The sequence below is a fragment of the Gracilibacillus massiliensis genome (assembly GCF_001458115.1).
Classification (GTDB): Bacteria; Bacillota; Bacilli; order Bacillales; family Amphibacillaceae; genus Gracilibacillus; species Gracilibacillus massiliensis.
This window is the reverse complement of the sequence record NZ_CZRP01000012.1, coordinates 1-115,343: the sequence shown is the minus strand read 5'-3', so window position 1 is coordinate 115,343 and position 115,343 is coordinate 1. Positions and strand designations below refer to the sequence as shown.

At 35.6% G+C, this 115,343-nt stretch carries 110 protein-coding genes, 1 rRNA gene and 2 other annotated features (1 of these 113 running past the window's edge); of the genes, 25 read left to right on the top strand and 86 right to left on the bottom strand.

Annotated features, from left to right (window positions below; genetic code table 11):
- Positions 1-70, top strand: the 3' end of a protein-coding gene (locus tag BN3107_RS08165; protein ID WP_077065079.1) for a lytic transglycosylase domain-containing protein. 563 nt of this gene lie to the left of the window's left edge; only the last 70 of its 633 coding nucleotides appear in the window; the start codon falls outside the window, past its left edge; it ends in the stop codon at positions 68-70.
- A gap of 49 nt (positions 71-119) precedes the next feature.
- Here the strand turns inward: BN3107_RS08165 and BN3107_RS08160 are convergent, their stop codons facing one another.
- The gene (locus BN3107_RS08160; RefSeq protein WP_058307148.1) at positions 120-1,202 is read right to left on the bottom strand and encodes a M42 family metallopeptidase; all 1,083 of its coding nucleotides are present in this window, start codon (positions 1,200-1,202) and stop codon (positions 120-122) included.
- 18 nt (positions 1,203-1,220) lie between these two features.
- Positions 1,221-1,706 carry a dUTP diphosphatase gene (locus BN3107_RS08155; RefSeq protein WP_058307147.1) on the bottom strand — a complete coding sequence of 162 codons (486 nt, stop codon included), beginning with the start codon at positions 1,704-1,706 and terminating at the stop codon, positions 1,221-1,223.
- A gap of 147 nt (positions 1,707-1,853) precedes the next feature.
- Between BN3107_RS08155 and BN3107_RS08150 the strand changes: the two genes are divergently transcribed.
- Positions 1,854-2,237, top strand: a complete 384-nt coding sequence (locus BN3107_RS08150) for a hypothetical protein (protein WP_058307146.1) — start codon at positions 1,854-1,856, stop codon at positions 2,235-2,237.
- 1 nt (position 2,238) lies between these two features.
- Here the strand turns inward: BN3107_RS08150 and BN3107_RS08145 are convergent, their stop codons facing one another.
- The 26 genes from BN3107_RS08145 to BN3107_RS08020 form a co-directional block, all read right to left on the bottom strand.
- On the bottom strand, positions 2,239-2,817 hold the full coding sequence (locus BN3107_RS08145; RefSeq protein ID WP_058307145.1) for a TVP38/TMEM64 family protein: 579 nt from the start codon (positions 2,815-2,817) through the stop codon (positions 2,239-2,241).
- Between the two features lie 63 nt (positions 2,818-2,880).
- On the bottom strand, positions 2,881-3,132 hold the full coding sequence (locus BN3107_RS08140; RefSeq protein ID WP_058307144.1) for a DUF1294 domain-containing protein: 252 nt from the start codon (positions 3,130-3,132) through the stop codon (positions 2,881-2,883).
- 3 nt (positions 3,133-3,135) lie between these two features.
- Positions 3,136-3,876, bottom strand: coding sequence for a DUF3784 domain-containing protein (locus BN3107_RS08135; protein WP_058307143.1), 741 nt, complete (start codon positions 3,874-3,876; stop codon positions 3,136-3,138).
- A gap of 566 nt (positions 3,877-4,442) precedes the next feature.
- Positions 4,443-4,799 (bottom strand): 50S ribosomal protein L20, encoded by a 357-nt coding sequence (gene rplT, locus BN3107_RS08130; RefSeq protein WP_058307142.1) that lies wholly within the window; start codon positions 4,797-4,799, stop codon positions 4,443-4,445.
- Between the two features lie 59 nt (positions 4,800-4,858).
- Positions 4,859-5,053, bottom strand: coding sequence for a 50S ribosomal protein L35 (rpmI, locus tag BN3107_RS08125; RefSeq protein ID WP_058307141.1), 195 nt, complete (start codon positions 5,051-5,053; stop codon positions 4,859-4,861).
- Between the two features lie 52 nt (positions 5,054-5,105).
- Complete coding sequence (infC, locus tag BN3107_RS08120) at positions 5,106-5,612, bottom strand: translation initiation factor IF-3 (RefSeq protein WP_058307140.1); 507 nt, start codon at positions 5,610-5,612, stop codon at positions 5,106-5,108.
- An 84-nt stretch (positions 5,613-5,696) separates the two neighbouring features.
- Positions 5,697-5,830 (bottom strand) — a sequence feature (ribosomal protein L20 leader region).
- Between the two features lie 160 nt (positions 5,831-5,990).
- Positions 5,991-6,965 carry an aldo/keto reductase family protein gene (locus tag BN3107_RS08115; protein WP_058307936.1) on the bottom strand — a complete coding sequence of 325 codons (975 nt, stop codon included), beginning with the start codon at positions 6,963-6,965 and terminating at the stop codon, positions 5,991-5,993.
- A gap of 758 nt (positions 6,966-7,723) precedes the next feature.
- Positions 7,724-8,350 carry a spore coat protein gene (locus BN3107_RS08110; protein ID WP_058307139.1) on the bottom strand — a complete coding sequence of 209 codons (627 nt, stop codon included), beginning with the start codon at positions 8,348-8,350 and terminating at the stop codon, positions 7,724-7,726.
- A gap of 286 nt (positions 8,351-8,636) precedes the next feature.
- Positions 8,637-10,583, bottom strand: coding sequence for a threonine--tRNA ligase (gene thrS / locus BN3107_RS08105; RefSeq protein WP_058307138.1), 1,947 nt, complete (start codon positions 10,581-10,583; stop codon positions 8,637-8,639).
- A gap of 343 nt (positions 10,584-10,926) precedes the next feature.
- On the bottom strand, positions 10,927-11,778 hold the full coding sequence (locus tag BN3107_RS08100; protein WP_058307137.1) for a putative sporulation protein YtxC: 852 nt from the start codon (positions 11,776-11,778) through the stop codon (positions 10,927-10,929).
- 93 nt (positions 11,779-11,871) lie between these two features.
- Positions 11,872-12,807, bottom strand: coding sequence for a primosomal protein DnaI (gene dnaI / locus BN3107_RS08095; RefSeq protein WP_058307136.1), 936 nt, complete (start codon positions 12,805-12,807; stop codon positions 11,872-11,874).
- A gap of 11 nt (positions 12,808-12,818) precedes the next feature.
- Positions 12,819-14,186 carry a replication initiation and membrane attachment family protein gene (locus tag BN3107_RS08090; protein ID WP_058307135.1) on the bottom strand — a complete coding sequence of 456 codons (1,368 nt, stop codon included), beginning with the start codon at positions 14,184-14,186 and terminating at the stop codon, positions 12,819-12,821.
- 22 nt (positions 14,187-14,208) lie between these two features.
- Positions 14,209-14,673: a transcriptional regulator NrdR gene (gene nrdR, locus BN3107_RS08085; protein ID WP_058307134.1), complete on the bottom strand. Its 465-nt coding sequence runs from the start codon at positions 14,671-14,673 to the stop codon at positions 14,209-14,211.
- Between the two features lie 21 nt (positions 14,674-14,694).
- Positions 14,695-15,084: a hypothetical protein gene (locus tag BN3107_RS08080; protein ID WP_058307133.1), complete on the bottom strand. Its 390-nt coding sequence runs from the start codon at positions 15,082-15,084 to the stop codon at positions 14,695-14,697.
- 800 nt (positions 15,085-15,884) lie between these two features.
- On the bottom strand, positions 15,885-16,262 hold the full coding sequence (gene speD / locus BN3107_RS08075) for an adenosylmethionine decarboxylase (RefSeq protein WP_058307132.1): 378 nt from the start codon (positions 16,260-16,262) through the stop codon (positions 15,885-15,887).
- A 313-nt stretch (positions 16,263-16,575) separates the two neighbouring features.
- A complete protein-coding gene (coaE, locus tag BN3107_RS08070) occupies positions 16,576-17,175 on the bottom strand; it encodes a dephospho-CoA kinase (protein ID WP_077065078.1) in 600 nt (199 codons plus the stop codon).
- 92 nt (positions 17,176-17,267) lie between these two features.
- Positions 17,268-17,858: a sporulation membrane protein YtaF gene (ytaF, locus tag BN3107_RS08065; protein WP_058307131.1), complete on the bottom strand. Its 591-nt coding sequence runs from the start codon at positions 17,856-17,858 to the stop codon at positions 17,268-17,270.
- Positions 17,859-17,927: 69 nt separating this feature from the next.
- On the bottom strand, positions 17,928-18,755 hold the full coding sequence (gene mutM / locus BN3107_RS08060) for a DNA-formamidopyrimidine glycosylase (protein ID WP_058307130.1): 828 nt from the start codon (positions 18,753-18,755) through the stop codon (positions 17,928-17,930).
- An 18-nt stretch (positions 18,756-18,773) separates the two neighbouring features.
- Entirely contained in the window at positions 18,774-21,413 is a 2,640-nt protein-coding gene (polA, locus tag BN3107_RS08055; RefSeq protein ID WP_058307129.1) for a DNA polymerase I, read from the bottom strand.
- 99 nt (positions 21,414-21,512) lie between these two features.
- The gene (gene hflC / locus BN3107_RS08050) at positions 21,513-22,445 is read right to left on the bottom strand and encodes a protease modulator HflC (protein ID WP_058307128.1); all 933 of its coding nucleotides are present in this window, start codon (positions 22,443-22,445) and stop codon (positions 21,513-21,515) included.
- Positions 22,429-23,424 carry an FtsH protease activity modulator HflK gene (hflK, locus tag BN3107_RS08045; RefSeq protein WP_058307127.1) on the bottom strand — a complete coding sequence of 332 codons (996 nt, stop codon included), beginning with the start codon at positions 23,422-23,424 and terminating at the stop codon, positions 22,429-22,431. Before hflK ends, hflC begins: the two co-directional genes overlap by 17 nt.
- 129 nt (positions 23,425-23,553) lie before the next feature.
- On the bottom strand, positions 23,554-24,933 hold the full coding sequence (gene pnpS, locus BN3107_RS08040) for a two-component system histidine kinase PnpS (protein ID WP_058307126.1): 1,380 nt from the start codon (positions 24,931-24,933) through the stop codon (positions 23,554-23,556).
- Position 24,934: 1 nt separating this feature from the next.
- Entirely contained in the window at positions 24,935-25,630 is a 696-nt protein-coding gene (locus BN3107_RS08035) for a response regulator transcription factor (protein ID WP_058307125.1), read from the bottom strand.
- Between the two features lie 819 nt (positions 25,631-26,449).
- Entirely contained in the window at positions 26,450-27,715 is a 1,266-nt protein-coding gene (gene icd, locus BN3107_RS08030; protein ID WP_058307124.1) for an NADP-dependent isocitrate dehydrogenase, read from the bottom strand.
- A gap of 57 nt (positions 27,716-27,772) precedes the next feature.
- A complete protein-coding gene (gene citZ, locus BN3107_RS08025) occupies positions 27,773-28,888 on the bottom strand; it encodes a citrate synthase (RefSeq protein ID WP_058307123.1) in 1,116 nt (371 codons plus the stop codon).
- 178 nt (positions 28,889-29,066) lie between these two features.
- Positions 29,067-29,537 carry a DUF441 domain-containing protein gene (locus BN3107_RS08020; RefSeq protein WP_058307122.1) on the bottom strand — a complete coding sequence of 157 codons (471 nt, stop codon included), beginning with the start codon at positions 29,535-29,537 and terminating at the stop codon, positions 29,067-29,069.
- A gap of 92 nt (positions 29,538-29,629) precedes the next feature.
- On the opposite strand from BN3107_RS08020, the gene ytvI reads away from it, so the two are divergent.
- Positions 29,630-30,754, top strand: coding sequence for a sporulation integral membrane protein YtvI (ytvI, locus tag BN3107_RS08015; protein WP_058307121.1), 1,125 nt, complete (start codon positions 29,630-29,632; stop codon positions 30,752-30,754).
- Here ytvI and BN3107_RS08010 read toward each other — a convergent pair.
- The 7 genes from BN3107_RS08010 to dnaE form a co-directional block, all read right to left on the bottom strand.
- The gene (locus tag BN3107_RS08010; RefSeq protein WP_058307120.1) at positions 30,735-31,127 is read right to left on the bottom strand and encodes an FxsA family protein; all 393 of its coding nucleotides are present in this window, start codon (positions 31,125-31,127) and stop codon (positions 30,735-30,737) included. The genes ytvI and BN3107_RS08010 overlap by 20 nt on opposite strands.
- 339 nt (positions 31,128-31,466) lie before the next feature.
- Positions 31,467-33,227 (bottom strand): pyruvate kinase, encoded by a 1,761-nt coding sequence (gene pyk, locus BN3107_RS08005; protein ID WP_058307119.1) that lies wholly within the window; start codon positions 33,225-33,227, stop codon positions 31,467-31,469.
- A 64-nt stretch (positions 33,228-33,291) separates the two neighbouring features.
- Entirely contained in the window at positions 33,292-34,251 is a 960-nt protein-coding gene (pfkA, locus tag BN3107_RS08000) for a 6-phosphofructokinase (RefSeq protein WP_058307118.1), read from the bottom strand.
- A 922-nt stretch (positions 34,252-35,173) separates the two neighbouring features.
- A complete protein-coding gene (accA, locus tag BN3107_RS07995; protein WP_058307117.1) occupies positions 35,174-36,139 on the bottom strand; it encodes an acetyl-CoA carboxylase carboxyl transferase subunit alpha in 966 nt (321 codons plus the stop codon).
- The gene (accD, locus tag BN3107_RS07990) at positions 36,117-36,995 is read right to left on the bottom strand and encodes an acetyl-CoA carboxylase, carboxyltransferase subunit beta (RefSeq protein WP_058307116.1); all 879 of its coding nucleotides are present in this window, start codon (positions 36,993-36,995) and stop codon (positions 36,117-36,119) included. The genes accA and accD overlap by 23 nt, the downstream gene beginning before the upstream one ends.
- A 53-nt stretch (positions 36,996-37,048) precedes the next feature.
- Positions 37,049-37,612: a FadR/GntR family transcriptional regulator gene (locus BN3107_RS07985; protein ID WP_058307115.1), complete on the bottom strand. Its 564-nt coding sequence runs from the start codon at positions 37,610-37,612 to the stop codon at positions 37,049-37,051.
- Between the two features lie 92 nt (positions 37,613-37,704).
- Positions 37,705-40,992: a DNA polymerase III subunit alpha gene (gene dnaE, locus BN3107_RS07980; RefSeq protein WP_058307114.1), complete on the bottom strand. Its 3,288-nt coding sequence runs from the start codon at positions 40,990-40,992 to the stop codon at positions 37,705-37,707.
- A 333-nt stretch (positions 40,993-41,325) separates the two neighbouring features.
- Here dnaE and BN3107_RS07975 point away from each other — a divergent pair, with 333 nt between their 5' ends.
- Both BN3107_RS07975 and ytrI read left to right on the top strand, forming a co-directional pair.
- Positions 41,326-41,658 carry a YtrH family sporulation protein gene (locus BN3107_RS07975; protein ID WP_058307113.1) on the top strand — a complete coding sequence of 111 codons (333 nt, stop codon included), beginning with the start codon at positions 41,326-41,328 and terminating at the stop codon, positions 41,656-41,658.
- The gene (ytrI, locus tag BN3107_RS07970; RefSeq protein WP_058307112.1) at positions 41,658-42,167 is read left to right on the top strand and encodes a sporulation membrane protein YtrI; all 510 of its coding nucleotides are present in this window, start codon (positions 41,658-41,660) and stop codon (positions 42,165-42,167) included. The genes BN3107_RS07975 and ytrI overlap by 1 nt, the downstream gene beginning before the upstream one ends.
- Before the next feature lie 44 nt (positions 42,168-42,211).
- Here ytrI and BN3107_RS07965 read toward each other — a convergent pair whose 3' ends face one another.
- Positions 42,212-43,147: a DHH family phosphoesterase gene (locus tag BN3107_RS07965; RefSeq protein WP_058307111.1), complete on the bottom strand. Its 936-nt coding sequence runs from the start codon at positions 43,145-43,147 to the stop codon at positions 42,212-42,214.
- Between the two features lie 124 nt (positions 43,148-43,271).
- On the opposite strand from BN3107_RS07965, the gene BN3107_RS07960 reads away from it, so the two are divergent.
- Entirely contained in the window at positions 43,272-43,571 is a 300-nt protein-coding gene (locus tag BN3107_RS07960; RefSeq protein WP_058307110.1) for a YtpI family protein, read from the top strand.
- Between the two features lie 470 nt (positions 43,572-44,041).
- Here BN3107_RS07960 and BN3107_RS07955 read toward each other — a convergent pair whose 3' ends face one another.
- The 8 genes from BN3107_RS07955 to BN3107_RS07920 all read right to left on the bottom strand — a co-directional run bounded on the left by BN3107_RS07955 (position 44,042) and on the right by BN3107_RS07920 (position 51,207).
- Entirely contained in the window at positions 44,042-45,355 is a 1,314-nt protein-coding gene (locus tag BN3107_RS07955; RefSeq protein ID WP_058307109.1) for a DRTGG domain-containing protein, read from the bottom strand.
- A gap of 271 nt (positions 45,356-45,626) precedes the next feature.
- Complete coding sequence (locus tag BN3107_RS07950; RefSeq protein ID WP_058307108.1) at positions 45,627-46,307, bottom strand: metal-dependent hydrolase; 681 nt, start codon at positions 46,305-46,307, stop codon at positions 45,627-45,629.
- A 70-nt stretch (positions 46,308-46,377) separates the two neighbouring features.
- Positions 46,378-47,928 (bottom strand): polyamine aminopropyltransferase, encoded by a 1,551-nt coding sequence (locus tag BN3107_RS07945; protein ID WP_058307107.1) that lies wholly within the window; start codon positions 47,926-47,928, stop codon positions 46,378-46,380.
- A gap of 72 nt (positions 47,929-48,000) precedes the next feature.
- Positions 48,001-48,396 carry a DUF350 domain-containing protein gene (locus BN3107_RS07940; protein WP_058307106.1) on the bottom strand — a complete coding sequence of 132 codons (396 nt, stop codon included), beginning with the start codon at positions 48,394-48,396 and terminating at the stop codon, positions 48,001-48,003.
- Positions 48,397-48,416: 20 nt separating this feature from the next.
- Entirely contained in the window at positions 48,417-49,073 is a 657-nt protein-coding gene (locus tag BN3107_RS07935) for a DUF4247 domain-containing protein (RefSeq protein ID WP_231735276.1), read from the bottom strand.
- Positions 49,074-49,160: 87 nt separating this feature from the next.
- Positions 49,161-49,829, bottom strand: a complete 669-nt coding sequence (locus BN3107_RS07930; RefSeq protein ID WP_058307105.1) for a PspA/IM30 family protein — start codon at positions 49,827-49,829, stop codon at positions 49,161-49,163.
- 21 nt (positions 49,830-49,850) lie between these two features.
- On the bottom strand, positions 49,851-50,360 hold the full coding sequence (locus BN3107_RS07925; RefSeq protein ID WP_058307104.1) for a DUF4178 domain-containing protein: 510 nt from the start codon (positions 50,358-50,360) through the stop codon (positions 49,851-49,853).
- Positions 50,361-50,451: 91 nt separating this feature from the next.
- A complete protein-coding gene (locus BN3107_RS07920; protein ID WP_058307103.1) occupies positions 50,452-51,207 on the bottom strand; it encodes an SDR family oxidoreductase in 756 nt (251 codons plus the stop codon).
- A 414-nt stretch (positions 51,208-51,621) separates the two neighbouring features.
- On the opposite strand from BN3107_RS07920, the gene BN3107_RS07915 reads away from it, so the two are divergent.
- Positions 51,622-52,065, top strand: a complete 444-nt coding sequence (locus tag BN3107_RS07915; RefSeq protein ID WP_058307102.1) for a universal stress protein — start codon at positions 51,622-51,624, stop codon at positions 52,063-52,065.
- A 236-nt stretch (positions 52,066-52,301) separates the two neighbouring features.
- Here BN3107_RS07915 and BN3107_RS07910 read toward each other — a convergent pair whose 3' ends face one another.
- From BN3107_RS07910 to BN3107_RS07895, 4 genes are all read right to left on the bottom strand, one after another.
- On the bottom strand, positions 52,302-53,486 hold the full coding sequence (locus tag BN3107_RS07910) for an acetate kinase (protein ID WP_058307101.1): 1,185 nt from the start codon (positions 53,484-53,486) through the stop codon (positions 52,302-52,304).
- 163 nt (positions 53,487-53,649) lie between these two features.
- Positions 53,650-54,630 (bottom strand): class I SAM-dependent methyltransferase, encoded by a 981-nt coding sequence (locus tag BN3107_RS07905; protein WP_058307100.1) that lies wholly within the window; start codon positions 54,628-54,630, stop codon positions 53,650-53,652.
- 155 nt (positions 54,631-54,785) lie between these two features.
- Positions 54,786-55,229 carry a GerW family sporulation protein gene (ytfJ, locus tag BN3107_RS07900; protein ID WP_058307099.1) on the bottom strand — a complete coding sequence of 148 codons (444 nt, stop codon included), beginning with the start codon at positions 55,227-55,229 and terminating at the stop codon, positions 54,786-54,788.
- 25 nt (positions 55,230-55,254) lie between these two features.
- Positions 55,255-55,752 carry a hypothetical protein gene (locus BN3107_RS07895; protein ID WP_058307098.1) on the bottom strand — a complete coding sequence of 166 codons (498 nt, stop codon included), beginning with the start codon at positions 55,750-55,752 and terminating at the stop codon, positions 55,255-55,257.
- A 122-nt stretch (positions 55,753-55,874) separates the two neighbouring features.
- Between BN3107_RS07895 and BN3107_RS07890 the strand changes: the two genes are divergently transcribed.
- Positions 55,875-56,675 carry an NAD kinase gene (locus tag BN3107_RS07890; protein WP_058307097.1) on the top strand — a complete coding sequence of 267 codons (801 nt, stop codon included), beginning with the start codon at positions 55,875-55,877 and terminating at the stop codon, positions 56,673-56,675.
- Positions 56,676-56,828: 153 nt separating this feature from the next.
- Here the strand turns inward: BN3107_RS07890 and BN3107_RS07885 are convergent, their stop codons facing one another.
- The 9 genes from BN3107_RS07885 to BN3107_RS07845 form a co-directional block, all read right to left on the bottom strand.
- Positions 56,829-57,449, bottom strand: a complete 621-nt coding sequence (locus BN3107_RS07885) for a class I SAM-dependent methyltransferase (RefSeq protein WP_058307096.1) — start codon at positions 57,447-57,449, stop codon at positions 56,829-56,831.
- Positions 57,450-57,484: 35 nt separating this feature from the next.
- Positions 57,485-57,793, bottom strand: coding sequence for a putative quinol monooxygenase (locus BN3107_RS07880; RefSeq protein WP_058307095.1), 309 nt, complete (start codon positions 57,791-57,793; stop codon positions 57,485-57,487).
- Between the two features lie 208 nt (positions 57,794-58,001).
- Positions 58,002-59,114 carry an RNA-guided endonuclease TnpB family protein gene (locus BN3107_RS07875; protein WP_058307094.1) on the bottom strand — a complete coding sequence of 371 codons (1,113 nt, stop codon included), beginning with the start codon at positions 59,112-59,114 and terminating at the stop codon, positions 58,002-58,004.
- Positions 59,115-59,419: 305 nt separating this feature from the next.
- Complete coding sequence (locus tag BN3107_RS07870) at positions 59,420-61,012, bottom strand: amidohydrolase (protein ID WP_058307093.1); 1,593 nt, start codon at positions 61,010-61,012, stop codon at positions 59,420-59,422.
- A 176-nt stretch (positions 61,013-61,188) separates the two neighbouring features.
- On the bottom strand, positions 61,189-61,395 hold the full coding sequence (locus BN3107_RS07865) for an alpha/beta-type small acid-soluble spore protein (RefSeq protein WP_058307092.1): 207 nt from the start codon (positions 61,393-61,395) through the stop codon (positions 61,189-61,191).
- Positions 61,396-61,493: 98 nt separating this feature from the next.
- Positions 61,494-62,696: a tRNA uracil 4-sulfurtransferase ThiI gene (gene thiI / locus BN3107_RS07860; protein WP_058307091.1), complete on the bottom strand. Its 1,203-nt coding sequence runs from the start codon at positions 62,694-62,696 to the stop codon at positions 61,494-61,496.
- A 5-nt stretch (positions 62,697-62,701) separates the two neighbouring features.
- Positions 62,702-63,841 (bottom strand): cysteine desulfurase family protein, encoded by a 1,140-nt coding sequence (locus BN3107_RS07855; protein ID WP_058307090.1) that lies wholly within the window; start codon positions 63,839-63,841, stop codon positions 62,702-62,704.
- A 141-nt stretch (positions 63,842-63,982) separates the two neighbouring features.
- A complete protein-coding gene (locus tag BN3107_RS07850) occupies positions 63,983-64,303 on the bottom strand; it encodes a hypothetical protein (RefSeq protein ID WP_058307089.1) in 321 nt (106 codons plus the stop codon).
- Between the two features lie 23 nt (positions 64,304-64,326).
- Positions 64,327-66,033 (bottom strand): septation ring formation regulator EzrA, encoded by a 1,707-nt coding sequence (locus tag BN3107_RS07845; RefSeq protein ID WP_058307088.1) that lies wholly within the window; start codon positions 66,031-66,033, stop codon positions 64,327-64,329.
- Positions 66,034-66,285: 252 nt separating this feature from the next.
- On the opposite strand from BN3107_RS07845, the gene BN3107_RS07840 reads away from it, so the two are divergent.
- Together BN3107_RS07840 and rpsD are read left to right on the top strand one after the other, a co-directional pair.
- A complete protein-coding gene (locus tag BN3107_RS07840) occupies positions 66,286-66,765 on the top strand; it encodes a GAF domain-containing protein (protein ID WP_058307087.1) in 480 nt (159 codons plus the stop codon).
- Positions 66,766-67,003: 238 nt separating this feature from the next.
- On the top strand, positions 67,004-67,606 hold the full coding sequence (gene rpsD, locus BN3107_RS07835) for a 30S ribosomal protein S4 (protein ID WP_058307086.1): 603 nt from the start codon (positions 67,004-67,006) through the stop codon (positions 67,604-67,606).
- 148 nt (positions 67,607-67,754) lie between these two features.
- Here rpsD and BN3107_RS07830 read toward each other — a convergent pair whose 3' ends face one another.
- Complete coding sequence (locus BN3107_RS07830; protein ID WP_058307085.1) at positions 67,755-68,324, bottom strand: dihydrofolate reductase family protein; 570 nt, start codon at positions 68,322-68,324, stop codon at positions 67,755-67,757.
- Positions 68,325-68,696: 372 nt separating this feature from the next.
- Between BN3107_RS07830 and rpiA the strand changes: the two genes are divergently transcribed.
- On the top strand, positions 68,697-69,365 hold the full coding sequence (gene rpiA / locus BN3107_RS07825; RefSeq protein ID WP_077065077.1) for a ribose-5-phosphate isomerase RpiA: 669 nt from the start codon (positions 68,697-68,699) through the stop codon (positions 69,363-69,365).
- A 24-nt stretch (positions 69,366-69,389) separates the two neighbouring features.
- On the opposite strand, the gene BN3107_RS07820 is transcribed toward rpiA, so the two are convergent.
- From BN3107_RS07820 to BN3107_RS07810, 3 genes are all read right to left on the bottom strand, one after another.
- On the bottom strand, positions 69,390-69,917 hold the full coding sequence (locus tag BN3107_RS07820; RefSeq protein WP_058307084.1) for a DinB family protein: 528 nt from the start codon (positions 69,915-69,917) through the stop codon (positions 69,390-69,392).
- A gap of 395 nt (positions 69,918-70,312) precedes the next feature.
- Positions 70,313-71,740 carry an alanine/glycine:cation symporter family protein gene (locus BN3107_RS07815; protein WP_058307083.1) on the bottom strand — a complete coding sequence of 476 codons (1,428 nt, stop codon included), beginning with the start codon at positions 71,738-71,740 and terminating at the stop codon, positions 70,313-70,315.
- Between the two features lie 148 nt (positions 71,741-71,888).
- Positions 71,889-72,344, bottom strand: coding sequence for a CoxG family protein (locus BN3107_RS07810; protein ID WP_058307082.1), 456 nt, complete (start codon positions 72,342-72,344; stop codon positions 71,889-71,891).
- 273 nt (positions 72,345-72,617) lie between these two features.
- Here BN3107_RS07810 and BN3107_RS07805 point away from each other — a divergent pair, with 273 nt between their 5' ends.
- The 3 genes from BN3107_RS07805 to BN3107_RS07795 all read left to right on the top strand — a co-directional run bounded on the left by BN3107_RS07805 (position 72,618) and on the right by BN3107_RS07795 (position 76,235).
- Positions 72,618-73,955 carry a cytochrome ubiquinol oxidase subunit I gene (locus BN3107_RS07805; RefSeq protein ID WP_058307081.1) on the top strand — a complete coding sequence of 446 codons (1,338 nt, stop codon included), beginning with the start codon at positions 72,618-72,620 and terminating at the stop codon, positions 73,953-73,955.
- Between the two features lie 6 nt (positions 73,956-73,961).
- Positions 73,962-74,981 carry a cytochrome d ubiquinol oxidase subunit II gene (locus BN3107_RS07800; protein WP_058307080.1) on the top strand — a complete coding sequence of 340 codons (1,020 nt, stop codon included), beginning with the start codon at positions 73,962-73,964 and terminating at the stop codon, positions 74,979-74,981.
- Between the two features lie 225 nt (positions 74,982-75,206).
- Complete coding sequence (locus BN3107_RS07795; protein WP_058307079.1) at positions 75,207-76,235, top strand: DUF3231 family protein; 1,029 nt, start codon at positions 75,207-75,209, stop codon at positions 76,233-76,235.
- A 98-nt stretch (positions 76,236-76,333) separates the two neighbouring features.
- Here BN3107_RS07795 and tyrS read toward each other — a convergent pair whose 3' ends face one another.
- On the bottom strand, positions 76,334-77,605 hold the full coding sequence (gene tyrS / locus BN3107_RS07790) for a tyrosine--tRNA ligase (protein WP_058307078.1): 1,272 nt from the start codon (positions 77,603-77,605) through the stop codon (positions 76,334-76,336).
- Positions 77,606-77,676: 71 nt separating this feature from the next.
- Positions 77,677-77,888, bottom strand: a binding site (T-box leader).
- Between the two features lie 123 nt (positions 77,889-78,011).
- Here tyrS and BN3107_RS07785 point away from each other — a divergent pair.
- The 5 genes from BN3107_RS07785 (at position 78,012) to BN3107_RS07765 (ending at position 85,790) form a co-directional block, all read left to right on the top strand.
- Entirely contained in the window at positions 78,012-81,044 is a 3,033-nt protein-coding gene (locus BN3107_RS07785) for a transglycosylase domain-containing protein (RefSeq protein WP_058307077.1), read from the top strand.
- Between the two features lie 728 nt (positions 81,045-81,772).
- Positions 81,773-82,393 (top strand): GNAT family N-acetyltransferase, encoded by a 621-nt coding sequence (locus BN3107_RS07780; protein WP_058307076.1) that lies wholly within the window; start codon positions 81,773-81,775, stop codon positions 82,391-82,393.
- Between the two features lie 12 nt (positions 82,394-82,405).
- Positions 82,406-83,056 carry a CBS and ACT domain-containing protein gene (locus tag BN3107_RS07775; RefSeq protein WP_058307075.1) on the top strand — a complete coding sequence of 217 codons (651 nt, stop codon included), beginning with the start codon at positions 82,406-82,408 and terminating at the stop codon, positions 83,054-83,056.
- On the top strand, positions 83,043-84,215 hold the full coding sequence (locus BN3107_RS07770) for an acetoin utilization protein AcuC (RefSeq protein WP_316245024.1): 1,173 nt from the start codon (positions 83,043-83,045) through the stop codon (positions 84,213-84,215). Before BN3107_RS07775 ends, BN3107_RS07770 begins: the two co-directional genes overlap by 14 nt.
- A 384-nt stretch (positions 84,216-84,599) precedes the next feature.
- The gene (locus tag BN3107_RS07765) at positions 84,600-85,790 is read left to right on the top strand and encodes an IS110 family RNA-guided transposase (protein ID WP_058307073.1); all 1,191 of its coding nucleotides are present in this window, start codon (positions 84,600-84,602) and stop codon (positions 85,788-85,790) included.
- A gap of 661 nt (positions 85,791-86,451) precedes the next feature.
- Here BN3107_RS07765 and motS read toward each other — a convergent pair.
- The 4 genes from motS to BN3107_RS07745 form a co-directional block, all read right to left on the bottom strand.
- Positions 86,452-87,240, bottom strand: coding sequence for a flagellar motor protein MotS (gene motS, locus BN3107_RS07760; RefSeq protein WP_058307072.1), 789 nt, complete (start codon positions 87,238-87,240; stop codon positions 86,452-86,454).
- Positions 87,230-88,054: a flagellar motor protein MotP gene (motP, locus tag BN3107_RS07755; protein ID WP_058307071.1), complete on the bottom strand. Its 825-nt coding sequence runs from the start codon at positions 88,052-88,054 to the stop codon at positions 87,230-87,232. Before motP ends, motS begins: the two co-directional genes overlap by 11 nt.
- Before the next feature lie 85 nt (positions 88,055-88,139).
- Positions 88,140-89,135, bottom strand: coding sequence for a catabolite control protein A (ccpA, locus tag BN3107_RS07750; protein WP_058307070.1), 996 nt, complete (start codon positions 89,133-89,135; stop codon positions 88,140-88,142).
- 877 nt (positions 89,136-90,012) lie between these two features.
- Entirely contained in the window at positions 90,013-91,077 is a 1,065-nt protein-coding gene (locus BN3107_RS07745) for a bifunctional 3-deoxy-7-phosphoheptulonate synthase/chorismate mutase (RefSeq protein WP_058307069.1), read from the bottom strand.
- A 160-nt stretch (positions 91,078-91,237) separates the two neighbouring features.
- Between BN3107_RS07745 and pilM the strand changes: the two genes are divergently transcribed.
- A complete protein-coding gene (pilM, locus tag BN3107_RS07740; RefSeq protein ID WP_058307068.1) occupies positions 91,238-93,379 on the top strand; it encodes a pilus assembly protein PilM in 2,142 nt (713 codons plus the stop codon).
- A gap of 19 nt (positions 93,380-93,398) precedes the next feature.
- Here the strand turns inward: pilM and ytxJ are convergent, their stop codons facing one another.
- From ytxJ to BN3107_RS07685, 12 genes are all read right to left on the bottom strand, one after another.
- Positions 93,399-93,719 carry a bacillithiol system redox-active protein YtxJ gene (gene ytxJ, locus BN3107_RS07735; protein ID WP_058307067.1) on the bottom strand — a complete coding sequence of 107 codons (321 nt, stop codon included), beginning with the start codon at positions 93,717-93,719 and terminating at the stop codon, positions 93,399-93,401.
- 71 nt (positions 93,720-93,790) lie between these two features.
- A complete protein-coding gene (locus BN3107_RS07730; RefSeq protein ID WP_058307066.1) occupies positions 93,791-94,225 on the bottom strand; it encodes a YtxH domain-containing protein in 435 nt (144 codons plus the stop codon).
- Between the two features lie 24 nt (positions 94,226-94,249).
- The gene (locus BN3107_RS07725; RefSeq protein WP_058307065.1) at positions 94,250-94,657 is read right to left on the bottom strand and encodes a DUF948 domain-containing protein; all 408 of its coding nucleotides are present in this window, start codon (positions 94,655-94,657) and stop codon (positions 94,250-94,252) included.
- Between the two features lie 827 nt (positions 94,658-95,484).
- On the bottom strand, positions 95,485-96,783 hold the full coding sequence (gene murC, locus BN3107_RS07720) for a UDP-N-acetylmuramate--L-alanine ligase (protein WP_058307064.1): 1,299 nt from the start codon (positions 96,781-96,783) through the stop codon (positions 95,485-95,487).
- Between the two features lie 251 nt (positions 96,784-97,034).
- The gene (locus tag BN3107_RS07715) at positions 97,035-98,450 is read right to left on the bottom strand and encodes a DNA translocase FtsK (RefSeq protein ID WP_392389051.1); all 1,416 of its coding nucleotides are present in this window, start codon (positions 98,448-98,450) and stop codon (positions 97,035-97,037) included.
- 1 nt (position 98,451) lies between these two features.
- Positions 98,452-99,141: a hypothetical protein gene (locus BN3107_RS19590; protein ID WP_082631259.1), complete on the bottom strand. Its 690-nt coding sequence runs from the start codon at positions 99,139-99,141 to the stop codon at positions 98,452-98,454.
- A gap of 307 nt (positions 99,142-99,448) precedes the next feature.
- Positions 99,449-100,051: a YtpR family tRNA-binding protein gene (gene ytpR / locus BN3107_RS07710; protein ID WP_058307063.1), complete on the bottom strand. Its 603-nt coding sequence runs from the start codon at positions 100,049-100,051 to the stop codon at positions 99,449-99,451.
- Between the two features lie 15 nt (positions 100,052-100,066).
- The gene (locus BN3107_RS07705; protein ID WP_058307062.1) at positions 100,067-100,870 is read right to left on the bottom strand and encodes a DUF1444 domain-containing protein; all 804 of its coding nucleotides are present in this window, start codon (positions 100,868-100,870) and stop codon (positions 100,067-100,069) included.
- Between the two features lie 253 nt (positions 100,871-101,123).
- The gene (locus BN3107_RS07700) at positions 101,124-101,447 is read right to left on the bottom strand and encodes a thioredoxin family protein (protein WP_058307061.1); all 324 of its coding nucleotides are present in this window, start codon (positions 101,445-101,447) and stop codon (positions 101,124-101,126) included.
- Positions 101,448-101,449: 2 nt separating this feature from the next.
- A complete protein-coding gene (locus tag BN3107_RS07695) occupies positions 101,450-101,977 on the bottom strand; it encodes a hypothetical protein (RefSeq protein ID WP_058307060.1) in 528 nt (175 codons plus the stop codon).
- Positions 101,978-102,130: 153 nt separating this feature from the next.
- Positions 102,131-102,631 (bottom strand): DUF84 family protein, encoded by a 501-nt coding sequence (locus BN3107_RS07690; protein WP_058307059.1) that lies wholly within the window; start codon positions 102,629-102,631, stop codon positions 102,131-102,133.
- Positions 102,632-102,639: 8 nt separating this feature from the next.
- Positions 102,640-103,707 (bottom strand): M42 family metallopeptidase, encoded by a 1,068-nt coding sequence (locus tag BN3107_RS07685; protein ID WP_058307058.1) that lies wholly within the window; start codon positions 103,705-103,707, stop codon positions 102,640-102,642.
- A gap of 169 nt (positions 103,708-103,876) precedes the next feature.
- Between BN3107_RS07685 and BN3107_RS07680 the strand changes: the two genes are divergently transcribed.
- Entirely contained in the window at positions 103,877-104,236 is a 360-nt protein-coding gene (locus BN3107_RS07680; protein ID WP_231735275.1) for a PepSY domain-containing protein, read from the top strand.
- A 1,499-nt stretch (positions 104,237-105,735) separates the two neighbouring features.
- Here BN3107_RS07680 and trmB read toward each other — a convergent pair.
- Complete coding sequence (gene trmB / locus BN3107_RS07675; protein WP_058307056.1) at positions 105,736-106,377, bottom strand: tRNA (guanosine(46)-N7)-methyltransferase TrmB; 642 nt, start codon at positions 106,375-106,377, stop codon at positions 105,736-105,738.
- A gap of 167 nt (positions 106,378-106,544) precedes the next feature.
- On the opposite strand from trmB, the gene BN3107_RS07670 reads away from it, so the two are divergent.
- On the top strand, positions 106,545-106,826 hold the full coding sequence (locus tag BN3107_RS07670; protein ID WP_058307055.1) for a YtzH-like family protein: 282 nt from the start codon (positions 106,545-106,547) through the stop codon (positions 106,824-106,826).
- On the opposite strand, the gene BN3107_RS07665 is transcribed toward BN3107_RS07670, so the two are convergent.
- The 4 genes from BN3107_RS07665 to BN3107_RS07650 form a co-directional block, all read right to left on the bottom strand.
- Positions 106,807-107,610 (bottom strand): phosphotransferase, encoded by an 804-nt coding sequence (locus BN3107_RS07665; RefSeq protein ID WP_058307932.1) that lies wholly within the window; start codon positions 107,608-107,610, stop codon positions 106,807-106,809. The two genes, BN3107_RS07670 and BN3107_RS07665, sit on opposite strands and share 20 nt — an antisense overlap.
- Before the next feature lie 139 nt (positions 107,611-107,749).
- Positions 107,750-108,667 (bottom strand): hypothetical protein, encoded by a 918-nt coding sequence (locus BN3107_RS07660; protein ID WP_058307054.1) that lies wholly within the window; start codon positions 108,665-108,667, stop codon positions 107,750-107,752.
- 9 nt (positions 108,668-108,676) lie between these two features.
- Positions 108,677-109,228, bottom strand: coding sequence for an RNA 2',3'-cyclic phosphodiesterase (thpR, locus tag BN3107_RS07655; RefSeq protein ID WP_058307053.1), 552 nt, complete (start codon positions 109,226-109,228; stop codon positions 108,677-108,679).
- A gap of 2 nt (positions 109,229-109,230) precedes the next feature.
- Positions 109,231-110,247 (bottom strand): potassium channel family protein, encoded by a 1,017-nt coding sequence (locus BN3107_RS07650; protein ID WP_058307052.1) that lies wholly within the window; start codon positions 110,245-110,247, stop codon positions 109,231-109,233.
- A gap of 145 nt (positions 110,248-110,392) precedes the next feature.
- Between BN3107_RS07650 and BN3107_RS07645 the strand changes: the two genes are divergently transcribed.
- Positions 110,393-110,611, top strand: a complete 219-nt coding sequence (locus tag BN3107_RS07645) for an HTH domain-containing protein (RefSeq protein ID WP_058307051.1) — start codon at positions 110,393-110,395, stop codon at positions 110,609-110,611.
- 54 nt (positions 110,612-110,665) lie between these two features.
- Here the strand turns inward: BN3107_RS07645 and BN3107_RS07640 are convergent, their stop codons facing one another.
- Together BN3107_RS07640 and BN3107_RS07635 are read right to left on the bottom strand one after the other, a co-directional pair.
- Positions 110,666-111,367 carry a pseudouridine synthase gene (locus BN3107_RS07640; RefSeq protein WP_058307050.1) on the bottom strand — a complete coding sequence of 234 codons (702 nt, stop codon included), beginning with the start codon at positions 111,365-111,367 and terminating at the stop codon, positions 110,666-110,668.
- Between the two features lie 12 nt (positions 111,368-111,379).
- Entirely contained in the window at positions 111,380-113,002 is a 1,623-nt protein-coding gene (locus BN3107_RS07635) for a putative polysaccharide biosynthesis protein (RefSeq protein ID WP_058307049.1), read from the bottom strand.
- Between the two features lie 169 nt (positions 113,003-113,171).
- On the opposite strand from BN3107_RS07635, the gene BN3107_RS07630 reads away from it, so the two are divergent.
- Together BN3107_RS07630 and BN3107_RS07625 are read left to right on the top strand one after the other, a co-directional pair.
- Positions 113,172-114,431 (top strand): BaiN/RdsA family NAD(P)/FAD-dependent oxidoreductase, encoded by a 1,260-nt coding sequence (locus tag BN3107_RS07630; RefSeq protein WP_058307048.1) that lies wholly within the window; start codon positions 113,172-113,174, stop codon positions 114,429-114,431.
- Positions 114,432-114,584: 153 nt separating this feature from the next.
- A complete protein-coding gene (locus tag BN3107_RS07625; protein WP_058307047.1) occupies positions 114,585-114,893 on the top strand; it encodes a hypothetical protein in 309 nt (102 codons plus the stop codon).
- A gap of 111 nt (positions 114,894-115,004) precedes the next feature.
- On the opposite strand, the gene rrf is transcribed toward BN3107_RS07625, so the two are convergent.
- A 5S ribosomal RNA gene (gene rrf, locus BN3107_RS07620) occupies positions 115,005-115,121 on the bottom strand.
- Positions 115,122-115,343 lie beyond the last annotated feature (222 nt).

Sequence of the window (115,343 nt, the reverse complement as noted above, 5' to 3'; positions counted from 1 at the left end):
TAATGGTATTCCACCATTTAAAGAGACACAGTCATATGTTCAAAAAGTGCTTGGAAAATACTTAGCATAAATAAATGAGGCCCTCTCCATTAAGTTGGAAAGGGCTTTTTCTTATTCATCTAGTTATATGTTAAGTTATGAACCCTATCAGTATCCAACTGTTTGATCACTTCTACAATTAACTGTACTGAATTTTCAAAATCATCTTGATGTAAAATCGCTGCATGTGTATGAATGTATCGTGTCGGAATCGTAATGGAAAGCGCTGGAACACCATTAGCAGTTAAATGAATGGAACCTGAATCCGTTCCACCACCAGCCATAGTAGCATATTGATATGGTATTTGGTGTTGATCTGCCGTATTGACAACAAGCTCTCTTAACCCTTTATGTGACACCATCGATGCGTCATATAACATAATTTGTGGGCCATCGCCAATTTTACTATCCGTCTCTTTCGCAGATATACCTGGTGTATCGCCAGCAATTCCTACGTCCACTGCAAAACCGATATCAGGTTCGATAGTATGAGCAGAAGTCTTGGCGCCTCGTAAACCTACCTCTTCTTGAACCGTAGCTACACCATATACGCGGTTAGGATGCTCCACTCCTTTTAACCTGTGTAGTACTTCAATTGCAATCGCACAACCAATTCGATTATCCCAAGCTTTTGCAAGTAAAAGTTTTTCATTTTTTAATGGCGTAAATTCAAAATAAGGAACAATCGAGTCTCCTGGCTTCACCCCAAATTCACGAGCTTCCTCTTTACTTGATGCACCGATATCAATAAACATGTCTTTGATATCTACCGGTTTTTTTCGAGCTTCAGCGGATAATATATGTGGCGGTTTTGATCCTATCACACCAGTCACATCACCAATGCTAGTTAATATAGTAATGCGCTGGGCTAGCATGACTTGGCTCCACCATCCTCCGACAGTCTGGAAATAAACAAATCCTTTATCGTCAATTCGCGTTACCATAAATCCTACTTCATCCAAGTGACCAGCGACCATTATTTTGGGTCCATTGGCATCGCCTGATTTTTCAGCAATTAAACTTCCTAAGTGATCAGTATAAAGATTATCTGCATAGGGAGATATCCATTTCTTCATTACTTCTCTTGCTTCTTTTTCATCTCCGGGTATCGAGCGAGCATCTGTTAATTCTTTCAACATAGTCAATTGTTCATAGTTTGTCATTTAGAATGCCTCCTAGTGTTAATAACCTTGGTTTTGCCTTTCATAGTTCACCTTATTCTTATCCATATATGCTTTTTTTATATCTTCTGAGCTAAAACCTAACTTCTGTCCTAATGTAAGATATGTATCAAACACCTTTTGGTAAGCAACTACCGTATGTTCTTCCTTCAACTCTGTGATCGATTGAAAAACAAGATGAAATAATGAGGTGAGATCTTCCTTGTTCTCCATTGTCTTTGGGGAATATTCATTTATACCTAATTCTAAACCTAGTGATAGAATAAAATGAATACCGTCGACATATTCCTCCGCGATCACTGCTTTGCTACTCGCTGGTTTTAAGCTCCAATATTTAAAGCACCTTGTTTCATTTGCTAGTTCACCTACTTCAACTAACAACGCTAATACCTTTTTATCAAAAACATTTTCGTTTTTCAAATCGTGTTGTGCTAAAATATAATTATCTAAGTCTTTTTGCATTGCAAATAATGTCTGCCAATTCATAATTATCTCCTTCTAATGGATGGATTATTATTATATTATAGCATGTTTGTTTTACTTTTTTGAAACCAAAACAATATCTAATACGTATAGGTAATAAAATGAGATTTCGATGATAAAGAAGTTTTGTAACCGAGGAGCGTGAACCGTGTGATTGTTATATTATTTCGTTTTTTAGTTGTAATTGCAATGATTGTGTTAATATATACTGCATATAAATATATTGTAAATCCGAAAAGAAAATTAGAAGTTGCCCAGGAGAAATATGAATTTTATTTTCTTGATTATAACGATAATATCAAGAAAAACTTTTTTATCACATATAAAGGTTTTTTATTTGAAGGGGAAAAATACTTAGGAACGACAGAAGATGCCTTCGAGGTAATTAATATCGTGATGCATACACGAAACCCAGAAAAATTAAAAGGATTTGAGCGTAAGGATATTTATTTCCTAGAAGAAGAAATTCTAATACGATATCCTCACGCTGAGATTGAGTGGAAACATCCGATAAACAAACTGCACTTACAATGATTTAGGCTACCTCTTTTGAGAAAAAGTGATTCCATTTGATAATGGCTTTCTTTTGTCTTACAAAATAGGCAAGTATTAGAATGACGATTATTAACGGAATTGCATAGTATAAGGAAACCTCTTGAATCGTTTTCCCAAGTGTTGTATAAAATATCGCTACCGGAATTATCGTGAACAATGTGGTCCGTAAGTAGGAATGAAAACTTACGGATTTTTTATATATACAAAAGGATAACATGTGAAAATGAATAAAGGGTAGCATACGTAACAATACAAGTTGAAAAGTGTTTAGTGAAAGCTGCTTTCCTAACAACCTTTCCTCCAATTTTTTAAAACGTTTCTGCAGTGCAGGTAAGGTGTGAATAATCAGATAAAATAAACTACTTGAGATCATTAATCCAATAATAGAATAGACAGTACCTGCTAGCAAACCAAAAATGACGCCACCAGTTATACAAAGCAATAACACTGGAACAAACAATAATGGACGCAGAACATGAACTAAGATGAATAGGACAGGTGCTACAAATGCGTAACTTTCCATTACCTTCAAATGGCTTAGCATCTCAATTGGCATCATTCACCAGCTCCTTCTTCTACTATATATTATGACAAGAGACGAGCCGTTATGACACCGAATCGATTAGTAATAGAGGAAGAGAAGAAGTGTCGTCTCAACAATGACTAAAACAGGTAAGAGTATGAGAAAGTTTTTATGCTTTGTTTTATGACGAAAGGTATACATACCAATCGCGGCTCCCAAAGCACCACCAACAATGGATACAATCCAAATACGCTGTTCTGGTATTCGCCACTTATTGTGTTTGGCTTTATGTTTATCGATCCCCATGATAAGAAATGCGATACTATTTATAATAAGTAAGTATATTTCCATGCTTCACAACCTCTGTTCATTTTGTAGTTGTTGATAAAGTTGTTCGATCTCATCTTCACTATCTCGATTAAAAATAATCGTTTGTTCCTGTGTTTCCACAATGAGATATGGTTTTGTGTCACCCGTGATAAATAAAGTTACGGTTTCTTCATAACCCTCCACTCGAAATTTTCCTTTACGTTTATTGGTCATAGCAAAACCGTTTGTCTTTGCTCTCACTTCTGGTAAATGATTCGTTTTTTCAACGTTTTGAATATCTGCAAATGGTATTTCTTCGCCATATATTCCAGTTATAATGAGCTGATCATTTGTTACCTTTATCTCATTATCAATATAACCATAGAAAGTAATACTAGCAATAAATGCGAGTGTTATTACCGAAACACTTCCCATGATCCAATAATTCTTTTTCCTCTTATGAGCTACTTCATAACGTTGAATCCAAGTCATACCTCCCATTAACACAATCATACATACTGCTATACCGATCTCGAACCCATATGGAATTTGCAACAAACCCAATATGAATGTAATTGCTAACAAGTAAAAGGTAAAAGTGAGTAATTTGCCTAATGCTTTAATAAATCCGCTCTGTTTTAAATATTCTTGCTCTTCTTTTGGACGATTTGCAAATCCGGATATTAAGGATGTTTCTTCTTTTTTGACAACTAAAAAGGTTATTCCACCATATATTATTAATGTCCATCCCATGACGATTGCAAAAATGATTGTTCCGGTATCCATATTAGGTTCCCCCCTCTCTATAAATACGAATAATGATTGAATTAGTTTCATAAAGTTAGAATTCAAGGTATCTCGTCGGTATTTTGATCGGTAATTACAGCTGAATTGCCGATGAGATGGAGTATCGTCGGCATTTTGATTGATAATTACTGCTGAATTCCCGATGAGATCGGATATCGTCGGGATTTTGATCAATAATTACTGCTGTATTGCCGATGAGATCGGATATCGTCGGCATTCCGATCAATAATTACTGCTGTATTGCCGATGAGATCGGATATCGTCGGCATTCCGATTAATAATTACTACTGAATTACTGATGAGATCGGGTATCGTCGACATTTTGGTCTTTAATTATTGCTTAGTTCCCGATGACAATTGTTTTTATTATGTATTACAAAGATTCAGTCAATATATCCGGTTGAAATTTTTTATGCTTTGCACATTCAAAATTTTCGTTTGGGTGAATTTCTGCATACCTATGATTTACTACCGCACAAAAAAATCCAAACGATTATTTCGTTTGGATTTTACTAATACCTCAGTCATATGACTGGGAAGTTGTCTTATTTTAAAGCTGATTTTGCTTGTTCAGCAAGTGAAGCAAATGCTTTTTCATCATTAATTGCTAAGTCTGCTAGCATTTTACGGTTCACTTCTACACCAGCAAGTTTCAATCCGTGCATGAAACGGCTGTAAGATAGGTCATTCAAACGTGCTGCTGCATTAATACGTGCGATCCATAATTTACGGAAATCACGTTTTTTCTGACGACGGTCACGATATGCATATTGACCTGATTTCATAACCTGTTGTTTTGCTGTTTTGAATAATGAGTGCTTTGCACCATAATAACCTTTAGCTAACTTTAAAATACGTTTACGACGCTGACGCGTAACTGTTCCACCTTTAACACGTGGCATAATAATTCCCTCCTATATAAATCAACGAATCTGTTGTAAAATCTGTTCAAGTATCTATCTTATTTAGGTAGCATTTGTTTGATGCGTTTGTAGTCTCCAGCTGATACGATAGCTGATTTACGTAGTTTACGCTTTTGTTTTTGAGTCTTGTTAGCAAACATGTGACTTGTAAATGCATGGGAACGTTTAACCTTCCCAGTACCTGTTTTTTTAAATCTTTTTGCTGTTCCGCTGTGGGATTTCATTTTTGGCATTGTTACTTCCTCCTTGAAACTAAATCTATTTAACTCTAAGCCATTTTGCGAGTTATTTCTTTTCGTTTACTGGGCCAAGCATCATAAACATACTGCGGCCTTCCATTTTAGCTCTTTGCTCTATAGTGGAAAGATCTTTACATTCTTCTGCCATACGTTCTAATACTTTTTGACCTAATTCTTTATGGGTAATCGCACGTCCACGGAAGCGAATAGAGACTTTAACTTTGTCTCCCTTATCTAAGAATTTACGTGCATTACGAAGTTTTGTATTAAAGTCATGTTCTTCAATACCTGGGCTTAAACGAACCTCTTTCACGTTAATTACTTTTTGTTTCTTGCGTGCTTCCTTCTCTTTCTTTTGTTGCTCAAAACGGAATTTCCCGTAATCCATGATACGACATACAGGTGGTTTTGCTTTTGGTGCCACCAATACTAAATCAAGGTTTCTTGTTTGAGCAATTTCTAAAGCTTCTTGACGAGATTTAACTCCTAATTGATCCCCATTTGAATCAATGAGACGAACCTCACGTGCACGAATACTCTCATTGACGTTCATATCTTTGCTAATAATCAGCCACCTCCGAATTTTAATAAAAGCGTAATGAAACATGATCATTTTAACGAGACAAGTTTAAAATTTTCCATTAAAAAAGTGTCGGTACACACACTGCACCCACACGTCCTGAATTCATTACAAATAAGTCGGATTCATTATACCTGTCAACTACATGTTAGCGTCAATCAGGTGAGAAGCGGGTGCTTCTACTTGCCTTAAGATCATATTTAATTCACTTTTAATATCATAGCACGTACTAATATCTCTGTCAACCTGAAAATGGTTGTTAAACTTGATCTACTTTAAAGGAGTTATATTCCTATTTTGACTAGTCCAACCTTTCTAAGATAAAAGTTGGACTAGCTAGGTATGTGTTGTTTATCTAACTGGATGAAAATCTTTAATTGTTTCTAATATAGATTCTATTTCTTCTATCATCTTATCAGTTAAAGTTATATCAACGGCCTTTACATTCTCTTCGATTTGACTAGGACGGCTTGCTCCAATTATAGCAGAACTCACATTAGGATTTCTCAAAGTCCATGCCAACGCTAATTGGGATAATTTCATGCCATAATTTTCAGCAAAAGTATTTAACTTTTCAACCGTTACTAGTACTTTTTCGTCAAAGTAGCTATTAATGATCATGTTTGTTGCATCATTTGCAGCACGGCTGTCTGATGGAATATCTTGATTTGGTTTGTATTTTCCAGTTAAAACCCCTTGTGCGAGTGGAGAAAAAACGATCTGTCCCAGACCATTTCGTTCAGAAACAGGAATTACTTCATCTTCTATATAACGTTCAATCATATTATATATAGGTTGATTGGAAACCAATGGATGCAAACGCCATTCCTTGCTAAAACCAGATGCTTTTTCGATTTGTGCTGCTGACCATTCACTCACTCCAGCATAAAGAATTTTCCCCTGTTTTACAAGATCATCTAATGCTAATAATGTCTCATCTACTGGAACTTCTTCATCAAAACGGTGACATTGATAAAGATCAATATAATCCATATTCAATCTTTTCAAACTTGCATCACATTGCTCAATAATATGTTTTCTTGATAAACCGCGATCATTCGGTCCGGACCCCATCGGAAAGAATACTTTTGTAGCTACTACATAGCTACTTCGATCGTATCCTTGTAAAGTTTGACCTAATACTTTTTCTGCTTCTCCTCTCTCATATGCGTTAGCTGTATCAAAAAAGTTAATTCCCAACTCATAAGCTTTATGTATACAGTCTTCCGCAGTTTGATCCTCAACAGCTTTCCCATACGTTAACCAACTGCCTAATGCAATTTCACTTACTTTCAACCCACTATTTCCTAAGCGACGATATTTCATTAAATCTCCTCCAATGTTTGTTTTCTCTTCCATCATACTCTCCATTGTAAACGATTGCATCTTTCATGCTTAAGAAAGACACGTAATTGAGAGCTCCTGAGTAGTTTGCTTTTGCAAAATAATATTTTTTAATTAAAAGAAGAAATATACAATATGTATTACTGCGCAGTAAGTGATGTAGTCATTTTGAGATGAGGTGTGTGCTTAGCAACCGCTCCGGCTTGCCCACTTCGCTTTCCGAGGGGCATGCTCTTCAGCTAACTTTGAAAAGAAAAACACTTTTCAAAGTGGAACTTCAGATCATGCTAATCCCTCAGGAGTCGAAGTGGACGCCTGCGCTAATTTGATATTCTACAACGCTAGCATGAGGTAGCATTATGCCATTTCTGCAGTGTGAAAAATGAATAATTAATGTAACAGATCAAAATGCTACCTGTCACAATAGTTGTAGACCAATTATATGAGCGCAGGCCGCCCACTTTCACTCCTGTGGGAACGTTTTACCTGAAGATCCACTTTTTTTAGCGTTCTTTGCTTAAAAAAGTTAGCTGAAGGGAAAACCCCACGGAAAGGAAAGTGGGCAGCCGGAGCGGATGACTAGTAAATCAATCATTTCAAAATTACCACTTTGTCTAATAGTTACTCATAAGTTATTGCGTAGTATTGTTCTAATACGCATAAAAATCCAAACGATTTCGAAATATATTCGAATAATCGTTTGAATTTTTATAATTACTTCTGTCTCAGCCTGATTCTGCTTAATGCATTCCTTGCTGCGGGGCTTTTGTATAAGCATTCAACATGACGTTCATATCTTGCTCATTAAGCTTTGGAACTTGGTAATAACCATTTTTATTTTGGTAAAGAAAGAGTTCATAACTCATTTCAATCATATTCGGTACACTGTCAGCAATGATACGTCGCAAAACCGGATGGTTCATTTCTACTGCAGCCATTGCCAATGCAGACGAAGCTGATTTTGTATGTCCTAACATGAAAGAAGAGAAACACTCATCTGAAAACTCGTCGACTGATTGTTTTGGTTTTTTCGGCTGTCCTGCTGTCATTCCGTACGTAATTTCATTGTCTTCTTGCATTTTATACTGTTGCGTTGGAACCTGTGGATCCTGTCCAGTTTGGAAACTTTCTACCATCGTGTTATATAACTGGATCAGAAACGATGACTGGCGCTCAAGAATAGCTTTTAACTCTTGATCCTGGATGTGTTGATTATACAGCTGATATTGTTCGATAATACCAATCAAATTACCGACTAATTCATGTGAATCAAGCATTTCGTGTGCCCCATGATTAAAGCTAATACCTTGATTCGCCATATTTTGAGACATTTGCATATTACCTTGCATTTGATTATTATTTTGCAAAATCGTGACCTCCTATAGTTAAGATTCTCGTATATTCTAACCTCATTAACAAAATTTATGTAATAAGAAAAGCGCAGAGCGCCCGTTTAGAAACGTAGCGACTTCGGAATCAACTAAGATAAAGGAATCACGGTGAGTTTCCTAACTAATGATGACTTATCGTAGGGCGATTTCGTGAAGTCGCCTAGTTTTTGGGTGCTCGGAGCTAGACATCTGCGAATTTTTATACTTTCTTGCCTAAAAACAAAAAATCCCTGTCCAATAAGAGGAGGACAGGGATCTGCTACTATTTATTGCGTAATGTTCTATTTTGAATTTCTTTCTGGATCAGGGATTTAAATTCCTCGAATTCCATCGTTTCAGAGTCTTTTTCTCCGTAACGACGAACATTGACTGCATTTGCTTCCACTTCTTTGTCACCTACTATAAGGGCAAACGGGATCTTTGCAGTTTGTGCTTCGCGAATTTTATATCCTATTTTTTCGTCACGTTCATCTACTTCTACACGTACTCCAGCAAATCGTAATTCTTCTTCAACCTTTTTTGCATAATCAAAATGTACTTCAGCAGAGACCGGAATGATACGTGCTTGCACTGGTGATAACCATGTTGGGAATGCACCCTTATATTCTTCAATTAAGAAAGCCACAAAGCGTTCCATCGTAGAAACTACGCCACGGTGGATAACGACTGGACGATGTTCTTTCCCATCCTCACCAATATAGGTTAAATCAAATCGTTCTGGTAAATGGAAATCTAATTGTACCGTTGATAGCGTTTCGTCTTTTCCTAGTGCTGTTTTCACTTGCACATCTAGTTTAGGACCGTAAAACGCTGCCTCTCCTTCTGCTTCCACATATTCCAGATTCATCTCTTCCATAGTCTCTTTTAAAAGGCTTTGTGCTTTTTCCCACATTTCATCGTTGTCTACATATTTCTCCGTATCCTCTGGATCACGATAAGACAAGCGGAAATAATAATCATCAATACCGAAGTCTTGATAGACATTCTGTACTAACTCAACCACTCGAATAAATTCATCTTTTAATTGATCTGGACGAGCAAAAATATGTGCATCATTCAAGGTCATCGCACGTACACGCTGAAGGCCTGCTAATGCTCCAGACATTTCATGACGATGCATGGTTCCAAGTTCTGCAATACGAACTGGCAAATTACGATAACTGTGTAATTCATTTTTGTATACCATCATATGGTGTGGACAATTCATCGGTCGCAAAATTAATTCTTCATTATCCATTTGCATTGGTGGGAAGATATCGTCTTGATAATGATCCCAGTGGCCACTTGTCTGATATAATTCTTTACTACCTAAAATTGGCGTGTATACATGATCATATCCAAGTCGTTCCTCTAAATCGACTATATAGCGTTCAATTGTACGACGAATGGTTGCCCCGTTTGGCAGCCACAACGGCAAGCCTTGTCCTACTTTTTGAGACACCGTAAAAATACCTAACTCTTTACCAATTTTACGATGGTCGCGCTCTTTTGCTTCTTCTCGCAAACGTAAGTATTCATCTAACTGACCTTGTTTATCAAAAGCTGTACCATAAATACGCTGTAACATTTGGTTGTTGCTATCTCCACGCCAATAGGCACCAGAAATACTTAGTAATTTAAAGATCTTAATCTTACTAGTTTGTGGGACATGTACACCTCGACAAAGATCAAAAAATTCACCTTGTTCATAAATCGTCACGGTTTCGTCTTCAGGGATTGCTTCTAACAATTCCAATTTTAAGTCATCGCCAATTTCTTCATAAATAGCTTTTGCTTCGTTACGACTTACTTCTTTACGAACAACTTCTAAGTTTTCATCGACAATTCGTTTCATTTCCTTTTCAATACGTGGAAGATCTTCTGGTGTAATTGTCTCTTCCATATCAATGTCGTAATAGAAGCCACCCTCGATAGTAGGTCCGACACCTAATTTGACATTATCATAAAGGCGTTTGATTGCTTGTGCCATAAGGTGTGCTGTCGAGTGCCGTAATACTTCAAGACCTTCTTCATTTTTCACAGTTATAATCTCAATAGCTCCATCTGATTTCAATGGTGTACGAAGATCATACATCGTATTATCTAATTTAATCGCTAACGCTTGTTTTTTCAGACCAGGTGAAATTGATGCTGCAATCTCTTCGCCAGTTGTGCCTTCATCAAAAGGTTTTACTGTCCCGTCAGGAAAAGTAATATTAATTTTACTCATGTTAGATCCGCTCCTTTTCTTAATAATTCTCTACTATTGGACCAAATAAAAAACGCCCATCCCCCTACTTATTGTAAAGGGACGAGCGTTATACCCGTGGTTCCACCCAATTTTCTACACGTTTAGTGCAGCTCATTGAAAGTCGATATCGATGACGATCGCTACTAATTAATTGCATAAGCGTTCCATAGTAGTGCTCAGAGGGGGTAATTGCATGTGGTCATACAGGAAACTTTCAGCCGTGGCTTCCCTTCTCTTATAGTATGCCGTACAGACAATCTTGTCCTCTTCAACGCAAGTTTTATTGTTATGCGATTTATTATAACGATACTCAGAAAAAAAATCAAGATTCTTTTTGATCTGGCAGTAAAAATGGAAAGTAATCCGTTGCATAAAAACTACATCTTTCCTGAAAAATAGTCATAATCGTATGAGTTCTTGTTTCTGATTGGTCCTCACCGTATAGATAAATACGAGATGGAGCTAACATAATTAATGGTGATATATCCCATTCCTCTTTTTCTAAGCCAAATATAAACAATGGAAAGCGGGCTTTCAAATCCTTTAGATCTTCCATCGTATATTGGACACCATTATCTCGGTAAAATTGAAAACTTCCCCCTTGTACTACATGAACCACCTCTTCTTCTGGCAATTTCCTCTTAATAAACTCTCTAATCGAATGAATAAATTCTTGATACTCTTCTTCTCGCTTAAATTCATCGATTGCCAGTCCCACCATTTCGGTTAATTGATCCACATAATGATGTAAACGGAAATGAATAATTGAATCAAACCGGACAAAGCTTTCATCGATTTGCAAAGTGAAAATAGTAGTTAATATATCTCGAAGTTCATGTTGATGAATTCGATCTTCATACACTGTTTCATCTTTTTCTAACAAGGATCTGGCGATTGAGGTAATTCGTTCAATTTCATCTTCATTTGAGAAATAATATTTTTTCCTAAGTATATGTCGAATCATCGCTAGTTCCCTACACTGAATAAAAACCAAACTTAACAATGGTGCTAAATGTCTTTTTTCCTCTTCCCAGTCCATTTCAACGACAGGATTTAATTGAATAAGTGTCCTTTTTACTCGTTTACGTACCGCGTTCCACTTGTCTTTCTCTTGTTTCAATAACTGATAAAACAGATTCGCTTCCGTATCTTGTTCAAAATATACTTCCAACAAGTCTCATCACCCTCACCACCATCAAACTGATATATTATATGGGTGATAAGCAAAAAAAATAACCTCTGTCCTAAGATTAGACAGAAGTTATTATTATTCACTTGATCGATAACGATTGGATAATTCAAGCGGCTTGCTTAACTGTGTAATACGTTCGATAATTCGGCCAGCTTTAATTGTTTCCACATCGCCTCGATTAGATGTGGACAAATGATCTTCGAGTTGTGCTAGATTATAATTAGATGTAAAGAATACAGGCAGTTCCTCCATCATTCGATATTGAAGAATCGCACCAAGGATCTCATCACGAAACCACGGTGATATCGATTCTGCACCAATGTCATCAAACATTAATACGTCTACTTTTTTAAATCGTTCCACTTTGGATTGAAGACTGTCATTTTTAATCGATGCTTTCATTTCACGTACAAACTCTGGCATGTAAATAATAGCGGAATTAACGGATCGATTTTTTAATTCATTTGCAATTACACCTAAGATATAGGATTTCCCTGTTCCGAATTGCCCATGAATATACAAACCTCTGTGAAATGTACCACTCGAATAATTTTGGACAAATTCAATAATTTCTTTAATTACTTCTTTCCGCTCATAGGAAGAAGCATCCATATTCTCTAATTTAGCTAATTTAATTTGTTTTGGAATGTATAAACTTTTTACTAATGATTCTTTTTCAATTTGTGCTTCTTCATGTACTTTATTTTTACACTTTTCATATCGTAAGGAAATTGATTTTCCATCAATATCCAGATGAGGGGTGAAGCCTTTTAGTATATTTTTGCATCCATCTAAGTTCGGACAATCCTGACAATTCTTAGATGCTTGTTGGTATTCATATAACTTCATCAAATGACGATTAATATCCTGTTCATCTAATTCAACATGATCACTAAGTTTTTGTCTAATTTCAGGATCATTAATAACATTCATTCGTTGTTGATTAAAGTTATCACTGATTTTTTTATTCGAATTCATCCATTTCTTCATGGCTGATTGGATTGGTTCCATGACGATCACCCTTATTCATCATTAGCTTGTTGCGCTAGGTATTGTGCAAGCATTTCATCTGCTTCTTTTGCTTTTCTTTCTTTTTCCTCTGTAGAATCTGGTTGTTTATTTTCTTTCGAAGTTTGTTGTTTTTGCTTTTTATACCAATCTGGCACAATGTCTTTTTTAGTATTTTTATTCGAATAGCGCTTATTATTTTTAGATGTAGTTGTCCATTGTTGGTATTTTTTATTTTCTGATTTTGCTAATGTCATCGCTTGTCTTACTGTCTTCACATTTTTACGTGCCCAATGACTTGCTATTGTTTCTAAATAACTTTTGGATAGCTTCATATCCGTTTTTAATAAAACGTAGTGCAGTAATACATTCATAACCCCTGGATTAAGTCCTTGGTTTGTCATTACTTCACTGATTACTTTTAAATCATGTTGTGATGGTTGATTACCACCCGAAAGATCTTGCAATAATTGCCTTGGCGAAATGTGTTCTAACATTTCAATGAATTGGTCTGCTTTCGATTTAGATGGATTCTTTGGTTTCTCTGCAGCTACTTTTTGTTTATCTGAGGCAACATGTAAAGAAACGTTCGGTTTCGTTGCACGTACTAAATCCATACATGCATTCTTAAATTCATTGGTTAACAATTGATTCTCATCGTTAATCGACCAAATTAATGCTTTTTCGATATCTTGATTGGTTAAGTCATATGCTACAAACATTTGATTAATTAATTTTCTTGCTGAGACCGTTAAGATTTGCTCTACTGGTAACATTCGCTGTTTCAAAATTTGTTCTAACCATTCAAAGTCTACTTTCTCTCCTATAGGTACTTCCATCTCTTTTTCATGGGATTGTAATTGTGTTGGACTTGGCTGTTGATCGACTAATTGAAAAACTTCTTCAAAACGAGCGGTTGTTTCTTTATGAGCATTTTTCTTATGTTCTTGTTTTACAAAGGCTTGTTTTATTTTTTTGTATTTATCACTACCGAGTTGATGGTATAACAAATGGCTTAAAAAATCATTCTCAAAAAAACGATGTGCAGATTGCGGTGGATGTATAAGATATTGATAGACCTTTTGTTCTTCGTTTGTTTCTTCAAAAGTTTGCAATAGACCGATCGCTTCTAGTTTCCTTCTTGCTCGATAAATTCGATCAAGCGGTAAACCAATATAATTCATTAGCATATGATGGGTCTGGTAGTCCGAATTTAATGTAGACTCTGTATAAAGTGTTTGATAGAGTGACATAGCGTCAATACCGATTAGAGGTTGATAAAGATGTGTCAGCGAGTTTGTATAGAAAAGGGATAGTTCCTGGGAAGTATCGACACTGTATAATTCTGAAGGTAGTATTTTTCCGATATCGCCTAATCCCATGTATATGTCTCCTTTCTATACCTCAATCATTCTTGTCATTTCGAATTAAATCTTTTAACTCGTCCAAAAACACACTAATATCTTTGAATTGTCGATAGACAGATGCAAAGCGCACATAGGCTACCTCGTCCACATCTGCTAGACGATCCATCACCATTTCACCGATATCATCACTTTGTACTTCAGATGTCCCGCGATTTCGCAATTCTGTCTCAATATCAACTGCAATATTCTCAAGTTGTTCTAATGCTACCGGTCTTTTTTCGCATGCTCGAATTAAGCCGCGCATTAATTTGTCACGACTATATTCTTCTCTTGTCCCTTCTTTTTTCACGACAATTAAAGGTACCTCTTCAATTCGCTCAAATGTTGTGAAGCGAAAATCACACGATTCACACTCTCTTCTTCGACGTATGGAGCGACCTTCTTCAATTGGTCTCGAATCTAATACTTTAGTATTTTTATAATGACAATGTGGACACCGCAAGCTTAATCATCCTTCGTTTCTTTATTCTTTCGTACCGACGAAATCTAACTCTTTCTTTATTTTAGCATAAAGCTTTGGAATTAATTTATGACTATAACCAAAGTCAAATGGTATAGCTGATTCTGTTGTAGCTGAAATATCGATTGCTGTCCGATAAGGTTTTACCATGATAATAGTCATAATGATAAATACTTTTCGTCCTGCTTTGTAGTTAAAACTAATTTCTCCATGTTCTTTAGAAATACCAACAATTTGGCATTCTTTCATATTACTGAATAGTGGCTCTAATTTGTCAAATGCTTTATCTTTTGTTGTTTTAAAGTAATGGGTCTGCAAAGCTGGATCCCAATGTTTGTCTCTTGTTTCTGAGTGATTATTAAAATTCTTATTTAACGTGTTACGGAATGACATATATTATTACACCTCGTTATGTATTTTATTACTATACATTTTAACACGTTTTAGCAAAGAAAACGATTAATCACTATCTGTTACGCGAAATTCTTTCTTTAGAAATGAGTTTAAAACAAAATAGTTTTTATGATTATTTCACTATAATTGATGTAGTAATTTTGAAATTATATCTCTGCTTAGAAACCGCTCGGGCTTGTCCGCTTCCCTTTCCGCGGGTTTTTCTCCTCAGCTAACTTTTTCAGCAAAGTGCGCTTAAAAAGTGGATCTTCGGATAAAAACTTCTCGCAGGAGTGGAAGCGGACGCCTGCGCTAATTTGATATGCTACAACGCTAGCATGAAGGAGCATTATGGTATTTCTATCATTTGAAAAATTGTTGATTGGAGTAACAGCTTCTAATACTAGCTGTCACAAGCATTGTAGAACATTCATATAGTGGAGGCCGATTGCGCAGACTCCTGCAGGAACAGTACGAGCTGAAGATCCATTTTTAAAACTAAAATTTATTTTAGTTTTAAAAATTAGCTGAGGCCGTCCCTGCGGTATAGGAAACACTTTGAAAGCTTGCTTGAACAGATGTTGACTTATGCCTGTGGTAAAAGCGAAGCAATCGGCCGGAACGATATGCAAGCACACTATTCAATTCAAAATTACTACATCGTTTATAGTGTAGTAGCTTGTTATTGCGCCATATATCGTTTTGACGTGAAGAAAAATATCTATGTCCGAAAGCTGGTAATAGTAAAATCCAAACGTTTAATTGATAAAACGTTTGGATTCAGAGTTTATCCTGGCTTCTTATTGTGCTTTTATATTTTTTAATTGAATTGCTCCCATTCCTCTGGGAACTTCTATTTTTTCAGTCGATTTGGCTTCTAATTGTTCTTCAATATAGGCTACCGCAACATGTGGATCAATCATGTCACCACACGTATAAACATCAATACTTGCATAACCATGTTCCGGAAAACTATGGATCGTTAAATGAGATTCAGAAATGATAACCACACCACTTACACCAAATGGTGCAAATTTATGAAATGCAACCTCACGAACTTCTGCACCAGCTTTTAGCGCAGCATTCACAAACGTTTTTTCTAAAGTTTCTATATCATTTAATAAATCCAGATTACATTCCCATAATTCTGCTATTACGTGTCTACCCATTGTATCCATGTGTAACTCCCCCTTATATTCACAAGTTCCTTTGAATAATATTGCATGAGATGCCACGGGGGAAAGTTAGTCCAAAGAGGTCCTAACCCTTTAAGCATTCAATCTAACCACATTATCCAAAAGATCTTTGTACTAGCTTACCATATAATAAAGCAGGACTTCCAACAGTGAAGGTTTTTTAAAGTATTCGCTATGCCTACTTATTTATCTGAAGATGATTCAGCTAGAAAAGATGTGCAAAAAGATTATATCTACTTTTGTCGAATTTGACAAGTTAAATTTTAATGACAACACAAATTAAACACTTACAATGTTAATCTAATACTTCCCATTTTTTTAAAAGCGTATCTAATTGCTCAGCTGAACTTTCGATCGTTCCACTATTATCGATGACAGCATCTGCTTTTGCACGCTTATTATCGATATCCATTTGAGCATTCATTCGATTTTGCGCTTCTTTTTCTGTGAATTGATTACGTTCCATTAAGCGTTTCAATTGAATATCCTCGGTCGTATACACAACAATGGTTTTGTCAACCAGATACGTTAAGTCATTTTCGAACAAAAGCGGTATATCTAACACGATGAAATTGTGACCTTGTTGAAGAAACATCTTTTTCTTCTGTTCCATTCTCACTCTCACTGCTGGATGGACAATTGCATTTAATTTTTCTCTTTTTGTTTTGTCCTGGAAAATAATTTCTCCTAAGTGTTTACGATTGAGAGTACCATCCTCTAAAAGTATACCTTCCCCAAAGGTTTCTGCTATTGTTTGTAGAGCTTTCTCTCCGGGCTCCACTACTTCTCTAGCAACCTTATCTGCATCGATAACAGGGATGGAGTATTTCTCTTGTATCATATTGCTGATTGTTGATTTTCCGGTTGCGATGTTACCAGTTAATCCAATAATCAAGATATACACCTCTTTTTTAGCTTGTCCGATCTTTTAAATAAGAAAGAGCAGGTAAAACGAGTACAGCTGCTCGATCCATCAAATGTACTACTTTATACGATTACCATCTTCCAAATACCTATAACAATAAGTAAAAACCCTGGTAGAATGGAAACCTTCTTCATTCCTTTGATATTAGCAAAATATTTCCCAGTATAGACACCAACTATAAGAAATAAAGAAGTTAACACAAATACAAATAAAGAAGTAATGACAGGGGAAGCACCTAATATCGATACACCTATACCCGCACCAAACGAATCTAACGATAACGCGATACCTATTAAAAACGGCTCTATTCCGTTAATTTTACCAGAATGGTCGATATCTGCTTCCATTGGCTTTTTAAGAATTTTAATTAAAAAAGGTATCTTTTTCTTCTTTTTTTTCTTTTCCACTAAAGTGGTTAACAAAAGGACACCAACCATGGCCAAAATAAATCCACCAACCATCTCGGCGGATTGAATGGAAATGATCGACGATAATACATCACCAATGATCATCGATATTCCAAATACGGTTGCTACAGTTATTGATATCTTCAGCATTTCACTTAATGGTAACGTTAATTCTCTCAACCCATAAGTAAATGCTACCAGAAAACTATCAATGCTAATCGCTATGATAATTAAGGCTAACATCATCTGCTCTCATTACTCCTTCACACAGTTATTTTCTGTATTATATGGAGTAATGAGAAAAGATGTGATGCATTAAAGTGGTTGACAAGTTGGACAGTAGTGCGTTCCTCTTCCATTCACTTTAATCTTCATGATAATATCCTGACACTGATTACATGCTTTATCGCTTTGAGCATATACATTTAATTGTTGTTGAAACATTCCGATTTGCCCTTGAGAGTTCACATAAGATCGGATTGTCGTTCCGCCTTGTTTTACGGCATCCTTTAGCGTGACGACGGCAGCCTCTAAAATATGAATTACTTTTTCATCTGATAAATGAAACCCTTTTGTTAAAGGATGAACACCTGCTAAAAACAATGTTTCATCCACATAAATGTTACCTAGACCTGCAATTACGGATTGATCCAATAATATATTTTTAATATTTCGTTCACTTTTTTGAACTTTTTCTTGAAAGGTACGAAGTGAAAAATCTGCTTCTAATGGGTCTTTTGCTAGTAAAAGAAGCGGCTTTTTGGCTGTTTCTGTACCTTTCTCTTGCAGATGCATGGTACCAAATTTACGGACATCCCGGTAACGTAAATCGGTGCCATCTGTAAATTGGAAAACGACATGCGTATGAGCAATTAACTCTTCCTCATGGGAAAAAACGCCATATTTCCCTTCCATACGCAAGTGTGATACTAACACGTGTTGATCCAGATCAAATAATAAAAATTTCCCTTTTCTCCTGATGTCATGAATCGTCTGGGTTTTTATCAATTCAATAAATTGATGGTGATCATCTGGTTCTTGAATAATTTTTGGCCAAAATACATCGACTGATTTTATTTTTTTGCCGATTACTAATTGCTTTAACGTTTGCCTAATTGTCTCTACTTCTGGTAATTCTGGCATCTTAAAAACTCCTACTCTTTATTTTGCGTCATACCATGTTTCTCCATATTCTACGTCGACTTTCAAAGGCACACTTAACTCAATTGCACGTTCCATCACATCGACAACTAGTTTTGAAATGTCTGCTAATTCTTCCTCAGGTACTTCTAATATCAACTCATCATGTACTTGCAGCAGAAGTGTTGCTTGATACTTTTCTTTTTTTAATTGGTGATCCAATTCGATCATTGCTAATTTAATAATATCTGCAGCACTACCTTGAATCGGCGTATTCATAGCGGTTCTTTCAGCAAAGCTTCGCTGGTTAAAGTTACGGCTGGTGATCTCTGGCAAATAACGTCTCCGATTCATAATCGTGGTTACATAGCCATTTTGTTTTGCTTCTTGAACAATTTCTTTCATATATTCCTGAACACCAGGGTAACTATCCAAGTAACGACTAATAAAGGTCTTTGCTTCTTTTCTCGTAATACCTAAACTTTGGGAAAGTCCATAATCACTAATACCATAAACGATTCCAAAGTTTACCGCTTTTGCTTGACGTCTCATATTGGATGTTACGTCTTCTTCTTTCACATGAAAGACATCCATTGCCGTTTGTGTATGAATATCTTTGTCCTCTTTAAATGCTGCTTGTAGCTTTTCATCGTTGGCGATATGAGCTAACACTCGTAATTCGATTTGAGAATAATCGGCAGCAATCATTTTCCAACCTTTTTTTGAAGGTACGAATGCTTGTCTGATTTTCCGTCCTTCCTCAATACGAATCGGGATATTTTGCAAATTAGGGTCAATCGAGCTTAATCTTCCCGTTTGCGTCAACGCTTGGTTGAAACGAGTATGAATTTTACTACTATCTTTATGAATCACTTTCAGCAAGCCGGCAACATAGGTAGAATCTAGCTTTTTCAATTGACGGTACAATAACAATTTATCAATAATCGCATGCTTGCCTTGCAGTTGTTCTAATACATCTGCAGCGGTTGAGTAACCCGTCTTTGTTTTTTTAACAACTGGTAACTCTAATTTTTCAAATAAGATCGGACCTAATTGTTTTGGTGAATTGATATTAAATGTTTCACCCGCCAATTCATAAATCTCTTTTTCTAGCGTGTCTAGTCGTTCTTTCAGTTCCTCACCCATATCTTTCAGGCGCTGTACATCGACTTTCACACCTGTTGCTTCCATTTCACCGAGTACTAAAGCAAGAGGCAATTCTAAATCCATTAACAAAGATAACTGTTTGTTCTCTTCTAGAGCTTGTTCCATTTGGCCTTTTAACTGATAAATCATATTTGTCTTACGAACAATGTGTTCCTGCCATTTTTTTTCTTCGGTAGGTAATCCTTTTTTTGCACCTTTACCGTATACTTCTTCATCAAACAGGATATTTTTTTCATTAAATCGATGGCTAATAGCTGGTACATCATGGTTATTCTCAGATGGATTAATTAAATAAGAAGCTAACAAAATATCGAACGAAATCCCTTTGATCGCAATCGATAACCGATTCAGTAAAACCGTAATTTTTTTGGCATCGAATACATACTTTTTCTGTTGGTCGTTCTCTGCCCATTTCTTAAACACTTCTGATTCTTCGATAACATTGATAGGAATAAAGTATTTTCCTTTTTCATTGACAATTGAAGCGCCAATCATTTTTTCTGTGTGATAGCTTTCATTTAATATTTCGATCTCAAACGCATCGATTCCTGTAAATATGTCTTCGGTCACTTCTGATATTACTTGAAACTCTATTTCTTCTAATGCTTGTACTTCTTCGGTCTCTTCTTCCTCACCGTCGATTCGATTTAATAGCGAATTGAAACCTAATTCTTTAAAGAAGTCTTTTACATTCTTTTCTTGATAACCTTGATATTTCGTATCATCTGTCGTAATTTCAATTGGTGAATCTTGATTAATGGTAACAAGTTGTTTACTCATAAAGGCTTCTTCTTTATTGTTTTCTAATTTTTCTTTCAGTTTTTTACCGGAAACTTCGTCTAAATGATCATAAAGATTTTCTACAGTTTCAAATTGTTTTAATAGTTTGACTGCCGTTTTTTGACCGACACCTGGTACCCCTGGGATATTATCTGACTTGTCTCCCATTAATGCTTTAAGATCAAGGATTTGTTCTGCCGTTACTTCCATGTCTTCTTTTAGCGTTTCAGGAGTATAGGTCATAACCTCACTAATACCTTTTTTTGTTAAGCGTACATCGACTTTTTCTGATACAAGTTGCAGTAAATCTTTATCTCCTGAGATCACTTTAACTTCAAAATCTTTATCTTTTGCTTGCTTGGCGATCGTACCGATAATATCATCTGCTTCATAGTTCGTTAATTGATAATGTTTAATCGCTAGAGCGTCTAATAGTTCACGCAATATTGGAAATTGTTCACTTAATTCCGATGCTGTTTTTTCTCTTCCACCTTTATAGTCTTTATATGTTTCGTGACGAAATGTTGTTTTACCTGCATCAAAGGCAACAAGCATATGGCTAGGTTGTTCCTCTTCTAGAATTCTCAATAACATCGTAGTAAAACCATAGACAGCATTGGTATACACGCCTTTATCATTATTTAATAAAGGTAAAGCAAAAAAAGCACGATATGCAATGCTATTCCCATCAATTAATATTAGCTTGTTTGTCATATTACCGATCTCCTTTTCGATTCAATCCATTGCATCTATTTTACCATGTTTGTGAGCAATAAAGAAAGCCAGGCAACGCTAGGTCGCCTGGCTCCTGTTTTATTCATAATAACCTAGCAAGATATCCGCATATGGTGAACCTTGTGGGATAATAATCGTTGTTTCACCGTCAACTGTTTCTTTGTAGGATTCTAACGTTCGGTACAACTGATAAAAGTCAGGGTCTTGTTCAAAAGCGACATTATACATTTCCGCTGCTTCTAATTCCCCTTCTGCACGAATTTCTTCAGCCTCAGCATTCGCTTTAGAAAGCATCTCTGTTACATCACGATCCGCATTTGCGGTAATTCTGCTTTTTTCAGCTTCCCCTTGTGATAAATATTGTTGTGCTTGTGATTCACGTTCCGAAATCATCCGGTTGAAAACGGATTGCTCGTTTTCTTGAGGTAGGTCTGTTCTTTTAATACGAACGTCATCGACTTGTATACCGTAATTATCACGTTCTAATAATGTATTGACACGATCAGTAATTCGTTCATTTAAATCGCCTCTCGTGCTTCCTTCATCATTGATGATTTCATCATAATCCATTGAACCTAATTCTGAACGAATCACAGAAAAGATAAATTCACCCATTCGTGATTCCGCACCCAATTCCGTACGAGCATTTGCAATCATAGAAGCTGGATCCGTTATTTCCCATATCGCATAATTATCTATAATCATACGTTTTTTATCCAGCGTATTAATTTCTCGTTCCATTACATCATAAACTAATTTTTTCTTAGGCAAAGTAGTAATAGATTGTAAGAGAGGAATTCTGAATTTCAATCCGGGGTTGTCTTCGATACGTACCACTTCCCCAAATTGACGAACTACTTTGTATTCCCCTTCTTTTACGATAAACATACTACTGATAAATACAATAATTAAAACAATCGTCAGTAAAATAGCTACACCCATTTTTATCATGCGGCGTATCTCTTTTGGTGTCATTTTTTTCATATCGTATACATTATTGTTCTCTGTCATTATTTTCAGCCTCCTCTTCATCAGAATTTTCCTCATCAGAAGAATCTGTTGCTGGAGGTAATGCTTGTGTAGAACCATTCTGACCTAAAGGTAAATACTTCAACGTATTTCCATCATCATTCATAATATAAATGTTTGCCTCTGGTAAGACTTGGTCTAACGTTTCAAGTACTAAACGTTGTCTTGTAATCTCAGGACTATCTTCATATGCATCATATAAAGCATTGAACGCAGAGACATTACCACGCGCTGTTTCGATTCGCTCAATTTTGTCACCTTCAGCTCGAGAGATAATTGCGTCTTTTTCCCCTAATGCTTCTTCATATATTTCATTACGATATTTATCTGCTTCGTTTTTCTTGGTATTCATCGTTTCTCGTGCATCGGTTACTTTCATAAAAGCTTGACGCACTTCCTCGTTAGGTAAATCTACTTCTTGTAGCTTTACATCTTGAATCGCAATCCCTACTTCATAATCTTCCATAAGACTTACTAATAAATCCAATACTTCATTTTCAATTTCTGCTTTCCCATCTGTTAAGGCGTCGTCAATCGTAGAAGAACCAATAATACTTCTAAGTGAAGCTGATGTGGCATTATAAAGAACTTGTTGTGGGTCATTTGAATTGAATAAATACTTACTAGGTTCAATAATTTTCCATTGAACGACTAAATCCGCTTGTAAAATATTTTCATCACCGGTAATCATTCGAACTACATCCGCACTTTCTGCTTGCTCAGGATCATAGCCGAAGTTTAAGCTAAAAGTTTCTTTTGATAAAGTCTCTACTGTTTGAATAGGCCATGGCAGTTTAAAATGCAGACCTGGTTCTGTTGTTCCCTCTTCCGCTTCTCCAAATGTTATTAATACGGCTTGTTCCGATTCATCAACGGTATACCAACTCGTCGCGACGAACAAACCTAAGACAACTACAGCTACAATGATACCAATCCAGCTGTAGATTTGCTTCAATGTCATCTCATTTCCCCCTTTTATTACTTTACACCTATGCAAATGTACCATATATACTCTTATTACGTAATAACTATTCTATAAGTTTCATAAAACATAAATAAAAATGGTGAAAGAAATCATAAGAGATTTCTTTCACCATTTTTTTGGTATTTTAACTGTAAAGCATGATCCTTTTCCTTCTACACTGGTCACACTGATATTACCTTGGTGTGCTTCGACAATATGTTTTACTATTGCTAGACCAAGTCCCGTTCCACCTGTGTTCCGACTCCGAGCTCGGTCGACCCGGTAAAAACGCTCGAATATTCGTTGTGTCGCTTCTTCTGGAATACCAATACCCGTGTCCTCTACTTGTATTTCAATTTCATTATTTAATTCTTTTATTCTTAAAAATACAGTTCCGTTTGTACCTGTATAATTAATGGCATTATACATTAAATTTAATAGTACTTGTTGTAACCGATCCGGATCACCGTAGAAGTGGATATTAGGTTGAATTTCCTGAGTGAACTGTAACGACTTTGCATTAGCCTGCTGTTCAATCAAAGTCAAACTACTTTGTAACCATTCATCAACATTAATTAACTTAGTATTAAGTTTCATTTCTTCCTTTTCTATCTTGGATAGTTCCAACAAATCATGGACTAGTGATTGTAACCTAGTACTTTCTTTTAAAATAATGGTTAGAAACTGCTTGGTAATTTCTTCATCTGGTGATTCGTCGTCTAACAATGTTTCTGCAAAACCGCGTATCGATGTTATCGGTGTTTTTAACTCATGCGATACGTTTGCGACAAAATCTTTTCGCATCTCTTCGACTCGCTTCAAGTCCGTAATATCATGAAACACAAGCACAGCGCCTTTTAAATCTTTCACATCATTAATCACTGGTGCTCCGACAACTTCAATGTAATGTTTTTCTTTTTTTATGGTTTTTACTATATTTCCATTCATCTTTTCTTCATATAGAAAAGTTTCCTGGACAACCTTATGTATTGTTGTATCTTCAAGCACATCATAATATAAATAACCTATATAATCGACAGACTTTTTCCCAAACATTCCAATAAATTTACGGTTAATTAAGTGTACATAACCCCGCTCATCAATTAACATTAGGCCACTTTCCATATTATTTAAGACGGTCTTCCACTGACTCCCCTGCATCTTCTCTTGGATCGTCATTTCCTGAAGATTTCGTGCTAATACATTAATCGCGTTACTTAACTGCTGTGCTTCACCGTGTGGTTTTACATATGTACGAGCATTATAATTTCCTTTAACCAGTTCGTTTGTCACATTAATAGAAGCTCTGATCGGACGTACATAGTTTTCAAACATGTGATAAATCAAAACTAATAATATAATAAATCCGATTATTAAAGAAATTAAAACAAAAAATTGCTCTTCGTCAGCTGTTAAAGGAAGAATAACAAATCCAATTAAAATAAATACTGATGCAATCATTAATATGTAGCGATAAAACAGATTTATTCTTTGTTTGGCATCCATCTTAGTAAGGTTCCTCCATTTTATAACCTAGACCTCTAATTGTCTTGATATAAACTGGATGTTTCGTATCTGGTTCAATTTTTTCACGCAAATGGCTAACATGTACATCCACTATCCTGGTATCACCTACGAAGTCATAGTTCCATACGGCGCTTAGCAACTGGTCACGTGATAAGACTTTACCCTTGTGTTTTGCAAGGTAATGCAACAATTCAAATTCTTTTCGAGTAAAGCTAAGTGCATCCCCTTTTATAGTAGCTTCGTATTGTTGTGGATAAATTAACAGATCAGATATTTTGATAAAAGGTTGATCTTCACTGCTCTCGCGCGTTTTAGATCGTCTCAATATTGCTTTTATTCTTGCGACCACTTCTTTAGGACTAAATGGTTTGGTTAAATAATCATCTGCACCAAGCTCTAATCCTAAAACTTTGTCAAACTCATCATCTTTAGCTGTTAACATTAGGATTGGTGTGTCTATTTGTTTTTGTCTTAACGCCTTACATACGTCAGTACCTTCCATTCCTGGTAACATGAGGTCTAAAATAATAAGATCGAATTCTCCGCTACTTGCTTTTTGCAAACCATCTATCCCATCAAAAGCAGTATCTGTTTTAAATCCGGATTTCTCAATATTGTATTGTAATAAGGTTACAATAGATTGTTCGTCATCTACAATTAATACCTTCTCTTCCATCAAAGCACCCCATCTTTTATCTATATTAACTTTATCATACATGGACTAGCAGATATTGTGAATAGATATATACTACAAAAATGCATAATACTTGTAAAATTTTATTTACATTCCTTTACCTTCCATTAACAAAATGCTGAGCAGTAATTCTTTGCTTGGTAGTAATAATGAGATGTCTTATGTAGTTTTTATCGGTGCGTAATATCAGGAAACTGCGCAATAAATGATGTAGTAATTTTGAGATAATGTTTGTGCGTAGAAACCGCTACGGCTTGTCCGCTTCCCTTTCCACGGCTTTTTCTCCTCAGCTAACTTTGGAAAGCAAAAACCGCTTGCCAAAGTGGATCTTCGGATAAAAACGTGCCGTAGGAGTTGAAGCGGACGCCTACGCTAATTTGATATTCTACAACGCTAGCATGAGGTAGCATTATGCCATTTCTATTATGTGAAAAAAGAAATAATAATATAACAACTCAAAATGCTATATGTCACAGCAGTTGTAGAACAAATATATAAGCGTAGGCCGCCCACTTTCACTCCTGTGGGAACATTTTACCTGAAGATCCACTTTTTTAGCGTTCTTTGCTTAAAAAGTTAGCTGAAGGTAAAACCCCACGGAAAGGAAAGTGGGCAGCCGGAGCGGATGTTTATCTGACAATACATTTCAAAATTACCACTTTGGTTAATACATACACATCGGTTATTGCGCAGTATGTTCCTAATACGCACAAAAAATCCAAACGATTAATCGTTTGGATTTTTTTAATTATAGAATTATTTTACCTCTACTTCTTTGTAGATAATGAGGACTGTTTTTGCTTAGTCCATATTTTTGATTAATTCATCAGCAAACTCTGATGATTTAACTTCTGTTGCGCCGTCCATTAGACGTGCGAAGTCATATGTTACAACTTTAGAACCAATTGTTTTATCCATTGATTTAAGGATTAATTCAGCTGCTTCTCTCCATCCAAGGTGTTCAAGCATCAATACACCAGAAAGAATTACTGAAGATGGGTTCACTTTATCAAGACCTGCATATTTTGGTGCTGTACCATGTGTAGCTTCAAAAATTGCATGTCCAGACTCATAGTTAATGTTCGCACCTGGTGCAATACCGATACCGCCAACTTGTGCAGCTAGTGCATCAGAAATATAATCACCATTTAAGTTCATAGTTGCTACTACATCAAACTCTTTTGGACGAGTTAGAATTTGTTGTAAGAAGATATCAGCAATTGAATCTTTTACAATAATACGTCCAGCTGCTTCTGCTTCATCTTGTGCTTTATTTGCAGCATCTTTACCATCTTTTTCTACGATGCGCTCCCATTCTGCCCAAGTGAATACTTTATCACCATATTCTTTCTCAGCTACTTCATAACCCCAGTTTTTGAAAGAACCTTCAGTAAATTTCATAATGTTACCTTTGTGGACTAATGTTACACTTTTACGTCCTTCGTTAATGGCATAATCAATTGCTGCACGTACAAGACGAGTCGTACCTTCTTTAGAAACAGGTTTCACTCCTAGACCAGAAGTTTCTGGGAAACGAATATTTTCAACACCCATTTCATTTTGAAGGAAGTTGATTACTTTTTTCACTTCGTCTGATCCTTCTTGCCATTCGATACCTGCATAAATGTCTTCTGTGTTCTCACGGAAGATTACCATATCTGTATCTTCTGGACGTTTTACTGGAGATGGAACTCCTTCAAACCAACGTACAGGACGAAGACATGCAAAAAGATCTAACTTTTGACGTAATGCTACGTTTAAAGAACGAATTCCTCCACCAATTGGTGTTGTAAGAGGTCCTTTAATTGCAATCTTGTTTTCGCGAATAACATCTAACGTTTCTTCTGGTAACCATTCACCAGTCTTGTCAAATGCTTTTTGACCTGCAAGAACTTCTTTCCATTCAATACCTTTTTCACCGTTATATGCTTTTTCAACTGATGCTTCTAATACACGGCTTGCTGCTGCCCAGATGTCTGGTCCAGTTCCGTCACCTTCAATAAAAGGGATAATCGGTTTATTAGGTGTTTGCACAACACCATTTTCTACTGTAATTTTTTCACCCATAATTCAAATTCCTCCTATATTTCAATAATATTTATATCATTTTCATAAAGAAAATGGTTAACGTTTATTAATGTCCACATAAGTTTGTTTTTGTGGACCTACATATTCTGCACGAGGTCTAATCAAACGGTTGTTTTCATATTGTTCTAGGATATGTGCAATCCAACCAGAGAAACGACTCATTGCAAAAATAGGTGTATACAAGTCATGTTTGATCCCTAAACTATGGTACACGGACGCGGAATAGAAATCAACATTTGCAGGTAAACCTTTTTCTTCTTTAATGAAATCTTCTATCTTCACAGACATTTCATACCATTTTTCCATTCCATGACGTGCCGTAAGTTCCTTAGACATTTTTTTCAAATGTTTGGCACGTGGATCGCCACTTTTGTAAACACGGTGGCCCATGCCCATTATTTTTTCTTTGTTTGCCATTTTCTCTTTTACATATGGAATGGCATTTTCTACTTCACCAATTTCATTTAACATGGTCATAACTGCTTCATTTGCTCCACCATGTAATGGTCCTTTAAGAGCACTAATAGCTGCCGTAATGCCTGAATACATATCAGATAATGTCGCAACACACACTCTTGAAGTGAAAGTGGAAGCATTTAGTTCATGATCCGCATGAAGCACTAACGCTTTGTTAATTGCTTCTACTTCTAAATCACTTGGCTCTTCTGCATTTAACATATATAAGAAATTAGCCGCATAGCTCAATCCTGCTTTAGGTTGAACTACTTCTTTACCATCTCGCACACGTGAATAAGAAGCTACAACTGCTGCTACTTTTGCTTGCAAGCGAACTGCTTTTCGCTGATTCGCCTCCTCGCTCATATCATCTGCTTCTGGATCATATAATCCTAACAAAGAAATAGCTGTTCTAAGAGCAGCCATTGGGTGAACACTATGTATATCATATGATTTAAAATGTTCGACAACCGCTTCTGGTATTGTCATATTATCAAATAAATCTTTTTCAAAATCTGCTAATTCTTGTTTGTTTGGCAGTCTTTTGTTCCATAATAAGAAAACAACTTCTTCAAAGCTAGCATTCTCAGCTAGATCATCAATGGTGTACCCAACGTATGTCAGCTGGTCATCAATGATGGAACTTACCTTTGTTTCAGCTGCTACTACCCCTTCAAGTCCTTTCGTTGTTGACATAACATCCCTCTCCTTTTCTTATCCATATTGCTTTTAGCTTAAAAGTTCTAAGTGATAAACACTTGTTGCTATTGAACATCCCCATGACTATTATAAACAAACAAAAAAAGATAGTAAATGAAAACGATTAAAATTAATCATATAAAATTGCTTTTATTCATAGCTTGTACTATGTAGATTACTTTATAAATGGAATGGATTCTAATAATTTAATAATAACGTAAGCAATCCCAGCTCCAATTAATGGACCGACAGCCACCCCTTGGAATACTACCACAGCAATAATTGTACCTAGCACTAAGGCTGTTGTTATTTGTGGATCATCTGCTAGTAATGTGAGTCCATGTCTTGCAACAACCGCTACAAATATACCTGCAATAAGAGCTACCCAAGCATGATATGACTTCACACTTTGCAGCAAATCTTTAAAACCGATTTCACCTGTTGCGATTGGTATCAAAACTGCAACGGTTATAATGATAACTCCCCAGCCAATTCCTTTATCCTGGATGTAAGGAAAGAGTTTATCATCGATTTTTAATAATTTCATTCCAAATAGAATATAGACGGCCACCATTATTGCCTGATTTTTTGCAATGTAACCAAGCAGAAATAAAATAAGTAAAAATACGGTTGAACTACTTAACATGATCTATCCTCCATCATTCAATAACCAAACTATATCTTACCACACTGTCGTTGTTTTTTGAAAATAAAATTCACTCATAAGGGGCTACTTCCATGCCTAACAAACAAATGTTATTCAGAATAACATATTTACTACTCATAATTAGTCTAGCCTTGCTAGCAATTTATTTCATTATTCAATATTTATTCCCACTCTTTTTAGCTTGTCTATTCGCAGTATTGTTACTTCCTATTATTCGGTTCCTTCATTTTCATTTCAAAGTGCCATATGTATTAAGCTGCATTCTTACGATCTTGAGTGCAATTCTAGTTTCCACATTATTGCTTTTTGTTGCTGGAGTAGAGTTACTACAAGGGATTATCTATTTAACAAAATGGATCCCTAACCATCTTCAGTTTTTAGTAAGAGAAGTGACCGAAAATTTTAATCAATGGATTCACCCTATTATTCAGAAGGTTAACCAATATATACATAATCTTCCTTCTGAACAACATACATTAATAGAAGAACAGTTAGGCGAAATTAGCATTAGTCTTGCCGATCAAGTCGCCTATCTGTTAGAAATCATATTAAATTGGATTGGTAGTCAAATGGCGAACTTACCTGGGTCCATGACCATTCTTATCTTTTCTTTTTTATGTACATTTTTTATCTGTAAAGATTGGGACACATTCTACCAGTATCTTTTGAAAACCGTGCCCATTTCATACATAAAGCTTACATCGAATATTTCTCGACAAATGAAAGAAAAGGTAATGAAATATATGAAAGCACAATTAATGCTCATATTCATTACCTTCCTCATTATTTTAGTCGGATTGTCTATTTTCCAAATTAAACATGCTTTTACGATAGCGATTATTTTAGCAATTGTTGATATATTTCCGATTTTAGGCACAGGAATTATCTTTATCCCATGGTCACTTTTTTTGTTTATGACAGGTGAAACAACTCTTGCCATTTGTTTATTTAGTTTATATTTATTCGTGATCTTCTTAAGGCAAATATTAGAACCCAAATTTGTTGCTACTGCGCTTGGCATACATCCGATATTAACGATACTTGCTATTTATTTAGGGTTTCAATTATTTGGTGTAAAAGGAATATGGATCGGACCCGTTATTCTCTTTATAAGTAAAGCTTGCAGTGAAGCCAAGCTCTTTCATATTATTTGGCAATATATCAAATATAATAATGTTAACGTCGATAAACTTTGAACCTGCCATTTTCCACCCATTTACGTGCAATATTTTGAAACATATTTTTAAATGGTCTTCTTGTCACTGGTATTAGCAGCAGAAAACCAATCGCATCTGTAATAAATCCAGGCGTTAGTAAGACAACGCCACCAATTAAAATACAAATTCCATCAAATATACGTTCTTGTGGCGGATAGCCTTTTGCCATTGATTCTCTGGCATTATGAAGAGTTTCTAAGCCTTGTTGTTTCGCTAACCAGGCGCCGATTATCCCTGTTAGTATAATTAACAGGATTAACCACCATGGACCAATATAGCCTCCTGCCCAAACAAATAGGCCTATTTCCAAAGCTGGAACGACTAAAATAAATAATAGTAACCACCGAAACATGATTGTCCCCCTTTTCTTGTTGAAACACGTTACCGAACCTTGACTACGCTCAACATTGTAAAAAATTGGATTCTATTTACGGGATAAGTACTTCTGTTGACGGGATAAACGATTGTCTTCACGGGAAATAGTGATCGTTTCACAGGATAAGTCTTCATATCCCGTGAAGCGAAGAACATATCCCGTCAAGAGCATGCATTATCCAGTGAAGCACATTTATTTATATATCAAATTAATATCTTATTCATAATTTACCTTATACTTTGCACATTCAAATTTTTCCCTAAGGTATAAAAAAGAGAAGAAGACAGGCTTCTTCTCTAATTTGTTATCATAACATTACAGAACGCTTGCATGTCCAGCGTAAATATCACCTTTTGAAGCATCAATTGTGATATCTTGTCCATCTGTAATTAATTCTAGAGCTCTTTCAACTCCAACAATTACTGGAATACCAAGACTAAGACCAACGACTGCTGCATGAGAAGTTAAGCCGCCTTCTTCTGTAATAATACCACCCGCTTTTTCGATTGATGGCATCATATCTTTATCTGTGCCATACGTGATGATAATATCATCTTGTTGGATCTTTAATTTTGCTTCTTCAGCATCTTTGGCAATAACAGCACGTCCATAGGCACTACCTTTTCCCACGCCTTGACCTTTAGCTAGTACATCCCCAATTACATGAATTTTCATAAGATTGGTTGTACCACTTTCACCAACAGGAACACCTGCAGTGATAATCACACGGTCTCCACGTTTAAAGTGGTTTGTTTGCAGTCCTCGTTCAATTGCTTCTTCCAATACATCATCCGTTGTATGCAGTAACGTACCTACTATGGTTTCTACACCCCATACTAATGCCAATCTTCTACTTACTTGTTCATCAAATGTTACCGCAATGATTGGCGACTCTGGGCGATATTTGGAAATCATACGAGCCGTAAATCCACTTACGGTTGGTGTTAAGATCGCATCTACATTTAAATTCATTGCTGTATGATTTACAGACTGACTAATACCATCTGTAATTGTCATATCAGATGCTTTAGAACGTAAATCTAGCATACCTTTATGATCTATTGCAGTCTCTGCCTTCTTAGCAATATTACTCATCGTCTCTACTGCTTCAATCGGATAGTCACCTGCTGCTGTTTCACCGGATAACATAATAGCATCTGTTCCGTCTAAAATAGCGTTGGCAACGTCCGAAGCTTCAGCTCTTGTTGGACGAGGGTTACGTTGCATCGAATCTAACATTTGTGTTGCAGTAATAACAGGTTTACCTGCATTATTACATTTAAAAATCATTTCCTTTTGTACAAGTGGTACGTCTTCTGGTGGAATTTCAACACCTAAATCACCACGAGCAACCATTAATCCATCACTTACTTGTAAAATGGCATCAAGGTTATCCACACCTTCTTGGTTTTCAATCTTAGGAATGATCTGAATGTGTGTCGCATTATTATCTTCTAATAATCCTCTAATTTCCAGTACATCGGATGCACGTCGAACAAAGGATGCCGCAATGAAATCTACACCTTGTTCAATACCAAATTTAATATCTGCCGCATCTTTATCGGTAATACCTGGTAAATTAACACTTACATTAGGTACGTTTACACCTTTTTTGTTTTTTAATAAACCAGAATTTAATGCTACGGTTTTCAGCTCATTGTTCTCTTTTGAAACATCTGTTACTTCTAATGCGATTAATCCATCATCCAATAGCAATTTTGATCCAACGTGCACGTCATGAATTAATTGTGGGTATGTAACAGAAATACGTTCTTCATTACCTTCAATATCATCCATGGAAACATAAACTGTATTTCCTCTTTGGATATCAGCTTTTCCATCTTTTAATGTGCCTGTTCTAATCTCAGGTCCTTTAGTATCTAATAAAATAGCTACTGTTTTACCTAATTTTTTGGCTGCTTTACGAATATTCTCAATTCTCGCACCATGTTCATCAAAATCACCATGCGAAAAGTTTAAACGGGCAACATTCATACCTGCTTCGATTAATTGTTCTAACTTTTCTTCTGACTCTGATGCAGGTCCTATTGTACAAACTATTTTTGTTCTTCTCATTTTGTTTCCTCCTTTAGTCTTGTCTATCCTATTTCGACTAATGTTACTGCGATGATTACTAAATTTAAATAGAAAGCTGGTTCGCTAATTTATACATGTTCATATTTACAGCATGTTTTTCTCTTAGTACTTCCGCAATGTCATGGTCAACCACTACATTGTTTTGTACACCGACCACACGACCACCGATGCCATCAATTAGCAAGTCAACCGCTTTAGCACCTAAACGGCTTGCTAGCACTCGATCATAGCCTGACGGTGAACCTCCACGCTGTATGTGACCTAATACGGTTACACGTGTTTCCATTTTTGTTTCTTCTTCGATACGTTTTCCATACTCCACACCACTACCGACACCTTCAGCGAGAATAATGATACTGTGTTTCTTTCCACGATCTTGACCACGTTTTAATTTTCCTACTACACTTTCAAAACTTTCGGTTTGTTCTGGTATGATGACACTTTCAGCCCCATTGGCAAGACCTGCCCATAAAGCTAAGTCACCAGCGTCTCTTCCCATTACTTCAATAACATATGTACGCTCATGGGATGTAGCTGTATCACGAATTTTATCGACAGCATTGACGATCGTATTTAACGCCGTATCAAAACCTATTGTATAATCAGTACCCGGAATATCATTGTCAATGGTACCCGGTACACCAATACAAGGAAAACCTTTTTGCGTTAGTTTTTCTGCACCACGAAATGACCCATCCCCACCAATAACAATGAGTCCTTCGATACCTATTTTTCTCATTTGTTCAATAGCTTTTTGTTGTCCTTCATCTGTTTTGAATTCTTCCGAACGTGCTGAATATAAAATCGTCCCGCCTCTTTGGATAATGTCACCAACTGAGCCTAATTCCATTTTTTTAATATTGCCTTCCATTAGTCCTTCATATCCGTTGTAAACTCCATAAACTTCTAATTCATGATATATGGCTTTACGTACAACCGCACGAACAGCAGCGTTCATACCTGGAGCATCTCCACCACTAGTTAGTACACCAATTTTTTTCACAAAATCACCTCTTTAACAAAATAAATTGTCTTAAAACATTTTTCCCCATTATTTCTCTTTTTTAAACTAAAAGAATTCCACCTAAGATTATACATGAATTTAACACGAAACTCACCCCTAAACATTATAATTTTAGCTTATTTCGCTAATCTATGAAAGTTTTTCAAATTTTCATGTGAGTTTTTCGTTTGTAATTGTTTAAATAAAGGATAAAATTTACTGGAATTAGTTTCCGTTATACTATGATAAAAGCGATTATCCACTCAAAAACGAACTTAACTAGAAACTTTGGTGTCTAAAAGAAGAATTATGCGACATAACCCTTTATTGTGAAATGATCTTTGAAATCTGATAACTGCTTCAAAATCGCTTCGGCTTGACCACTTCCCTTTCCTTGGGGTTTTCCATTCAGCTAACTTTTCCAAGCAAAAAGCGCATGGAAAAGTGGATCTTCATGGAAAACGATCCCACAGGAGTGGAAGTGGCCGCCTACGCTGAATGAAACTCTACAAAGATTGCAAATGCTAGCATTTTGGATTTGTTACAGATATGAACATATTTTGTTAATTATGATAAGTATATTAAAGACGAATTCATAAGCGATATGGAATAACACGAATATGATTATTCTTACTTTAGTTGTAGAGCATTAAAAAGCGCAGGCGGCCGCTTTCACTCCTGCGGGATGTTTTTACCCTAAGATCCACTTTTAAAGCGCATTTTGCTTAAAAAGTTAGCTTAGGGTAAAAACCCGCGGAAAGGGAAGCGGACAAGCCGGAGCGATTGCAAAGCACATATATATTCTCATAATTACCATCAGGGTTATGTCGCATAATCCTTCCTTCACGCAAAAAAACCCAAACGATTCGACCGTTTGGATTTTAGAAAATTGTAAATGATTTCTGTCATTGTTTCTTGTACATTATACTTCTATTAATGATTCAACTTCGCCTATTTTTTTATATTTTTCGAAGCGATTTTCTAATAATGATGTATCATCAAGTTCTTCTAATTCTTGTAAGGACTCATCCAATACAGTGCTTATGCTTAATGCTTGGGTTACGTGATCTCGATGTGCTCCACCTAATGGTTCTGGGATAACTTGATCAATAATACCTAATTCTTTAAGATCTGGAGCAGTTATTTTTAGCGATTTTGCAGCTCTTTCTGCTTGGCTCGAGTCTTTCCAAAGCAATGCAGCAGCACCTTCTGGAGAGATAACTGAATAGGTTGAATTCTCTAACATATGAATACGATCACCTACACCTAAGGCAAGTGCTCCACCACTTCCCCCTTCACCAATCACAATACAGATAATCGGGACTTTTAATCCAGCCATTTCCATTAAGTTACGCGCTATGGCTTCACTTTGACCACGTTCTTCTGCGGCTCTGCCTGGATAGGCCCCTTTTGTATCAATAAATGTAATAATAGGGCGGTTAAATTTTTCAGCTTGTTTCATATGTCTTAAGGCTTTTCGATATCCTTCTGGATGAGGACTCCCAAAATTTCGCTTAATATTTTCTTTTGTATTTTTCCCACGTTGCTGGCCAATCACGGTAACAGGTTTGCCTTTATATTTAGCAATTCCTGCTACAATTGCCTCATCGTCTCCATACAGTCGATCACCATGAAACTCAATAAAATTGGTAAATAATTGTTCAATATAATCTAGTGATGTTGGTCGCTCTGAATGGCGAGCAATCTGAACGCGATCCCAAGGTTTTAACTTTCCGTAAATATCATTTTCTAACCTTGCTAATCGTTCTTCCATTTTACTTATTTCGTCTGACAAATCAATATCACTGTCTTTTGTCATTGTTTTTAATTCTTCAATCTTCTCTCTTAGTTCGACAACCGGTTTTTCAAACTCGAGCGCTTGTTTCATTTGCTTCACCTCCAACCTCATGGATATCAAGTATCATACCTAAAGTATCACGCATCTCTTGTCTTTCAATCACTTTATCCACTTGTCCATGTTTGAGTTGAAATTCTGCCGTTTGAAAATCTTTAGGTAACTTCTCGCGAATGGTTTGTTCGATAATTCTTCGACCCGCAAACCCTATTAATGCACCAGGTTCTGCAAAATTATAATCTCCGATGGAAGCAAAGCTAGCAGATACACCACCAGTTGTAGGATTTGTCATAACAGAAATAAATAAACCATTTTCTGCGTGCAACCTTTGAATCGCGATGGAGGTTTTTGCCATTTGCATCAGACTTAATACACCTTCTTGCATTCGTGCTCCACCTGATGCTGTAAAAATAATAATGGGCATTTTTTCAATCCGTGCTTGTTCAATTGCTCGAGCTATTTTTTCTCCTACTACAGAGCCCATACTCCCCATACGGAAGCGAGCATCCATGACTGCAATAGCTGTTCGAATATCATGAATTTTCCCTTCACCTGTAACAACTGCTTCGTTTAAACCAGTTTTTTGTCTATCTTTTTCTATTTTTTCTTCATATTGAGGGAAGTTTAATGGATTTTGTGATAATAACTCTTTATCCCACTCCTGAAAACTACCTTCATCAAACAAACTATTAATTCGATCATAGGCAGAGATCTGATGGTGATGACCACATTCTGGGCATACATTTAAGTTTTTTTGTAATTCTTTTTGATAAAATATTTTTTGACAACCGCCACATTTTTGCATCAAACCTTCAGGTATATCTTTTTTTGCATTTTCTCCAGGAATCGATGCATATTTTTTCTTTTTTCCAAACAAATCTTTCAACAAGGAAGATTCCTCCTTCTTCAGTCCACTATCAATGTATTCTTCTTGTGAATCTCTTATTCTTGTGTTTTTCTATATTTTTTAACGATATTTCGATAATAATCAGGGGAAACCTCTAGTTCCATATTCGCCTGAAAGTCTTGCATTAACCGCCACATTTTAAACAGTAGTTGATTACCGTTTTCCTCGAAAAAGACAGAAAAAAAGTGGTGGTGCTTTTCTTCTTTTGTTAAGGAAGAATCTTCAACTAATGCTTCTAATTTTTTTAACATGTGATCTGGAATGGAATCCAATGATAGAACATGTTGTTCTAAAACTTTCTGTGCTTCTTGTAATTCAATTTTCGTACGTGTATCTTGCAAAACAAATGATGCTAATACTTCCACCGCATGATATGTCTGATAGTTACGTAAAAAAGTACCTTCTCCTTGGCGAGTTTCAATAATTCCTAGTAATTCAATAGCTCTTAAGGCTTCTCTAACAGATGATCTTGCTGCATCAAACTGAATCGACAATTGTCTTTCAGAAGGTAATTTATCACCAGGAACATAACCATCCTCTTTAATAAGTCGCTGGATTTCCATTAAAACAAGTTGATAGACTTTCTTCCGCTCAGACATTTGTTTCCTCCTGCACTTCACCTCTAATTGGTCTGACCAATCAACTATTTTATTATATCAGATCATAATATGATGTAAAGTGGACACACCTCTTAAGTGGCATGCTTAATCACAACATTATCTTCTCCAAATAAGGCTTTTAACTCTTTGATCACATTCCACGCACTATCGACATTATATGCAGAAGGCAGTTTAAATAGCTGTTGTTCTTGCTCTTTATAAAGGAAAATAGTGGAGGAACCTGGATATTTCGTAGCAATTTCCTTTAATTTTTCCATTGGATTATTATTATCATTAGCCACTTTTATATAGATACTGTCCTTAGTAATTTGTTTTTCTTCCAATTGATATGGTTGAATGTCATTGATAATCATTTGTTTTTTATCGTTTCTTTCTTCCACTTTTCCTTGAATAAAAACAAAGCCATCTTCGTCCAGCCAGTGATTCACTTGTCTAAACACATTTGGAAAAAGGACAGCTTCCAATTCCTCTGTTTCATCAGCGATCGTTACAAATGCCATTGTTTCACCTTTTTTTGTTCGTATCACTTTCATCGATTGAATAACTGCTGCGATTTTAACACTTTTCCTATTAATGGATGTAGCCTGCTGGATCGAAATATAACCGTATTGTCGAATTTGATCACGCACCTGTGCTAATGGATGTGTCGATACAAAAAAGCCGATTACTTCTCGTTCCATCATCAGTTGTCGCATAATTGGAAAAGGATCTGTTTCCGTATAGGAGACGTCTAAGGCAAGATCGCCTTCAAAAAATCCTAATTGATCATCAAATTCTTTAAAAAGCTCACCTTGCTCCAAGGCTTCATCTAAACTTGCTAAAAGTGTTGCCCTATTTTCATGCAATTCATCAAACGTACCTGCTAAGATTAACGATTCAATAATTGTACGATTTATTTTGTTTAGTGAAACACGCAAACAGAAATCAAATAAATTTTTAAAACGTTGCTCTTTTCTCGCTTGAATAATCGCTTGTACCGCTTGGAAACCTACACCTTTAATCATATTTAAGCCTAATCGAATCCCGTTCTTTTCTTCTCTGAATTTACCGATACTCTTGTTTATCGAAGGAGGAAAGATAGGAATATTACGATGCTTAGCTTCTCTTAAATAGATTTGTGTTTTGTCTACATTTCCAATGTTCATGCTTAACATTTCAATAAAGAATGGAACAGGATAATTTGACTTTAGATAGGCTAATTGATAGGCAATAACACTATATGCCACCGCGTGACTTCGATTAAAACCATAGTTTGAAAATCGGACAATCCAATCAAATACTTCTTCTGCGACTTTCTTTGTATATCCATTCCCATTACAGCCATTTAAAAACTTTTGTTTATTTTCCAAAAGTGAAACCTTGTCTTTCTTACTGACTGCTCTTCTAAGTATATCTGCTTCACCATAGCTGAATCCTGCCATTTTATTAACAATTTGCATTATTTGTTCTTGGTACACTAATACGCCATACGTTTTTGAGAGAATATCTTCCAAATCCGGATGTAAGTATTCTACTTTTTTTCGATTATGCTTTCTCTCTATATAAGAAGGAATAAATTCCATTGGCCCTGGACGATATAGTGCATTAACGGCTACAATATCTTCAAAATTTGTTGGCTGTAACTCTCGCAGGACTTTCTGCATGCCTTGAGACTCTAACTGAAAAACACCATTTGTCTCAGCACGTTGTAATAACTGATAGGTTTTTTCATCATTAAATGGAATAGTTTCTAAATCAATATCTGTATTGTGCTGATATTTTATCTGTTTTACGATTTTTTCGATAAGGGTTAAATTTCTTAGCCCAAGAAAATCCATTTTTAACAAACCAACGCTTGCTAAGTCATTCATTGCGTATTGTGTTAATTTAATATTGTTTTGTGTTGGCATTGTTGCCACGTGATTAGACAGTACTTCATCACTAATAATAACACCAGCCGCATGAGTAGATACATGTCTGGGTAGCCCCTCTAGGCGATTAGCTATTTTAAAAAGGTGTTTCAGTTGATCGGATTGTTTTACATATTCGGTTAATTCGGGTGTTTGCTTTAACATTGCTGCAATCGTACTTGTACTATCCTTTGGTAATGATTTCAGGATATAGGCAGCGTCATTATCACTTATTTCTAAGGTCTTAAAAAGTTCTCGTAATAGAGATCGAGCTGCAAACGTACCAAAGGTCACAATTTGCGCTACATGATCCGAACCATACTTATCGACAACGTAACGAATTACTTCGTCTCTTCGTTCATCTGAAAAGTCAATATCGATATCAGGCATCGTCACACGGTCAGGATTCAAAAAACGCTCGAATAATAAATCATATTTAATCGGGTCTACATCTGTGATACCTAACAAATAAGCAACAAGTGAACCTGCTGCCGAACCTCGACCTGGGCCTACCATAATATCATTTTCTTTTGCGTAATGAACAAAGTCCCACACAATTAGAAAGTAATCACTAAATCCCATCGACTGAATTACATCGATTTCGTAATGTAAGCGGTCAGCAATTTCTTTGGTAATAGATATATATTTTTTTTGTAGTAAATCCTCACATAACTCTTCTAAGTAATGATCGGCATGAACGCCATGAGATAGTGGATATTTAGGCAACAACCGTTGATTTAAAGTTAAGTCAATCTGACAGGATCCTGCTACTCTGTCTGCTTCTTTTAATAGCTTCGGCCATTTTTGAAAGCTTTGTTCTAATTCTGATAATGATAGTAAATGACTACCATCCAATTCTTCTTCAAGTGATTTATTCCATTTTTGACCTTGAGCCATTGCACGTAAACAACTATATGCTGTATGGTCTTGTTTATGTAAATAGCGTGTATCTGTTAACGCGATTTTATTTGTTTTAAACTGTTCTAATGTTCCACGATAAGAAATCATTTCTTCGGTAACACCTAAGTAAAGATTAGCTAAAGATAAATCGGTACTGATGCTTTCTAATTGACTTTGTAAGTGTTCGGCTTGCCATTGATCTGTTGGAATAATCGTTACAATGTGTTCGTCCGCTTCCTGGACCTCACTGATGGATAGTGACTCTCCATGCTGAATACGTGTACTCCATTCTAATAAATATTGATAACCAGGTTGATCTTTCGCTAGCCAGATCACTTCAATAGGCTGTTCATTTGGTTCGATTGCACCTAACAGACCAATAATCGGGTTTATCCCCGCCTTTTTGCATGATTGATAAAAAGAAATAGCTCCATGTAGTACACTCTCATCTGTTAGGGCAAGATGGCGGTAGCCTAACTGCTTAGCTTGATCAATCAGAGAAGGGATTTGGATCGTACTTTTCATTAATGAATAGCCACTTCTAATTTGCAATGCAGCTGTCGATGTCATAACGTTCACCTCCTCGTTTACAATACGATCAAATGTTTCGGTTCTTATATTATAGCAGATGATTCACAACTTGTAAGTTGATAAACATATAGTAGACAAGGTTACATATATTTTAATAAAGTGAGACTTCTATTAGGGAAAGTTTTTGACTTCCCCTGATTGGTAGCGAAACTTATCAGGAAGTTAGCGTCCGTTTATCCGTTACAAAGCTCCTTACTAAACTCGAACCTTCTTATTTAGGATATTTCGGACGTTTACACCGTGATAATATTAAATGGAAGTCTTACGGCCAGCTAGTATCGTGTGAAAGCCAATGAAGATCGGAGTGATATTATGGAAGAACGGTTTGTAGCTACTATGATTCAATGTTATTTTATCGCTTTTGGTGTCATGTTAGGTGGTTCATTTATCGGAAGTATTGGAGCATTCATCGCTGGCGATGCACCGTTCACACATATAAATCGCATTGCAAAAAGCTTAAGAATTTGGGCGATTGTAGCTGCTATCGGTGGCACATTTGATGCGATTTATAATTTTGAAAGAGGACTTATTGAAGGTTCTACCATGGATATGATTAAACAAATTTTCTTGATTATTACTGCCATGGCTGGAGCACATACTGCTTTGTTAATTATTGAGTGGTTGATACAAGAGGAGATTCAATAATGCATATCCCTCCCTATTATAAACGGCCAGCCTTACAACGTTTTTTAGCAGGTATATGTATTGGAACTATTATCGGTTATCTGATTTTTATTTATATGTTTGGTGAATTACAGGAAAAATGGATTGAGGAAAATCTTGCATTAAGAAGTAAATTACAAGATTTAACGCAAACATATGAAACACTGCTTGAAAACCATCAAGCGTTAGATGAGCAGTCCAAAGAGGGTTTACAAGTTAATGAGATCAAGATTAATTTTCTCAATTTAAAAGAGCTAAAACTCGAAAATGACCGGTTAATGATTCATGAACTAGAAGAAGCAATTCGTACAGAAGCAAATCATGCAGTTGGTAAAAATGTAGAAGATATCGCCAATTCAATCGACCTTTTAATCTCAACCATTGAAAATAAAACCATTAATATTGATGACTTTCGTTACCAAGCAGAAGTCTCGCGCGTGATTGTAAATGAAACATTGCAACTGTCTATTCGATTAAAAATTGGAAACTAAAATAGGCTGTCAACAAACAGCCTATTCGTTTAGTTATCAAATCATTACTCACATACTTTTTCTAGATCGGCTAATACTTGATCAACGGTTTCCCATTTATGAATCTTAGCACCTGATGCTAATGGATGGCCTCCTCCTTCATAATTGGCTGCCACCTGGTTAATGACTGGACCTTTTGATCGTACACGCACACGAATCAATTCCTCTTCCTCGACAAAAATAACCCATACTTTAATACCCTCAATGTCACCTAGTACACCTACAACTGAACTAGTTTCTGAAGGTGTTACATCGAATTGATCCAGTATTTCCTTTGTCAATTTCACATGACTTAGTCCATTTTCAGACACACTAATATTTTGTAAAATATAACCTTTTAATCTTGCAATATTCAAATTGGTTTTATACATTTCTTCATACATCTCGGTGCGATCAAAGTCATAAGCAACTAACTCTGATGCATATTGGAATGTTTTTTCAGTTGAGCTAGGAAATAAAAATCGTCCAGTATCGCCAACAATTCCGCAATAAAGCAAGAAGGCTGCCTGATCTGTCATCTGCAACACGTTGTCTTTTTGTTCTTTGAAAAATTGGTAGATCATTTCACTTGTAGAGCTTGCTTTCACATCTACCCATTGAATCTCACCATAAGCATCTACTACAGGATGGTGATCGATTTTGATTATTTCTTTTGCTAATTTGTATCTTTGATCAGAAATACGGGCTTGATTAGCAGTATCACAAACAATTACAAGTGCATTGTCGTATACAGTGTCCTCTATGTTATCCATTTCAGCAAGAAAGGTTAACGATGCTTCCTCTTCACCTACTACGAAAATTGATTTATTCGGAAAACTTGCTTTTAGTATTTCTGCTAAGCCATTTTGTGATCCATATGCATCTGGATCTGGTCGAACATGGCGGTGAATAATGATAGTGTCGTATTGTTTTATTTTTTGTAAGATTTGAGTCGTTGTCATAAATGAGTGCTCCTTTTAGTAAATAATCAATTTAGTCTTTCACTAGTAATTCTATACTAGTCACGATACAATAGAAAAGTATTTTATCTAATAAATCTATCTGGTTGTAGGAGGACTTTACAAGATGGTTATTTTTCCAGTTGTTATTGTGCTATCTTTTATCATATATCTTTATTATAAAGTAATGATTACAAGAGATCATGATCCATTAACGCAAGAAATCAAAAATGCTAAAGCTAGAATCGCGTTAGGTACGTTCATCAGTTTCTTTGGTATTAATCAATATCTATTTTATGAAACACAATTAGCGTTATTTATTGCGCTGTTGTTTCTCTTTATTGGAATTATCCAGGGTTACGGTGGCTTCAAACGATTTAACCATTATAAACATGAATTCAATAAAAGAACAGAAACCAATCAATAATAAAATTATAAAAATTGTTAAGTATTGAGTTTTTGCTTAATGAATAAGTACTGAAGAACCGATGAGATGGTTCTCATCTGCAGTTTGACCACTAATTATCTATAAAATGCCGATGAGGTTGCTTCTCATCGGCATTTTATTCACTTTTTACCCACTATTTCCCGATGAGACTGCTCCTCATCGGCATTTTATTCACTTTTTACCCACGAACTCCCGATGAGACTGCTTCTCGTCGGTATTTTATTCACTTTTTACCCGTTATTTCCCGATGAGACTGCTCCTCGTCGGCATTTCATTCACTTTTCACCCGCGAATTGCCGATGAGACTGCTTCTCGTCGGGATATTAATCACTCTTCACCCGCAAATTGCCGATGATAATCTTTCAAAATTAAGTTTCACGCAGATATTGTCATTAACTGAAAAAAGAAAAAAACACATTGCATCACAATGTGCTTTTTCATATTCGGTTCTATCGATCAATAAGTTGTGCCATAAGCATTGCTTTGCCGACGACTTTTCGATCATGAAATACTTCTACATCTACTTTGGCGGATTTACGGCCTACATCGATGATTTTTGGCTGAAAGGTAACGCTCGTTTCTAATTGGATAGGTTTAATAAAGTAGACTGTTATATTCTCTACTACTAAATCACCTTTTTTCTGATAGCGCAACATTCTGCGTGCCGCTTCTATTACAAATGATACAAACACCCCATATGATAATGTCCCTAATTGATTCGTCATTTGTGGTGTGATTTCAGCTTGATATGTAGAATGATCTGGATCAGCTGCAGAGCGATCAAAATAATTAGAAACAATATCATCGATTGTTTCCCCTACTTGAGGTTGCTTCTGAATATGCTGTAGTGCCTTTAATACGTCTTGACGTGAAATTAAACCTTCTAAATGATGGTGATGATCAACAACGGGCATTATTTCAATACCTTCCCAAACCATCATGTGAGCTGCATAAGCAAGTGATGTTTCTTTCATAACCGTTAATGGATTTCTTGTCATTACTTTTTCGATTAATAAATCCGTTTTTCTTCCAATAACATCCTTGGACGTAACGATTCCTACTACTTTGTTTTTATCGTCAACGACGGGGTACCTGCTGTGGGTTGTTTTTTCTTCCCATTCATACCACTTCGCAACTTGATCTTTCGTCTTTAAATAATAGGTATCATCTACATTGGTATAGATATCATCCACTATTACAATTTCTTTTTTAATAAGTTGGTCGTAAATCGCTCTATTTATCATCGCTGCTACTGTGAAAGTGTCATAACTGGTTGAGATAATTGGCAATTGTTTTTCGTCCGCTAATTGCTTCGCCGTGTCGTCGGTATCAAATCCACCTGTAATAAGAACAGCTGCTCCTTCTTTTAGTGCTAATTGATGTGCTTCTGTGCGGTTACCAACGATCAGCAAAGAATCTTTCTCGGTATAGCGCATCATTGCATCGAGCTTCATCGCACCTATTACAAATTTATTTAAGGTTTTATATAAACCATCTCTACCGCCGAGAACTTGGCCATCGACAATACTAACAATTTCTGCAAAAGTTAAGTTCTCGAAATTTTCTTTATGTTTTCGTTCAATACGAATTGTGCCGACACGCTCTATTGTACTAACTAATCCATTGTTCTCTGCTTCTTTGATGGCACGATAAGCTGTACCTTCACTGACATTTAGCTCTTTCGCAATTTGCCTCACAGATATTTTGTTCCCCACTTTTAAGGATTCAATAAAAGATAAGATTTGTTCATGTTTTGTAGCCAATAGTAGCTCACCATTCTTTCATCTGTACTAGTAATTTATCATCTAATTTTATTATACAGTTCATTATTATAATATTCAATTTTTTCTTGTGATAATATGTATTAATTGTACCCTTCTAAATTATATCCAATACTGTTTTATTGCAAAAATGAGAACTGTATCAATAAAAAAGGATTAGAATATTGATGTGTAATCTACTGATAGGGTATTGGCAATATTTTGTTGATAAAAAAGATAAGGCCAAAGCATTTCGCTTTGACCTCTGCATTCTTTAAATGGTTACGACTTCGCCTGGTTTTAATTCTATTCCTTCGCCTGTTTTTACTTGTTGGCTAAATGCCTCACCATCTTGTTCGATTAATGGGAAAGTATTATAATGCATAGGCACGATTCGTTTAGCTTGTACCCAATCCGCTGCAATTAATGCATCATCTGGTCCCATAGTAAAATTATCACCAATTGGTAAAAAGGCAAGATCAATCTCATTGAGATCACCAATTAGTTTCAAATCAGAGAATAGAGCAGTATCTCCTGCATGATAAATTGTGTTTCCTTCAGCGTAAAGAAGAATTCCTCCAGGCATACCACCATATATTTTGTTGCCGTCTTCATCCTCAAACATCGAACCATGAAAAGCAGGGGTGAATTTCACCTTACCAAAATCAAATTGGTGCGCTCCTCCTATATGCATCGGGTGTGTATTTAAACCGCGAGATTCTAAATAAACAGCTAATTCATTGGGAGCGACTACTAAACAATTTGTTCGTTTTGCAATACTTATTGTATCTCCAACATGATCATTATGACCATGAGTTAACAGAATCACATCTGGTTCTTGAGCATCTGGATCTAAATCGCTCATCGGGTTACCTGATATGAAAGGATCGATCAATATCGTATGTTGTTTGGTTTGAACTTTTACACATGATTGTCCATGAAAAGATACTTTCATTTTTTTAGCACTCCTTTTAAAATGTTCTAGTACAGTTTTACCCTTCAGGAGTGCTATCTAAAACTTGAAATTAATAATATTCCCATGACTTTTCATATAATGGAATTAGAATAGGGTCAATTAAAGTATTAACACCCAGTTCTTTTGGATTACCATTTCTATCAAGGATATTTTGATCTTCATCTTTTCCAAAAGTTGTTAAGCTATGTAGTATCTCTTGTTCTAAATAATTCGTTTCTACTACAATTTCTAACCTCTCTAAATCTATCGATTCTCTACTCGCCATCACAAATCCCCAATTACCAAAGCTTGGCACATCGACATGAAGATTTTCAACATGTAGATCTGTTTCTGAAATCGTATTAGAAATTGTCCAGTATACTTCTCTTGCGAAAACTGGACTTGTAGCTTGTACCATAGCGGTTCCTGATGGATTCAAATGATTCCGGACAAGCGAATAAAACTCTTTGGTATATAATTTATTTAAACTTTCATTATTAGGATCTGGTAAATCTACGATAATAACATCAAACCAATCTTGACTATTCTCTAGGTATTGAAATGCATCTTGATGAACAATGTTTACCCGTTGGTCTTCTAAAGCACCTTCATTTAGTGCACGAAGGTGGGGATTGGTATTAGCTAACTCTACAACTGCTGGGTCTAAATCAACTAAATTTATTTGTTTTACTTCAGAATACTTCAACAATTCTCTAACAACTAGTCCATCTCCACCACCTAATACTAATACCTTTTCTGGTGATTCCGTATTGGCAACGGTCGGATGAACTAACACTTCATGATAACGATGTTCATCTATCGAACTTAACTGTAAGGCTCCGTCTAAATAAAGACGAATATCCTGATCCTGTTTGGTAACTACAATTTTCTGATACTTACTCTCTTCTAAATGAATAATTGGATCTTTATAGATTTTTTGTTCAAATGTGAGAGCTATCGATTCACCAAAAAACAGACCGCCAATTAGAAGTAAAGCAATTACTCCACCGACTATTGCATGTACCCCTTTTTTTACTAATTCTTTTCGAAATAAATAGAGAACTACCAGTGCAACCATTAAATTAATTAATCCTACTAAAAATGCACTTTTAACCATACCTAGTTGTGGTCTCAATAAAAATACAAAAAGCAAACCACCTATCAATCCACCTGCATAATCAGAGAATAATACTCTTGCCGTACTTTTTTGCAAGGTAACACCTATCTGATTTGCTTTTCGAATTAATATTGGCAACTCTACACCCGTTAGCGCACCAACAATCAATGTTATCGAATAAAGGAAAAGCGCATCCGTACCAGACGAGAAAAAAGCAGTGGCACCAAACATTAGAAAACTTGAAAAACCACCAATTAATGCTACAAAAAATTCGATATAAATAAACGATAATACAAGATTTTTTGTGACCTTTTCGCTCAGACTTGCACCTATTCCCATGCCAGTTAAAAATAACGAAATCGTTAGTGTGTATTGCTTCACACCATCACCCAATATATAAGATCCGAGCGCGCCAAACAACACTTCAAAAATAATACCACAAATAGATACAATACCTGATGCCCAATATATAAAATGACTTTGTCTTATCTTGTTTTCTTCCATTTTTGCCACTCCATCATTTATGTGCTAATTTGAAAAGCCTGACCTAATACATGAACGGCCAGGCTTACTATCTTATGTGATCGATGCACCTATAACAAACGCTAAACCAACAGAAACACCAAAGGAAATAATTCCTACTGCGATATTGTTTTCTTTTAATTGCTCTTCCACTGAAAACTTACGTGTTAACCCTTCAAAAATCAGGTATGCTATTAATTGTAAAACAACACCGTAAGCCCCCCATATTAAGGTTTCTACTACATCGATACTGTGATAAATAGCAAAAGCTAGAATAATGCAGATACCGATTATTTTACCAGCAATCGACAACGCTATGGCTTGATTACCACCTTTGACTTGATCCCAATCTTTGTATTTCGTTGTTAACCACTCAAAAATCGTTAAACCTATAATGACAATAATAATTGATACTACAAAATAAATAAATGTAGAAATAAATGGTTCCATATTCAACTCTCCTCTTTAGATTATTTTCCCGAACTTGGGCCACCGCCACGGAATGTGCCCAGTCCTCTGTTTTTTGTTACGCCACCTTTATTATAGCTTCGGGATGTGGAATATCCGCCATAACAATCACTTTTGCTACAATGATTTCTGCGACTCGATACCCAATTATTTCCGAAGATACCATCGAGCATTCTAATTGCAAAATATGTAGTTAAAAAATTAGGTGAATAATTATTTCGAACAAACTGCTCACTGGCTACTTCAATGAACGTTGCATTGTCGATATCTTCACTATCCTTTAAGACAACAAAAAAGCCAGGATAAACAAGAATCTGTTGTCCGTCTTTATAATCAGAGATTTCATCTGGTTGCTTCACATCAGCTAATATGCCTGCTAATTCTTCTACTTCAAATTGCAATGTACCGTATACATTCGCGGTTGTATCTTCTCCTACAACAGAGTCAACGAATGGAAAATTATTGGAAATTAACGTCTCAACATCTCTATTATCGGCACTTTTTAACTTATTTATTATGTCATCTTTTGATTCTGCTACTTCAAGATCTTCTTGTACAACTGCACTAGATTCATCAAATATAGACACATTATCAGAACCACAACCAGCGAGGATAATTGTTAACAACATTAAAACACTTATTACCATTGTTTTTTTCACTTCTCGATCACCTCCCAGACCACTGTAACTTTCAAACTGTAGAAAGAACCTAAAGTCTCACCTTAGGTCCCTTCTTTGTTGTTATTATTACTCTTTTCCTAATTTCTTTTTTAATGCTGCTAACTCGTCATCTACATCACTATTTCCCAATTCTTCAAATTCATCATCAAGGGATTTACTTGCAGAAGACATATCTTCACTCGTTTCTGCTTCTGCTTCAAATTGCATTACTTTTTCTTCCATTCGCTCGAATCCTCGTTTAGAATCATCATTACCAATAGAAGACATCGTGCGATTCATTTTCGTACGAGTTTTGGCAGATTCTGCTCTTGCCTTTAAAGAATCTTTCTTCAATTGCATTTGTTGGTATTCTTTTTTCATTTCATCTAATTTTTCTCTTAGCTGATCTGCATCTTTTCTAGCACGTTCCCATGATTCATTTAAAGTATTCGCTTGAGATTCTTGATCTTTTTTATCTTCTAAAGCGCGGCGTGCTAAATCCTCGTTACCCGCTTCAATCGCCTTTTCAGCTTGAGCTTGACGTTTCTCTACTAATGCTTGAGCATCATCTGCTTTTCTTTTTAACATTTTTTCGTTAGCGATTTGTTTAGCAACTGCGGATTCTACCTCACGAATATCAGATTCCATGTCACGCATAAATTGATCTAGCATTTTAACTGGATCTTCCGCCTTATCTAACATTGAATTTAACTCTGAACCTACTACTGTTTTAACACGTTTAAAAAATTGAAACATTATTTTTCCTCCTTCAAATATTTACATTGAACCAGCAATTATTTTTATTTCATAGGACTCAATCGAATAGCCAATACTTGCTTCCACATCACTATCCCATTCTTCCACACTGATAAAAGAAACTTCATCATGATCACAGTACTCTGCATAGCGAATCCGTTGTCCTGTTAAAGAACTACTTCTTCCTTCACCAGTAACTTGAGCTTGACCACTTTCATCTAGAGAATAGGTTTTGTTATCAAATACAATCTCTTTAGGAAAATCATTTGCTACAGGCAACTGAATTTTTTCATAAATTCCTAGCTCTAAATCATCATCCATCTCAGCGGCTAACCAAATGGTTTTATCCTCACCAAGTAGTTGATAACTGTACCATTTATAGTTACCTTCTTTATAAGTAATTTTCCCTACAACTTCATAGTCCGCTAAATCATATTCAATAATATCCCCCACTTCTACCGAAAGCAAATCCCTTTTATTTACAGTTGCTTTCTCTTCTTTTTTGCCAAATAATTTCGAAAAGAAACCCATTTGGTGCACCTCATTTCATTACTTAATGGGTTGTTACTAATATGTACGATTTGTTTCTAAAAAGGTTTCAGTATTTCAAAAAAAAATTCAATTATTTTCGATGTTGATGGATCACATCTAATCCCCCATTAATATCTACTACTGTTCCGGTAACCATATCTGAGTCATCATCGCAGAAAAATAGTACAGTTCGAGCTATATCTTCTCCTGTGCCAGAACGGCCAATCGGTGTATAGGGGTCCTCTACCTCTCTGCTCTTGTCAATAGACGATTCTTTCATATCCCCCGTAATATCACCTGGACAAACCATATTAGATGTAATTCCATTTTCAGCTTCTTCATAGGCAATCGACTTGGTTAAGGAAACTAGTCCAACTTTTGCAGCTGAAAACGCAGCACGGTTAACCCATCCAGCAGCAGTATTTGCGCTTTGAAAGCCATAGTTAACAATTCGCCCAAATCGATTTTTGCGCATATTGGGAATGGTGAGTTTTAATAAATGAAAAACAGCATCTAAATTACCTCTAATCATTTGATCCCATTCTTCATCTGTATGATCTGTAAGTTTTTTTCTTTCAAAAATAAATGGTCCTGCGTTATTGATTAAATAGTCGATCGATCCAAACTTTTTTACGGCTTTAGTTACAGCGTTTGTTAAGTCTTTTTTATTACAAACATCAACTTGGATAATTTCAATCGATGCTTCCGGGAATCGCTGTTGTAATTGTTTGGCACGATCATTGTCTCTAAAGTAGGTGACCGAGACGGCATGCCCTTTTTTAATAAAACCTTCTGTAACTTTTAATCCAAGGCCTTTTGTTCCTGCCGTAATAAAGGCGTGACCCATGTATTTTCCTCCTCCAACCTACAAACTACACTACATATCCCATGTTACATTATTATAGTAAATTTTTCTATAAATGACTATGTAGATTCATTATAATTTAGTGATAAAATTCTATTTCGATCAGTGAAACTAAACTTGTGACAAATTTAGCTTAAACATTGGCATGCTTGACAGGATATAAAGACTTATCCCGTTAAGACAACCAATTATCCCGTCTACAACATTACATATCCCGCGAAGAAAAAAGAAATCCTTTTCAAAAAAGCACTCGTTCAAAATTATTGTTTTTCTCTGAAGATTGTTTTAATGAGCGCTATTAGTGGTATATGTAGAGTAAGAAACATTTATTCATTCTTTCAAAAGAAAGCGGATACATGTTATAATAATCTTATAGAAACGAAAGGGGATTTCGAGATGACTTTTGAATATGATCGAATATTAGTAGCAGTGGATGGTTCTGATGCTTCAGAACTAGCTTTTAAAAAAGCAGTAGATATTGTACTGCGAAATGATGCTAAAATGTTTTTAGCACATGTCATTGATACAAGAACAATTACAACTGTTGCTCCAGAAGTATATGATCAAACATTAGCAGCTCGATCTGAGAGTTATGCCCAAACATTACTTGATGATTATAAAGAAAAAGCTCGTAACAGAGGAATAAATGATATTACAACTCATGTAGAAATTGGCTCACCCAAAATTAAAATTCCAAAAGATTTAGCTAAAAAGTTTGAAGCAGACCTTATTATTTGTGGTGCCACAGGTATGAATGCTGTAGAAAGATTTTTAATCGGGAGTGTATCAGAAAGTATTACCAGATATGCCAAATCTGATGTGTTAGTTGTTAGAAGTTAATATAATATGAAAAGCGCAGAGCGCCCGTTTAGAAACGTAGCGACTGGAGCGAATCAACTGAGATAAAGGAATCACGGCGAGCTTGCGAGTCGATGATGACTTATCGTAGGGCGATTTGTGAAGTCGCCTAGTTTCTGGGCTCTCGGAGCTAGACATGACAATGCTAATATAATTTCTTTACTAATTACAAAAACCCTGTTTCTAACGAGTTAGAAACAGGGTTTTTATCTTTTATTCTATGTTAAACGTACCGTATCTCTAGCAATCATAACTTCCTCATTGGTCGGAATTACGATGACTTTTACCGGTGAGTGTGGATAATTAACAAACGTTTCTTTTCCGCGGATATTATTTAAACTTGGATCCCAATAAACTCCCATGAATTCAAGTCCTTTCAAGACACGTTCGCGAATGTCTACACTGTTTTCTCCTACACCTGCAGTAAATATAATCGCATCTACTCCATGCATTCTTGCTGCATAGGAACCGATATATTTATGAATCCGTTCAGCAAATACTTGTAAAGCAAGCTCAGCTCGTCCATCGCCACTAATTGCTTTTTCCTGAATATCACGAAGGTCACTAGAAAAACCAGAGAGAGCTAGCATACCGCTTTTTTTATTTAAAACATTCATTACTTCTGAAGCGGTTTGACCGGTTTTTTCCATAATATATGGAATAAGTGCCGGATCAATATTTCCAGATCTCGTTCCCATTGTCACACCAGCTAAAGGTGTAAAGCCCATTGATGTGTCAATTGATTTTCCATTTTCTATTGCTGCGATACTGGCACCATTTCCAAGGTGACAAGATAATAAACGCAATTGTTTTAATGGAAGACCCATTAACTCTGATGCACGTTCGGCAACATATTTATGGGAAGTACCATGAAAACCATATTTACGTATACCATAATCTTGATAATACTCATATGGTAAACTGTATAAATATGATTGCTCAGGCATTGTTTGGTGGAAAGCTGTATCAAATACTGCCACGGCAGGAACATTTGGAAGTACCTCTTGAAAAGCACGAATCCCCGTTAAGTTCGCGGGATTGTGTAATGGCGCTAATTCTGACACCTCTTCAATCTCTTTGATAACTTGTTCTGTAATTACTACAGAATCACTGAACTTCTCTCCACCATGCACAACACGATGACCAATACCTTCTATTTCATCTAAACTCTTAATTACACCAAATGAGATTAATTTATCTAATAACAACTTCACCGCTATTGCATGATCCGCAATATCTCTAGTTTCTTCCTCTTCTTTTTCACCAAATTCAATCGAGAAAACCGAATTTGCAATCCCAATGCGTTCTACTAGTCCTTTTGATAAGACTTTTTCTTCTGGCATTTCTATCAGCTGAAATTTAAGTGAAGAACTACCAGCATTAATAGCTAAAATTTTACGCAACATTTTCATTCCTTTCGATCTGTCTGTTACTTATCCTGTCAAGTGTAACAATGGATTTTTTATTTTTTCAAACATTCCCCACTCCATTTAAACACCGTCAGAATAAGTTTGCAACCGGAATATTCAATGGTAACGTTTCCTTCATAAAATTTTTATTTTCTGATTATTTGCTCTTTTCTGATTTGAACCAATCGTCAATCTTTCTAAGCATATTATGTGTTGCATGAACATCTTTAAAAGAAGGTAATTGCGCCATTAATGTTTGTTTTGGTGGTTTTGTATTTTTTCCCTGCTTTTGTAATACTAAGATACTTTTAGCATGTTGCTCAGAAGAAAACATAGATAACGGTAATTGTAAGAGTGCTAAAATATGTGCATGCTTTTGCAGATACTTTTGTAATGTATCGCTTTGATCACTTGTAAATAAAAAGTTAGGAATCAAAAATAATAAGAAGCCTTCTTCTTTTGTATAATTGATGCTTTGTTCTATAAATAAATGATGTGAATACGTATGTCCCTCTTCAGCACATAAGTCAAACTTTGCAGCATGTTCATCGTCAGGATAATAACCGACAGGCAAATCGGAAACGACGGTATCCACTGGTTCTAAGAATAAAGGTGCTAAACTGTCTTGATGAAAATATTCTATAGATACTTTTTGTAAATTCGCACTTTCTACCGCTAATTGAATTAAGGTAGGGTCGATTTCACTTCCATAACCTTCTATCTTTGCTTCTACTTGATTAATAACAGCTGTTAATAAATTTGCAGCACCACTCGCAGGGTCAAATAAACGAAACGACTTGGATTCCGGTAGTAATTTTTGAATAAAATACCCCATAAACATAGCGACGGAATCCGGTGTCACCACATGTTGGTGTTGGGTAGAACCTTTCATTCCCTTAATTAAGGCTAATTGAATCATCTTGCGAATGTCTTCACTTGTTACTTCATCTTGTGTTAATAGCTCTTTTAATTCTTTGATATGTTGTGCTTGTTGCTCTGTTACATCTACTTCTTCATTTGTTTGAATAACACGCAAGGCCAAAATTAGACTATCTAAGTATGGTTGATTTTCTGTCTCTTCTATCGAATCAGTTAATTTATCTAAATGTGTAAATGCCTTTTCTATATTAAATGACATGTTTCTTTCCCTCCATCAATATTCAAAATGATTCACTGCCTGCATGAATCTACATATGAGACGATCCGTAAATACCTACTCTAACACGGAACTCCCTTTATTATTATGAAGGCAGTGAAATCAAATTGTCTACTGAGAAGCATTATCTTCGACTTTTATTGCTTACTTGATTCTCCTTTTCTCTGTTTAAGCATTTCCATCACTTGATCAATCACTTGTGGTCCTTTATCTAACATTTTTTCATAAACTTTTGTTGTTTCATTCAATGTTATGAGCTCGACACCGTCTCTGTTTGCCACCAAAAATGCAGTAGGTGTGATCGACACTCCTCCACCACTACCACCTCCGAAAGGAATGATCGATTCTGACTCATTATCTTTCTGACTACTTTCTTTACCTTGACCACTTGGAATAAATTCACTACCACCTGAGGCGAAACCAAACTTTACTTTAGATAAAGGGATAATCACACTTCCGTCTGGTACATCTATCGGTTTACCGATCGCAGTGTCTACCTCTATTAACTCTTTTAAATTTTCCATCGTCAAAGACATAAAACCTTCTAATGGATGACTATTTTCATTATTATTTTCTGCCATTTGTTAAGCTCCTTTCACGTTTCTGTTATTTTAATTTTCGAATCTCTTTGATAGTTTTACTCAATTTGACAGATATCATGCACTCACCAGTGGATTGAAAGCTATTTTGTTCAAAATCCGCTCCGATCACTATTTCTGATCGATCCTTTTGGTTATAGACGGAACTAACCGATTCGTTGATTATTTTTAAAAAAACGTATAAATAAGCAGTAATTGCCGGGTCATCTGTTGCGACCATCGTATTAGAATTTATATGTTCAAGCTTGGATGCACGCATTATTTTTTTAAATGACTGATATTTTTCACGCCAGTTACTTTTTTGTTGATCAACAGAAGGAAGCTCCCACTCTGTAAAGTCAATATTTTTTTGATAAAACGAAATCTTTAAGACATTTGCAGAAACTTGCAAATATTTTTCTTTTTCGTCTATTTGCCAAATTAATTTTATATAAATCCGCAATTGTAAAATAACGATAAACATAGTTATGAAAACAGCAAAAATAGCCAATAATAAGAAAATCATTTCGATATCACCTCCACTACTATTATTTACAAATTGATACAGAATTATCATACTTATTAATAGGATACCGATCCAAACCATGATAAGATTAACTCAGTTACATAGAGTAAGGAGGCAATAGTATGGATAACAGAAAAAATTTATATTTCTATTACAAAAAAAATGATGAGATTATAGAAAAGTTGAAACCTTTATTTAAGTATGTGGATGAACATGGATTTTCAATCGTAGAGGACTCGAAAGATGCTAATATTGTTATCAGTGTTGGTGGAGACGGAGAGTTCTTACAAGCGGTGCGACATACTGGATTCCGTCAAGACTGTTTATATTTAGGAATCACCCAAAAAGACGAATCTGGTTTGTATTGTGATTTTGACATTGATCATTATGATCAGATGGTGGATTCCATGAAGGATAATTCGATAGAAGTTCGCCGCTTTCCTGTGATTGATGTAACCATTAATGGTGAATCGACATTCCATTGTTTGAATGAAGCAGCTATTCGATCTGCTATCATCAAAACAATTGTTATTGATGTATCAATTGATGATAATCATTTTGAACGTTTTCGTGGAGATGGATTGATCGTAGCGACTCCAACTGGAAGTACCGGATACAATAAGTCAACAACCGGAGCTGTCATTGATCCAAAAATACCTTGTATGCAGGTCACAGAACTTGCATCGTTAAACAATAATCGCTACCGTACCTTAGGTTCTTCTTTTATTCTAAATCAGGATCGCAAATTACGTCTGGAAGTCATCCAAGATGGTAACGATTATCCGATTGTCGGGCTTGATAATGAAGCATATTCTATCCGTAATATTCATTCATTGACGATTCAATTAAGTGATAAGCGAATTAAAACAGTGAAGCTGAAAAACAACTCCTTTTGGGATAGAGTACAGCGCACATTCCTATAACTTGAATAGAATCAGAAAAATCCAAACGGTCGAATCGTTTGGATTTTTATTCGTAGTAGGAAGATACTGCACAATAATTGATAGTGGACGACCGGTAACACCGTGATAAACCAAAAGTTGTTCCTCATTTTTCCAATTTTGATAGGAGGGGTTTTAAGTAAAAACTTGCTTATTAGGTTTTGCCCATATTAAGTTTACGATATCTGACCAATAACGTTCACTATGATCAACTTGAAGATAAGATTCGTCTATTAATTTTTTTATATTTCTATTACAATGACATCCAGCGATTTTAGTATGGAGTGGGTCAATCATTTTTTTGGCAAAGGACAGAAATTGATTAGAGCTCAAACCATGTTCCATTAATAATATGCTCCCATCCTTACGACACCAACCATTAAATTTATTTAATGTTGCAATTGGTTCAGGATAACTGCAAAGTGAAAGGGTTGAAACAATGCAATCATAGGAATTTTGCTCCATCAATAACTTATCTACATCATTTTGAATAAATTCTACCTTCAATTGATACGTTGATGCTGCTCGTTTGGCGCTTTTAATCATCTCTGAACTGAAATCCACTGCTGTTATCTCCACGTTTTTTTTATTATAATAAGGAAAGTTCGCCCCTGCCCCAACACCGACTTCTAAAACTTTTCCATATGCGTTTTTTATTATCTTTTTTCTCAATTCATTAAACTTTTGATTCTTTCCAGTATTTTCATATATCTTTACCTGTTTATCATATTTTCTAATTCGCTGATCTTTTTCCATTTTTCACCCCTTAGTAACTACTATTTTAAAATAAATTAGTTTTTGTCTTTACCACCCATTGGCTGAAAAGTACTTATTCTCTCCATCCCTGTAATAATTGGTTTCGCACGTTCAATTAATAATTGAGTAGCTTCAAGTGATAAAGATGCTTGATGGGCATTTTCATTACTCCAAATCTCATAAACAAATACTGAATTAGGCTCCTCCTCCGAAATATTCACAAGATACTTTTCGCATTCTTTCAATTTTTGCATAGAATCAGCAGCTTCTAACAATATAGAGACTAATCTGTCACGCTCCCCCTCTTTCACTAAAAACTTACCAAACAAGCCAAATTTACTCATTCTTATTCACCCTTTCAACTATATTTCCCCATGGATTCTTTTGGGAATTGTTGTTATCTGTATAATAACATAGAACTATGTGAACTACTCCCACCACTTACCACCCTTACGGGTTGCTTGAAGTGGGGGCTTCTTGGGTAATTGCCACTTTTGGTAGCTGACGAAATTTACCAAGCTAACCCTCTTGTTCCAAGAGTTCTTCTTATCATTAGGCACTCGCTAATAAGCGCATGCCTTCTTTTTTGATATTGAGTGCTGCGTTGTAATCTCGATCAAGCTTTAGTCCACACGAACAAGCATATACCCTCATGTTCATTGGCATGGGTTGAATATTTCCACAACTCGAACATGTTTTGGAAGATGGAAACCATTTGTCCACTTTGATAAGATGTTTCCCTTGTTCTTTTAGTTTGTACTTTAAGAATGAAGTGAACATTCCCCATCCATTATCAGCGACGCTTTTACCGAATTGAAGTGCTTGTGACATTCCCTTCATGTCTAAATCTTCTATGACAACCGCATCATAGTGCGTTACTAACTCCTTTGATAGATGGTGAAGAAAATGCTTACGTTGGTTCGCGACTTTTTCTTGCATGTTAACTACTCGAATACGTTGTTTGTTCCAATTGGAAGAGCCTTTCTTTTTACGAGATAGTTTACGTTGTTCAATCGCTAATTTACCAAGCATTTGTCGATAAAACTTTGGGTAATTGGCTTTCTTACCGTCGCTATCAACAAACAGCCCGTCCATCATAAAGTCTAAGCCAACCATTGTGTGGATTTCCTTAGGACTGATCTGCTTTTCGTACGCTGTGAGAATAGAAATATAGTATTTTCCTGAGGAAGTTATAGATAAGGTGCAAGATTTGAGTATATGTTCGGAAGGTATCTCTCTATGTTGTTTCATTTTGAGCCTTTTCAATTTCGGTAATTGGATATAACCATTTAACAATTGAATATTCCCATTCACAACATTCGTGGTGTAGCTTTGCTGGTGTCGTTTACTTTTGAATTTGGGGAACTTGGCAATTCCCCTAAAGAATGCTTTATAAGCTTTATCTAAGTTTCGTTGAGCGTTTGCCAAAGCTAAAGAATCTACTTCCTTTAACCAGTCATATTCTTGTTTATATTTGGCAAGTGTAGGAAGTTTCACCTTTTTTAATGTCTCTTTATCATCTTTTAGGTGGTCATACGTTTCTTTTCGTTCAGCTAACATTTTGTTATAAACAAAACGAACACAACCAAAGGTTTTATGTATCAACAACGCCTGTTCCTCCGTTGGATACACTCGAAACTTATAGGCCTTGTTTTGTTTCGTCATATCCATCACCTCTTTCTAATAATTATTATAGAACACAAGTTCGGTAATTGCAACTACTTTGGGATATCTCCCAACCAACATTCATCTCCCCCCTTACCGTTGGGCTATGCCCTTCACACGCTTGAAGAGGGAAACTTCTGTCGGAAGTACGTTAAATATTTCTAGAAAATCTAATATTTGTTTCCAACCATTAAACCTGATTTTGCAAAATGGTATGGATATCAATGAACCTAAAAATAGCATACCTACTACTAAATATTGGGTATGCTATCCTATAAGTTTATTCAGTTTGAAAGTTGAACTATTTATTTCCTATCCTCTTTTTGGTACATGATTTCACCGTTTACAATCGTAGTTTTTACATCCACTTGGTGAAATTTGTCCGGATCGATTTTGAATAAGTCTTCTTCTAAAATGGTGAAATCGGCTACGAATCCAGGTTTAATCATACCTCGATCATGTGCATGGTCAATTACATATGCACTCCCTTTGGTATAGAGCGATATAGCCTCATAAACCGAAAGTCTTTCCTGTTCACCATAAATTTCACCATCTATATTAGATCTCCTTGTTACAGCTGCTTGAATTCCCAAAAGGGGATTTACTTCTTCAATTGGAGCATCTGAACCAGCTGCACAAGCTATCCCTTTTTCGATATAAGTCCTCCATGGATATGATTTGGATGTACGTTGCTCACCTAATCTTTCTTTTACCCACGGAAAATCGGATGCTACGAAAGAAGGTTGAATATCCAATACAACTGGAATATCGGTTAAATCTTTGAGTAAGTTATCATTCATGATTTGAGCATGTATAATTCGGTCTTTTAATCCGTTATCAAGTGGATATTTCTTGATACATGTGACCACTTCTTCTACTGCCCTATCTCCAATTGCATGCACCGCTATTGGATGTTTATGCTTTCTTGCCTTCTGAAAAAGTAATTCTAAATCTTGACGTCTGTGGATCGGTATTCCCTCATTAGAACGATCATCATGATATGGCTCACTTAACCATGCCGTGCGACCACCTAACGCTCCATCAGAGAATATTTTCATTGCTCCAAGTGTTGTATATTCTCCTCCACTTCCATATTGATAGCCATTATTCAACATGTCATCAAATACCAGATGATGGACTAACAGGTGTGCTCTAAATTTATACTTAACAGGTAATATTTCTTGATATGCTCTTAAAGTTCGCTCAAAACCACCGTAATAGGATAAGTCCTCACTATGACCACCTACTAAGCCTAAGCGAAGTAGATCTTTGATAGCGACCTCTACTGTTTGCTTTAATTTCTTTTCGGTAATTGGCGGCATAACCGATTTGATTAATTCCTGTGCCTGATCCAATAGATATCCAGTAGGTTCACCAATTTGATTTCGGACAATTTTACCGCCTTGAGGGTCTACTGTCTCAGGAGTAATACCAGCTAAATCTAGAGCTATTGAGTTTACGATTATCGCATGACGACATATTCGAGTTAAAATGATCGGATGCTCTGAAGAAATTTCATCAAGCTCTTCTTTGGCAATTACCCTTGGATCTGCCCATTGATTTTCATTCCAACCATCAGCAATTAACCATTCCTCTGGCTCCAATTCTTCTACTTTTTCTTTTAGTGCTTGCAATACCTCTTCCGCAGACTCCATCGCTGATAAATCAAGGTGCAATATTTTTTCTCCATGTCCAATAATATGTAAATGGCTGTCGACAAAGCCTGGATACATAACCGCACCTTTCAAATCATGTTCATTTGTTATATGATAAGATTTTCGCAAATCTGTTTCTTTTCCGACATTGACAATCATTCCATCTTCAATATATATTGCTTCCACTGTTGATGACCTATCTTCCATTGAATAAATCGTGCCACCAAATAAGAGCGTACCCATAAATATCACCTAACCTATGCCTTGTAGTCTTCTGATAATATGATATAACGATAGCAAAAACTTTTAAATAAGAAAAGGATAGTGCATTTAGCACTACCCTTCGTATTAACTGAAGTAGCCAATATCAATATTTTTTTATTGATACAAGCTATTTCGTTTCATTTCAAGTAATCTCATTATTGATTTGCTTGACCATTTAATTGTTGTTCAGCCATTTGTACTAGACGTTTAGTGATTTCTCCACCAACTGAACCATTAGCACGTGAAGTGGTATCAGCACCTAAACTTACACCGAATTCTTGTGCAATCTCGTATTTCATTTGATCTAAAGCCTGGCTTACTCCTGGCACTACTAAGTTGTTTGAACTGTTGTTGTTCGCCATTTGCTTTCACCTCCTCTTGACTACACTACTATGATGTACTTTTGGAGGCGATCTCATGCATGACTTTTACTGGTAGTTGTTGGACAATCAACCAAGAGTTAGAGTAAATCATCTAACTCTTGTTCTTGTTTTTCTTTCAGTTCTATTTTTACTGTTTCGGTAGCTTCTAATATTTCCTCAATGTCTTGTTCGAATGCTATATTTGCTTCAAATTGCTCTACTTTTTCTAATCGTGGTTTTGTTTTTGGATCTTTTGGTACAAAGACTGTACAGCAATCCTCATAAGGACGAATGGAAATATCGTACATATTGATTTGTTCTGAAATACTAATAATTTCTTCTTTGTCCATTGCAACTAATGGACGAATGACAGGGTAGTTGGTCACCGCATTTATGGCATGCATGCTTTCCATTGTCTGACTAGCTACTTGTCCCAGACTTTCCCCTGTGATCAGTGACAAAATACCTTCTTTCTTTGCAACAGCTTCACTTATTCTCATCATCATTCTTCTCATTACTGTCATCGAGTAACCATGTGGTATTTCACGATGTATCTTTTGTTGAAGTGCAGTGAACGGTACAATATGAACCTTCAAAGAATGACCATAGAACGAAAGTTTCTCAGCTAAATCAAGCACTTTTTCTTTTGCTCTCTCACTCGTATATGGAGGCGAATGAAAATGGATTGCCTCTAACTGGACACCACGTTTCATTGTTAAATAACCTGCTACAGGACTATCAATTCCACCAGATAAAAGTAGCAATGATTTTCCAGAGGAACCAACTGGCAATCCAGCAGCACCTTGAATTTTCTTTGAAGTAAGATACGTAGCTTCTGTCCGTATATCCACCGTAATTTCTAAATCAGGTTGATGAACATCTACTGTTATACCTTCTGTATTGGATAACAAGTATCCGCCTAACACATGATTAAATTCTTGCGATCCTATTGGAAAATCTTTATTGGATCTTTTTGTCGTTATTTTAAAAGTTTCAACATTTTCCGTTTCTATTAACAACTTTAACGCTTGTTCCTTTATATCTTCTACTTCATTTGCAACTTTAATAGCCAAACTCATATTTTGAATACCAAAAATGTTACGACATATCTCAATGATTGGTTCGGGGTCCTCACCATTTAACACAATGTACATACGGTCACGTTTCTTCTCTACTTTAATAGCAGGAAAGCTTCTTAATGCTTGACGAACATTTTGTGCTAATTGCGTAGTAAATAACTTTCGATTTCTTCCCTTTAATGTTAATTCCCCATATCTTATAACTATATGATTATATTGCATACTATCTACCCCATTACTTTCCCTAAGTTTTTAATAACAACATCCAATTTTTTACATAAAAAATCAATGTCTTGCTCTGAAGTATGATAAGACATACTAACTCGCAGACCAGAAATAGCGACATTGCGATCCTTACCACATGCAATTAATACTGCACTTTCGTCACTACTTTTAGACGAACAAGCGGATTTAGTGGAAATATAAATATCGTATTGCTCTAAAGCGTGAATGACTACTTCTGGTTTTAAGCCTGGAACAGAGAAATTAACGATATGTGGTGCTTTTTTCTCTTTTGGTGTATTGATTACGATTCGTTTATTTCCTTCTAAATGATCGATTAACTTTCGGTGTAAAATGTCTACTGTTTTTATATTTGATTGCTGTTCTTTTGCGATCCGCATTGCCTTTACGAGAGCAACGATACCAGCAACATTTTCTGTACCGGAACGGATAGACCTTTCCTGTCCACCACCATGTGCCAGCGAATACAAGCGAACACCATTTCTAACATAAAGTAGCCCTGTCCCTTTCAATCCATGGATTTTATGGCCTGAAATAGTACATAAATCGATATGGCAATGGTTAAAATCTAAATCAACTTTGCCGAAACCTTGAACATGATCAACATGAAACAGAGCTTTTGGATATTGTTTCAAAGTCTCACCGATTTCTTTTATCGGTTGAATTGAGCCTATTTCATTATTTACATGCATAATTGTTACTAATATCGTATCTTCTCTTATTTCTTGTTTTAATGTTTCTATATTAATAATACCTGATTGATCTACCTCTAAATAACTGACTTCGAAACCTAACGTTTCTAACCCCTGGCATGCTTCTAGTACCGATGGATGCTCTGTAGTCGACGTTATAATATGTTTTCCGCGATTTTTATGTTGCAAGGCAATTCCTTTTATTGCTAGGTTATTTCCTTCAGTACCACCTGATGTGAAAATAATTTCGTGGGGGTTCACTTCTAGTATCGAAGCTGCCTGTTCACGAGACTTTCTCAAAAGTCGTTCAGCATCCATCCCAATTCCATGAATGGAAGAAGGATTCCCAAAAAATTGTGTCGCTGCTTTTGTATAACTATCCAATACTTGTCGATCAGGTTGTGTTGTTGCACTGTTATCTAAATAAATCATTCGAATCCCTCTTTTTCTAAACACATTGCTATATCTTATCATATTTTATCAATCGTGAAAATATGGGAAAGGAAGTTGAATTACAATAGAAAAGATATTCCTAAGAAATAAGGAATATCTTTAGTATATCCGAAACACACATTAGAATTTGATATTTAAAGCTGATAATAATTCATCAATGGATACCTTGTTGTCATCCGTAAGTTGGAGTGGGATATCCTGTAATGTTTTATTACTCTCTTGCGGTTCTTTTTGATTTACAACTTGCTTCACTTCATCGTTTCGAGGTGCATTTTTAGTGCGAAATACAAAATTTGCATTTTTCAATTGTTTTGAATCTGTCATTTGTGTATGTTCTTCTGCATAAATGTATGTGTTTCGGTCAACATCTAAGTAAAAAAACAACACAACTACCCAAGTGGTTACTGTGATAAGTGATAAAGCTGTCACCAACCATTTCATGATGTCTTCCCGCCCTTACCAAATTAGTTTGCTGTTTGCTTAATCGCTTGATCCATTTCTTCGATTTTTGCCATTGCATTTGCATCGACAGCTTCCAATGCTTTTATCGCAGTTTCTAAAGCATTCTCATATTTATAATTTCGGAATAGTTTTTCAGCTTCAGATAATTGTGCAGAAAGAAGTGGATGAGCACTACGATACCTGTTGCCGAATTGAATCGCTAGCTCGACTAAACGTGCTTGATCTAACAACAATCTCGTTTGCTCCACAAAATTGCCTACCGACTTATTTGCTTCTCCAATACTATGTTGCACTTTGCCCATATCTAATGGATGTTTTTGCAACTGTTTTAAGACAATTTCACATTTCTCTGTTGCCTCTTCTAAAGCATTGACAATAAAAGATGGTATCCCCGGGATATTACTTTTTTGTAATTGCTTATTTGTACGAATTAAGTCTTGCTTCAGTTGAGCTATTTTTTCTTTTGCTTCGATTTCATCTTTTCGAAGATCACGGATTTGCACTTGGAAATCTTCTTGCGCACTATCTAATTTATTAATTTCTTCCGCAAAGGTATCTAATTCATCTTTAATCTCTAAATGATTTGACTTACGATCCTGATAATCGACTTCGATTTGTTTAAATTGATTTTCTAATTTTTCAAACCATTTTTCAATACTTAAAAATAATTCAAGATCCGCTTCCTCGATAAAATAGGTTTGCTGTAATTCTTTAAGTTGATTACCTGTATCTTGGATACTCTCCTGAATTTCTTCTAACTTTTGCTGCTGATTAGGAAATTGACTTTCAACGATTGATTTGGATTTTGCTTCTTTCTCAAGTAACTGAAACATTTCATTCAACCGGTCTTCCATTTGTTCAAGCGATTCAACGATCGCATCGGTTTCCCCGTTTTCTAATTCTTTAATCGAATTGATCAAATGGTTTTCATATTGCTTTAACTCTTTTTCAAAACCAAATTGTTGGACACGATACCCTTCCTCTTCCATCTCATCCATGCCTCTTAGTAAGTCTTTCATCTGATTAGGAAGTGTCTGTTTACACTGACGATATATGTCAGGAAATGAGCTAACCTTCTCTTCGATTAAATCAATCTCTTCTATTAATAGTTCAATAAGTTCTTGTGCTTCAATATAATTACCATCATCGGTTAATTGTGCATATTCTGACAGTCTTTTTTCTAACTTTGATAAGTCTGCTTCAAAAATAATCTCAGCTTTACCAAAAAGTGTGCGATTATGTAATAAGTATTTTTTCAACTCTTTTATACGGGGTGCTAACTCTTCAATTTGTTGACGAGCATACTTTTCTGAATCAAGTAAATGATCTAATTCTTTATACATGTCTTCAATATTTTTTTCTATGCTATTTAAGGATTCTTCTACAATTCGAATATTGTTTTTCGCCATTTTGATTCTGAATTTGTCAGCTGCTTCTTCCGCATCCAGTAAATATTCTTCCATATCTGGTAAGTCTCTTGTAAGGATAATATCCCAATTTTCTTTCCAACTCTCGAACTTCTCTTGTGTTTCCCCTGAGAGATTCAACTGTTTTACTTTTGCTAACTCTGAAGTTACATTTCGATTCATAATATCCATTTTCCATGCTTCTAGACGGTCTACATTGTCATAAATCTTTTTCCTGAATATGAGTCCGACTATGATTAACGCAATAATAATAAGAATTCCGCCGATCACGAATTCCAACATAATTAATCCTCCTTCAAACCAACCGATAACTGTTCTATTTCTCTCTATTTTTCATTGAATTTTGACACGACTTGTTATTACATGTAATGATACCATGATTCCACGCCTTATTGCTAAGATTTTTACTATTTTTTGAATATTTTTATCGATTCCTGTTCTATTCCCTGCAAGATTATTCATTTGTAACAGTACGCAATGTATTGTATGATATATGAAATTCTTACATTCACAGTAATTAAGGGAGTGGAATATATGTTTGAAACAACCGATTATAAAGGCGCAAAAGAAAAAGACTATCCGATTGTTATTAAGCAATTAGACGCATTACTTCAAGATGAGCCAGATACAATTGCTAACCTATCTAATGCATCGGCATTATTGAATCAATTCTTAAATGAGGTTAATTGGGTTGGGTTTTATATTTGGAAAGAGGATGAACTTGTACTAGGACCTTTCCAAGGTTTACCGGCATGTGTTCGAATTAAGAGCGGTAAGGGTGTTTGCGGGACGGCAGTATCAGAGCAAAAGACACAATTAGTTGCTGACGTGCATCAATTCCCTGGTCATATTGCTTGTGATGCAGCAAGCCAATCAGAGATCGTTGTTCCTATTATCAAAAACGGAGAAATTTTTGGTGTACTTGATATTGATAGTCCGAACAAAAATCGTTTTGACGAAATCGATCAGAAATATTTAGAACAATTTGTAGAAACATTAGAAAAATATATCTAAGTAATAACAGGTTCCTGTTGACATTCCCGCTCTCGCATCATATAATGAACTTTGTGTAAAAAAGGTAGCCTATGTGAACCGCTGGCTGACTATTTTGTTCCTTACGAACGAATGTAAGGTGCATCGAGTAACTCTCTGCTACTAGGGCGAGGATGCATGAAAAACAAAATAGCTGTCGAGTTGAGGGACACACTGTCTTATTTTATGCAAAATTCATATATAAAGGAGAAGATGCACTATGGCTCGCTATACAGGATCTGTATGGAAAAAGTCTCGTCGTCTTGGTATCTCATTAACAGGTACTGGTAAGGAGTTAGACAAACGTCCTTACGCACCAGGTCAACACGGACCTAATCAACGTCGTAAACTATCAGAATATGGTTTACAATTACAAGAAAAACAAAAGCTACGTTTCATGTACGGAGTGACAGAACGTCAATTCCGTAACCTATTTGACGCAGCTGGCGCTATGAAAGGTATCCATGGTGAGAACTTCATGATCTTACTTGAATCTCGTCTTGATAACCTTGTTTACCGTCTAGGACTTGCACGTACTCGTCGTCAAGCTCGCCAATTAGTAAACCATGGTCACATTACAGTAGACGGAGGTCGCGTTGACATTCCTTCTTACAAAGTAAAACCTGGTCAAGTAATTGGTGTTCGTGAAAAATCTCAAAAGCTAGACATTATTGCTGAAGCTATTGAGGCTAACTCTTTCACACCTGAATTTGTATCATTCGATGCAGACAAACTAGAAGGTACTTTCACTCGCTTACCAGAGCGTTCTGAATTACCAGCAGAAATTAACGAAGCGCTTATTGTTGAGTTCTACTCTCGTTAATATACTTGCTTCATAAAGAGCAATCAAAAACCCCCAGTAATGTTGACTTATCAGCAATACTGGGGGTTTTCATTTTTTTCTGTGCTTAGTAGAATAATGATGTATTCTCCCTCAGCAAACGCGCACTATTGTTGTGTAACTAATATTATTAATCTCGATTCAAGTGGTAGATTAGTTGAACAACGCCAGAAGAGTAAGTTCTTGTACTAATTAATTTTAAATTTAACTTCTGTTTTACATCTGTAAAAAGTGGCCTTCCTTCTCCTAAAATAACAGGATGAACAGATAGTCTGAATTCATCCACAAGTCCCAAATCGATGAAAGTTTGAATAAGACTTGCTCCACCGTATAACCAGATGTCTTTACCCGTCTGATTCTTTAATTTATTTACTTCTTCAAGAATATTATTGTTTATGAAAATTGCTTTTTTGTCAGACCCTTTCTGCGTTTTAGAAAACACATATTTTTCTTTACTGTGAACTAATTCCCACATTTCTTTTTCAGCATTAGCATCTTCCATTGTTGGAATATATTGTCCCCATAAATCATAACTTTTTCTTCCATACAAAATAGTATCAATTTGATTTAGGAAATTAGCAAACCCCATCTCAGAGTCCATTATGCACCAATCAACTTCACCATTTTTTCCTTCAATAAAGCCATCCAGTGTTACAGCTAAATCTAAAATTACGTTTCTTGTACTTACTACATTGTTCATTGTTTTTCCTCCCTCGGTTGTTACTCAATCTAGCCCAGTACTATATAAATAGTAAACTTTTGGGCGGTTCTGATGGATCAAAAAGCCACCAGCACCGTCACCTTTAATTTCTGTTTCATAATTTTCACTTCATCGAGAGCATGCTACACCCTAACACGTTTATTTTACAATATTTCCTTTTATAAATGTACTTTTGAGTGTATATTAACCTTAGCAGTACTCAAAATTGCTATTTCCCTCTCAAACGCTTTATTCATTTCTGTAAGATTATTTAATATTTTTTCATATTGATTGGCATTTGAATACAATAAAATGTGATGATACATTTATTCTATCAATGAAATACACTATTTTAGTTAGGAGGAAAACATTTTGAACCCTAAAAAAATTGCTGGTGAAAAAGCGGTACAATATGTTGAGGATGGTATGACTGTAGGCCTTGGAACAGGATCAACGGTTTATTTTTCTATTATTAAGTTAGGGGAACTCCTAAAAGAAGGACTAAATATCAAAGGAGTCCCGACTTCTATACAAACGGAGAAGTTAGCAAAAGATTTAGAGATACCATTAGTATCTATGTCCTCTGTTGATTATTTAGACCTAACAATAGATGGTGCCGATGAAGCCAATCATGATTTTGAACTTATAAAAGGTGGTGGCGGTGCTTTATTACGTGAGAAAATGGTGGCTTCTATTTCTAAAAAATTTATTGTAGTAATCGATGAATCAAAATATGTGAATCAATTGGGTAAGTTTCCTTTACCTGTCGAGATCGTACCATTCAGTTGGGAAACTACGCTTAACACGATTAAAAAGCTGGGCTGCACTCCAAAAATAAGAAGTAATAAAAATGCCTCCCCTTTTATAACAGATAATCAAAATTATATTGCTGACTGTTATTTTGAGATTATTGACAATCCCGCTGTACTAAATCAGCAACTGAACATGATACCTGGCGTAGTTGAAAATGGTCTCTTTATTAAAATGGCCGATACTATTGTGCTAGGTAGGAAAAATGGTGATGTAACGATAATGAGTTAAAGAGTTTCCACTAGAATGTAAGATTTACAGATAATAATTCTTACATAAGTTAAAATGATGTTTTTCGTGTATTCCTATTAAGTTGATACTCTGAATTAAATTAGGATAATAAGCTATAGGATCAGGATAACGGATCTGTCCAGCAATATCATCAGGAATATTAGCTAACCCTTCTTCTAGTATATGCGTTTCCGTTTCCAGGTTTATTATTATCTCTTCAAACATAATTTTATCCTGAATTCCTTTAGGTGGTAACAAAACAGAAGGAGCTTTCATCGGTTGTTTGTTATTCTGTGTATATTCTGCATAAATATCATGAATATCGGTTTTATAAGATGCTCTTCGTCTTATTGTTGCAATCGGTTTATATATGGGTACATATATTTTATTTAACTGGCGGAATCGTTTGACCATTAGATATAAGTGATAATATGTTTCCCCAAAGGACCACTTACCTTCAATAGGTGGTTCCCACTCTCTATCTTTAAACGGTTTTAAGACATCTAAGAATGTTTCTCTTTGTTCATAAATCCTGTTAAAGTGTTTCTTCATATATGAGCTTTGCAGAATACTCTCCTCCTTAAAAACAAATCTAACTGCTATATTCCCTTCCATCCTAACATAAAATTTTGAATTACTTGTACTCCTTTAATAATCGTTTATTTGTCTATCCTTTTTTGGGGCGATCCATATTGCATGCTTAGTCATTGCTGCGGAAAGACTTTGCGTTAGGACTTGGAATAAAATTTTTTTAAAATTGTTGATGTTCTCTTGATACATAACTAATAATTGTTCTTTAATCCAATTTAAGAATATTTCATCCATAATTAATTTGTTAGAAGAAAAAATATGTATTCAATCGGACATAGAAAAACAAAGATAGATACAAAAAAAGATTTGATGGATATTCTATAAACACCACCAAATCTTTTTATCAACCCTTTCAACTATTTTTTGTTCTCATCCTGCGCGCCCCACCAAGAAATGTTTTTCAAACCTTTGACATTTTTATAATAAAATTTCGGATCAGTGCCTTCTTTCTTTTGTTTCATATAATCTTGTAAAACTTGGATGGCAATTTTACTTAATAACAGAATTGCGATTAAGTTAACTACCGCCATCAACGCCATAAACATGTCAGCCATATTCCAAACTAACTGAATTGAAGCAAGTGAGCCGAACATCACCATAGCTAATACTAAAACGCGGTAAATGTTTAGCCAAATACCGTTATGATTTAGAAAGCTGACATTTGTTTCACCATAATAGTAATTGCCCACAACAGAACTAAATGCAAAGAAGAAAATAGTGATCGCTAAGAAGATCGATGCCCATTCTCCTACATGGGCGCTTAAGGCAACTTGTGTTAGTTGAATCCCATCTTCGGACGCTTGATAAAAGTTGTCATATAATATAATGATAAACGCTGTTAAACTACAGATTACTATCGTGTCAAAGAATACTGCCAAGGATTGAACTAAGCCTTGTTTTACTGGGTGATTGACACCAGCGGTTGCGGCTGCGTTTGGTGCACTACCCATACCAGCTTCATTGGAAAACAATCCACGACGAATCCCATACATCATTGCTGCCCCGATTCCACCACCAAACACTTCTTCTAAGCCAAATGCATTACGAATAATAAGCATAAATACATCAGGAATGGCTGTTATATTTGTAAAAACAACATAAAAACCTACCGCCATATAAATAATAGCCATTATTGGTACAATAATTCCTGCGACAGATGCAATTCGCTTAATTCCACCAAAAATAATGATACCTGCTAATACCACTAACACAATACCTGTCCAAATCGGATCAATATTAAACGCTTGGTCTACTGCTTGAGATATTGTATTAGCTTGTACAGCATTAAAAATGAAACCAAATGTAATCGTTATTAAAATAGAGAATAGGATCCCCATCCACTTTTGGCCTAAAGCCTTTTCCATATAATAGGCTGGCCCACCACGGAAGCCATCTTTATCAGGAACTTTGTAAACTTGTGCTAATGTACTTTCAATAAAGGCAGTAGACATACCAATTAACGCGATAATCCACATCCAAAAAACTGCACCGGGTCCACCAATAGCAACAGCTAGTGCAACCCCTGCTAAATTCCCTGTACCAACTCGTGATGCAATCGTGATACTAAACGCTTGAAACGCATTGGTACCACGTTTACCACTTTGCTCAACAGCTTCTTCGGATATTACTTTGAACATTTCACCGAATAAACGAAATTGTACAAACCTGGATCTGATCGTGAAAAACAAGCCTGCGAAGATTAGTAAGTAAATTAGTACATAATCCCATAGAATGAGGTTTCCCCAATCGATAATTTTTGTGATGACATACTCTGCTTTTTCCATGTTGTTCACTCCTCTCATGCAAAACATATACCCAAAATTACAATAATTTATTACAAAATCTTGAAAAAAATAAAAATCCCTATCCAAAATTTTGGACAGGGGTATGTATTATTATAGATACTGATCTCTATTTATTCGAACAATCTCATCATTTAACGATGACTTCTACTTTTTCTATCCGGTTTGCTACCGCTTCTGTTAAGTCTTCTGTTGTTTTCGGTACTAATGATTTTAGAATGGTATTCACCATCGGTCCCTTCATCCCACCAGCATTAATATCCAAATTACCGATGATTTCTGTTTGATTTGCCGTTATTTCTTTAGCGACAAAACTTCCTTTGCCGACGATATTATCATATATACCTGTTAGATTAAATGTCACGGTAGTTGGTTCTATCCATTCTTTAATATCCACTCTAAGTGCTACTGTTTTTTGCATAATTCCAATATCACCTTTAAATTTCCAAGTCGATTGTCGTTCGGTTATACGTTGATGTTCCAGGTAACCTGGTACTAATGGGGCCCAGTTGTTCATATCACGTACAAATTCCCATACTTTTGCGATTGGGACCTCTAATTTCATGTTGTGTTTTCCGTTTGGCATTTATCATTCCCCCTCGTTACTACCTATGTACAGATTCATAAAAATATTCCGCAAACATATTCTTTGTTTTAATTTTTCATTAATAGGGAAAAATTTTACTATTCAGTATAAGGACAAGCATAAACTTGTAACAAAGATACAGGATAATTATAGGGGGTGGTGGCCATATATAAAAAACAGGAAAAATGGTTAATAGGTTTAGCTTTTCTAGTAGCATTTATTATTGGATTATCATTATTTGGCAGAATTTTTTCAGGATAAGGAGTTTAGCGTATGGATAATGAGCAAGCAGTATTTTTCAGTCGGTTATTAACAGAACTTACATTATCTTTTCATATCATTTATGCAACAATCGGCGTTGGAATTCCTTTGTTAATTTTTATTGCACAATGGATGGGTATTAAAAAACAAGACGAGCATTATATTTTGCTTGCTAGGAGATGGACAAGAGGGTTCATCATCACGGTGGCGGTTGGCGTCGTTACTGGGACTGCGATAGGCCTGCAATTAAATTTATTATGGCCAACCTTTATGGAGCTCGCTGGAAATGTCATTGCATTACCTTTATTTATGGAGACATTTGCTTTTTTCTTTGAAGCAATCTTTTTAGGTATTTATTTATATACATGGGATCGCTTTGAAGATCAACGTAAACATATGTTATTACTGATTCCTGTTGCCGTCGGTGCTTCTTTTTCTGCAGTTTTTATTACGATGGTAAATGCGTTTATGAACGCACCACAAGGGTTTGAATTTTCGAATGGTGACTTAATTAATGTTCAACCACTCATTGCTATGTTTAACCCTGCCATGCCAACCAAAGTAGCTCACGTATTAGCGACCGCCTATATGACATCTGCTTTTATTCTAGCTGCAATCGGTGCATACCGCTTACTTAAAGGTTCCAACCATGACTATCATAAAAAGGCACTATTATTAACAATGAAAGTAGGCCTTGTATTTTCAATTGCAGCGGCCATTATTGGCGATTTTTCCGGAAAATACTTAGCTGAATACCAACCGGAGAAATTAGCTGCATTGGAATGGCATTTTGAAACAGAAGAAGCTGCTTCTCTTACGCTCTTCGGGATTTTAGAAAATGGAGAAGAAGTCAAATATGCTATAAAAATACCTTATGCATTAAGTATCTTAGCACACGGTGATCCAAACGCTGAAGTGATTGGCTTGGACCAATTTCCCGAAGACGAGATTCCACCTTTATATATTCATTATTTATTTATAACGATGGTGTTGATCGGAATGTTCGCCGCATTACTATCCGGTTTTTATGTGTTAGGGAATTGGTTGAGGAGAAAATTCATTCTCAGAAGATTCTTCTTATGGTTAATTGTTGCTTCAGGCCCTCTCTGTATGTTAGCAATTGAAGCTGGTTGGTGGCTTGCTGAAGTGGGTCGACAACCATGGGTATTAAGAGGACTTTTAAAAACAGAAGATGCCGCCACCACAAGTGGACAGGTAGACTTGATGCTTTATCTGTTTATATTGTTATATTTGGTTCTTGGATTTGCAAGTGCCTTTGTTCTGATCAGAATGTTCAAACACAATCCAGTAGAACAAGAATTATTAGACCGTCAAAGGGAAAGAAGGTGATTAGCAATGGCTTATGAATTAATTGGGATATCTGTATTATGGATCTTTTTATTTGGCTATATCATAGTTGCATCAATTGATTTTGGTGCAGGTTTCTTTAATGCATATAGTGTGATGACAAACAAGCATCATATTATCAGTAACATCATTCAACGATATCTTTCACCTGTTTGGGAAGTAACCAATGTATTTCTCGTTTTCTTTTTTGTCGGGATGGTTGGATTTTTTCCAAGTACCGCCTATTATTATGGAACAGTACTATTAGTTCCAGCTAGTCTCTCGCTTGTACTTTTAGCGATCCGTGGCTCGTATTATGCGTTTAGCACATATGGTCAATTAAAAAGTAAGATGTGGATCTATTTGTATGGTTTTTCTGGTCTGTTAATTCCGGCATCGCTCTCGATTGTATTAACGATTTCAGAAGGCGGCTTTATTACAGAATCAGCAAACAGCCTATCATTAAATTATGCGGCGTTATTTACCAGTCCTTTAACATGGAGTATTGTCGTATTAAGTCTTGCTTCCGTATTATATATTTCTGCCGTTTTTCTCACATGGTATGCCAATAAAGCAAAGGATGTAGAGGCAACAAAATTACTGAGGAAATACGCGTTAATTTGGTCCGCTCCAACAATGGTGACAGCATCCGGAATCATAATAGAATTACGATCACATAATTATGATCATTTTCAAAACATGCTTGATCTTTGGTGGTTATTTTTTATTTCTGGCTTGTTATTTCTAGCGACCGTTATCTTACTATGGCAGAAAAGAAAATATGGCTTAGCGTTTATCCTTTTAATTGGTCAATTTCTTGTAGCCTTTTTCGCTTATGGTATTTCTCATTATCCATATCTTCTCTACCCATTTTTAACGATTGAAGAAGGGTTTACGAGTGAAGGAATGGCAATAGCCTTAATTATTGCTTTTATAGCTGGTCTATGTTTATTACTCCCTTCTCTTTTTTTATTGTTAAGGCTATTTTTATTTAACAAAAACTATGTCGAAGGAAAATATAAGGGGTGATCTTGTGGATGAATTTATTTATTTTTATGGTCCATTTGTAATTATTATCATTGCTTTTATTGTAACCTTTTGGTTGGTTTGGAAGGAATAATCGCTGATTTGAAGACACATCGGAAAATTGATGAAGATTGCTTATATATTATTTGAGTTGAGGGTAAGTTATTGTTAATGAATTCATCTAAAAATTGACCAAAAAATATAAGAAATGAAACTGGAGGTAACGTTATGGTCACACAACATACAAGTAAGACAACTCCTCAAACAATAAAGCTTACCGCTCCTGAAATGGCTAATCTTTGGTCACAATATCAAAATGATACGATGGCAATATGCATGTACAAATATATGCTAGAACACGTTGAAGATAAATCAATTCGACGTGTGTTACAATTTGCTCTAAAAACTGCCCAACGACATGTTCCAATTATCAAAGACTATTTTATTGAAGAAAAGTTCCCTGTACCCCATGGATATACAGAAAAAGATGTCAATCTAAAAGCTCCGCGTTTATTCGAAGAGACTTTATGTCTGACCTATACTTACGTAATGAGTGTCAATGGATTAGCTGGGTATGCCGCTGCATTAACTACTAATGTGCGACGTGACCTAAGAGATTACTTTGTTGAATGTCAAAATGAAACGATGGAGTTGTTCAATAATTCTTTAGATGTACTATTGGAAAAAGGAATTGTATCACGACCACCAATCATAAGTCCTGCCGACTCTGTCCATTTTATCGAGAAACAAGCCTTTATGGAAGGTTTACTGGGAGGAAATAGACCGTTAAGTTGTATTGAAATAAGTCATCTATTCTGGGATTTGAAAAAAGTTGAGTTAAGCAGAGCTTTTACAATGGCATTCGCTCAGGTTTCCAAGTCGAAGGAAGCAAAGAAATATTTATTGCGAGGATCAAAAATGTATGCAAAACACATAGAAATTCTTCAATCCGTATTAGCATTGGAAGAACTCCCTTTTCCAAAATCAATCAGCTCAGAAATTACCAATTCGACGATATCCCCGTTTTCTGACAGACTTATGATGTACCACAAATCTTTTTTAGGTGGAACAACAATCAGTTTTTATGGTACTGCGATAGGTACTTCTCAACGTGCGGACTTAATTCTTCATTACACAAGGCTAGCTTCTGAAATGGCTAAATATATGGAAGATGGTATGAATATTATGATTGAAAACAATTGGATGGAAGAACCCCCATTGTGTGATGACAGAGGAAAATTAACGAAAAAGAAATAGAAAAATATCACCATTTAAAAAGTAGTTCAATCCAGGGTACAAAACCATCCATTTGTACTCCTAAACTGAACTACTGAGTTTTTTCCTTCTCCAATCAATTAAAAACGGATTAAGAAGTATTTTTTCTTACCACGACGAATGATCGTAAATTTATCTTCAATCCGATCCTCGTGAGTCAATTGATGCGTCAATTCTTGATTTCTCACACCATTTATATAGACTGCACCATTCTTAATATCTTCACGTGCTTGGCGTTTTGACGAAGAGATTCCTGCTTCCACTAATAAATCAATTAAGCCGATTTCTTTATTGTCGATAGATACCGATGGCACATCTTTAAAACCTTGTTCAATTTCTTTCGCATTTAAGGAAGCTAAATCGCCACTAAATAACGCTTCGGTAATTTTCTGAGCTTGTTGCAGTGCTTCTTCCCCATGTACAAGTTTTGTCATTTCTTCAGCTAATCGTTTATGTGGCACTCGTTTCTCAGGTGCTTCTGCTAGTTCCTTTTCTAATGCTGCAATTTCTTCAAAATCGATAAATGTGAAGTATTTAATGAAACGAAGTACATCTCGATCATCGGTATTAATCCAAAATTGGTAAAACTCATATGGAGTCGTTTTTTCAGGATCTAACCATACTGCTCCCCCTGCTGTTTTACCAAATTTCGTTCCATCACTTTTTGTAATAAGTGGCACAGTCAGACCAAACACTTCTGCTTCGTCTTCTTCATTTTCAAATTGTTTACGACGAATCAATTCCATACCTGCTGTGATGTTTCCCCATTGATCACTGCCACCAATTTGTAGTGTGCAATTTTCTTTTTTATAAAGATTTAAGAAATCAATCGATTGTAACAACATGTAACTAAACTCGGTAAAAGAGATGCCATTCTCGAGACGTGATTCTACAGAGTCCTTGGCTAACATATAATTGATACTAAAGTGTTTTCCGATATCACGTAAAATTTCAATAAATGTCATTGACGATAACCATTCATGATTATTACGAGCAACGGCACTGTTCTCACCTTGATCAAAATTTAAAAGTCCTGCTAATTGTTCTTTAATGCTGTCACTAAATCCTTTAACGACTTCTGGACTATTGAGTGATCTTTCTGAGGAACGACCACTTGGGTCCCCTATCATGCCAGTTCCTCCGCCAATTAAAGCGATCGGACGATGACCTGCTTGCTGAAATCTCTTTAACATAAGTACAGGTAATAAGTGACCAATGTGTAAACTATCCGCAGTCGGATCAAATCCACAGTAAAGGGTTACTACATTTTCATCTAAATGTTTTCTTAATCCTTTGTCATCTGTAGTCTGTTGAATTAAATCTCTTTTTGCCAGTTCATCTAAAATATGCATTTCATTTCCACTCCTCTTTCTCTTTAAATTTATTAAAAAGACTTTAAAACATAAAAAAACTCCTCCCAGGAAAAAGGGACGAGAAAATTCGCGGTACCACCCTTGTTGCAATAATAAACTATTGCCACTTAAGGAAATAACGATGTACACCACACCGTCTTCATTCTACATGAAGAAGCTCTTGAACGTAATTCGTCATAAGATTTTTTACTAGCTTTCACCAAACCGCTAGCTCTCTAAGAAAGGGAATCTTACCACTACTTCAATCAATCATTGCCATGGTATTTAATTGTTATAACATTATTAGCACAATTGTAATCAAAATGCAATATTTTTTTGTGAAATCATGCCGAAATTATTTGACGTCTATGCTATAATATTTAAGGGAATAATGGGAGGTAATCGTATGAATTTCAAAGAATTTTTTCATAAAACATGGCAAGCCATGAAAGAAACATGGCAAAAAAAGATTATCCAACGCTCAACACGTATAAGCTATCATATATTATGGAATATCGTCTTATTTTTTATTACGATAGGTATTGTCGGTGGATTCTTTGTAGCCGGATTAGGTGCAGGTTATTTTGCCTCACTAGTCGATGACGAAGAAATACAAACGGAAGAACAAATGGCAAGTGCCATTTATAACTATGAAGAAACTTCCGAACTATATTTTGCTGATAATATCTTTTTATCAGAAATCAGTTCTGAGCTATTAAGAGAACAAACTTCTCTCGATAAGGTGAGTGAAAATGTTCGAAATGCTGTCATCGCAACGGAAGATGAATATTTTAATTCGCATAATGGTATTGTACCTAAGGCTATCATGCGGGCTGTTTTTCAAGAGGTAACAAATTCCGCAACGAAAACTGGTGGAAGTACCTTAACACAACAAGTAATTAAAAACCAAATTTTAACCAATGAAGTTTCGTTCGAAAGAAAAGCGAAAGAAATGTTATTAGCAATGCGATTGGAACAATTTTTTCAAAAAGATGAAATATTAGAGGCTTACCTTAATATTGTACCATTTGGAAGAAACTCATCAGGTCAAAATATTGCAGGTGTTCAAACAGCAGCAGAGGGTATTTTTGGTGTGAATGCTGATGAATTAAATTTACCACAATCGGCATTTATAGCCGGACTTCCACAAAGCCCATCCTATTATACACCATTTCTAAATGGTGGCGGTGTAAAAGATGAAGCAGGACTTGAGCCTGGATTAAATAGGATGCGATCGGTATTGAGCAGAATGTTAGAAGCGAAATACATCACACAAGAGCAATATCAAGAAGCACTAGATTATGATATAGTTGCTGATTTTATTCCAGAAGAAGAGTCTATTTTAGAGAAATATCCATACTTAATGGAAGAATTAAAAGATCGGGCTATTGATATTTTAGTTGGAGTGCTAGCTGAGCAAGATGGATATTCAAAAGAAGAGTTAGAATCCAGCAGTATATTACAAGAAGAATATCAAATTCGTGCCAATCGTGAATTAGGAAGTAATGGCTATAAAATTCATTCCACGATTGATAAAGAAATGTATGATGTTTTCCAAAAGATCGCTAAAGAATATAACAATTTTGGCAGAGATAAATTAGCTCGTAATGATAATAACAATAAGCCTATCATGATAGAAGATCCTGAAACAGGAGAAATGGTGCAATTAGGTGAGCAACCTGTCCAAGTAGGCTCTGTTTTAATTGAAAATAGTTCTGGCAGAATTTTAAGCTTTGTAGGTGGTCGAGACTTTGAGATTTCACAAAAAAATCATGCAACAAATGTAACACGTCAAAATGGTAGTACGATGAAACCACTAGCAGGGTATGGCCCAGCTATGGAAATGGGAGAAGTACAACCAGGGAGTGTCATAGCAGATGTTAAAAAAACCTATGGTGGTCATACACCTAGCAACTTTTCTCAGAGATATTATGGTTTAACTCCTGTAAGAGAAGCATTATACCGATCACACAATGCAACTGCTTTTGCTGTTTATGATCAAATAAAAAGTACTAGTATAGTAACGGATTATTTAGAAAAAATGGGATTCACTACTATTGCTGAAGAAGAAGGCGAATATGGATCCTTAGTTTTAGGTAGTCCTACTAACGGAGTTACAGTCGAAGAAAATACAAATGCATATGCCACTTTTGGCAATATGGGTAATTTTGTTGATGGGTATATGATTGAAAAGATTGAAACAAAAGATGGTGAAGTTGTTTTTCAACATGAAAGCGAAGAAGTCGAAGTATTCAGCCCTCAAACCAGTTATCTAATGATCGATATGTTACGTGATGTATTAACTCAAGGTACTGGTACAGCTGCCCGAGCAATCCTAACCAATAAAAGTGTCGATTGGGCTGGAAAAACAGGGACAACAAATGATTATAAAGATGCATGGTTTGTAGCTACCAACCCAAATGTAACTATTGGAACATGGATGGGATATGATTATAGGCAACGATTAGATGATGGGTATAGTAACCGAAATAATACTTTTTGGGCTCAATTAGTAAATGCTGCAACAGAAATCCGTCCAGATTTAATGGCTCCATCGCAAAAATTTGAAAGTCCTGGTGGGATTGTGTCAAGATCATATTGTGCTACATCTGGCTTATTAGCATCTGACCTTTGTAGTGAGCTTGGATTAGTTCAATCAGATATCTATAACGCTAATTATGTTCCATCTAAACGAGACAACAGTCTAATTAAAGAAAGCTATGCTACAATCAAAGATAAGGTTGTTTTAGCAGGAGAGAATACACCTGAAGAGTTTACCGATGGAGATGGTGTGAGTTTTAATCCTGAATGGCTAAATGATATGGGATATAACAAATTAGCTAATATAAAGCAACTAACGGCTGGTAAATCAGGTGTATGGCAAGATATTAAATATCCGGATGAAAATGAAGTAGAGAATGATGGCAAAGCACCTAATGCCCCTACTTCATTACAAATTAATAATCAAAGGTTAAACTGGAATCATTCAAGTAACAACGATGTGGTTGGTTATCGTATCTATCGTGCAAGTGATCCGGATGATGCAAATTTCCAACGCATTGGCTCTACTTCTGATACCTCCTTTACTGTACCTAGCAGTAAAGCTGTGTATCATATTAGAGCAGTCGATTATTTTGGACAAGAGTCCGCCCCTTCTAAAGTAATCGAAAAGGGAGACTTTTCTGAACCAGAACCTGATCCAAAACCAGAACCTAATCCTGACGATGAAAATAACAATTCAAATGATGATAATAGTGATGGTAACAACTCATCGAATAATGACAGTAATAATAACAGTGATTCGTCTGGTAACAACGGTAATTCTAACGGGAATGGTAATGGTAATGGGAGTGAGGATTCAAACAATAACGACAATAATGATGACAATTCAAATAATAATCCAGAACCTGAACCAGAACCAAATCCAGATGATGAATAAACGAAACACTCTTATCTACATCAGATAAGAGTGTTTTCTCATATTGCAAGCTCACAAAACACCAGTAAATGTTTCATTACAAGCTCAAAGCATAATAGAACCAAACTGCATAAAAGAAAGATTAAACGACATAATTTTGAAATGGTATATGTGCTTAGTAACCGCTCCGGCTTGCCCACTTCCCTTTCCGTGGGGTTTTCCCTTCAGCTAACTTTTCCACGCAAAAACCGCATGGAAAAGTTAGCTGAAGGGAAAACGATCCCACAGGAGGAAAGTGGCCGCCTACGCTAGTGGGACTCTACAACTATTGCAAATGCTAATATTTTGGATGGTTGCACAATACAATAAATCAACTTATATTGATTAGTAGTATAATGATAAATTGATGGGAAATAGTGAATACTCCAACATGATTATTCTTGCTTGAGTTGCAGATTATAAAAAAGCGCAGGCGTCGGCTTCCACTCCTGCGGGATGTTTTTATCCGAAGATCCACTTTTAAAGCGCACTTTGCTTAAAAAGTTAGCTTAGGAGAAAAACCCGCGGAAAGGGAAGCGGACAGCCGTAGCGGTTGCAAAGAACATGTAATATCTCATAATTACCACTACAATAGTGTCGCATAATCCTGTTTTTACGATATAGTGAAGCTGATTGGGGTGTTGCTGTTAAGTTGTCTTTTTATACGATATAATGAAGATAGAATCCTTTTAGAGGTGGTGATAGAACTTTTGAAACATACAAAGCTTTATCAGTGTGAATCGGTCGAAGCAAATGGTATAAATATTACATTAGAAGGCCCAGTTTCATCTCAAAAACTAACAAGCCTAACAATGAATATGGAACTTACAGCATTTCGACCACCAAAAGAACAATTAGACGCATTAATAGAAATCTCCACTTTACCTGAGGCAAGAGTTTATATTGCAACTGCTGACCAAGAGGTTATCGGATACGTCACCTATCTTCATCCCGATCCAATCGAACGCTGGTCAAAATATCCTTATGACAATATTTTAGAATTAGGAGCAATCGAAATTGCAACAGCTTATCGCGGAAATAAATTAGCATCACGATTAATTGAACTTTCCATGAAAGACGAAAACATGGAAAATTACATCATTCTATCCACTGAATACTATTGGCACTGGGATTTAAATTACTCACAATTAAGCGTATGGGATTATCGTAAAATCATGGAGAAAATGATGATGTCAGGTGACCTTTATCCTGCACCTACTAATGAACCTGAAATAATGGCACATCCTGCCAATTGTTTGATGGTTCGTATCGGAAAACATGTTGATAAAAAGGATAAAGAGTTATTTGATCGACTTCGATTTTTATCCTAAAGGAGTGAATATATGTTAGTCAAAGATATTATGAAAACCAATGTGATCACATTAACTGCAGAAGCAACAGTTCAAGAAGCTTTATATGTATTACAAGAAAATCATATCCGACATATACCTATTATTAATAGTGAAAATAACGTTATTGGTATTGTTTCAGATCGAGATGTAAAAGATGCCAGTCCTTCTTTATTAGATGACAATTATAACAAAGAAATATTAGCACGTTCCATTAAAGAAATTATGACCACACCTGTTGTAACAACCCATCCATATGAATTCTTTGAAGAAGTTGCAACTATTTTCTATCAAAAAGAATTCGCTTGCTTACCAGTTGTGAAAAATAAGAAATTAGTTGGAATTGTTACAGAGAAAGATATGTTGTATGCCTTTATCCAATTAACTGGTACCCATTCGCCTAGTACACAATTAGAGATCAAAGTTCCCGATCAAATTGGTGTCTTATCAGATGTATGTCAGTACTTCACAAAAAGAAATATCAAAATTGTATCCGTTTACAGTTATCCTGATCCTGAAAGTCCTGGATACAAAGTGCTTGTCTTCCGAATTCAAACAATGAATCCTCTCCCAATTGTCAATGATTTCAAAGACTCTGAATATCAAATTTTATATCCATATAGGGAGGATAATGATGAATTCTAAGCACGCAGCTTTTATTTATACCGATGACTTCTTACGTTATTCTTTTCATGAAGAGCATCCCTTCAATCAGAATCGCTTGCTCTTAACAAAAGATTTATTAGTAATGAGCAAGTCATTATCTGAAAAACAAATCATTGCTCCACAGCTCATGGAAGAAGAATACGTTTTGTCTGTACATTCTAAGGATTATATAGAGGCTGTCAAACAAGCTAGTGAAGGAAAGCGAATTGATCCACATAAATATGGAATTGGCACGCATGATACACCTAGCTTTTCTAATATGTACGAAGCATCTCTCATGACAGTAAGTGGTTCACTTGAAGCATGTTCCCAGGTGTTATCAGGAAAGGTAAAACACGCCTTAAATCTAGCGGGTGGATTGCATCATGGATTTCCTACACGTGCATCAGGATTCTGTATTTTTAATGATATTGCAATAACTATAAAATATATCAGAGATCATTACAATCTGAAAGTTTTATATATTGATACAGATGCACATCATGGAGATGGTGTGCAACATTGCTTTTATGATGATCCTAATGTATGTACTGTATCTTTTCATGAAACAGGGAGATATTTATATCCTGGTACAGGTAAAACAAGTGAACGTGGTGTGAAGGATGGATTTGGTTATTCGTTTAACTTCCCTTTAGATGCATTTACAGAGGATGACTCCTATTTGGAAGTTTTTAAAAATAGTCTAGAAGAAATAACGGCCTATTTTCAACCTGATATTATTGTAAGTCAACACGGAGTGGATGCACATGCATTAGATCCATTAACACACCTCCATTGTACTTTGGATATTTTTGAACAAATTCCTGTGATTATACATAATCTTGCCCATCAATATTGTAATGGTAAATGGGTGGCTTTAGGTGGTGGTGGATATGACATTTGGAAAGTTGTGCCGAGAGCATGGTCGCAACTATGGAAGGTTATGACTGAAGAGAATGCGATTTTTCAAGGTAGTATAACTAAAGACTGGTTGAATAAATGGGAGCCGTTATCCCCAGTTGCCCTTCCAACAAGTTGGCAAGATTCAGAAACTTTCTATCGCGACATACCGAGGAGAGCAGAAATTAGCGAAAACAACAAAAAAATGTATAAACAAGTATTAAAATTTATTGAAAATAAAAAAGGGGATAAGACATAAATGTTGTTCTTAACTTAAAACACTAACAATCGCTATGCATTGTTAGTTAATATACGGATACTGCGCAATAAATGATGTAGTAATTTTGACATGATGTGTGTGCTTAGAAACCGCTACGGCTTGTCCGCTTCCCTCGTATGATATAGGTAACCTTAATTTTAAGGTATCTCCATTACATTGTATAATGGAGGTAATCAGATGGAGGTATCGTTTCTTCCCTTGAAGCATTGTCTTCGTCGGAAAGTCTGATGCCTCCTTCTTTATAGAATGGTTCGTATCAGCTGGATGACACAAATGTTGTCGAATATCGAACGAGGATGGATATCTATAAAGAAGTGGAGGGTTCCTCTTTTCTGATTAATCTATCATATAGGTGGTGTTTACATGTACTATTTAGGAATTGACATTGCTAAAAAAGAACACGAAGCTGGGTTGATCGACCAGCAAGGGAAATCAATAGGAAAAACCCTACGTTTTTCGAATTCAAAACCTGGCAGTGACAAGTTGTTAACCTTTATAAACAAGCATCAACTCACTCCTGATAACTGTGTTTGTGGGTTAGAAGCAACCGGACATTATTGGATTTCTGTGTTCACTTTTCTTTCCCAGCTTGGTTTTAAGGTAACGGCCTTCAATCCTTTACAATCGGACGCTTTACGAAACTTTTATATACGAAAGACAAAAACAGATACTCGTGATGCTTTTCTCATTGCACAAGTTATTCGTATCGATGCACCAGAAGCAACCCCTTTTCTTGAAGAAGAGTTGCTTCAGATTAGGCATTTGGAAAGATTGCGTTATTCCCTGGTAGATCAAAGTTCTGATATCAAACGAAAGGTCATCACTCTTCTTGATCAGATTTTCCCAGAATATGAGGATCTGTTTTCTGAAGTGTTCGGTGCATCTTCCTCTGAATTACTTTTTCATTATCCAATGCCAGAAGACATACAAAGCATTGACACAGACAGCTTGGCAACATTTTTAAATGAGGCCAGTAACCGAGCATATGGTAAAAAAAGAGCACGCAAAAAAGCGACACAGATAAAAGAATCAGCAGCAGAAAGCTTTGGTATTACAATGGGCACAGATTCTTTTCGAACACAAATCCATCTCTTACTTGAACAACTTTCTTTACTAGATCGTCAAATCCAACAAATTGACGAAAAACTGTCCACTCTCATCCAACAACAAGCAACTTATTTACCAACTATAAATGGCATTGGAGATGTTACAACTGCGGTTATCATAGGTGAAATTGGCTCGATAAAACGTTTTGATCGACCAGCACAATTAGTTGCCTTTGCAGGGCTAGATCCTGCGGTGAAACAATCTGGTAAATTTAACGCCACTGAAGTGCATATCTCCAAAAGAGGTTCTCCTTATCTGAGAAGGGCTATTTGGGGAGCAGCTTTTTCAGCAAGTCAGTGTGATCCGGCATTATCACAGTTTTACAATAAATTAAGAGATAATGGAAAAGGGCATTATGTAGCTGTTGGAGCAGTAGCTAGAAAGCTAACACATATTATTTTTGCCATATTACGAGACAACAAACCATATGAACCACATATGAAATAAGCAATACCGAACATACTTTCCTTTTAAAACACCTCTCCAAGGAGGTGTATTTTCGCATGCCTTTTTTTAGACAAAAAATCATTTGAAACATTAAGGTTTTTAGGGTTGACTTTCCATAGCTGGTCTTTCCACGGGTTTTTCTCCTCAGCTAACTTTGGTAAGCAAAGATCGCTTACCAAAGTGGATCTTCGGATAAAAACATCCCGTAGGAGTAAAAGCGGACGCCTACGCTAATTTGATATTCTACAACGCTAGTATAAGATAGCATTATGCCTTTTCTCTCATTTTATAAATTCGTTGATTGAAGAAACCGCTCAAAATGCTATCTGTTACAGTAGTTGTAGAACAAATATATTAGCGTAGGCCGCCCACTTTCACTCCTGTGGTAACTTTTTACCTGAATATCCACTTTTTCAAGCGATCTTTGCTTGGAAAAGTTAGCTGAAGGGAAAAAACCACGGAAAGGAAAGTGGGCAGCCGGAGCGGTTTATTAGTCAATAACACATTTCAAAATTACCACTTTTTCTATTAAATATACATCCATTGTTGCGTAGTACCTTTCTACTACGAATAAAATCCAAACGATCCGAATAGCTTTAGCTTTCGAAATCGTTTGGATTTTTCTATTTAAATATTCTTTTGTCCCAATCTCTTTTCATGCTCAATCTTGTTCTGAATCTAAAATGACAATTTCTACCCTTCGATTTGCACTCCAACCTTCTTCAGAATCATTTGATGCTACTGGTCTAGTATCACCAAAGCCAGCTGCAATAAAACGAGACTCATTAAAATCATTCGACTCTAATATATGGCGAATAACACTGCTTGCTCGTGCACCAGACAATTCCCAGTTGGAAGGATATCGATAACTAGCAATCGGTCGATCATCCGTATGACCTTCCACCCTTACTTCATTTGGTATATTGGAAAGTAATGTGCTCACCTTATTTAAGAAAGGCTTAGCCGGATTAAGTACATCAGCTTCTCCGGTATCAAATAGAACACTTTCTTGTAAGACCAATACAACCCCCTGATCTGTTCGAGTAGCCGAAATCACTTGATTTAGATCATTCTCATTTAAAAAGTTTTCCACTTCTGCTAATAGTTCATCCAATTCGTCTTGTTCAGGTGTTTTTGTAACCGCATTTTGTTCTGAACCATTCTGTTCATCGTCAGCCGGAGTGGTATCTTCTTGCTTATCATCATTCTCTTCTTCTTTCAACACTTCGGTATTTTCTGTTGGATGTTGTTCTTCAATAATAGATGGCATGGCTTCAAATATTGTTTCACTTCGAAAAGCCTCAGCAATTGCTCTGAATTTCTCTGCATCTATTTGTGACATCGAAAATAATAAAACAAAGAATACCAGTATTAGTGTTACCATATCTGAATAGGTTGTCATCCACTTTGGTGCGCCTTTACTTTCTGGACGTTTATTCCTACGCTTCATTAAAGGATTCCTCCGTATAGTTCTCCTCTTCTTCTACAACTTTATTATTCTTCATTTTATCTGATAAAAAGGCACTTAATTTTTCCTTTAAAATTCTTGGATTTTGTCCAGATTGTACACCAATGACACCTTCAATGATTACCTGTTTCATAAAGACTTCTTCACTCGTTTTCGTTTCTAGCTTCCCAGCCATTGGTGTGAACACCAAGTTGGCTAATACAGAACCATAGAATGTCGTTAATAAGGCAACTGCCATACTGGGACCTAAAGTGGTAGGATCTTCGAGATTCTGCAACATTAATATTAAACCAATTAATGTACCAATCATCCCCCAAGCTGGAGCATATTCTCCTGCTTTTTCGATGATAAGACGACCGCGATAATGACGATCTTCCATTGCATCTATTTCAGCATTCATAATATCATTGATTACTTCTGGCTCAATCCCATCAATAGCAAGCAAAACACCTTTTCGTATGTATGGATCTTCAACCTCATCCAATTCATTTTCAAGCGCTAACAAGCCTTCACGTCTTGCTCGCTCAGAAAGTCTTTCAAATAATTCTATCAAATCGGCTAAATCATGATCATTCTGTTTAAAAGCTTCCTGAAGCACATATTTAGTCGTTTTCATTTGTTTTATATTAAAGTTAACAAGTAGTGCTGCTAGTAAACCTCCAAGTACAATTAATGCAGAGGATCCTTGCACAAAACCTACAAATCCTCCCATTCCACCACTACTTACGATTCCAAACATAATCATTAAAAATCCAACTGTTATACCGATTGGAGTAAATAAATCTCTTTTATTCATCTGTATTCTCTCCCTAGTAAAAAGCTCGCAAAATTAATAAAACTAGGGTGTATTAATCACCCTAGTTTTATTATCGGCATTTCTTTTATTTTGTTGAGTTTCTTTTAACAATTTGATGTGGCAAAACTACATTTTGCTCTTCAACGGTTTCTTTATTCATAAATTTCGTCAATAGACGCATTGCAACAGCTCCAATGTCATACATTGGTTGCACTACAGTTGAAAGCGTTGGACGCACCATTGTTGCTAAACGTGTATTATCAAAACCAAATACTTCTACATCTTCAGGTACTTTCACCCCGTTGTCTTGCATTCCATGAATGATACCTACTGCCATTTCATCGGTAGCAGCAAATATAGCTTTTGGATAATTTTTTATTTTAAGTATTTTTTCTGCGGCTTCAACACCTGATTCATGTGAGAATTCTGCAGAAATAATGTATTCTTCATTGACTTCTTTATTATGTTCTTTAATTGCTTTTACATATCCATCATATTTTTTAGTATTAACAACTGAGTCTTCTTCCCCAGTTACATAGATTGGATGTTTTGTGCCATTTTCAATCAATAAAGACGTCGCCTCATATGCAGCTTGTTCATAATCAATATTTACCGCAGGAATCGTTTCACTAGAATCGATAGAAGCAGCTAATGCTACAGGTACTGGTGATGTTTTAAGTTGATGTACATGGTCTTCACTAATAGTGGCACCCATATAAATTAAACCATCCACTTGTTTTTCAAACATGGTATTTATTAGACGTAATTCTTTATCTTTGTTTTGGTCAGAGTTACTTAAGATAATATTATACTTGTACATTGTTGCAATATCATCAATACCTCGAGCTAATTCAGAGAAGAAAATACTTGAAATATCCGGGATGATAACACCAACTGTTGTAGTTTTTTTGCTAGCAAGTCCACGAGCGACTGCATTAGGACGATATCCTAATCTTTCAATTGTGTTTAATACTTTTTTTCTTGTTGCCGGTTTTACGTTCGGGTTTCCGTTGACAACACGTGATACCGTAGCCATGGAGACGTTTGCTTCTCTTGCTACATCATAAATTGTTATATTCATTATTTTAACCTCCAATATTCATTAACGGTTTATTTCTCTCATCATACGCTACAAACAGTATTTCTGCAAAGATTCAACCATATCTACATTATTTATGTATATCATTCACATTATAACAAATTTTTCATGAAAATTAACAATAAAAAACAATAATTTATGAAAATTTTCATAAATTATGTCTACAAAACGTCAAATATTTTAATTTTTAAACCCTCTTTACAACATAAATGAAAGTAAAAATCTAAAAATTAAACAGATTTTATAACGCTTAAGAAGGATTATGCGACATAACTCTGGTGGTAATTATGAGATTTTAGTACTTCGTAACAACCGCTACGGCTTGTCCGCTTCCCTTTCCGCGGGTTTTTCTCCTCAGCTAAGTTTGGTAAGCAAAGACCACTTACCAAAGTGGATCTTCGGATAAAAACTTCCCGCAGGAGTGGAAGCGGACGCCTGCGCTTTTTAATGCTCTACAACTAAAGTAAGAATACTCATATTGACGTTATTCCATATCGCCTATGAATTTGTCTTTTGATTACTTATCCTAATTAACAAAAAATGTTCATATCTGTAACCATCCAAAATATTAGCATTTGCAATAGTTGTAGAGTCCCACTAGCGTAGGCGGCCACTTCCACTCCTATGGGATTGTTTTTCCTGAAGATCCACTTTTCCATGCAGTTTTTGCTTGGAAAAGTGGATCTTCAGGAAAAAGCCCATGGAAAGGGAAAGTGGGCAAGCCGAAGCGGTTTTTACGCACACAAATCATTTCATAATTATCAACTAGAGTTATGTCGCATAATCCTGCTTATATACATCATGTAGATGTTTTTGTTTATAAAGATAAAAAACTCCTGCTGGGCAGGAGTTTTTCGTATTATTTATTCAATAATTCTTTCATAAAGTTATGGAACGTTGGGATGTCCATTTGTTGTGCTGAATCGGATAATGCTACTGCTGGATCTGGGTGTACTTCAGCCATAACACCATCTGCTCCAATTGCTAATGCTGCTTTAGCTGCTGGTAACAATAAGTCTCTTCTACCAGTAGAATGCGTTACATCCACCATCACCGGTAAATGTGTTTCTTGTTTCAAGATTGGAACAGCTGTGATATCTAATGTGTTACGTGTTGCTGTTTCATATGTTCTAATACCACGTTCACATAAAATGATTTGGCCATTCCCTTTAGAATTAACGTATTCTGCTGCATTGATAAAGTCGGAAATCGTCGCAGACATACCGCGTTTTAATAAAACAGGTTTGTTTGTTTCCCCAGCTGCTTTTAATAATTCAAAGTTCTGCATGTTACGCGCACCAATTTGAATGACATCAATATAATTAACGGCTTCTTCAATATGAGCTGGATTTACGATTTCACTAACAACAGCTAATCCGTATTCGTCAGATACTTTTTTCAAAATTTCTAGACCTTCAAAGCCTAAACCTTGGAAGTCATAAGGTGATGTTCTCGGTTTGAAGGCTCCACCACGAATTAATTTTAAACCTTCATTCTTAATCGCAGCTGCTACTTCCGCTACTTGATCATAGCTTTCTACCGCACATGGTCCAAAAATAAAGTGTTGGTTGCCATCGCCAAATTTATCACCATTTATATCAATAACTGTATCTTCCGCTTTCTTCTTACGAGATACAAGTAAAGCTTTACTATGGTCATCTTCTTGCAGTTCAAGTCCTGCTTTGAAAATTTCTTTGAACAAATGAATGATCGTAGAATCTTCAAAAGGGCCATTGTTATGTTGTTTGATAAGATTTAACATATCACGTTCACGAACTGGATCATAACTACGGTTCGCACCCTGTTTTTCTTTGACTTGACCAGTTTCTTTCACCAATTCCGCACGCTTGTTAATTAACTCTAGTATTTCTAGGTTAACTTGGTCAAGCTTTTCACGAAGCTGATCCAATTGTTCATTACTCATTATAAATCCCCCTACTCCTATTTTAAAATCCAAAAAAAATGTTATACTTTCTATATAATTAGGGATAATTATAGCTAAAAAATGTCGACTTGTCACCCGTTAGTAGCAATATTTTATAGAATATTTAAAATTTTTTCAAAATAGAAAGGAAAAAAAGCGTATGGCTGAGCAAATGTTTGCACTTGATATAGGCACGAGATCAGTAGTTGGACTATTGATGGAACAAAGAGATCAGAAGTATCAATTAATTGATTATTATATGGTTGAACATAATGAACGTTCGATGTTAGATGGACAAATCCACGATATTGTGTCAGTGGCTAGCGTAATTCAGCAAGTGAAATTACACTTAGAACAGAAACATAATACGATTTTAGAAAAGGTTTGTGTAGCTGCCGCTGGAAGGGCCTTAAAAACAAATCGAGTACATACATCAAAAGACATAACAAAACAACCTTTAATGAATGATGAAGATATTTTGTTTCTCGAATTAGAAGCTGTTCAAAAAGCACAATACCAATTAGCAACCGATGAAGAAGATGATCCTAGCCATAATTATTATTGTGTTGGTTATTCTGTTATTAAATATTCACTGGATGGTGAAGAAATTGGATCTTTAATCGACCAACAAGGCCAAATAGCGGAAGCAGAAATCATTGCAACCTTTTTACCAAAAGTTGTTGTTGAATCCTTACTGTCTGCTTTAAACCGAGCAGATTTGCAATTAGAGGCCTTAACATTAGAACCGATAGCTGCAATCCATGTATTGATTCCCCCTTCTATGAGACGCCTTAACGTCGCTCTCGTTGATATTGGAGCAGGTACTAGTGATATTGCCTTAACATCAGAAGGAGCTGTTACAGCATATGGCATGGTCCCAAAAGCCGGTGATGAGATCACAGAAGCAATTAGTGATCACTACTTATTAGATTTTAATCAAGCTGAAGATTTCAAAAAAGAGATAACATTACATAAAAAAGCAACCGTTTCAGATATTCTCGGTTTTGAGCAAGAGATCTTGTACGAAGAATTAGTCGAACACGTCCTTCCCGCCGTGGATACACTAGCAAGTTCAATTGCGGAAGAGATTATTTCATTGAACGGAGCCCCTCCAAAAGCCGTCATGTTAGTTGGAGGCGGAAGTCAAACCCCTGAATTAGCAAAAAGAGTAGCGATTAAGTTAAAATTACCGACGAACCGTGTTGCAATAAGAGGCGTAGATGCGATTCAACTATTATCTAAAGATGAAAATCTACCAATCGGCCCTGAATTCATTACACCAATCGGAATTGCAATCGCTGCTAAACAAAACCCCGTTCACTATATTAGTGTGAAAGTTAATGACCGTGTCGTTCGGTTATTTGAAATGAAAGAATTAACGATCGCGGATTGTTTACTTGCTGCAGGAATTAATATAAAGAAACTATATGGTAAGCCTGGAATGGCAGCAATCGTTACCTACAATGGTAAACAAGTGACATTGCCAGGAAGTTTTGGAACAGCACCAAAAATCATTCTAAATGAGGAAGAAAAAAGTATTGATGACAAGGTAAAGAATGGAGATATACTAACCATTGAAAAAGGTAATGACGGAGAACCAGCTACGATGACACTTGCTGAATTTATTGGTGAAACATCTTCTGTAACCGTTTATTACAATGAAAAAGCATTTACTGTAAAACCTAACATTCTAGTAAATAAGCAAAAGATATCTTCAACATATCTATTAAAAGATGGCGATCACATCGAATATAATCAGAAACTAACCCTACAACAATTTCTAAAAGAAAATGAAATTGTAGAGCAAATAAATGTACCTTTTACAATATGGATCGATGATCACAGAAAAGAATTCCCAGAATATAGTAGTGCTTTATTACATAATAATGTTCCTGCTATTTTAGATGCACAACTAAAGAATGGTGACAAATTAGAAACATACACAGGTAATCAACCAACACTACTAGAGCTTCTTGACAAAATGGAAATCACTTATCAAAAAGTCATGAAAATTTTATATAATAATAAACCTATTACATTGACAAAAGATTTGCTTAAAGTATATCGACGAGGTGAGGTTGTTCGATTAGAAGATGAAATAGCCGATCAGGACAAACTTCAATTTATCGAACAAAAAACAGAACCGTTTATTTTTCAAGATATTTTTCGATTTATTTCAATCGATCTCACGCAAGTTAAGGGTAAAGTCGAGCTTAAACGAAATGATCAGCCTGTTACTTTCTTCGAACAACTGCAGCCAAATGATAAAATAGAAATAAATATAGAAAGCCGTCACTCCTAGTATGGCGGCTTTCTAGTCTTTAACCAATTTTTTTAAAGTTGTCTGCTGTAATATCAAAATGACTTGTATCCCAAATAGCGTCACCATCTACAAATTGGATCACTTGAGGTGATTCGTGTTTAATTTGATACGTATTTGCTATGTACGTGGACAACTCTCTGGCATTTTGTACATACAAGCGATAAAGAGGTATTTCGGAGTCTTCTCTAAACTGTTGGAAAGCTTGATTCGCTGAACCACTGATTGGACAAGTCAAGCTATGTTTCAATAATAAGATTTGTTCATTTTCAGTAACTACAGATTGGAATTCCTCTATTGTTTGAATATCTTTAATTTCCATTACGTTCTCTCCTTTTGGTAATACGTAAAAAAGTGGACTGCTCTTTTCAACAATCCACTTTTAAAGTGATTTTACAATTTGTTATTATTTTCTTCAGCTTCTACTGCATTTGCAGCTTCTTCAATAGCTTGAGCTACTTCTTCTGCTGCTTTTTCAGGATCTTCGTCTTTAGACATTTTTTCTTGAATGGTTGCTTTGGTCTCTTTTAATTTATTAGATAGATCCTGCGATTTTTCACTTACTGACTGTCCAATTGTTTGTGATTGTTCTTTCGCATAATCTCTCCATTCGCCACTTTTTTCATACGCAACGTCTTTCCATTCGTTAGCACGATCTTTCACATAATGTGCACCTTGATTTAAGTCGCCTCTTAATTCTTTACCAGATTTCGGAGCAAAAATTAAAGCTAAAGAAGCACCTACAATACCACCTATTAAAGAACCGATTAAAAAGTCCTTGCTATTAATGTTTTGATTTTCTTCATTATTATTTTGTTGATTTGTCATTTCTCATTCCTCCATTTTTAATTATTATTTATTTCTATTTTTTTTAAACATTTCCATTACGACAGTACTCCATTTGATCGCTTGTGCTGTCGTTTCTTGATTCTCATCCGCAATTCGATTAACAGATTGAGATACTGTACGGATGGATTGGGAGAAGTCTTTTACACTGTCGCCAATATTTTTCACGCCATCTACAAGGGTGTTGAGTCTAGTGGTTTTGTCATTAATATCATCCGCTAATTTGTTCGTCTTATTTAATAAGGCCGTTGTCTCAACTGTAATACCCTCCATTTGCTTTTCTAAACCTTCGAGCGTGTCAGCAACATGGGACATCGTGCGTTTAGTTTCTTTTAAAACTCTTACTAAATAAATAACTAGTACTGCAAATGCAACTGCTGCAATAATTGCTGCAAGGTATAAGAGAATTTCCATTAGCTCCTTCACTCCTTCGATATGTATTACCTAATTATTCTGATAATTATGTTATACCCTTTATCATCTATTCTAAACAAGATTTACCTGAATTACACGCAAAAAGAATTATTATCTCTTTTACAAACAGCAAGTAACTGGACAGTCAACATCCAACCCCACCGACCGTTTCCATAACTATAGCACGTAAGAAGGATTATATTATCGTAGTGGTAATTATGAAATATTATATGTGCTTTGCAACCGCTCCGGCTTGTCCGCTTCCCTTTCCGCGGGTTTTTTTCTCCTCAGCTAACTTTTTAAGCAAAGTACGCTTAAAAAGTGGATCTTCGGAGAAAAACTTCCCGCAGGAGTAAAAGCGGACGCCTACACTTTTTAATGCTCTACAACTAAAGTAAGAATATTCATATTGGCGTTATTCCGTATTGACTATGGATTTGTCTTTAGATTACTTATCATAATTAACAAAATATGTACATATCTGTAACAATCCAAAATGCTAGCATTTGTAATATTTGTAGAGTTTCATTCAGCGTAGGCGGCCACTTCCACTCCTGTGGGATCGTTTTCTCTGAAGATCCACTTTTCCACGCGGTTTTTGCGTGGAAAAGTTAGCTGAAGGGTAAACCCCATGGAAAGGGAAGTGGGCAAGCCGAAGCGGTTTCTACACACATTTATCATTTCAAAATGGATTCCAGAGTTATGTCGAATAATCCTACTTATATGAAGTTGAAGTTGTAACATTTGTTTATACAAAAAAAGAAGGATGCTGGTCCTTCTTTTTTACTTGTTATTATTAATTTCTACATAACTTCTATGAATCCTGCTTATTTTACACAAGTTTTTTCGTATGCCTCTTGATATTTTTGAATATCTCCCGCACCCATAAAAATCAGCACACTATCAGAATGATTAACCAATACTTCAATATTATCCAAACCGATTAATTCACTGTTATTAATTAAATCTTTCAAATCATTAATCGACAAATTAGACTGTGATTCTCTTGCAGAACCAAATATATCACATAAATAAATAGCATCAGCTTGTGCTAAGGCATCACCAAATTCATTCATAAATGTTTTCGTACGTGAATACGTATGTGGTTGAAAAATAGCAACGATTTCTTTATTAGGGTATTTTTTTCTTGCAGCTTCAATAGTTGCTTCCACTTCTTTTGGATGGTGAGCATAATCATCTATTAAAATCTGGTTATTAATTTGTTTCTCGGTAAACCTTCTTTTCACACCTTGGAAAGATACAATTTCTTTCATTTGCGCAGCTGAAAAGTTTTCATAATGGCAAATTGTGATTACTGCTAGCGCATTAAGAATATTATGATTTCCGAATGAATTTATTTGAAAGGTATCATAATAATTATTACGTACAAAAACATCAAAAGTAGTACCAAACTCATCTACTATAATGTTCTTAGCGTGAAAATCATTACCATCCTTTAACCCATAGTAAAGCACTGGCACTTTTGCTTGAATTGATTGTAGATATTCGTCGTCCCCACAAGCAACTATACCTTTTTTTACATTATCCGCCATTTGTTGAAATGATTCAAACACATCTTCTATATCTTTGAAATAATCTGGATGATCAAAATCAATGTTTGTCATAATCGCATAATCTGGTTGATAGGCTAAGAAATGTCTACGATATTCACATGCCTCAAAGACAAAATACTGACTGTCTTTTGCACCTTTACCTGTTCCGTCACCAATTAAGTAAGAGATCGGACATGCTTTATCAAGCACATGAGAAAGTAAACCAGTAGTTGATGTTTTACCATGTGCTCCAGTAACGGCAATACTTGTATATTGATTAATCCATTCACCAAGGAATTCATGATATCGATAAAAAGGTAACCCGAGCTCTTTCGCTTTTTTAATTTCCTCGTGGTCGTCCTTAAAGGCATTCCCAGCTATGATGGTTAGTCCATCTTTGATATTATTTTCAGAAAAAGGTAAAATCGATATATCTTTTTCTTCTAATGCTACTTGTGTAAATATATGTTTTTCAATGTCAGAACCTTGAACTTGCTTTCCAGAGTCAGCTAAAATTTGTGCTAATGCACTCATTCCTGTCCCTTTAATACCAATAAAATGGTAATTTTCCATAAAAAAGAACCTCCAAAATCATGTGATAAGCATATATCCAACCAATCACGATTGTTTACTTAGGATTCATAGAACACACAAGAATCAATCATCCAATAAATATAGCTTTGTGTCAAGTATTAGTTATATTTTGTCTTTACGTACATCATTTATCCTATTATATACGAAATCAAGGATGAGTGTTCTTACGATGTTCGTTAACTTCTTCAATCTGAGATATTATCTCTCTTACATATCTGAAATTTACTTCATTAAAAATTAGTTTCATTAATTACTTCGCTTCTACTAATTAAAATTTCTCGTTGTTTACTGCCATTCTGTCCAGATATTATACCGTTATCTTCCATCATATCGATAAGTCTAGCTGCTCGATTATATCCTACTTTAAATCGTCTTTGTAGTAAAGATGCGCTCGCACCGTTGTATTCTAATACGAAATCAACCGCTTCTTGGTAAAGCTCATCAGCAACTTCATTAGATGATATTTGCTGGATCAATTGTTCTTGCTCAAATAAATAATTTGGCTCTGCTATCTGTTTTACATAATTGGTAATCCGTTCGATTTCATCATCTGAGACAAAAGCTCCTTGAATCCTTTTTGTTTCACTCGAGCCATTTTCTACAAACAACATATCACCTTTTCCTAGTAACTTCTCTGCTCCGTTGGTATCTAATATGGTTCTCGAGTCTACCTGAGAAGAAACACTGAAAGCAATTCTCGTAGGAACATTTGCCTTAATTAAGCCTGTAATTACATCAACTGATGGTCTTTGCGTAGCAATTAGCAAATGAATACCACAGGCTCTTGCCTTTTGGGCAATTCGGCAGATCGCGTCTTCGACATCTTGTGGGGAAGTCATCATCAAATCGGCCAGTTCATCGATCACAATCACAATATAAGGCATATGCTCTTCTTTGCGGTGTTGTTGTTTCATTTTTTCATTATAACGACTTATATCTCTTGCACCTTCTTTTACAAACTTGGCGTACCTGTCTTCCATTTCTTGTACCGCCCACTTTAGGGAAGAGGTAGCAGCTTTCACATCCGTGATTACAGGTGCAACCAGATGTGGAAGATCATTATAAGGGGTTAGTTCCACCATTTTCGGATCAATTAATAAGAATTTTACCTCTTCATGATTGGCTTTATACAATAAACTTATTAAGATTGTGTTAATACAGACACTTTTTCCTGAGCCTGTAGCACCTGCTATTAAACCATGTGGCATTTGTTTTAAATCTGTTACTACAGATTCACCTTCAATATCAGCACCTAACGCAACTGTTAAAGGAGAGGGATTTTCTTTAAACACATTACTTTCTAACAATTTTTGTAAAAAGACTGGTTCCGATTGTAAGTTTGGAACCTCTATACCTATCGTGCTTTTACCAGGAATGGGTGCTTCCATTCTTATGTCTTTTGCTGCTAAATTAAGCTTTATATCATCACTCAAATTCTTAATTTTACTTACCTTGACTCCTGGCTCTGGCTGGATTTCAAACCGAGTAACGGAAGGACCTTGGGTCGCATCGACTACACTAGCCTTAATGTTAAAATAGCGTAAAGTAGTCTGTAATGTCTCTGCTTGCTGATCAACCCATTCAAGATTATTATTCACAGGCGGTGAAGCATCGTTTAACAAATGAATAGGTACCGATTTTTTCACTTCAGTATGGTTCCCATTTCGATGATCTTGGGTTCCTCGCATATTCTTTTGAATAGCCCGATAAAGTTTTAACCTGGTCCTCGTTACGTTTTCGATTAATCGTTACTTCTTGCTTTTTCTGTTGTCTCCATTTATCACGAGGTGTCATTATCACATTTAATGGTGTTGGCGTGTTTTGATTTCTTTCCTTTTTCCTCTCTTTTCTGCTTTCTATACTATTAGTAACTTCTACCCGATTATTTGTCGGTTTTTGCTGAATTTCCGAATCATTATCTAATGTTACCGACTTTGTTGTCTCTGACATTTTACCGTTACTATCTTGTTCTTCCGTTGAATGCTCATTATCAGTATCTTGCTCAACTGTTTTCTCAAGATCTTCATTTCGTTGATCTTGTAGTTTCTTTTGATTACTGCGAAAGCCATAAACAGGTGATGGTACATCCTGGGCTTTAAATGGTTCCTGATGGTGGTATTCATTATGATGATAATCTACAGTTTCTTCTGATTTCTTTCGTTGATTTTTATGTATAGGTTTTCTGGTTAATCTCTCATTTGCATTCTTTTTTGGATATTGATAAGCCATTTTTGTTTCTATAGACTTATAAGATGTGTTTGTTGTTTGATTGTTTAATTCTTGTTGTTCATGGTCATCAAATAAATGTTCCCATCTTTTTTTTATATTTTTCCACATCGTACGTCACGCTCTCTTCCTAATTTATCACGGTGTAATCGTCCGTTATATCCTATTTGAAAAGATTCACATTTTTACACGAAAGCTCAGTAAGGATAAAAGGACGCTAACTTCCTGATAAGTTTCGCTACCAATTAGTGGTAGTTGTAACCTACCACTGATTGAAACTTCACTTTTTGTACGATTTTACACTCGAGAACTTATTCCCTATTTTATCATGAAACGAATGATTGTAATAGCTAATTTATTGATTAATCATAAAAGCATCGAAAGTCATAAGAAAAACCCTTGTCCGAGGACAAAGGGTTTAAAATTGAAATTCACTTCCAACTTTTTCATCAGCTGGTAATACATAAATTCCTTTTTCTTTAGGAGCATTCGGTAAACCCAATTCTTTTTGGGAACAAATCATACCATTGGAATCTACGCCTCTAAGTTGCGTCGGTTTAATTTCTAATCCACTAGGCATAATAGCACCAACTTTAGCAACTACTACTTTTTGCCCTTTATCTACATTTGGAGCACCACATACAATTTGCAACTGGTCACTAGTGCCTACATCTACTTGACAGACGCGTAACTTATCAGCATTCTCGTGTGCTTGCATATCAGTTACATACCCGACAACAAATTTTGGCGATAAATCAATGTCTAGTTTGTCTGCAACATTATTTAGCTCTAATGCTTTTCTAATTTCAACTAAAAATTCTTCCGTTAATTTTGATTTACCTGTCGATAATTCGTTAAAATAGTTGGAAGCATTAAAGATATTATAGCCGATTATTTCATTTGTTTCTTCATCAATTATCGTTGCGATATCTTTATTTCGTTCAAATGTTACTTTCTCACTGTTTTTCAGTGGAAACAAAAGAACATCTCCAACACCTTTTTGATTATAATATACAAACATTTTTCATACCCTCTCTTATTGTTCTGGTTTATTTTTGGCTAAAATGAATACTGGTTCTAAATGCCTTTCATCGTAAGCGAAAGGTAAGGATGTAATAGGTACACGACCTTCAGCAAAGAATTTCATTGTCATTTGGGCCAGTATATCATATCCCATTTTATTTTTTACATCCGCTATTATCAGTACATCTTGATGTGGCACAGCCACTAGTACTTCACCTACGGCATTTGCTTTCATTTCTTCTAGAAAAGCTTCATTAAGAATTCTACTCGCATCATATCCATCTTGTGTCGCAATGAAGTAGAAATCATTTTCAGCCACGATATCCTTTTTGGGATTTATGTCTAAGGATCTTATATTAAATAACGATATTTCTTTTAATCTTTCATAACTCCAACCTTGTTCATTCAACATTTTCTCATCGATTAATTGATACGTTGTACCTAGATCTAAAGCATAATAAATATTGGTTTCAGCTGTATGCTCCGTGTACGCTAATGAAATACCAGCTTTTGTTTTTTTGGGAAAAGATGTAGCACGTATTACAGGATAAATATGTTTTTCTTTTCCTTCTAACTGGTGCTCTTCATTCATCATTTTTAACGATTCACTAACATGAAATTGGAGTTCTTCAAGGGCAATATCGCCTCTTCTTTCATATTTTGCTATAACATTAGGGATATTTATTTTTACCCCTTGTTTGGAATCTTTCCATTCCACTCTGTATACATCTTTATCGCGATTAAAGGATACTCTCCAATCATCACGTGCAAATAATTCATCTAGTTTTCTTTTCATTTTGATAGAAGTCATTTTCATTTTCTTCGTCCTCCTTTTTTCGGAAGAAAACACTTATGGTATTGTATCACTTTTTAATGAAAATGAAAAACTTTGCGCAATATCGATTTCTTCAAGTAAACCTACCAAGCGTGAAATCGTTTTTTCGCTTTTCTACGGTCAATTTCATTGCTAAAATTTTATGCTTCTCTAACGTACATGCAAAAATCCATTCGGTTATTCGAATAACCGAATGGATTTTATTGACAATAATACTATATTGACACTCTTTATTTCAGTCTACATTAGATAAGCCGTTTATAAAATTCTCTATTTCTTCTTTTGTTTTTCTATCTTTACTTACAAAACGACCCAGTTCATTACCTTGATCATACGCCAAAAAGCTAGGGATACCAAAAATATCATTCTGAACACAGATATCAATGAATTTATCTCTATCTACATAAACAAATGTGTATGCTTGGTATTGCTTTTCTATTTCAGGCAGAATAGGTTCTATAACACGGCAATCTGGACACCAGTCTGCTGAAAATAAAAAGATTACCTTTCCTTCTATTTTTAACTGATCAAATTCTTGTTCTGATTGTAATGTTTTCATCTTTACGCTCCTTTCTCTTCGTATGCAATTGAACTAGCGATATCCATCATATCTCCTACATCACTAACTAACTCTTCTTTGGAACTTCGTGTAGTAACCTTTACTCCTCCAACACCTAACTCAACTTCAAATACTTCATCCCGTACCATAATATTAATATAGCCGAAACGTTCTTTATCTTCAAATGCTTCTAACCATTCATGGTTGTTAATTTCCTTAGCTGCTTCGTAATTTAATCTACTTGTTCGAGTCTCTAACTTATTATAAAATAGGATAAATGTTTTTTCTTCCTTATTTAGTAATAAATTACTATTATTTTGTTCTTCAACCTCATAACCTTCGGGTAAATATAGCGAGAAATTTTCTACTTGTTTGTTTTGTTCTTTTGATTCCTGTTCAAATTGTTGTTCTGCTACTTCTATAGCATTAGTTAAGACTTCCTCTTTAGGTTGGATAGACATAATGCTAATTCCAACTAAAAAAACAAACAAAAAGGAAATAACTACTAAACCAGTTTTTTCAAACTTCATATAAATCCTCCTGATATTTTAGTTCTTTTTTCCCCCTTTTACTATCATATACTATTTATTATTTATTTCACAAGAGGAAATTCATTCAAATTCAAGATAATTCAGTTAAACATCAGTGGCAACTTAGCTTCACGAATGTGAACGTGCTTGAAATTACATCTGTAATTCCATTTGTCCTTTTAATAGCAGAACAACATGTGTAAACATCTCTTCTCGTGAGACCCTCTCGTTGGTAAATATACCTATAGCCCCTTGATGATGGCGAATATCCTTATTTGCTGTCCATTCTTCCATAATATCCCCTAACTCTCTCCCGTTTAAAAGAGGTTTAGTAATCTCAAGAGGTAATGGAATTCTTGCACCACTAGCGGTGTAACATACATTACTCGGTGTAACAAGTGCTCCCCAATTACACAAAAATAATTGATGATCTATTCGCATAACCCCACCTTCAAGACCTATTCCATAACTATTTTCTTTTAAACCTTTACTTGCGAAGGCACGATTAATCGCACCTTCTCTTGTTTCTTCATCTGTTCTCGGTTGAGCACTTACATCTGATTCTACCTCTACACTTTGAATATCCGCGTCTAAAAAGGTATTTTTCACTGCATTTAGTTTAGCTTTATTATAAGAACCCACCATGATATTCACTTTTCATATCATCCTTTAGAACGTATATTGTCTAACATAGTTTGATCACTTGCTTTAACTAATTTAATCAGTAATTCTTTTGCTGCTTGATAATCATCAATATGAATGATCGATGCATGTGTATGAATATAACGGGAACATATACCAATTACTGCAGAAGGCACACCATGATTAGATAAATGAACACTACCAGCATCTGTTCCTCCCTGTGAAACGAAATACTGATAAGGAATATCATGGGTTTCAGCCGTATCTAGCACAAAATCACGAATGCCATGATGTGTAATCATGGATCGATCAAATATCCTTAGAAGTGCACCCTTACCTAGTTGACCGAACTCCTTTTTATCTCCTGACATATCATTTGCTGGAGAAGCATCAAGAGCATAAAAAAGATCTGGTTGAATCATATTTGCTGCTACCTTCGCTCCTCTTAATCCCACTTCTTCTTGTACGGTAGCACCTGAATATAATTCATTAGGCAATGTTTCATTTTGTAATTCTTTCATTAATTCTATGGCTAGGCCACACCCATAGCGATTATCCCAAGCTTTTGCTAGTATTTTCTTCTCATTCGCCATTGGTGTAAATGAAGAAACAGGTAGGATCGATTGACCTGGTTTAACCCCCATTTTTTCAACGTCTTCTTTATCATCGGCACCAATGTCGATTAACATATTTTTTTGTTCCATAGGTTTCGATCTTTCAGCTTGCGTCAAATTATGTGGTGGAATTGATCCAACCACTCCAATAATCTTCCTGTCATTTGTATGTATTTCAACTCGTTGTGATAATAAAACTTGCGACCACCATCCCCCTAATGGTTGGAAGCGGATCATACCATTGTCAGTAATTTGTGTAACCATAAACGCTACTTCATCCATATGTCCTGCTACCAAAACTTTAGGACCTTCTCCTCTTTTGATACCAAATACACCACCCAAACGGTCTTGAATTACTTCATCGGCATATTTGTTTAATTCTTGTTTCATAAAGGAGCGTACCTCATGTTCGTTACCTGGTGCTCCTGGTAATTCTGTTAATGTTTTAAAAAGTTTTAATGTTTCCTGATTCATTGATGTATCATCCTTCCTCTTTAAGTTTGCTTATTACACGATAAAAATCCTGATAAGTTTCGCTTTCAATCAGTAGGTGTTTAAAACTCCTATTGATTGATATCTCACTTTATTTTAACATATCTTTTCACTTGCTTTTTTTCTATTATTATCTTTAAGATGTATGTATATGTTTCGTCAGTCAACTTATTTTTATGGATGGAGTGAAATGATGAAGAAAAATAATACAATCCTTGTTGCCTGTATTGCTTTTTTGATTGGCTACATACTAAGACAACAACAGGAAGAAAAACAACTTATTAAGCCAGAAAAAGTTTTAAAATCAGTAAAAGAGAGGTATCAAAAGAAATATGAAGTTAGTGGCTCATGGATTTATATGAAGCCAGAGCCATTTGAAAAGAATGACCTGCAATACGATGTATACCATGGCGGAATTACTAAGCACACTAACGGTCAGTACATTCCATATGAGTTCTATATAGATGCCCATACCGGCACTATTCTAGAAATGTTTCCCCAGCACAAGTAATCATTACAAAAGAAGCCCGGGACCTGGACCATAATATTTCTCCACTTCAAACACAAACAATGAAAAATGACTATGCAATACTTGATGTATATTTATTATACAAAGTAGTAATTTTGAAATGTATTGAGAGATAAACACCCGCTCCGGCTGCCCACTTCCCTTTCCGTGGGGTTTTACCTTCAGCTAACTTTTTTGAGCAAAGAACGCTAAAAAAAGTGGATCTTCAGGTAAAACATTCCCACAGGAGTGAAAGTGGGCGGCCTGCGCTTTGAATATATTCTACAACTGTTATAACAGTTATCAACTTGAGCTTTCTAGAAATGAGATAGAAGTCGTTTTTTCAACTCTTGCAATCATTGTAGGACTTATCTAGCGCAGGCGTCCACTTCGACTCCTGAGGGATTAGCATGGTCTGAAGATCCATTTTGAAAAGTGCCTTTCTTTTCAAAGTTAGCTGAAGAACATGCCCCTCGGAAAGCGAAGGTCGGGTAGATGGCAGGCGCGCGCATTCAATAGAATCACGTTTCCTGCAGCCCCCATACGATCCCGGACGGTCGGATTTCCCGAGTCCGGTTCTGACACTGGGTTTCTATCGCTATATAAGCCTTCCTTATGTATCCCAGGTTTAAATGCTGACACACATGTTCACCCATCAATACATAAGTTTACTTATATGCTAGTCTTGTGCCAATCATTCAACAGACTCTGTGTTCTGTTTATTCTTTAACACGGACGCCCAGTCGCCCAGAGGTCCTTCGCTCTACTCTGGTGTTACCTTTGTAGAAGCTTCATTCCATAAGCTTAGAAAGGCATTACCCTTTCCTCTTCGCTACTACGACCTCATGCGTCCATCCTAAATCCTCCTAACCATTTTCGCTTGTCACTTATATGGTTGGTCTTTGCTGGTTGTTGTCATCCCAGCTGGAAGTAGGACTTTCCCGTCGTTATCTCTGAAAATCTTTCTCTAGATGCCAGAACCCCTACTCCGGCTGCTTCTATGGTGCTCTTGACCGTTACTTCCCATAGAACATCGGCCTTCCCCATTGCCCAACCAGGTCGGCGCATCACAGACATCCCTTCAACAGCTTCTGAAGGGCGCTCGATTTCGGAGCTGCAGTATCCGTTAAAGCCTTCTAGCCTCTAGATTTGCTCGCCACTCTAGCTGTTCCGACCCATACTCTCTCTGCGTAAAGTTGAGCCGCAGTGACTTTTACTTCCAAGCAGAACGTGACTCGTTACCTCACCACGCATTGGATATACTAGTCATCCGAACCGGTCAATTGATGACAGGAGACTTTCACTCCATTAGATTCTCAGCCTTGACGGCTACTCCTGGGCAAGCCGTAGCGGTTGTTAGACAAATACTTACTGTCAAAATTATTACATTATATAATTCTCAGTATATCTTCCTAATACGCGTGAAAATCCAAACGAATTCGTTTGGATTTTCACTATTTACAATACACTTATTTCTTCATTTTTTTCGTTTAAGTTCGACTTTATACTGGAAAGCTGACGCGGCAGCGATAGATGGGTTGTCCTTTGGCGGAAAATTTCTCTTCGTATTCGGTCATTACATTTAATGGGTCCTCTAATTGATGCAAGTCTAGGGAAACTTCCTCTAAACGACAACCATATTGTGAAAAACTTACTAAGGAATACTCAAACAAGCCCCTATTGTCTGTTTTCATAACCAATTCACCATTAGGTTTTAAAATTCTTTGGTATTGATCCAAAAAGGTTTTATACGTTAATCTTCTCTTTTCATGCCTGTTTTTAGGCCAAGGGTCCGAAAAGTTTAAATAGATTTGATCGACCTCATTATCTGCAAATAGTTCTGACAAATCTTGAGCATTCTCATTAATTAAAGTGATATTGGAACGTCCAGATTCGCTAACTTTTTCCACCGCTGATACAATAATACTTTTTACAACTTCTATCCCTACAAAATGAATATCGGAATGTTGATTTGCCATTCCCTCAATAAATTGTCCTTTACCTGTACCAATTTCAAGGTGAATAGGCTTTTTAAAACTTTTTAAATCATGCCATTTTCCTTTATATTCTGAGGGATTTAATTCCACTATGTCTGGATTATCTTTTAAATAATCATCTGCCCAAGGCTTATGTCTTGCTCTCATTTTCGGTTCTCCTTTATTATCCGTTTTTAATTATGTTTACCTTTGTAGTATATCCCTGATACATGAAAGTGGCTTTTGCTAAATAGTTAGCAAAAGCCTTCACTCATTAGTCATGTATAAAATTTAATATTTCGTTTAAGCTAAACCCAAAAGGTGGGATATTAGAGATGGTATTAAACATAAACAACCAGTTAGATTTATTACATGATCTTTTAAGCTTACATGCTGAAGAATGTTGCGGAAGCACTTCTGAATGCCAGCAAATCTCCAGATTAATCAAATCGATTCAACAACAACCTAATATAAACAGTAACCTTGTCGATATATTAGATGGAATTGATCACTATGGTAACCTCGGTGCTAATTCTGATAACTTAGATGACCATATTACTAGCCATCAGCCAGATATTCAACAGTGGTTACAAGTTATTAAAGATTCCAATCGTTGACTTGTTCTAGAAGCTGATTTAACTCATGCAAATGAGCATTAGCTTCTTTTCTCTTTTTGCGATTTACACTCCATATATACCCAATAATCTCATCGACAATTAGATACCAATGCATACGTTGCATGAAATATTTGCTATTGACCATTCCATAATGCTCTAACCATTGATCCCATTCTTGTTTCGGTATATAAGATTGAAGTACTCTTCCGATATCCATCGCTGGATCACCGACACGTGCGTTATCCCAATCTATTAAATATAATTCTCCGTTAGTAGATAACATCCAATTATGATGATTCAAATCACAGTGACATACAACTTGTTGTTCATAATATATATCCATTAAACGAGTTTCCAAGAACTTGATCGCCTTATAAACAGAAATCGAATTACGTGCACTTATATTACCTTGTACAAATTGTTTGACACGTACTAAGGTTTGGTCTGGTACAACTGTTGTTTTCTCAATGCGCAACAACATATCTAATAGTTCTGAGGAATGATGGATCTTACTTAAAAGCATAGCTACTTTAGGGTGCTGCATTTCTTCGATATTTAATGCTTTTCCATCTAACCATTGTTGAGCTGTTACGACATCACCGTTTTCAAGGCGTTTCGTCCATACGAGTTTTGGCACAATACCTTGAGCAGATAATACAGCTAAAAATGGAGACGAATTACGTTTTAAAAATAGCTTCTTGTGATTTGATTGGGCATAATAAGCCGCACCAGTAGATCCACCGGCAGGGAAAATCGTCCAATCTTCTCCTAAAATATGTTCCACAGCTGTCACCCTCAATTCCTCTCAAAAATCTCTTAACCTCTTTATCAATAAAAAGGGAATAGTAATAATAGATTAACGCAAAATTAGGTACAATTTCAAGTAAAAATTTATTTTTCGACAAAAATAATAGCTATTTTTGTCATTTCCAGAATGATTCTGTTGTATCTTCTTGTTTCCATTCCGGTCTCGGTACAGCTATTGATTCACAATGTTTTAGTAATGCTTCCGTTACCTTCAATTGTTGATGTTTTAGCGGCGTATATAATTTCTGTTTGAGTTTTAACCATTCTTCATGATAGTCACGATCAACAAACTGCGTATTATAAGGCTCTATTTGATAATTCATACGATTGGTTCGTGATAGTATTACTTTTTTCATTGGAAAATCTAATTGATATTTACTTAATATGCTTTGAATTACTTTTTCCGTCCTTTTAGTACCGATAAGGGGACTCAAAAACTTATTTTGTATATTATTTTCTTCTAGATACCAGACACGGCTATCATTCGGAATAATCGTTTGATTACTAGGTTTCTCAATTAAAGTAATTATTTCTATTTCTAAAGGACTTACTAATACGATGTCTCCTTCTAATGGTCCACCCTTTAATTGAAAAACAGGAAAATACATTAATAAATGTGTATCAGGGATTCTTTGCAAAAAATATTTTAATAAATAATCTTGGTAATATGCTTTATCGATAAATGACATTTCATTAATCGTAGTCGAAGCCCATTTTAATTGAAAAGGTAATAAGGTATCTAGAAAATATTGCTTTAAGGCTTCTTCCGTCTCTGGAAGATAATCTAGCTCCTGTTCCTCTACTACATCCTCTGCTTCAGAGCGACTTCTAAAAAAAGAACGCCATTTTGAAAAGTTGGTTTCCTTTAATTCATCTTGATCCTCTACTTCTAACTTTAATTGCAGTTGATCTTGCCACAAATATTTCAATCTCTCCCAATTTTCTGTTTTTAACCGCGAAAACTGGCTGGGATAATGAAAGATATCTCGTTCATAACGGGAAATATAATTATCAAGTTTAATTAATTGTGCCAATTTGTCACCTCATTCCAATTTAAATTCACACCATACCTGGTATTTTTGTTTTAAGTCAGGGTGAATCTCATATATCACTAGTTCAGTTATCTTGATCTCCCGAGTTTTCGTAGTGAAATTGATATTTCCTTTGTCAATAGTGTTTTTACTCGCCCACTTTTTTGCTAAGGTAATATGTGGTGTAAAAGTTCTCTTATCTATATTCCCATAATGACCAACAATCGTTTGAATTTGATTGTGTAAAGATTTAAGCGTAGGAGTAGTTGACACGCCCAACCATAAAACACGTGGTTTTATGGTTGGGCCAAAAGTTGACAGTTGATCAATTTCTAATGTGAAACTTTTTTTTATCGTTATTTGTTCTAAATCATTGGCAATTTTTATAAGTTGTTGTTTGGAGATTGCACCAAAGAAATGTAACGTAATATCAAAGTCATTAGGTTCAACCCATGTTTTAAAATCAAAAGTATCTTTGCACGATTTCTGAATATCATAAATCCATTTTTTCGTCTTCTCATCTATTTTGAGTGCGATAAAATAATGTTTATTTGCCTTTTTCATGATTAATTTCCCTTTAAAATAGACTGGTACGTAACTTTATCACAGATAACATATAATTCTGCTTCATTTGGTATCGGTTGATCTAACATACGATTAATATTTAACTGATCACGATCTGCTACAAGTGTTGCGCCTTTTTCAATCAGTTCATTAAAAGCATCTCTATATGTAGCCCATGATTGTTTTGAAGGTACATGGTATAAATCATCTCCATGTGAACGACGAAGTAACTGCCCAAAAATACTGGACATACCGTTACGAAACGCAGAACGTACAAATAAGGATGAAATGGTTTCATTAGAGATAATAAATTCATCAATATTCATGTACTTAAAATTTTTAATATGACTTTCTTCCATTACTTCTACAATAGTATGTACTTCAGGTGCCATCGACTCGATGGTTGATGCAATCAATAAGGTTTTTCCATCCGCTAACTGCCCCTCAGAAATACTGTCATCAGAAAAAACTAATACGGACTTTGCTTCCTGAATATTCGCCTTTTCGAGTGGAGCTTTCTCACTCGCATTTCCTTTTATGTAGAAAATATTTTGATCTAATATTGGCGCCTTCTCTAGTTGATCAATTAACACAATATCAATCTCGTAATTAGTGGCTATCATTTCTTTAATCGCAAACTTTGCTTTTTGTGACCAGCCGATAATGATATAATGCCCTTTTCCTTTATACACGATATCACCTTCTTCTCTTTTTTTTCGATAGATTGCTAACCCATCAATAATTTTCCCGATTACAATACCTATTAGCCCTATTCCAAATACATATAAAAACAAAGCCAACCATCTGCCTGCCACTGTAACAGGGTATAAGTCTCCATATCCAACTGTGGTCACAGTAGTCATCACCCACCAGAAACCATCAAAAAAAGTGGGGAAAGTTTGTTTTTCTAATAACATAATGAACATTGATGAAAAAATCACAAGTAAAAAACTTGCTATAAAGAGTACATAATTTGATATTTGAACTACTTTTCTCATCAAATGTTTGAGTATGTACATAATCGTATGACCTCCAAATTTTTTTAATTATCTGTAAATTATATGTTTTAAGCTAGAAAAACACTTCAATAAAGTGTAAAATAGTAAGCACAACATGAATATACTTTAACAAGGTTTTAAGCGAAAACTTTGAAGGAGTGATTTTTTGAGTCAATCAACCACCCGCATGCTTACTCGTGTAAAAGCAGTCTATTTATTCATTAGAGATAATGGGCCGGTTACCACGAGTCAAATAGCTGAAGAGTTTTGTATTACAGATCGTACCGTACAACGAGACCTACATTTGCTAGCATTTAATGGACTCGTTAACAGTCCGAATCGGGGAAGTTGGATAATCACAAACAAAAAAGTTAAGATCTCCTGAAACGTTTAATGTATATATTCTTCTTAACCAGTATTTTTTATAGATACTGGTATTTTATTTGCTTTGCAATTTCGTTAACTCTTCTTTTGTTAGTTCACGGTATTTTCCTTTATCTAAATCACGATCTAAAGTTAAACTCCCCATGGAAATCCTTTTTAAATACAGAACTTTATTTCCAATTGATTCAAACATTCTTTTTATTTGATGATATTTTCCTTCAGTAATGATAATTTCTACTGTATAATCCTCAATTAAGCTTAACTGAGCTGGCTTTGTATGATAACCATCATTTAATACCACACCCTCCGAAAAACGGTCCACATCGCTTTCTGTTACCTTTTTTTCGACGGTTGCTATATATTTTTTGTCGACATGCTTTTTAGGAGATAGTAAGTCATGTGCTAATTGGCCATCATTCGTTAACAATAATAAACCTTCTGTATCTTTATCTAATCGCCCAACAGGAAATGGATCTAATAGCTTATCCTGCTTTTTGATTAAATCTAACACTGTCTTTTGCTTGTTATCCTCTGTTGCAGATAAATAGCCAGATGGTTTGTGTAACATGATATAGATAAATTCTTGATACGTAATGACGCGATCATCGCATTTTATCAGGTCTTGATATGGATCAATCTGAATATCTGCCTTTTTAATGATCTCATCATTTACATTAATTCTTTTCTTTTTAATTAATGCTTTCACATCTTTACGACTACCATATCCCATATTGGCTAGAAACTTATCTAATCGGATCTAAAAAACCTCCTATCTACGAAGCAGTTTGTCTATAACTGCTATTCTTCTACCCGTTATTCTTTCAAATAAAGTTGATGTATAGCCTAAATATAAATATATGGATCCACCAACACCAACACCAACCAGCATCATAATAATGGCATCGAAACGATTGTCATAAATATCGAGGAACTTAGCTAAAATTGCTTTTACAACTAAAATAGCAATCACCATAATTGATGTAAAAATTAACATTAAAAGTGATAATTTAACAAATTTACGATATTGAAAATTAATCGCCTTTTTGATTTGCCATAAATTTAGTATCACCGCTATACTAGTTGCAATCATTGTCACTACGATTGCCCCTACTTCTTCAAAGGCTTGAATAAAAATGGAATTTAATAATACTTTTGTTAATATTCCAGCAGATAAACTTATCAATGTGAAGTTTTGTTTTTCTATCCCCTGCAAAATAGACGAGGTTACCGTAAAGAAAGCAAACGTCAACGCCACAGGTGCATACCAGGCAAACACCTTACCTGTAATCTCAAGATTGTCTATCTTAAACAAACTTCCATATATAGGATCAGCTAAAAGCACTAAACCAAACACAGCTGGTAATACAAAAAACATAATAATTTGTAACGCCTGGTTAATTTGTTGCTTTAATTTTATCATATCTCTTGCGTTATAAGCATTTGTTATTTCTGGAATCAACGCAAGAGACAAACCTGTGGCAATCGTTACTGGAATAATTACTAGCTTATGTCCTTGCACATTGAATGCAGAGAAAGCAATATCCGCTATATCTGATTTACCAATTTCAGACATTGCATCATTGAAGGTAAACTGATCAATCAATTGATACATAGGAATTGCAATGCCTACTAAAATAAAAGGACCTGCATAACTAAATAACTCTTTTGTTAATGTAGCGATTGGTATCTTTTCTTTGTGTTTCTGTTTGTCAATTGTAGCATTTAAATGTTTTTTTCTTTTTTTCCAGTAAAATCCAAGAATAACCCAAGATGCTAAACCACCGATAAAAGCAGAAAAAGTAGCAAATCCAATAGCTGTGGATTTTTCACCATTTAAAACCATCATCACAATGAAAACAGCAACAAGTAAAAATACAATTCTGATAATTTGTTCCACCACTTGTGAAACTGCTGTTGGACCCATTGATTGATTCCCTTGAAAAAAACCTCTCATAATTGCCATGCTTGGAATAATAATTAAAGAAAAACTAATCATTTGAATCACATGTTTTACTTCGTCTAATGAAATGTATTTGCTGTCAGCTTCCATTGTCCAACCTGCAATTAGGCCTGCACCAAAATACATTATAAGGAAAGCTATAAAACCAGTAATCAACATTAAGACGGTTCCGACTTTAAACATCCTCATGCTTGTATAATAATCATTTAAAGTATTATATTTGGCCACAAATTTCGAAACAGCTAAGGGCATACCTACAGTAGAAATACTTAACAATATTGTGTATGGAATATAGGCATATCCGTAAAGAGTCATACCTGTATTGCCTACCATATTAGTAAAAGGAATAACATAGATCATCCCTAAAAATTTTGATAAAAAACTTGCTCCAGTTAACAAGAGTGTTCCACGTAAAAAATTCGAACTTGACATACTTTCACCTTTATTCATTAAAATAATGTAACAAAAACTATTTTAACATAGCAATCCAAATAATGTTATTGATTTCGACAGTTAATTACACTTATTTATTTGTGATTCTTTCTAATCTAGGATAAAATTTTAATACAAGCTTATCAATGCGGAAGGAAGAATAATAAGTATGATAGATGTAACAATTATTGGTGGTGGACCATCCGGATTAATGGCGGCCATTGCTTCAGCAGAACAAGGTGCCAATACTTTACTGATCGATAAAGGAAATAAATTAGGAAAGAAACTCGCTATTTCTGGTGGGGGCAGATGTAATGTGACAAATCGGTTACCTGCAGATGAAGTAATTAAACATATTCCTGGAAACGGTCGATTTTTATATAGTGCTTTTTCTATTTTTGATAATTATGACATTATTGATTATTTTGAAGGGCTTGGAGTAGCTCTTAAAGAAGAAGATCATGGGCGAATGTTTCCGATGAGTAATAAATCGAGCGATGTGGTCAATGCCTTATTGGACCAATTAAATCAATGGAATGTAACGGTAAAGAAGAATACCGCGGTGCAAGCAATCGATTATGGAGAGACTCAACATCAGATTATATTAAAAGATGGAACAAAAATCGCAACGAAAGCAATTATAATAGCGGCAGGTGGCAAAGCAGTACCCCATACAGGTTCAACAGGTGACGCTTTTCCTTGGGCAAAAAAAGCGGGTCACACCATAACAGAACTATATCCTACCGAAGTACCGATTGTTTCCAATGAAGCGTTTATAAAGAAAAAACTTTTACAAGGTACAGCATTAAGAAATGTTGGTCTAACCGTATATGATGATAAAGGGAAAAAAGTAATCACCCATCAAATGGATATGTTGTTCACCCACTTCGGTATTTCAGGGCCTGCTGTATTGCGTTGTTCTCAATATATTGTCAAACTATTAATGAAAGGTCAAAAAAGTGTTGATGTCACTATCGATGCTATACCTAATAAAACAGGTGAACAGCTTACACAAGAATTATTAAAAGTAATGGAAGAAAATCCTAAGAAAACATTTAAAAATATAGCTAAAGGAGTCGTGCCTGAAAGATATTTAGAGTTTTTATTAGAACGCAATAATATAGTTAGTGATCTAAAAAATGCTAATATTTCCCGGGAAAAATTGGAACAATTTGTTGACGACTTAAAAGGTTTTTCCTTTAAAGTTGATGGCAGTTTACCATTAGAGAAAGCTTTTGTAACGGGTGGCGGTGTTTCGATAAAAGAAGTCATTCCAAATACGATGCAATCAAAGCTAATGCATGGATTATATTTTTGTGGTGAAGTATTAGATATTCATGGCTACACAGGTGGATACAATATTACTGCTGCAATGGTAACAGGCAGAGTTGCAGGAATGCATGCAGCATGGGAAACCATGAGTTCTTAAGTAATATTTGCAATGACAATAAATGACTTTTGTTGTTCCATTCTTGCATTTAAATGTTAAAACAATTAAGTCTTGAAGTGGAAGTATATCGGAAGTTTAAATCGTGATAAAATTGAATAACCAGCTTTGTCTTCAAAATAAGGAGGTTTCTAAATGGGTTTTGCCATGGCTATTGCACCTGTGTTAATAGTGGGAGGGATTGTGTTATTCGTAATTAATAGGCTTAAAGATAAGCAGAACCAAGGAACTCTAGGCAAGAAAAAGTCTAAAAGCGCTCAAAATGTTTTAGATAGCCTAATACCACTAGGAATGATATTTGGTTGTGCTTTAGGTGTTATCATAGGTATGTTTTCTTCGATTTCTACACTATTTACAATAAGTTTAGGAGCAGGAATAGGCTATTTGTTAGGCTATATTGCGTATGAAATTTATAGTAAAGAAGAAGTAATAACTGAAAAATAGTTATGCCGTATTTAACCTTCAATTAGTACCGTTGATTATGGCATGTAAAAATGATGAGTAAATAGGGACAAAAAAACCTTAGTCTAAGAAAGACTAAGGTTTTTTCAATTTGCCTGGCAACGTCCTACTCTTGCAGGGGCGCGAGCCCCAACTACCATGGGCGCTGGAGAGCTTAACTACTGTGTTCGGCATGGGAACAGGTGTGACCTCTCCGCTATCGTCACCAGGCTTGCAGGATGCAAGTCGATCAACGTTGTCACATGGATGTGACGGTTTTAGTTGATCTTCCTTTATGTAAAGGAAGTGCTTTCCTATATATATAAAGATATACCCTAAAAACTAGATAAGAAAAGAAAAGGTTCAAACAAACCGTACTTTATTAGTATAGATAAGTCCTCGATCGATTAGTATTCGTCAGCTGCACATGTCACCATGCTTCCACCTCGAACC

Coding starts and splice junctions, on each gene's coding strand:
- BN3107_RS08160 (WP_058307148.1), bottom strand. CDS start 1,202: ATGACAAACTATGAACAATTGACTATGTTGAAAGAATTAACAGATGCT.
- BN3107_RS07770 (WP_316245024.1), top strand. CDS start 83,043: ATGATGAATTCTAAGCACGCAGCTTTTATTTATACCGATGACTTCTTA.
- dnaI (WP_058307136.1), bottom strand. CDS start 12,807: ATGGAACCAATCCAATCAGCCATGAAGAAATGGATGAATTCGAATAAA.
- BN3107_RS07965 (WP_058307111.1), bottom strand. CDS start 43,147: ATGACAACGACTCAAATCTTACAAAAAATAAAACAATACGACACTATC.
- BN3107_RS07765 (WP_058307073.1), top strand. CDS start 84,600: ATGTACTATTTAGGAATTGACATTGCTAAAAAAGAACACGAAGCTGGG.
- BN3107_RS07775 (WP_058307075.1), top strand. CDS start 82,406: ATGTTAGTCAAAGATATTATGAAAACCAATGTGATCACATTAACTGCA.
- BN3107_RS07795 (WP_058307079.1), top strand. CDS start 75,207: ATGGTCACACAACATACAAGTAAGACAACTCCTCAAACAATAAAGCTT.
- BN3107_RS07745 (WP_058307069.1), bottom strand. CDS start 91,077: ATGAGTAATGAACAATTGGATCAGCTTCGTGAAAAGCTTGACCAAGTT.
- murC (WP_058307064.1), bottom strand. CDS start 96,783: ATGGAAAATTACCATTTTATTGGTATTAAAGGGACAGGAATGAGTGCA.
- ccpA (WP_058307070.1), bottom strand. CDS start 89,135: ATGAATATAACAATTTATGATGTAGCAAGAGAAGCAAACGTCTCCATG.
- infC (WP_058307140.1), bottom strand. CDS start 5,612: ATGAACGTCAATGAGAGTATTCGTGCACGTGAGGTTCGTCTCATTGAT.
- motS (WP_058307072.1), bottom strand. CDS start 87,240: ATGAAGCGTAGGAATAAACGTCCAGAAAGTAAAGGCGCACCAAAGTGG.
- ytrI (WP_058307112.1), top strand. CDS start 41,658: ATGCATATCCCTCCCTATTATAAACGGCCAGCCTTACAACGTTTTTTA.
- BN3107_RS08155 (WP_058307147.1), bottom strand. CDS start 1,706: ATGAATTGGCAGACATTATTTGCAATGCAAAAAGACTTAGATAATTAT.
- BN3107_RS07915 (WP_058307102.1), top strand. CDS start 51,622: ATGACTTTTGAATATGATCGAATATTAGTAGCAGTGGATGGTTCTGAT.
- BN3107_RS08135 (WP_058307143.1), bottom strand. CDS start 3,876: ATGGATACCGGAACAATCATTTTTGCAATCGTCATGGGATGGACATTA.
- BN3107_RS07880 (WP_058307095.1), bottom strand. CDS start 57,793: ATGAGTAAATTTGGCTTGTTTGGTAAGTTTTTAGTGAAAGAGGGGGAG.
- rpsD (WP_058307086.1), top strand. CDS start 67,004: ATGGCTCGCTATACAGGATCTGTATGGAAAAAGTCTCGTCGTCTTGGT.
- BN3107_RS07885 (WP_058307096.1), bottom strand. CDS start 57,449: ATGGAAAAAGATCAGCGAATTAGAAAATATGATAAACAGGTAAAGATA.
- BN3107_RS07850 (WP_058307089.1), bottom strand. CDS start 64,303: ATGAAATGGTTGGTGACAGCTTTATCACTTATCACAGTAACCACTTGG.
- BN3107_RS07925 (WP_058307104.1), bottom strand. CDS start 50,360: ATGGGTTTCTTTTCGAAATTATTTGGCAAAAAAGAAGAGAAAGCAACT.
- citZ (WP_058307123.1), bottom strand. CDS start 28,888: ATGTCAACAACGAAAGGACTTGAAGGGGTAGTAGCAGCTGAAACAAAG.
- trmB (WP_058307056.1), bottom strand. CDS start 106,377: ATGAGAGCAAGACATAAGCCTTGGGCAGATGATTATTTAAAAGATAAT.
- BN3107_RS07985 (WP_058307115.1), bottom strand. CDS start 37,612: ATGTCTGAGCGGAAGAAAGTCTATCAACTTGTTTTAATGGAAATCCAG.
- BN3107_RS07635 (WP_058307049.1), bottom strand. CDS start 113,002: ATGTCAAGTTCGAATTTTTTACGTGGAACACTCTTGTTAACTGGAGCA.
- thrS (WP_058307138.1), bottom strand. CDS start 10,583: ATGAGTAAAATTAATATTACTTTTCCTGACGGGACAGTAAAACCTTTT.
- ytpR (WP_058307063.1), bottom strand. CDS start 100,051: ATGTTTGTATATTATAATCAAAAAGGTGTTGGAGATGTTCTTTTGTTT.
- BN3107_RS07810 (WP_058307082.1), bottom strand. CDS start 72,344: ATGCCAAACGGAAAACACAACATGAAATTAGAGGTCCCAATCGCAAAA.
- BN3107_RS07950 (WP_058307108.1), bottom strand. CDS start 46,307: ATGAAAGTATCTTTTCATGGACAATCATGTGTAAAAGTTCAAACCAAA.
- BN3107_RS07705 (WP_058307062.1), bottom strand. CDS start 100,870: ATGAAAATGACTTCTATCAAAATGAAAAGAAAACTAGATGAATTATTT.
- polA (WP_058307129.1), bottom strand. CDS start 21,413: ATGACAAACAAGCTAATATTAATTGATGGGAATAGCATTGCATATCGT.
- BN3107_RS07920 (WP_058307103.1), bottom strand. CDS start 51,207: ATGGGTCACGCCTTTATTACGGCAGGAACAAAAGGCCTTGGATTAAAA.
- icd (WP_058307124.1), bottom strand. CDS start 27,715: ATGGGTGAAAAAATTACAGTAGAAAATGGTGTTGTGCAAACACCTAAT.
- thpR (WP_058307053.1), bottom strand. CDS start 109,228: ATGAAAAAGGCAAATAAACATTATTTTATCGCACTCAAAATAGATGAG.
- dnaE (WP_058307114.1), bottom strand. CDS start 40,992: ATGACATCGACAGCTGCATTGCAAATTAGAAGTGGCTATTCATTAATG.
- pnpS (WP_058307126.1), bottom strand. CDS start 24,933: ATGGATGCCAAACAAAGAATAAATCTGTTTTATCGCTACATATTAATG.
- motP (WP_058307071.1), bottom strand. CDS start 88,054: ATGAATAAAAGAGATTTATTTACTCCAATCGGTATAACAGTTGGATTT.
- BN3107_RS07700 (WP_058307061.1), bottom strand. CDS start 101,447: ATGAAAACATTACAATCAGAACAAGAATTTGATCAGTTAAAAATAGAA.
- BN3107_RS07975 (WP_058307113.1), top strand. CDS start 41,326: ATGGAAGAACGGTTTGTAGCTACTATGATTCAATGTTATTTTATCGCT.
- BN3107_RS08035 (WP_058307125.1), bottom strand. CDS start 25,630: ATGGAAGAGAAGGTATTAATTGTAGATGACGAACAATCTATTGTAACC.
- thiI (WP_058307091.1), bottom strand. CDS start 62,696: ATGCAATATAATCATATAGTTATAAGATATGGGGAATTAACATTAAAG.
- BN3107_RS07695 (WP_058307060.1), bottom strand. CDS start 101,977: ATGAAGTTTGAAAAAACTGGTTTAGTAGTTATTTCCTTTTTGTTTGTT.
- ytvI (WP_058307121.1), top strand. CDS start 29,630: ATGCCTAACAAACAAATGTTATTCAGAATAACATATTTACTACTCATA.
- BN3107_RS07865 (WP_058307092.1), bottom strand. CDS start 61,395: ATGGCGAACAACAACAGTTCAAACAACTTAGTAGTGCCAGGAGTAAGC.
- BN3107_RS08020 (WP_058307122.1), bottom strand. CDS start 29,537: ATGTTAAGTAGTTCAACCGTATTTTTACTTATTTTATTTCTGCTTGGT.
- BN3107_RS07670 (WP_058307055.1), top strand. CDS start 106,545: ATGGTATTAAACATAAACAACCAGTTAGATTTATTACATGATCTTTTA.
- BN3107_RS07730 (WP_058307066.1), bottom strand. CDS start 94,225: ATGACAAATCAACAAAATAATAATGAAGAAAATCAAAACATTAATAGC.
- ytaF (WP_058307131.1), bottom strand. CDS start 17,858: ATGATGTTAGCCTTAATTATCATAGCGATTAGCATTGATAGTTTTCTG.
- BN3107_RS07820 (WP_058307084.1), bottom strand. CDS start 69,917: ATGAAGAAACACTTTAACAGGATTTATGAACAAAGAGAAACATTCTTA.
- BN3107_RS07725 (WP_058307065.1), bottom strand. CDS start 94,657: ATGGAAATTCTCTTATACCTTGCAGCAATTATTGCAGCAGTTGCATTT.
- BN3107_RS07960 (WP_058307110.1), top strand. CDS start 43,272: ATGGTTATTTTTCCAGTTGTTATTGTGCTATCTTTTATCATATATCTT.
- BN3107_RS07785 (WP_058307077.1), top strand. CDS start 78,012: ATGAATTTCAAAGAATTTTTTCATAAAACATGGCAAGCCATGAAAGAA.
- BN3107_RS08080 (WP_058307133.1), bottom strand. CDS start 15,084: ATGTCATTCCGTAACACGTTAAATAAGAATTTTAATAATCACTCAGAA.
- accA (WP_058307117.1), bottom strand. CDS start 36,139: ATGAAACAAGCGCTCGAGTTTGAAAAACCGGTTGTCGAACTAAGAGAG.
- BN3107_RS07805 (WP_058307081.1), top strand. CDS start 72,618: ATGGATAATGAGCAAGCAGTATTTTTCAGTCGGTTATTAACAGAACTT.
- BN3107_RS07680 (WP_231735275.1), top strand. CDS start 103,877: ATGTTTCGTCAGTCAACTTATTTTTATGGATGGAGTGAAATGATGAAG.
- BN3107_RS07815 (WP_058307083.1), bottom strand. CDS start 71,740: ATGGAAAAAGCAGAGTATGTCATCACAAAAATTATCGATTGGGGAAAC.
- BN3107_RS07830 (WP_058307085.1), bottom strand. CDS start 68,324: ATGAACAATGTAGTAAGTACAAGAAACGTAATTTTAGATTTAGCTGTA.
- BN3107_RS19590 (WP_082631259.1), bottom strand. CDS start 99,141: ATGTGGAAAAATATAAAAAAAAGATGGGAACATTTATTTGATGACCAT.
- BN3107_RS07625 (WP_058307047.1), top strand. CDS start 114,585: ATGGGTTTTGCCATGGCTATTGCACCTGTGTTAATAGTGGGAGGGATT.
- BN3107_RS08010 (WP_058307120.1), bottom strand. CDS start 31,127: ATGTTTCGGTGGTTACTATTATTTATTTTAGTCGTTCCAGCTTTGGAA.
- BN3107_RS07630 (WP_058307048.1), top strand. CDS start 113,172: ATGATAGATGTAACAATTATTGGTGGTGGACCATCCGGATTAATGGCG.
- BN3107_RS07890 (WP_058307097.1), top strand. CDS start 55,875: ATGGATAACAGAAAAAATTTATATTTCTATTACAAAAAAAATGATGAG.
- BN3107_RS08145 (WP_058307145.1), bottom strand. CDS start 2,817: ATGATGCCAATTGAGATGCTAAGCCATTTGAAGGTAATGGAAAGTTAC.
- rpmI (WP_058307141.1), bottom strand. CDS start 5,053: ATGCCAAAAATGAAATCCCACAGCGGAACAGCAAAAAGATTTAAAAAA.
- BN3107_RS07905 (WP_058307100.1), bottom strand. CDS start 54,630: ATGTCATTTAATATAGAAAAGGCATTTACACATTTAGATAAATTAACT.
- BN3107_RS07945 (WP_058307107.1), bottom strand. CDS start 47,928: ATGGAAGAAAACAAGATAAGACAAAGTCATTTTATATATTGGGCATCA.
- pyk (WP_058307119.1), bottom strand. CDS start 33,227: ATGAGAAGAACAAAAATAGTTTGTACAATAGGACCTGCATCAGAGTCA.
- BN3107_RS07855 (WP_058307090.1), bottom strand. CDS start 63,841: ATGATTTATTTAGATAACAGTGCAACAACACAACCTGATCGACAAGTA.
- pilM (WP_058307068.1), top strand. CDS start 91,238: ATGGCTGAGCAAATGTTTGCACTTGATATAGGCACGAGATCAGTAGTT.
- BN3107_RS07930 (WP_058307105.1), bottom strand. CDS start 49,829: ATGTTTCAATTTTTTAAACGTGTTAAAACAGTAGTAGGTTCAGAGTTA.
- ytfJ (WP_058307099.1), bottom strand. CDS start 55,229: ATGGCAGAAAATAATAATGAAAATAGTCATCCATTAGAAGGTTTTATG.
- BN3107_RS07650 (WP_058307052.1), bottom strand. CDS start 110,247: ATGTACATACTCAAACATTTGATGAGAAAAGTAGTTCAAATATCAAAT.
- hflC (WP_058307128.1), bottom strand. CDS start 22,445: ATGACAGAGAACAATAATGTATACGATATGAAAAAAATGACACCAAAA.
- hflK (WP_058307127.1), bottom strand. CDS start 23,424: ATGACATTGAAGCAAATCTACAGCTGGATTGGTATCATTGTAGCTGTA.
- BN3107_RS07870 (WP_058307093.1), bottom strand. CDS start 61,012: ATGGGTACGCTCTTATTTGGTGGCACGATTTATTCAATGGAAGATAGG.
- BN3107_RS07895 (WP_058307098.1), bottom strand. CDS start 55,752: ATGATTTTCTTATTATTGGCTATTTTTGCTGTTTTCATAACTATGTTT.
- BN3107_RS07845 (WP_058307088.1), bottom strand. CDS start 66,033: ATGTTGGAATTCGTGATCGGCGGAATTCTTATTATTATTGCGTTAATC.
- BN3107_RS08090 (WP_058307135.1), bottom strand. CDS start 14,186: ATGGGATTAGGCGATATCGGAAAAATACTACCTTCAGAATTATACAGT.
- rplT (WP_058307142.1), bottom strand. CDS start 4,799: ATGCCACGTGTTAAAGGTGGAACAGTTACGCGTCAGCGTCGTAAACGT.
- BN3107_RS07875 (WP_058307094.1), bottom strand. CDS start 59,114: ATGACGAAACAAAACAAGGCCTATAAGTTTCGAGTGTATCCAACGGAG.
- BN3107_RS07685 (WP_058307058.1), bottom strand. CDS start 103,707: ATGAATCAGGAAACATTAAAACTTTTTAAAACATTAACAGAATTACCA.
- tyrS (WP_058307078.1), bottom strand. CDS start 77,605: ATGCATATTTTAGATGAACTGGCAAAAAGAGATTTAATTCAACAGACT.
- speD (WP_058307132.1), bottom strand. CDS start 16,262: ATGGATACAATGGGTAGACACGTAATAGCAGAATTATGGGAATGTAAT.
- BN3107_RS07940 (WP_058307106.1), bottom strand. CDS start 48,396: ATGGAACCATTTATTTCTACATTTATTTATTTTGTAGTATCAATTATT.
- BN3107_RS07800 (WP_058307080.1), top strand. CDS start 73,962: ATGGCTTATGAATTAATTGGGATATCTGTATTATGGATCTTTTTATTT.
- ytxJ (WP_058307067.1), bottom strand. CDS start 93,719: ATGGAAATTAAAGATATTCAAACAATAGAGGAATTCCAATCTGTAGTT.
- BN3107_RS07840 (WP_058307087.1), top strand. CDS start 66,286: ATGTTTGAAACAACCGATTATAAAGGCGCAAAAGAAAAAGACTATCCG.
- BN3107_RS08140 (WP_058307144.1), bottom strand. CDS start 3,132: ATGGAAATATACTTACTTATTATAAATAGTATCGCATTTCTTATCATG.
- mutM (WP_058307130.1), bottom strand. CDS start 18,755: ATGCCAGAATTACCAGAAGTAGAGACAATTAGGCAAACGTTAAAGCAA.
- BN3107_RS08115 (WP_058307936.1), bottom strand. CDS start 6,965: ATGAAATATCGTCGCTTAGGAAATAGTGGGTTGAAAGTAAGTGAAATT.